Origin of the sequence: Kibdelosporangium persicum (assembly GCF_013280595.1) — a bacterium.
Classification (GTDB): Bacteria; Actinomycetota; Actinomycetes; order Mycobacteriales; family Pseudonocardiaceae; genus Kibdelosporangium; species Kibdelosporangium persicum.
Map to the genome: position 1 here is coordinate 1 of NZ_JAAATY010000007.1, position 115,343 is coordinate 115,343.

At 68.3% G+C, this 115,343-nt stretch carries 100 protein-coding genes (1 of these 100 running past the window's edge); 42 read left to right on the forward strand and 58 right to left on the reverse strand.

What is annotated here, in order from left to right; genetic code table 11:
• The 11 genes from GC106_RS14535 to GC106_RS14585 form a co-directional block, all read right to left on the reverse strand.
• On the reverse strand, positions 1–498 hold a 498-nt coding region (locus tag GC106_RS14535; RefSeq protein WP_173129894.1), incomplete at its 3' end, for a DUF222 domain-containing protein.
• Between the two features lie 854 nt (positions 499–1,352).
• On the reverse strand, positions 1,353–2,891 hold the full coding sequence (locus tag GC106_RS14540) for an alkaline phosphatase D family protein (protein ID WP_173129897.1): 1,539 nt from the start codon (positions 2,889–2,891) through the stop codon (positions 1,353–1,355).
• Between the two features lie 12 nt (positions 2,892–2,903).
• On the reverse strand, positions 2,904–3,545 hold the full coding sequence (locus GC106_RS14545) for a hypothetical protein (RefSeq protein WP_246365730.1): 642 nt from the start codon (positions 3,543–3,545) through the stop codon (positions 2,904–2,906).
• Positions 3,546–3,645: 100 nt separating this feature from the next.
• Entirely contained in the window at positions 3,646–9,903 is a 6,258-nt protein-coding gene (locus GC106_RS14550; RefSeq protein ID WP_173129900.1) for a DNRLRE domain-containing protein, read from the reverse strand.
• Between the two features lie 78 nt (positions 9,904–9,981).
• The gene (locus GC106_RS14555) at positions 9,982–12,753 is read right to left on the reverse strand and encodes an AfsR/SARP family transcriptional regulator (RefSeq protein ID WP_173129903.1); all 2,772 of its coding nucleotides are present in this window, start codon (positions 12,751–12,753) and stop codon (positions 9,982–9,984) included.
• A gap of 183 nt (positions 12,754–12,936) precedes the next feature.
• The gene (locus GC106_RS14560) at positions 12,937–14,139 is read right to left on the reverse strand and encodes a WD40/YVTN/BNR-like repeat-containing protein (RefSeq protein WP_173129906.1); all 1,203 of its coding nucleotides are present in this window, start codon (positions 14,137–14,139) and stop codon (positions 12,937–12,939) included.
• A complete protein-coding gene (locus GC106_RS14565) occupies positions 14,132–14,632 on the reverse strand; it encodes a SigE family RNA polymerase sigma factor (RefSeq protein WP_173129909.1) in 501 nt (166 codons plus the stop codon). The genes GC106_RS14560 and GC106_RS14565 overlap by 8 nt, the downstream gene beginning before the upstream one ends.
• 60 nt (positions 14,633–14,692) lie before the next feature.
• Positions 14,693–15,256 (reverse strand): TetR/AcrR family transcriptional regulator, encoded by a 564-nt coding sequence (locus GC106_RS14570; RefSeq protein WP_173129912.1) that lies wholly within the window; start codon positions 15,254–15,256, stop codon positions 14,693–14,695.
• Positions 15,253–17,163 (reverse strand): YhgE/Pip domain-containing protein, encoded by a 1,911-nt coding sequence (locus tag GC106_RS14575; protein ID WP_173129915.1) that lies wholly within the window; start codon positions 17,161–17,163, stop codon positions 15,253–15,255. Before GC106_RS14575 ends, GC106_RS14570 begins: the two co-directional genes overlap by 4 nt.
• Positions 17,160–17,765: an ATP-binding cassette domain-containing protein gene (locus GC106_RS14580; protein ID WP_173129919.1), complete on the reverse strand. Its 606-nt coding sequence runs from the start codon at positions 17,763–17,765 to the stop codon at positions 17,160–17,162. The genes GC106_RS14575 and GC106_RS14580 overlap by 4 nt, the downstream gene beginning before the upstream one ends.
• 105 nt (positions 17,766–17,870) lie before the next feature.
• The gene (locus GC106_RS14585; protein WP_173129921.1) at positions 17,871–18,491 is read right to left on the reverse strand and encodes a TetR/AcrR family transcriptional regulator; all 621 of its coding nucleotides are present in this window, start codon (positions 18,489–18,491) and stop codon (positions 17,871–17,873) included.
• Positions 18,492–18,571: 80 nt separating this feature from the next.
• Between GC106_RS14585 and GC106_RS14590 the strand changes: the two genes are divergently transcribed.
• Together GC106_RS14590 and GC106_RS14595 are read left to right on the forward strand one after the other, a co-directional pair.
• Complete coding sequence (locus GC106_RS14590; protein WP_173129924.1) at positions 18,572–18,862, forward strand: hypothetical protein; 291 nt, start codon at positions 18,572–18,574, stop codon at positions 18,860–18,862.
• Between the two features lie 65 nt (positions 18,863–18,927).
• Complete coding sequence (locus GC106_RS14595; protein ID WP_173129927.1) at positions 18,928–19,386, forward strand: GNAT family N-acetyltransferase; 459 nt, start codon at positions 18,928–18,930, stop codon at positions 19,384–19,386.
• Here the strand turns inward: GC106_RS14595 and GC106_RS14600 are convergent.
• Positions 19,383–20,435 carry a helix-turn-helix domain-containing protein gene (locus GC106_RS14600; protein WP_217280533.1) on the reverse strand — a complete coding sequence of 351 codons (1,053 nt, stop codon included), beginning with the start codon at positions 20,433–20,435 and terminating at the stop codon, positions 19,383–19,385. The genes GC106_RS14595 and GC106_RS14600 overlap by 4 nt on opposite strands.
• Between GC106_RS14600 and GC106_RS14605 the strand changes: the two genes are divergently transcribed.
• A complete protein-coding gene (locus GC106_RS14605) occupies positions 20,434–21,387 on the forward strand; it encodes an alpha/beta hydrolase (protein WP_173129930.1) in 954 nt (317 codons plus the stop codon). The genes GC106_RS14600 and GC106_RS14605 overlap by 2 nt on opposite strands.
• Positions 21,388–21,394: 7 nt before the next feature.
• On the opposite strand, the gene GC106_RS14610 is transcribed toward GC106_RS14605, so the two are convergent.
• Both GC106_RS14610 and GC106_RS14615 read right to left on the reverse strand, forming a co-directional pair.
• Positions 21,395–22,309, reverse strand: a complete 915-nt coding sequence (locus GC106_RS14610; protein ID WP_312872652.1) for a GNAT family N-acetyltransferase — start codon at positions 22,307–22,309, stop codon at positions 21,395–21,397.
• The gene (locus GC106_RS14615; protein ID WP_173129933.1) at positions 22,306–23,148 is read right to left on the reverse strand and encodes a class I SAM-dependent methyltransferase; all 843 of its coding nucleotides are present in this window, start codon (positions 23,146–23,148) and stop codon (positions 22,306–22,308) included. Before GC106_RS14615 ends, GC106_RS14610 begins: the two co-directional genes overlap by 4 nt.
• A 238-nt stretch (positions 23,149–23,386) precedes the next feature.
• Between GC106_RS14615 and rpsA the strand changes: the two genes are divergently transcribed.
• Both rpsA and GC106_RS14625 read left to right on the forward strand, forming a co-directional pair.
• Positions 23,387–24,880 carry a 30S ribosomal protein S1 gene (gene rpsA / locus GC106_RS14620; RefSeq protein WP_173129935.1) on the forward strand — a complete coding sequence of 498 codons (1,494 nt, stop codon included), beginning with the start codon at positions 23,387–23,389 and terminating at the stop codon, positions 24,878–24,880.
• Positions 24,881–25,177: 297 nt separating this feature from the next.
• Entirely contained in the window at positions 25,178–25,792 is a 615-nt protein-coding gene (locus GC106_RS14625; protein WP_173129937.1) for a hypothetical protein, read from the forward strand.
• Here GC106_RS14625 and GC106_RS14630 read toward each other — a convergent pair.
• Entirely contained in the window at positions 25,779–27,464 is a 1,686-nt protein-coding gene (locus tag GC106_RS14630; RefSeq protein ID WP_173129939.1) for a sensor histidine kinase, read from the reverse strand. The genes GC106_RS14625 and GC106_RS14630 overlap by 14 nt on opposite strands.
• Positions 27,465–27,552: 88 nt before the next feature.
• Between GC106_RS14630 and coaE the strand changes: the two genes are divergently transcribed.
• Positions 27,553–28,719: a dephospho-CoA kinase gene (gene coaE / locus GC106_RS14635; protein WP_173129941.1), complete on the forward strand. Its 1,167-nt coding sequence runs from the start codon at positions 27,553–27,555 to the stop codon at positions 28,717–28,719.
• Between the two features lie 45 nt (positions 28,720–28,764).
• Here the strand turns inward: coaE and GC106_RS14640 are convergent, their stop codons facing one another.
• From GC106_RS14640 to GC106_RS14665, 6 genes are all read right to left on the reverse strand, one after another.
• Positions 28,765–30,201 carry a glycoside hydrolase family 3 protein gene (locus tag GC106_RS14640; RefSeq protein ID WP_173129943.1) on the reverse strand — a complete coding sequence of 479 codons (1,437 nt, stop codon included), beginning with the start codon at positions 30,199–30,201 and terminating at the stop codon, positions 28,765–28,767.
• 4 nt (positions 30,202–30,205) lie between these two features.
• On the reverse strand, positions 30,206–31,036 hold the full coding sequence (locus GC106_RS14645) for a carbohydrate ABC transporter permease (RefSeq protein ID WP_173129944.1): 831 nt from the start codon (positions 31,034–31,036) through the stop codon (positions 30,206–30,208).
• On the reverse strand, positions 31,033–32,022 hold the full coding sequence (locus tag GC106_RS14650; protein ID WP_173129946.1) for a carbohydrate ABC transporter permease: 990 nt from the start codon (positions 32,020–32,022) through the stop codon (positions 31,033–31,035). The genes GC106_RS14645 and GC106_RS14650 overlap by 4 nt, the downstream gene beginning before the upstream one ends.
• Positions 32,019–33,323: a sugar ABC transporter substrate-binding protein gene (locus GC106_RS14655; protein ID WP_173129949.1), complete on the reverse strand. Its 1,305-nt coding sequence runs from the start codon at positions 33,321–33,323 to the stop codon at positions 32,019–32,021. The genes GC106_RS14650 and GC106_RS14655 overlap by 4 nt, the downstream gene beginning before the upstream one ends.
• A gap of 239 nt (positions 33,324–33,562) precedes the next feature.
• The gene (locus tag GC106_RS14660; RefSeq protein WP_173129952.1) at positions 33,563–34,081 is read right to left on the reverse strand and encodes a ribonuclease FAU-1 family protein; all 519 of its coding nucleotides are present in this window, start codon (positions 34,079–34,081) and stop codon (positions 33,563–33,565) included.
• Between the two features lie 195 nt (positions 34,082–34,276).
• Positions 34,277–34,879, reverse strand: a complete 603-nt coding sequence (locus GC106_RS14665; RefSeq protein WP_312872653.1) for a ribonuclease FAU-1 family protein — start codon at positions 34,877–34,879, stop codon at positions 34,277–34,279.
• A gap of 116 nt (positions 34,880–34,995) precedes the next feature.
• Between GC106_RS14665 and GC106_RS14670 the strand changes: the two genes are divergently transcribed.
• Entirely contained in the window at positions 34,996–35,985 is a 990-nt protein-coding gene (locus tag GC106_RS14670; protein WP_173129955.1) for a DUF5685 family protein, read from the forward strand.
• Here GC106_RS14670 and GC106_RS14675 read toward each other — a convergent pair.
• Positions 35,982–36,539 (reverse strand): hypothetical protein, encoded by a 558-nt coding sequence (locus GC106_RS14675; RefSeq protein ID WP_312872654.1) that lies wholly within the window; start codon positions 36,537–36,539, stop codon positions 35,982–35,984. The two genes, GC106_RS14670 and GC106_RS14675, sit on opposite strands and share 4 nt — an antisense overlap.
• A gap of 78 nt (positions 36,540–36,617) precedes the next feature.
• Between GC106_RS14675 and uvrB the strand changes: the two genes are divergently transcribed.
• Entirely contained in the window at positions 36,618–38,792 is a 2,175-nt protein-coding gene (uvrB, locus tag GC106_RS14680) for an excinuclease ABC subunit UvrB (RefSeq protein WP_173129958.1), read from the forward strand.
• 11 nt (positions 38,793–38,803) lie between these two features.
• Here uvrB and GC106_RS14685 read toward each other — a convergent pair whose 3' ends face one another.
• Positions 38,804–39,142, reverse strand: a complete 339-nt coding sequence (locus tag GC106_RS14685; RefSeq protein WP_173129961.1) for an MmcQ/YjbR family DNA-binding protein — start codon at positions 39,140–39,142, stop codon at positions 38,804–38,806.
• Between the two features lie 54 nt (positions 39,143–39,196).
• Positions 39,197–40,642 carry an argininosuccinate synthase gene (argG, locus tag GC106_RS14690; protein ID WP_173129964.1) on the reverse strand — a complete coding sequence of 482 codons (1,446 nt, stop codon included), beginning with the start codon at positions 40,640–40,642 and terminating at the stop codon, positions 39,197–39,199.
• Positions 40,643–40,716: 74 nt separating this feature from the next.
• On the opposite strand from argG, the gene GC106_RS14695 reads away from it, so the two are divergent.
• Positions 40,717–41,181 (forward strand): NUDIX hydrolase, encoded by a 465-nt coding sequence (locus GC106_RS14695; RefSeq protein WP_173129967.1) that lies wholly within the window; start codon positions 40,717–40,719, stop codon positions 41,179–41,181.
• A gap of 15 nt (positions 41,182–41,196) precedes the next feature.
• Here the strand turns inward: GC106_RS14695 and GC106_RS14700 are convergent, their stop codons facing one another.
• Together GC106_RS14700 and GC106_RS14705 are read right to left on the reverse strand one after the other, a co-directional pair.
• Positions 41,197–41,688, reverse strand: coding sequence for a hypothetical protein (locus tag GC106_RS14700; RefSeq protein ID WP_173129970.1), 492 nt, complete (start codon positions 41,686–41,688; stop codon positions 41,197–41,199).
• 26 nt (positions 41,689–41,714) lie between these two features.
• A complete protein-coding gene (locus tag GC106_RS14705; RefSeq protein WP_246365731.1) occupies positions 41,715–42,470 on the reverse strand; it encodes an SDR family oxidoreductase in 756 nt (251 codons plus the stop codon).
• 65 nt (positions 42,471–42,535) lie between these two features.
• Here GC106_RS14705 and GC106_RS14710 point away from each other — a divergent pair, with 65 nt between their 5' ends.
• The gene (locus GC106_RS14710; RefSeq protein ID WP_173129977.1) at positions 42,536–43,378 is read left to right on the forward strand and encodes a sigma-70 family RNA polymerase sigma factor; all 843 of its coding nucleotides are present in this window, start codon (positions 42,536–42,538) and stop codon (positions 43,376–43,378) included.
• An 84-nt stretch (positions 43,379–43,462) separates the two neighbouring features.
• Positions 43,463–46,030: an NPCBM/NEW2 domain-containing protein gene (locus GC106_RS14715; protein ID WP_173129980.1), complete on the forward strand. Its 2,568-nt coding sequence runs from the start codon at positions 43,463–43,465 to the stop codon at positions 46,028–46,030.
• A gap of 32 nt (positions 46,031–46,062) precedes the next feature.
• Here GC106_RS14715 and GC106_RS14720 read toward each other — a convergent pair whose 3' ends face one another.
• From GC106_RS14720 to GC106_RS14750, 7 genes are all read right to left on the reverse strand, one after another.
• Complete coding sequence (locus tag GC106_RS14720) at positions 46,063–47,433, reverse strand: AMP-binding protein (RefSeq protein ID WP_173129983.1); 1,371 nt, start codon at positions 47,431–47,433, stop codon at positions 46,063–46,065.
• 2 nt (positions 47,434–47,435) lie between these two features.
• Positions 47,436–47,975, reverse strand: coding sequence for a hypothetical protein (locus tag GC106_RS14725; protein ID WP_173129986.1), 540 nt, complete (start codon positions 47,973–47,975; stop codon positions 47,436–47,438).
• Positions 47,972–49,651, reverse strand: a complete 1,680-nt coding sequence (locus tag GC106_RS14730; protein WP_173129989.1) for a VWA domain-containing protein — start codon at positions 49,649–49,651, stop codon at positions 47,972–47,974. Before GC106_RS14730 ends, GC106_RS14725 begins: the two co-directional genes overlap by 4 nt.
• Positions 49,648–50,565, reverse strand: a complete 918-nt coding sequence (locus GC106_RS14735; RefSeq protein ID WP_173129991.1) for a hypothetical protein — start codon at positions 50,563–50,565, stop codon at positions 49,648–49,650. Before GC106_RS14735 ends, GC106_RS14730 begins: the two co-directional genes overlap by 4 nt.
• A gap of 145 nt (positions 50,566–50,710) precedes the next feature.
• Positions 50,711–52,279, reverse strand: coding sequence for a MoxR family ATPase (locus GC106_RS14740; protein ID WP_217280535.1), 1,569 nt, complete (start codon positions 52,277–52,279; stop codon positions 50,711–50,713).
• A gap of 22 nt (positions 52,280–52,301) precedes the next feature.
• Positions 52,302–53,228, reverse strand: coding sequence for an ABC transporter permease (locus GC106_RS14745; protein ID WP_173129995.1), 927 nt, complete (start codon positions 53,226–53,228; stop codon positions 52,302–52,304).
• A gap of 73 nt (positions 53,229–53,301) precedes the next feature.
• Positions 53,302–56,136 carry an alpha/beta fold hydrolase gene (locus GC106_RS14750; protein ID WP_173129996.1) on the reverse strand — a complete coding sequence of 945 codons (2,835 nt, stop codon included), beginning with the start codon at positions 56,134–56,136 and terminating at the stop codon, positions 53,302–53,304.
• Between the two features lie 322 nt (positions 56,137–56,458).
• Between GC106_RS14750 and GC106_RS14755 the strand changes: the two genes are divergently transcribed.
• Together GC106_RS14755 and GC106_RS14760 are read left to right on the forward strand one after the other, a co-directional pair.
• Positions 56,459–57,469 carry a TerC family protein gene (locus GC106_RS14755; protein ID WP_173129998.1) on the forward strand — a complete coding sequence of 337 codons (1,011 nt, stop codon included), beginning with the start codon at positions 56,459–56,461 and terminating at the stop codon, positions 57,467–57,469.
• 54 nt (positions 57,470–57,523) lie between these two features.
• Positions 57,524–59,416 (forward strand): S9 family peptidase, encoded by a 1,893-nt coding sequence (locus GC106_RS14760; RefSeq protein WP_173130000.1) that lies wholly within the window; start codon positions 57,524–57,526, stop codon positions 59,414–59,416.
• 6 nt (positions 59,417–59,422) lie between these two features.
• Here GC106_RS14760 and GC106_RS14765 read toward each other — a convergent pair whose 3' ends face one another.
• The gene (locus GC106_RS14765; RefSeq protein ID WP_173130002.1) at positions 59,423–60,079 is read right to left on the reverse strand and encodes an RES family NAD+ phosphorylase; all 657 of its coding nucleotides are present in this window, start codon (positions 60,077–60,079) and stop codon (positions 59,423–59,425) included.
• Between the two features lie 48 nt (positions 60,080–60,127).
• The gene (locus tag GC106_RS14770) at positions 60,128–60,712 is read right to left on the reverse strand and encodes a DNA-binding protein (protein ID WP_173130005.1); all 585 of its coding nucleotides are present in this window, start codon (positions 60,710–60,712) and stop codon (positions 60,128–60,130) included.
• 147 nt (positions 60,713–60,859) lie between these two features.
• Between GC106_RS14770 and GC106_RS14775 the strand changes: the two genes are divergently transcribed.
• From GC106_RS14775 to GC106_RS14795, 5 genes are all read left to right on the forward strand, one after another.
• Positions 60,860–61,438 (forward strand): ASCH domain-containing protein, encoded by a 579-nt coding sequence (locus GC106_RS14775; protein WP_173130008.1) that lies wholly within the window; start codon positions 60,860–60,862, stop codon positions 61,436–61,438.
• 69 nt (positions 61,439–61,507) lie between these two features.
• Positions 61,508–63,049 (forward strand): sugar ABC transporter ATP-binding protein, encoded by a 1,542-nt coding sequence (locus GC106_RS14780; protein ID WP_246365732.1) that lies wholly within the window; start codon positions 61,508–61,510, stop codon positions 63,047–63,049.
• Between the two features lie 44 nt (positions 63,050–63,093).
• The gene (locus GC106_RS14785) at positions 63,094–64,053 is read left to right on the forward strand and encodes an ABC transporter permease (protein WP_173130627.1); all 960 of its coding nucleotides are present in this window, start codon (positions 63,094–63,096) and stop codon (positions 64,051–64,053) included.
• Positions 64,054–64,068: 15 nt separating this feature from the next.
• Positions 64,069–65,052 carry a substrate-binding domain-containing protein gene (locus tag GC106_RS14790; RefSeq protein ID WP_173130010.1) on the forward strand — a complete coding sequence of 328 codons (984 nt, stop codon included), beginning with the start codon at positions 64,069–64,071 and terminating at the stop codon, positions 65,050–65,052.
• A gap of 92 nt (positions 65,053–65,144) precedes the next feature.
• A complete protein-coding gene (locus GC106_RS14795) occupies positions 65,145–67,622 on the forward strand; it encodes a glycoside hydrolase family 172 protein (protein WP_173130013.1) in 2,478 nt (825 codons plus the stop codon).
• 44 nt (positions 67,623–67,666) lie between these two features.
• Here GC106_RS14795 and GC106_RS14800 read toward each other — a convergent pair whose 3' ends face one another.
• A complete protein-coding gene (locus GC106_RS14800; protein ID WP_173130630.1) occupies positions 67,667–68,656 on the reverse strand; it encodes a LacI family DNA-binding transcriptional regulator in 990 nt (329 codons plus the stop codon).
• A 146-nt stretch (positions 68,657–68,802) separates the two neighbouring features.
• Between GC106_RS14800 and GC106_RS14805 the strand changes: the two genes are divergently transcribed.
• From GC106_RS14805 to GC106_RS14820, 5 genes are all read left to right on the forward strand, one after another.
• On the forward strand, positions 68,803–70,215 hold the full coding sequence (locus GC106_RS14805; protein WP_173130015.1) for an L-fucose/L-arabinose isomerase family protein: 1,413 nt from the start codon (positions 68,803–68,805) through the stop codon (positions 70,213–70,215).
• Positions 70,216–70,219: 4 nt separating this feature from the next.
• Complete coding sequence (locus GC106_RS14810) at positions 70,220–71,683, forward strand: FGGY-family carbohydrate kinase (RefSeq protein WP_173130017.1); 1,464 nt, start codon at positions 70,220–70,222, stop codon at positions 71,681–71,683.
• A 279-nt stretch (positions 71,684–71,962) separates the two neighbouring features.
• Positions 71,963–74,014 carry a beta-propeller domain-containing protein gene (locus tag GC106_RS14815; RefSeq protein WP_173130018.1) on the forward strand — a complete coding sequence of 684 codons (2,052 nt, stop codon included), beginning with the start codon at positions 71,963–71,965 and terminating at the stop codon, positions 74,012–74,014.
• Between the two features lie 175 nt (positions 74,015–74,189).
• Entirely contained in the window at positions 74,190–74,321 is a 132-nt protein-coding gene (locus tag GC106_RS48785) for a hypothetical protein (RefSeq protein ID WP_281368491.1), read from the forward strand.
• Positions 74,322–74,355: 34 nt separating this feature from the next.
• On the forward strand, positions 74,356–75,825 hold the full coding sequence (locus tag GC106_RS14820) for an MFS transporter (protein WP_173130020.1): 1,470 nt from the start codon (positions 74,356–74,358) through the stop codon (positions 75,823–75,825).
• Between the two features lie 70 nt (positions 75,826–75,895).
• Here GC106_RS14820 and GC106_RS14825 read toward each other — a convergent pair whose 3' ends face one another.
• Positions 75,896–76,087 carry a hypothetical protein gene (locus GC106_RS14825; RefSeq protein WP_173130022.1) on the reverse strand — a complete coding sequence of 64 codons (192 nt, stop codon included), beginning with the start codon at positions 76,085–76,087 and terminating at the stop codon, positions 75,896–75,898.
• 105 nt (positions 76,088–76,192) lie between these two features.
• Between GC106_RS14825 and GC106_RS14830 the strand changes: the two genes are divergently transcribed.
• Positions 76,193–76,486 carry a hypothetical protein gene (locus GC106_RS14830; RefSeq protein ID WP_173130024.1) on the forward strand — a complete coding sequence of 98 codons (294 nt, stop codon included), beginning with the start codon at positions 76,193–76,195 and terminating at the stop codon, positions 76,484–76,486.
• Here the strand turns inward: GC106_RS14830 and GC106_RS14835 are convergent.
• Positions 76,462–77,667, reverse strand: coding sequence for an MFS transporter (locus GC106_RS14835; protein ID WP_312872655.1), 1,206 nt, complete (start codon positions 77,665–77,667; stop codon positions 76,462–76,464). The genes GC106_RS14830 and GC106_RS14835 overlap by 25 nt on opposite strands.
• Positions 77,668–77,848: 181 nt before the next feature.
• Between GC106_RS14835 and GC106_RS14840 the strand changes: the two genes are divergently transcribed.
• Complete coding sequence (locus tag GC106_RS14840; RefSeq protein ID WP_173130030.1) at positions 77,849–78,064, forward strand: hypothetical protein; 216 nt, start codon at positions 77,849–77,851, stop codon at positions 78,062–78,064.
• A gap of 1 nt (position 78,065) precedes the next feature.
• On the opposite strand, the gene GC106_RS14845 is transcribed toward GC106_RS14840, so the two are convergent.
• The 5 genes from GC106_RS14845 to GC106_RS14865 form a co-directional block, all read right to left on the reverse strand.
• Positions 78,066–78,512: a hypothetical protein gene (locus tag GC106_RS14845; protein WP_173130033.1), complete on the reverse strand. Its 447-nt coding sequence runs from the start codon at positions 78,510–78,512 to the stop codon at positions 78,066–78,068.
• A gap of 5 nt (positions 78,513–78,517) precedes the next feature.
• Positions 78,518–81,940, reverse strand: a complete 3,423-nt coding sequence (locus GC106_RS14850; RefSeq protein ID WP_173130038.1) for a hypothetical protein — start codon at positions 81,938–81,940, stop codon at positions 78,518–78,520.
• Between the two features lie 119 nt (positions 81,941–82,059).
• The gene (locus tag GC106_RS14855; protein WP_173130041.1) at positions 82,060–82,827 is read right to left on the reverse strand and encodes an alpha/beta fold hydrolase; all 768 of its coding nucleotides are present in this window, start codon (positions 82,825–82,827) and stop codon (positions 82,060–82,062) included.
• A gap of 34 nt (positions 82,828–82,861) precedes the next feature.
• The gene (locus tag GC106_RS14860; RefSeq protein ID WP_173130044.1) at positions 82,862–83,785 is read right to left on the reverse strand and encodes an RNA polymerase subunit sigma-70; all 924 of its coding nucleotides are present in this window, start codon (positions 83,783–83,785) and stop codon (positions 82,862–82,864) included.
• Entirely contained in the window at positions 83,782–84,357 is a 576-nt protein-coding gene (locus tag GC106_RS14865) for a TetR/AcrR family transcriptional regulator (protein WP_173130047.1), read from the reverse strand. Before GC106_RS14865 ends, GC106_RS14860 begins: the two co-directional genes overlap by 4 nt.
• 62 nt (positions 84,358–84,419) lie before the next feature.
• Between GC106_RS14865 and GC106_RS14870 the strand changes: the two genes are divergently transcribed.
• The 3 genes from GC106_RS14870 to GC106_RS14880 all read left to right on the forward strand — a co-directional run bounded on the left by GC106_RS14870 (position 84,420) and on the right by GC106_RS14880 (position 87,961).
• On the forward strand, positions 84,420–85,265 hold the full coding sequence (locus GC106_RS14870) for an SCO6745 family protein (protein ID WP_312872656.1): 846 nt from the start codon (positions 84,420–84,422) through the stop codon (positions 85,263–85,265).
• A gap of 9 nt (positions 85,266–85,274) precedes the next feature.
• On the forward strand, positions 85,275–85,619 hold the full coding sequence (locus GC106_RS14875) for a VOC family protein (protein WP_173130050.1): 345 nt from the start codon (positions 85,275–85,277) through the stop codon (positions 85,617–85,619).
• A 134-nt stretch (positions 85,620–85,753) separates the two neighbouring features.
• Positions 85,754–87,961, forward strand: a complete 2,208-nt coding sequence (locus GC106_RS14880) for a terpene synthase family protein (protein ID WP_173130052.1) — start codon at positions 85,754–85,756, stop codon at positions 87,959–87,961.
• Here GC106_RS14880 and GC106_RS14885 read toward each other — a convergent pair.
• From GC106_RS14885 to GC106_RS14900, 4 genes are all read right to left on the reverse strand, one after another.
• A complete protein-coding gene (locus GC106_RS14885) occupies positions 87,950–88,324 on the reverse strand; it encodes a VOC family protein (protein WP_173130055.1) in 375 nt (124 codons plus the stop codon). The two genes, GC106_RS14880 and GC106_RS14885, sit on opposite strands and share 12 nt — an antisense overlap.
• Before the next feature lie 68 nt (positions 88,325–88,392).
• Entirely contained in the window at positions 88,393–88,710 is a 318-nt protein-coding gene (locus GC106_RS14890) for a hypothetical protein (protein WP_173130057.1), read from the reverse strand.
• Positions 88,711–88,781: 71 nt separating this feature from the next.
• A complete protein-coding gene (gene rnhA / locus GC106_RS14895; RefSeq protein WP_173130059.1) occupies positions 88,782–89,240 on the reverse strand; it encodes a ribonuclease HI in 459 nt (152 codons plus the stop codon).
• 23 nt (positions 89,241–89,263) lie between these two features.
• Positions 89,264–90,892 carry a sulfatase-like hydrolase/transferase gene (locus GC106_RS14900; RefSeq protein ID WP_173130062.1) on the reverse strand — a complete coding sequence of 543 codons (1,629 nt, stop codon included), beginning with the start codon at positions 90,890–90,892 and terminating at the stop codon, positions 89,264–89,266.
• A gap of 191 nt (positions 90,893–91,083) precedes the next feature.
• Here GC106_RS14900 and GC106_RS14905 point away from each other — a divergent pair, with 191 nt between their 5' ends.
• Positions 91,084–92,061 (forward strand): MsnO8 family LLM class oxidoreductase, encoded by a 978-nt coding sequence (locus GC106_RS14905; protein WP_173130065.1) that lies wholly within the window; start codon positions 91,084–91,086, stop codon positions 92,059–92,061.
• Here the strand turns inward: GC106_RS14905 and GC106_RS14910 are convergent.
• A complete protein-coding gene (locus GC106_RS14910) occupies positions 92,000–92,941 on the reverse strand; it encodes a sigma-70 family RNA polymerase sigma factor (protein WP_173130068.1) in 942 nt (313 codons plus the stop codon). The two genes, GC106_RS14905 and GC106_RS14910, sit on opposite strands and share 62 nt — an antisense overlap.
• A 38-nt stretch (positions 92,942–92,979) precedes the next feature.
• Between GC106_RS14910 and GC106_RS14915 the strand changes: the two genes are divergently transcribed.
• A complete protein-coding gene (locus tag GC106_RS14915) occupies positions 92,980–93,546 on the forward strand; it encodes a DinB family protein (RefSeq protein ID WP_173130071.1) in 567 nt (188 codons plus the stop codon).
• Positions 93,547–93,666: 120 nt separating this feature from the next.
• A complete protein-coding gene (locus GC106_RS14920; RefSeq protein ID WP_312872657.1) occupies positions 93,667–94,467 on the forward strand; it encodes an isocitrate lyase/PEP mutase family protein in 801 nt (266 codons plus the stop codon).
• A 13-nt stretch (positions 94,468–94,480) separates the two neighbouring features.
• Here the strand turns inward: GC106_RS14920 and GC106_RS14925 are convergent, their stop codons facing one another.
• Positions 94,481–95,302: an SAM-dependent methyltransferase gene (locus tag GC106_RS14925; RefSeq protein WP_173130077.1), complete on the reverse strand. Its 822-nt coding sequence runs from the start codon at positions 95,300–95,302 to the stop codon at positions 94,481–94,483.
• 248 nt (positions 95,303–95,550) lie between these two features.
• On the opposite strand from GC106_RS14925, the gene GC106_RS14930 reads away from it, so the two are divergent.
• Positions 95,551–96,750: a hypothetical protein gene (locus GC106_RS14930; RefSeq protein WP_173130079.1), complete on the forward strand. Its 1,200-nt coding sequence runs from the start codon at positions 95,551–95,553 to the stop codon at positions 96,748–96,750.
• Between the two features lie 54 nt (positions 96,751–96,804).
• Positions 96,805–97,227 (forward strand): GNAT family N-acetyltransferase, encoded by a 423-nt coding sequence (locus tag GC106_RS14935; RefSeq protein ID WP_173130083.1) that lies wholly within the window; start codon positions 96,805–96,807, stop codon positions 97,225–97,227.
• A 47-nt stretch (positions 97,228–97,274) separates the two neighbouring features.
• Here GC106_RS14935 and GC106_RS14940 read toward each other — a convergent pair whose 3' ends face one another.
• The gene (locus tag GC106_RS14940) at positions 97,275–97,478 is read right to left on the reverse strand and encodes a cold-shock protein (RefSeq protein WP_173130086.1); all 204 of its coding nucleotides are present in this window, start codon (positions 97,476–97,478) and stop codon (positions 97,275–97,277) included.
• Positions 97,479–97,734: 256 nt separating this feature from the next.
• On the opposite strand from GC106_RS14940, the gene GC106_RS14945 reads away from it, so the two are divergent.
• The 6 genes from GC106_RS14945 to GC106_RS14970 all read left to right on the forward strand — a co-directional run bounded on the left by GC106_RS14945 (position 97,735) and on the right by GC106_RS14970 (position 102,076).
• Complete coding sequence (locus GC106_RS14945) at positions 97,735–97,908, forward strand: hypothetical protein (RefSeq protein WP_173130089.1); 174 nt, start codon at positions 97,735–97,737, stop codon at positions 97,906–97,908.
• Positions 97,909–97,955: 47 nt separating this feature from the next.
• Complete coding sequence (locus GC106_RS14950; RefSeq protein ID WP_173130092.1) at positions 97,956–98,612, forward strand: Uma2 family endonuclease; 657 nt, start codon at positions 97,956–97,958, stop codon at positions 98,610–98,612.
• A 429-nt stretch (positions 98,613–99,041) separates the two neighbouring features.
• Positions 99,042–99,788, forward strand: a complete 747-nt coding sequence (locus tag GC106_RS14955; protein WP_173130095.1) for an ABC transporter ATP-binding protein — start codon at positions 99,042–99,044, stop codon at positions 99,786–99,788.
• On the forward strand, positions 99,785–100,777 hold the full coding sequence (locus GC106_RS14960) for an ABC-2 membrane transporter-related protein (protein WP_173130098.1): 993 nt from the start codon (positions 99,785–99,787) through the stop codon (positions 100,775–100,777). The genes GC106_RS14955 and GC106_RS14960 overlap by 4 nt, the downstream gene beginning before the upstream one ends.
• Before the next feature lie 46 nt (positions 100,778–100,823).
• The gene (locus GC106_RS14965) at positions 100,824–101,222 is read left to right on the forward strand and encodes a GntR family transcriptional regulator (protein WP_312872679.1); all 399 of its coding nucleotides are present in this window, start codon (positions 100,824–100,826) and stop codon (positions 101,220–101,222) included.
• Positions 101,219–102,076, forward strand: coding sequence for an ATP-binding cassette domain-containing protein (locus GC106_RS14970; RefSeq protein ID WP_173130103.1), 858 nt, complete (start codon positions 101,219–101,221; stop codon positions 102,074–102,076). The genes GC106_RS14965 and GC106_RS14970 overlap by 4 nt, the downstream gene beginning before the upstream one ends.
• A gap of 142 nt (positions 102,077–102,218) precedes the next feature.
• On the opposite strand, the gene GC106_RS14975 is transcribed toward GC106_RS14970, so the two are convergent.
• The 5 genes from GC106_RS14975 to GC106_RS14995 all read right to left on the reverse strand — a co-directional run bounded on the left by GC106_RS14975 (position 102,219) and on the right by GC106_RS14995 (position 106,086).
• Positions 102,219–102,671 (reverse strand): type II toxin-antitoxin system VapC family toxin, encoded by a 453-nt coding sequence (locus GC106_RS14975; protein ID WP_246365733.1) that lies wholly within the window; start codon positions 102,669–102,671, stop codon positions 102,219–102,221.
• A 16-nt stretch (positions 102,672–102,687) separates the two neighbouring features.
• The gene (locus tag GC106_RS14980; RefSeq protein WP_033390708.1) at positions 102,688–102,957 is read right to left on the reverse strand and encodes a type II toxin-antitoxin system Phd/YefM family antitoxin; all 270 of its coding nucleotides are present in this window, start codon (positions 102,955–102,957) and stop codon (positions 102,688–102,690) included.
• A gap of 73 nt (positions 102,958–103,030) precedes the next feature.
• A complete protein-coding gene (locus GC106_RS14985; protein WP_173130109.1) occupies positions 103,031–103,960 on the reverse strand; it encodes an HIRAN domain-containing protein in 930 nt (309 codons plus the stop codon).
• A gap of 65 nt (positions 103,961–104,025) precedes the next feature.
• Positions 104,026–104,181, reverse strand: coding sequence for a hypothetical protein (locus GC106_RS14990; RefSeq protein WP_173130112.1), 156 nt, complete (start codon positions 104,179–104,181; stop codon positions 104,026–104,028).
• Positions 104,182–104,211: 30 nt separating this feature from the next.
• Positions 104,212–106,086 carry a 2OG-Fe(II) oxygenase gene (locus GC106_RS14995; protein ID WP_217280537.1) on the reverse strand — a complete coding sequence of 625 codons (1,875 nt, stop codon included), beginning with the start codon at positions 106,084–106,086 and terminating at the stop codon, positions 104,212–104,214.
• A 598-nt stretch (positions 106,087–106,684) separates the two neighbouring features.
• Here GC106_RS14995 and GC106_RS15000 point away from each other — a divergent pair.
• Positions 106,685–110,767 (forward strand): NACHT and WD repeat domain-containing protein, encoded by a 4,083-nt coding sequence (locus tag GC106_RS15000; RefSeq protein ID WP_173130115.1) that lies wholly within the window; start codon positions 106,685–106,687, stop codon positions 110,765–110,767.
• Positions 110,768–111,281: 514 nt separating this feature from the next.
• Here the strand turns inward: GC106_RS15000 and GC106_RS15005 are convergent.
• Entirely contained in the window at positions 111,282–111,818 is a 537-nt protein-coding gene (locus GC106_RS15005) for a PadR family transcriptional regulator (protein WP_173130118.1), read from the reverse strand.
• Positions 111,819–111,935: 117 nt separating this feature from the next.
• Here GC106_RS15005 and GC106_RS15010 point away from each other — a divergent pair, with 117 nt between their 5' ends.
• Both GC106_RS15010 and GC106_RS47730 read left to right on the forward strand, forming a co-directional pair.
• Complete coding sequence (locus GC106_RS15010) at positions 111,936–113,222, forward strand: serine hydrolase domain-containing protein (protein WP_173130121.1); 1,287 nt, start codon at positions 111,936–111,938, stop codon at positions 113,220–113,222.
• 488 nt (positions 113,223–113,710) lie between these two features.
• Complete coding sequence (locus GC106_RS47730; protein WP_312872658.1) at positions 113,711–114,226, forward strand: hypothetical protein; 516 nt, start codon at positions 113,711–113,713, stop codon at positions 114,224–114,226.
• Positions 114,227–114,491: 265 nt separating this feature from the next.
• On the opposite strand, the gene GC106_RS15020 is transcribed toward GC106_RS47730, so the two are convergent.
• Positions 114,492–115,046 (reverse strand): PIN domain-containing protein, encoded by a 555-nt coding sequence (locus tag GC106_RS15020; protein ID WP_173130126.1) that lies wholly within the window; start codon positions 115,044–115,046, stop codon positions 114,492–114,494.
• A gap of 8 nt (positions 115,047–115,054) precedes the next feature.
• Positions 115,055–115,343: the 3' portion of a helix-turn-helix domain-containing protein gene (locus GC106_RS49305; protein ID WP_217280538.1), read on the reverse strand. The gene runs 176 nt beyond the window's last position; 289 of the gene's 465 nt are visible here — the last part of the coding sequence; its start codon lies off the right edge, out of view — the gene reads right to left on this strand; its stop codon occupies positions 115,055–115,057.

Genomic DNA, 115,343 nt, shown 5'->3' on the forward strand with positions numbered 1-115,343 from the left:
GCCATCCGGGTCGATGACATCACGCACCCACCGCTCCCCATACCGGGCCAAAGCATTCGGGTCGTCCTCGGCAGCACGCTCGACCATCAACTCTTCAGCCAGAGCAACCTTTTCGGGCTCCACATGGTCGAGGCTGCCCACAAACTTCCGGATGACCTCCACCTGTCCAACGCTGATCTCACCGGCAGCCAACTTCGCCGCCGTCAACGGAAGGGAGGCCTCGATCACCGCGCCGGTCGGAGTCTTCACGTCATGCAGGGCTGTGGCTTGGGCGATGCGCTGGTTGGCTTCGCTGCGTGAGATGTTCTGGGTGTGGACGAGTAGCGCGGCGGTGTTGCTGTAGCCCAACTCGTACGCGGTTCCCCGGCCATCCACTTCGGACAGGATCGCGAAGTACTCGGCATAGTCGCGGAGTATCCGCCTGTGTACGGCGGTGAGCCGCGTGACCAGCTCGCGGTTGCCGAGCTGCCAGAGTGAAGTGGAAGCGATCTGCCCCATACGTCCAGAATACGCCGGTAAAACATGAAAGTCTTCGAACATCAGTACGATCACACGATAGGGGGACAAAGACCCGAGTTTCCTTGACAGAACCGCAAAAGCGGCGGTGATCCGCCCACGAAACCCAGCCCCAAGCGAAAGCTAAACGGATCACCGCCGTCCCACAAGCGCGACAGCGCAAGGAAACCCTTCGTGCTCCCTTCCTCCCGTCTGGCCTGGGCGAAGCCCAACCATGGGGGTCAAGGGGTCGGCCCACGCGAAAAACCAGGCTGGAAGCCAAACCGATCCCCTTGACGCCCATGGTTGCCTCAGGCAGGCCGGACGGGAGGAAGGGAGTGCGGCCCCCTCTCCTCTTGGTGGCCTGCCCGTCCGGCGAGGACACGTCTTGAAACGCAACCAAAATCTCAAGGTGCGGCAAAGGTCAACACGCCGTGCTGGAAAGGTGGACACGCCGTGCTGGAAAGGTCAACACGCCGTGCTGGAAGGTGAGACACGGTGTGCCGGAAAGGTCAACACGGCGTGCTGGAAAGGTGGACACGCCGTGCTGGAAAGGTCAACACGCCGTGCTGGAAGGTGAGACACGGTGTGCCGGAAAGGTCAACACGGTGTGCTGGAAAGGCGGACACGGCGTGCTGGAAGGTGAGACACGGTGTGCTGGAAGGTGAGTCACGGTGTGCTGGAAAGGCGGACACGGCGTGCTGGAAAGGCGGACACGGCGTGCTGGAAAGGCGGACACGGTGTGCTGGAAAGGCGGACACGGTGTGCTGGAAAGGCGGACACGGCGTGCTGGAAAGGCGGACACGGCGTGTCGGGAAGGTCAACACGCCGTGCCGGGAAGGTGGACACGGCGGAGGTTACAAGCGTTGCAGCCCGCGTCGTCCTGCCTGGATGGCGAAGCTGACGTCAGTCGACAGGGTCACCTTTGCCGGGTCGCGCTCCAGGGCGTTCGACACCACAACAAAGTCAGCCCGGGTCTGTTGCTGGGTGGCCGTCACCCGGACGTACCCGCGCTGGTTCTTGTTGTACTTCACGTGCGGGTTGCGCGAGAACCACGTGGCGTCAGGTGGCCCGCCGGTCCCCGGGTTGCTGGTGATCGAGGTCGTCACCAGCTCTGAGCCGACAATGGGGTCGCTGTGGTCGAAGTAGTCCTGGCGCAGGTCGGCGGCCCAGTGCCGGTGCACGTCGCCGGTCAGCACAACAGGATTGGGCACGCCACGGTCGACCCAGCCCTTGGTGATGCGCTTGCGTGATCCCTCGTACCCGTTCCACGAGTCCGGCGACTCGCAGGTCGAAGCCGAGCCGTCCGCGTCGCGCTGGGCGAAGAACACCTGCTGTCCCAGGAAGTCCCATGTGGACGGATGGGTCTCGAAGGACTTCAGCAGCCACTGTTCCTGCGCGGTTCCGGTGATCGTGCGCGCCGGGTCCTTCATCACCGAGCAGTTGTTGTCCGTCGCCTGCACACTGCGGTACTGGCGTGTGTCGAGCATGTGGAACCGGGCGAGGTTGCCCCACACGAACTGGCGGTACAACTGGATCGTCGAGCCCGAGGGCTTCGCCGTGGACCTGATCGGCATGTGCTCGTAGAAAGCCTGGAACGCCAACGCCTTCCGGGACGCCGAGGCGGGCGAACCGCTGGAGTTCCAGTTGTTCACGACCTCGTGGTCGTCAAAAGCCACCAGCCAGGGCGCGACGGCGTGTGCTGCCTGGAGGTCCGCGTCAGTCTTGTGCTGGCCGTGGCGTGCCCGGTAGATCGCCAAGGTTGTCGTTTCGGCGGGGACGGCCAGGCCACGCACGCGCTCGGCCGCCGGGCGGCCGGAAGGCTTCTCGTAGATGTAGTCGCCGAGGAACAGCACCAGGTCCGGGCGGTCGGCCGCCATTCCCCGGTACGCGTGGTACCAGCCTTCTTCCCAGTGCTGGCACGAGCCGAACGTGAACTTCAGCTGCGAGACCGCAGCGCCCGGAGCCGGGGCCGTCAGTGTCCGGCCCACCGGCGAGATGTGCCCGCCTGCCTTGAACCGGTAGAAGTACTCCCGGCCCGGTTCCAATCCCACCGGCTCGACGTGCACGCTGTGCGCCTGAGCCCTTGTCGTGGCGACGGTTCCGCGTTGCGCCACCGAGGCGAATGCCGAGTCGGTTGCGATCTCCCATTCCACGTCGTAGGTCGCGTCCGGCATTCCGCCGAACCCGTCCGGGTTCAGCGGCGCCGGGGCCAGCCTCGTCCACAGCACCACGCTGTCGGGTAACGGGTCCCCGGACGCCACACCCAACTGGAACGGGTCCCTGATCGGCGGTGCGGCCGCCGTGGTCCTCGCCGAAGCCCAGGACGGCAGGGCCGCCGTCGAGGCCACCGCCGCTCCGCCGAGCAAGACCAGCCGCCGGTTCAGTTCAGCCATCGATCTCCCCCTCTATGCGACGTAGTCGGTAATGCCGTTGCTGCACGCTTCCAGCACCGGGGTCGTCGAGTAGTCCGCGACGCAGACCTTGTAGTAGACCCAGCCGCCGGAGGGGACGCCGGTCGCCCTGTCAGTAGACGTCCCATTGCCGTTGGAGTTCCAGGCGTAGAGCGGTCCGACGCCGCCTTTCAGCCAGTACGCCACCACGGCCGACTTGCCGTCGGCGTTGCGGTCGTAGACCAGGAAGTGCCCGTCGGTCGAACGGAACAGCGCTTCACCTGCGCATACTCCGGTCGAGCACTCCGCGCTGCCGGTGCCGACCCCGCAGTCCGGTGCCACCTGGCCCGCGGGCGTGGTCTTCACGTACGCGTGCGAGATGTACCCGCCGAGCGCGGGCACGTAGTCCCACAACGTGGTCGTGCCGAGCGGGCCGGTCACCGAGATCCCCTGGGTCTGGCAGTCGATGGTGACCGTCCGGCCGTTCGCCACGCTGCCGACGATGGTGGAACTGGTGGTGGGGGCGCGCCGGACATTCAACGGATCGCCCGCGGTCTGCACGGTTCCGGTCGCCGCGAACGCGGGCAGCGCACCGGCCAGAAGCATCCCGGTCACCGTGACGAACACGGCGAGCAGTCGTCTCGGGAAACGTTTCATGCCCGGCAGCTTCCGCAACCGGCATACAGAACCCGTACAAAAAACCGGGGGCAGGACGTCGGCCGTCCTGCCCCCGGGTCATCCGGTCATCCGGACACCGTCACCTTTTCTTCTTCTTGCGGTTCTTCAACCACTTCGACAGCTTGCCGAGGCCCTTCTTGCCGATCTTGAGCCAGGCGTAGCTGCCGCCCGCGATCCCGCCCCACCAGGGCCAGTTCTTCTCGCAGTTGCGGTACCGCTTGACCGCGCAGTAGGCCGAGTTGGCCAGGAACCCGGCCGCGACACCCTTTCCGGTGTACCCGACCAGCCAGCCGAGGCCCTTCTTGACCTTGGCCTTGCCCTTGCGCGCCTTCGTCTTGTACTTCTTTTTCTTCTGCTTGTACTTGGACTTCTTGAGGTTGACCTTCTTCGGCTTCTTGGTCTTGCCTTTCTTCTTGAACAGGTTCTTGCCGGCGTTCCAGCCCTTCTTGCAGAACTTCTTGCACGCGAAGATGCCCGCGCGGACCGCGATCGAGATCCACTGGCCGTCCAGGTCGACCTTGTTGACCGGGTCGGCCGCGGAGTACTCGTAGGCGTTCGCGCTGCCGCCGTACACCGGGTCGACCGACAGGAACCGTCCGGTGACGGGGTTGTACAGCCGCACACCCATCAGCACCGAGCCGGTCACGGTCTCGGCCGACCGTTGCTTCCCGCCCAGCCAGCCGTACCGCTGCGAGGTCAGGCCGACCCGGGTGTTGCCGTACTCGTCACTGTCCACAACAGACGGAGCCTGGGTCGGGTCCAGCGGCACCGTCAGGTTCACGTCCCCGTGCAGGTTGGTGAACCGCAGCTCGACCTCACCGGCGGCGGCGGTCGTCGCGGCCAGGTCGCCACCCAGCGAGGAGACGTTGCGGGAGACCACGCCGGTGGCGGTGTCCTCCACGATCCACCTCGGGCTGTCGGCGTCGTCGTCGTAGTGGTTGAGCTTCGACGACGTCTTCAGCCACGTGCCGTCTTCCTGCTTCTCCTCGACCGTCCACGACCGGAAACGGTGTTCCGCGTCGAGCGTCCACGTCTGCTGGTGCGTCTGCGTGGTCTGCGAACGCACCAGGTCGTTGACGTAGTAGCTGGACGTCGTTCCGTTGGGCTGCGCCGTCGTACGCCCGAAGGCGTCGTAGACGTAACCCGGGTCGACGATCCGGTCACCGGAGTCGTAGGCGTGGGTCACCGTGTCGCCACCGGTCGTCGGGCAGGCCGTGCCCGGCTGGCCGGAGGCCGTCCGCAGCGACGAGCGGTTGCTGCGCTTGTCGAAGCCGTACGAGCGCTTCGTGCACACGCCCGCGTAGCTGTCCTCGACGTCCACCAGCCTGCCTGCCTTGTCGTAGGCGAACTTCTGGCTGGAGAACTGGCCCGGCACACCGCTGTGCTTGAGCCACTGGCCGTGGATCGACTCGACCACACCGTCGGACAGCACGATCTGCCCGTCGGAGTTGCGCGTGTAGGTCCGCGAGATCGGCGAACCCGTCGGGTCCTCCTGCTGGCGCATGGTGTAGCCGCCAGGCAGGCCTTCCTCGTAGACCGAGCCGTCCGCGTCGTACTTGGCCGTGAACGTGCCCGCCACCGAGTCGGTCATCGACGTCGGCAGGCCACGCGGTTCCTGGGCGTGGTCGTAGGTGAACGTGGTGGTGGACGGGACCGAGTCGCTGACCTTCACCGGCCGGTCGAGCCGGTCGTACTCGGTACGCGTGACACCGCCGTCAGCGTCCGTGTAGGACACCTGACGACCCAGTTTGTCCAGCTGCTCGGTGATCGTGCCGCCGGTCGACGAGGTCGTCCGGACCGCTTCGCCGGTCGCCGGGTCGTACTCGGTGGTCTGCACCGGCACGGCCGCGCCGACACCGCCGGTGACAGTCTCGGTAATCTCCCGCAGCGCGGTGTCGAAGCCGAACGTGGTGACCATCGAGACGCCGTTGGCGCTTTCGGTGACCTTGGCCGGTTCACCTTCCCGGTTGTACTCGGTCGTGGTGGTGATCTGCTGCGCCGGGTTCGAGCCGCCGCCGGTGATCGCGCCACCCGGGCTGGTCATGCAGATCAGGTCCGCCCACTCCGGCCGGCCCGCGCACGTGCCGGTACCGGTCGCCGACCAGTAGGTGGTCACCAGCGTGCCCGCGTCCGCGCCGTTCGACTGCGGCAGCAAGGTCTTCACTGCCCGGCCCTGCGCGTCGTACTCGGTCGTCTTGGTGATCGCCAGGCCGTCCGGGTCCTCGATCGACTTGATCGCCAGGCCCTTGGTCCAGTCGTGCACCGTGTCGGTGACCCGCGCGTCGGCGAGCAGATCCGGGTAGCCCCGCGGCTGCGCTCCTTCGATCTTGCGCGTGATCTGGTCGGTCACCACGGCGGTGCCGTTGGTGGGCCGTCCCTTGTCGTACTCGTGCGTGACCTTCGGCCGTGCCGGGACCGTCGCGCCTGCCGCCAGCACGGTCGTGCCGTTGTGCACCAAGGCGTTCTCCAGCTGCACGATCCGCAGCGGACCGAGCGACTGGACCTCCCGTCCCCGGTTCACACTGTCGAAAGTGGACCGCGTGGACAGCAGTTCGGCCCGCTCCTGCGTGGTCAGCGAGGCGATGCCGAGCCGCGTCAGCTCGTCGCGCTCGGCCTGGGTACGGCCGAGGGCGAGGGAACGGTTGGCCGCGGACAACTCCCTGACCGTGTTGCCGAACTGGTCGTACTCGGCGACACCGATGTTGCGTGCCTCGTCGGCCTCGTTCACCAGCTGCCCGGAGGCGTTCAGGTAGTGGACCACGGCGCGGCCGTAGCTGTTCGCCGTGAGCTGCCCACCGTTGTTGGCCGACGGAACCGCGTCCGGCGGGAAGATCGCCGTCGCGTCAGTCGGGACGTCGATCTGGCCCCACGCGGCCACATCGGATGGTCCCATCTGGTGCGGTGCCCTGGTTCCGGTCAGCGGCACGTCGTAGACGACGGACGTCGTCGCCGTGCCCTCGACCTGGTCGAGCGTGCCCTGCTTGAGGGTCGGCCGGGTCACGCGCAGCAGCATGCCGTCGCCGCCGACGACACCACCCGCGTTGCCGTAGACGAAAGTCCAGGGCAGCTCACCGGGTTCGGTGAGGGTGGCGACGCGGCCCGCGGCGTCATACGTGTACGCGGTCTTCAACGCCGGGCTGATCCGCGGGTCCCAGACCTCCCGCAGCCGGCCCTGGGCGTCGTAGGCGTACTTCGCGATCGTGGACGCCGTCGCGGCGGACGCACCCGGGTCGGTGGCCCACAGCTTGATCTCGGCGACCTGGTCCTTGAAGTTGCCCAGTGCCGTGGCCGTCGCCGTCGTGCTGGTGGCGTAGACCATCTCCAGCACCCGGCAGCCCTTGGTGGACGGCGTGGTCTGGCACGTGGCCAACGCGACCGCCGGTGTCGGCGCGATCAGCCGCCACGGCCGGGCCAGCTTCTTGCCGTCCACGGTGACCGTCTGCGACACGACCTGGGTGGTCGAGTTCGCGATGTTCTGCTCGGCGGTGCTGGTCACCTGCCACGTGGTCGCGGCGGGGTCCACCTTGGCCAGTGTGATGAGGTTGCCGTCGGTGTCCTTGAGCGTGAACGAACCGGTCAGCGCACCGGTCAGGGTCAGGCTCTCGGCACCGGGTTCCGGTGCCCAGCTGCCGTCGGCCCGCACGGTGAAGTGAATCGAGTCGCCGTCCTCGGAGACCAGGTCCACCGACGTGTTCGACGTCTTACGCAGGTGTGTGAACTCCGTGTCGACCGCCTCGGCGACCGTGCCGGAGACCCACTCCTTGCCGAAGATCGGCGCCTGGCCCTCCTGGCTGGCACCCGCCGTCGGCCGCCGTGACCCCGCGCTGCGCGTCGCCGCCAGGTCGAACGCCGAAGCGTCCTCGTCGGACAGCGTGAACTCGCCGGTGATCAGGTTGACCGTACCGGGACCGACCTCTTCGCTCTCCGCGGCCTCGGCGTTGCGGTCGACCACGATGTCCGCCGCGCCCGTCGTGGCCGTGGCCGAGCCGGGGCCGGTGAACTCCGCGCGGACCTGGACGTTGCCGTCCGGGTTGATCGTGTCGGTGACGTTCCACGCCAGGGCGTTGGTCCTGCCGCCGGTCAGCGGCGCGGGCCAGGCCGCGAGCGGCTGGCCGTCGGCGACCACGTTGGCGGGCGGAACCGGGGCCCACGGGTCGGTTTCCGACCGCCGCCACGAGAACGTGACCTTGTCGAACTTGCCGCCGTCGGTCTCCGCGGCCAGCGGCACGCGGCGGGCCGTGCGTTCACCGTCGGTCGGGGCCTTCACCGCACCGGGACCGACGTGGAACTGGTAGCTGATCGCCTCGGACCTGTTGTCCGCCTTGTCGACCGTGCGGACCTGCAGCACGTTCGTGCCGTTCTGGTCCGGCGTGATCGGCAGGCCGAACGGGCTGGCGGTGGTGCCGATCTGCACCTTCGTCCAGGTGCCGTTGTTCAGGCTCCACTCCAGCCAGTGCTGGTCGTCGCCGCCCGCGGGGGTGACGGTGAAGACGCCGGTCTCGCCCGCGCCCTTGACCCACTGGCCGGTCGGGTAGTCCGTGGACGTGATGCTCTTGGGAGCACCGGGGTTGACGACGTCCACATCGAACTCGAACCACGGCGACCACGCCGGGTTGCCGTTGTCGCCGTCACTGGTGGCGCGGAACTTGTACGCCCTGCCGTGCTGCAGGTTTCCGGCCGGGACGATCGCCGACACCCGGGTGCCGGACGGCGCGTCCGGGACTCGCATCTCCGTCACGAGCAGTTCGGTGAGCGGGTCGAAGACCTGGAACAGCGCCTGGACCTTGTCGCCGACCGCGTCGCCCGCCTGGTAGGACAAGGTGGGCGTCAGCGAGCTGACCACACCGCGTCCGTTGTAGACGAATCCGGGCGGGGACGCGCCCAGGCCGTCGCCGGGCTGCGGGGCGGAGTCGTACGTGACCGAGATGAACGGCACGTTGGTCGCGGCGTTGCCGGAGTTCATCCGCTTCCACGTGTAGCTGTCGTCCTCGTTGGCGGCCTTCAGGCCCATGCCCGCGGTCGAGAGCCGCTGGTCCGCCCACGACTTCACCAGGTTGGTGACGTCCGCGGTGATCCAGCCGTCGGCGCAGCCGGAGCCGTACCCCTTGGTCTCGGTCGAGGTCGCGGCGGGCGCGCTGCCCGTCCGCGTGGGCTCGGCACCCCACCGGGTCGCGGTGGTGGCCAGGCCGGCCGGCCACACCTCCCAGGTCCGGGCCTGGCAGGACCACGAGTGGAAGGCGAACAGGTTCAGCTTGGCGGCCGACACCTGCTTGCCCGCGATGGCCGCGGTGTTCCAGTTGATGTACGACCGTGCCCGCTGGTTGGACCCGTTGTTGCCCAGCTTGAGCTCGGTCGAGGAGGACTGGTCGGTGCTGTAGCCCTGCTGCACGAACGTGTCGAAGGCGCCGTAGATGGCGGCGGTGGCCGGGTCGACCGTGACCGGGTACCTGGTCGCCGGGTCGGCCAGGAACTTCGCGTCCGGCGTGAGGATGAGCTGGTCGTCCTTGATGGTCATGCCCACGGGAGCGCGCCGGGTGTGCTCGCCGCTGGCAGGGTCCACAGTGGAGTCCCACATCACCGGCGCGGGCATGGTGGCCAGCTGCTCACCGGTCTTGCTGTCGACGAACGCCGCGCTGCCGTCCGGCAGCTGGGTCAGCTTGGCACCGGCCAGCTGCAACGGCAGCGTGTAGGTCGGTGCTTCGGCCGGCTTGGCGTGCAGCTCGATGTACTGTTCGAAACCCGTCCGGGTGGTCTCGATGATCAGGTCGGCGCCGGGGAGCACGCCGGGGTACGTCGCCCTGGAACCGGCCAGCTTCGGCTCGGGCAGCGCGCCCTTCCACTGCACCGCCATCCGCTTGTCGGCGGTGCCGAGCACGGCCAGATCGGTGGTCTGGTCGCCGCCACGGGCCTGCGGGCTCGCACCGGCCAGCTTCAGGCCGGACGGATGGGCCCTCGGGGTGACCGCGCCGTCCGCCTGCTTGACCAGACTCAGGTCGATGTCGATCCAGGTGTCCTTGTGGCGGTAGCGAATCGGGCCCGCGTGCGTGTCGGTGGTCAGCTTGCCGTCCGGATTCGCCCATGTGGTGGACGTTTCCGTGCGGGCGGCCAGTGCCTCGACCCTGGTGCCGGTCAGTCGTGCGGCCACGATCGCCGACGGGACGTCGGCGGCCTGGCCGGGGCCGAGCTTCGGATCAGCGGGCGCCGCAACGGCTTCGTCCGGCAGCGACACACTCGCCGCCTCGAACACCAGTGCCGCGGCGACCGCGGCGGCCAGCCCGCGTAACAGGCCGGTTCTCCGTTGGATCCTGATCAGGGTAGGCGGTCTTTGTCTCCGCATTCATCCCTCCGTGTCCCGGTGGTTGCCCCCGGCCGGTCACGGTACGAACGAAGCGCACAAAGGAAGTCAAAAAGGACGCTAGCCGGTGACCTTCTCCAGCGTCGCGCCACGACGGCGGCGCAGGACGTTCAACGTCCACTCGGCTTTTTCCTCGCCACTGCGGTCCTTCAGCCGCCGGAACGCGGCCAGTGCCTGGCGCACCTCGACTTCCGCCCGGCCGAACTCGCCCGCCGTGGTGTGCAGGTCGCCCAGCCAGTGCAACGCGTACGCCGAACAGTGATCGTCGCCGAGACTGCGGAGGATGTCCAGCGCCTTTTCCAGGTGGCGCACGGCCTTCTTGGTCTGCCCGGCGCCCGCGTGCAGCCTGCCGAGCTCGCTGAGCACCCGGCCCTCACGGTGCCGGTCACCCGCCTCACCCGCCAGGCACAGCGCACGTTCCAGCCAGTTGACCGCCTCGGTGCGGTTGCCGATCGCCAGCTGTGCCTTGCCGATCGCTTGCCGCGCATAGGCTTCGGCGTGGACGTCACCCTGGTCGACGAAGATGTGCAGTCCTTTGTGGAAGTACGGCAGCGCGGCCAGCGGACGGCCGCGGAAGTAGCGGGCCGCGCCGACTCCGCAGCTGGCGAACGCCTCGCCCAGTGGGTGTCCCGCCTCGATGAACAACGCACGCGCCTGAGCGAACGTCGACTCGGCCGAGTCGTAGCAGTCGCGGTACAGATGCACCTGAGCCAGTCCGCGCAACAGCACGGCCTGGCTCAACTTGTCCTTCGCCGACGGCAACGCCACCTCGTGCACCCGTTGCCAGGAATCGAAATGGCCGCGGTGGTCGAAGTACGCGACCAGCGTCGTGGCCAGCGTGCAGGCCAGGTCGTCCAGTCCTTCCGCCGCCGCGAGCTCGACCACCGAGATCAGTGTCTCGTGCTCGGCGTCCAGCCACCGCAACGGCGCCCGTTCGACAGCGTCCACAATGGACTGGTCGACCGGGTGGCGCGGCGAGTCGTTCGGCAGTGCGCGGAAGATGCTCACCGGCAGCCGGGCCACGGCCTTCTCGACCAGCCCGAGCCAGCCGGAGACCGCCCGGCGCAACGGTTCGCGGACGTCCGTGTCGACGGCACCCCGCGCATAGCACCTGATCAGGTCGTGCATCAGGTAACGCGGCTGGTCGATCACGTCCATGCCGGCCATTTCCAGCATGTTCGCGTCGAGCAGCACGTCGACCAGATCGGTGCTGTCCGGCCGGTCGAGCAACGCGCCCGCCACCCATTCCGGGATGGTGCTCGGGCCCAGCCTGCCCAGCAGCCGGAACGCCTCCGCCGCGTCCGGCGGCAACTGCCGGTAACTGAGGTCGATGCTCGCCCGGACCGCGAGTTCGCCCGCTTTCAGCTCACTCAGCCGCTGGGTCTCGTCGGCCAGCCGTCGTTCCAGGACGGTCAACGTCCAGCCGCGGCGGCCCGCGATCCGCGCGCCCGCGATGCGAATCGCCAACGGCAGATAGCCGCACGAGCGCAGGATCGCCTCCGCCGACTCGGGTTCCCGGTTCACCCGGTCCAGCCCGGCGATCTTGCCGAGCAGTTCGCCCGCCTCGCCGGCGGGCAGCACGTCGAGCTCGATCTGGTGCGTGGCGGGCAGTTCCGCCATCCGCTGACGGCTGGTCACCAGCACACACCAGTTGCTCGCCGGCAGCAGACCCTGGACCTGAGCGGCGTTGGCGGCGTCGTCGAACAGCACCAGCATCCGCGTTTCCGACGCCAGGGACCGGTACAGCGCCGCCCGGTCGTGCACGCTGTCCGGCACCGCAGCGCCGGTCACACCGAGCGAACGCAGCAGGCTGCCAAGGACTTCCTTGCCGGTGCGCGGCCTGCTCGTGGTCCCGGCGAGATCCACGTACAACTGGCCGTCCGGGAACGCGTCCTTCACCAGATGCGCCACGTGCACGGCGAAAGCGGTCTTGCCGACGCCCGGTGATCCCACGATCGTGGCGACCGCGGCGGCCTGCGACGCGGTCGCGACCATCGACCGCAGCGCCGCGATGTGCTTGCCGCGTCCGGTGAAGTCCGGGACATCCTGCGGCAGCTGCCGCGGCACCGCGCGCACGATTGCAGGTTCCTGCTGTGGCGCTTCGCCTTTCAGGATCGCCTCATGTACCTTGCGCAGCTCCGGGCCCGGCTCCACCCCCAGTTCGGTGACCAGGCGCTTGCGGATCTCGGCGTACGTGCGCAGCGCCTCGGCCTGCTGGCCGCTGCCGTTCAGCGCCAGCAGCAGTTGCTGCCAGCCGGATTCCCGGAAGGGGTGCTCGGCCAGAAACGGCCGCAGTCCGGCGATCGCGTCCTGGTACCGGCCTTCGGCCACGCGCAGGCCGAGCAGCTCCTCGGTGGCCATCACCCTGGCCTCGGCCAACGCCGCCAGCCGGTCGCCCCACGCGTGCACGCCGGGCAGGTCGGCCAGCGGTTCCCCGTGCCACAGCGCCAAAGCGCTTTCCAGCTGTTGCGCGGCTTCCGCCAGCGCACCGGCCGCCCGGTACTGGCGGGCGGCGGCGACGTGCCCGGTGAACTCGGTCAGATCCAGCTCACCAGGGCCGATCGCGATCGAGTAGCCGATCCGGTCGGTCCGCATCCGGGCGCTGATCTGCGGCGAACTCGCGCGCAGCGAACTGACGTACGTGCGCAGATTCGCCGCGACCGACCGTGGTCTTCGGTTCGGCCACAACGCGTCCGTCAGCATGTCGTACGTGACGGTCTGGTTGGCGTTGAGCAGCAGCGTCGCCAACAGCACCCGCGGTTTCGTACCGCCGAGTTCCGCGTCACCGGCCCGCAGTGGACCGAGTACCCGGAACATGAACCCCGTTGTCACATGGACCCCCAGCCCAACGAACTGGCGATCAGTGTCATGCGGGGTCAAGGGCGCGCACAAGACCCGGGTTCCGGCGATTCCTAAGAGAACGTAAAGTTTGTGACTGTTCCCACTAAACCCGGGACACCCCCCGGCCCGCTGGACGCCACCCGGCTGGGGGGTAGCCGTGGCGCCCAGCGGGGTCTAGGGGAAGGGCACCTTGTGCGACCACCACTGGATGCCGTCGTACGACGTGAGGTACTCGCCCGTGGACGCGCTGTCCGACCGGGACGCCAGGTAACCGCTTCTGATCAGGCGCACCTCGGCGGCGTTCGGGTTCTGTTCGGCGGTGAAGGTCCTGCCGCCGTCGGCACTGGTCCAGACCCCGTCGGTGCGGTGCGGGTACTGCGAGACGCGCAGTTTGCCGTCGACGCCCGCCACCGGCACGCCCGAGATGCTGGTGGGCTGCTTGCCCTCCGCCGCCTGCCAGGTCTGCTGCCACGTGACTCCGCCGTCGGTGCTGCGGAAGATCGCGAGCAGGTCGGCCGGAGTGTCGACAGGAGCGGACAGCGTGGCGTACACGGCCGTGGGTGAGGCGACGACCGAGATCGCCAGGGGAGTGTCGCCGGCCGGACGGGTGGCCGGCGACAAGGCGCTGACCTGCCAGGCTTCGCCCGCGTTCGAGCGGGCCACGACCGGTTCACGAGTGGTCCGGTCCAGCCCGGCGACCCACCACTTCCCGTTCGCGTCGGGATACGGCTGGCACGACGTCACTTCGATCGGCGGCTGTTCCGCCAGCCTGGCGCTGAACCCGTTGCGGTTGACCAGCACGGTCACGACCCCGTCGCGGCACTCCAGGACAGACGGGGACGGGGTGGTCGCGTACGGCGCGCCGGAGGGCCTGATCGGGACTTCCTGCCAGCTGCGGGCGCCGTCGCTGGAGAAGAACCGCTTCACGACGCCGCCCGGCCGGTGATCGTCGATCACGACCGTGGTCGAGCCCAGCGCCACCAACCGGTCCGGCTGACCGCTGTAACCGGTCTCCATCGGCGGTGTGCTGCGCTTGTCCCACGTCATCGCGTCGCCCGTGGCCATCACCCATGCGTCGCAGATCGGCCTGTGCTCGCACGAACCACCCAGTGCGTAGCCGTTCGTCTGATCGTAGAAATCCATCGCCACAACGAAGTTCTGGTCCGACGGGCTCGCCGGTGTCACTGTGTCCCGTTGCACCCCCAGTCGAAGCAGCGGGACAGCAGCGACAACCAGGACGACCGCGGCGGCGCTGACGAACTGGAGGCGCCGGCGGCTGGTGCGCCGGCGCGCACGCGTGATGACCTTGTCCACCGGTGGTTGCTCGACAGCGTTTTGCAGCTTGTTGCGAAGCCCGTTGAAATCGAGATCAGGCATTCTCCACCTCCCGGTGTGCGCCCAGCGACGTGGCCAACGCCGCCCGAGCCCGGGCGAGCCGGGACTTCACCGTGCCCACCGGGATCGCCAGTGCCGCGGCCACCTCGTCGACCGGCATGTCGGCCAGGTAGTGCAACACGACAACCGCCCTGTGCTCGTAGGACAACTTCTTGATCGCGGCGTGCAGTTCCAGGTGTTCACCGGTCCAGTCCTCCGGTGACTCCACCGGCTGCGGTGGTGTCTCGCGGCGCAACAGCCGGTCGAGCGTGTTGCGCCGACGCCAGCGCCGTCGCGCCAGGTTGATGGCCACCGTGTACAACCACGCCTCCGGGTTGTCGGTGGTCCGTACCCGGCGGCGCCGGCTGTAGGCGATCGCGAAGGCCTCCTGGGCGAGCTCCTCCGCTTCGCCGATGTCTCCGACCAGGCCGTACGTCCCCACGACGATGCGTCGATAAGACGCCTCGTACAGTTCGGCGAACCACTGGTCGGACAATCCGCCCCCTTCCTCCACCAGAACATGAGGCGTGACGCGGCCGGCGGGTTCCGACTTCTTTCAGAGATTCTGGCGCAACCCGCGGACCAGCGGCATCACCGAATCACGGACCTCGGCGCGGGTCCGCTGCTTCTGGAACACCTGCCAGTCGAGCGCGACCACGAGCAGCGTGCCGAACAGCGCCGACGCCGCCGTGCCGGTCTGCACACCCGACGGCAGCCTGCCGTCGTCCGCCAGGCGCTGCATGTGTTCCTTGATGATGGAGACGATGTCGTCACGCAGGAGCGTCAACGTGTCGTGCCACTGGCCCGGTGTCCGCCACAGCTCGCTGACGAGCAACTGCGCGAACGCCGGGTAGTCGCCGAAGTACGACAGCGCCGCGTCGACCAGGTCCTCGACCTCGTCGGCCTTGCGCAACCGGTCGGCCAGCAGATCGACGCCGTAGCGCAGCAACGCGTCGATCAGGCCGTCCTTGCTGCCGAAGTTGTAGTAGACGGTGCCCTTGGCGACACCGGCCTCGGCCGCGATGTCGTCGACGGTCAGGCCGACCATTCCCTTGGTGCCGGCCAGCCGTAGCGTCGCGTCGAACAGCTTCTGTTTCGTGGCTTGGGTTCGAGGGCTCACAACACCAGCTCCGGCTTGAGCCGCGACGGCGTCCAGACGCGCCGGCGCCGAGCGGCCAGTGTGGACACGAGCAGCGCACCGGCGAGGTAGGCGACGAGCACGAGGACGTCCTCACCGACGCTGACCATTGAGCCACCGTAGAGCAGGTGCCTCATCCCGTCGACCACGTACCCCATCGGCAGCACGGAATGCAACGGGTACAACACATCCGGCAACGTCTGCCACGGGAAGGTGCCGCCCGAGCTGATCAGCTGGAGGATCAGCAGCACCAGGCCGAGGAACTTGCCGACCGCGCCGAAGAACGCGTTGAGCGCGTGCAGGATCGCGGTGAACGACAGCGACGCCAACGCCAGCAGGCCGAACGCGGCGAGCGGGCGGTGCGCGTCGATCCCGACGAGCGTCGTGACCACCGTGAACAGCAGGACCACCTGGGCCAGGCCGAGACCCGCCGCGGGCAGCCAGCCGCCGAGCGCCACCCGCCACGCGGGCTGACCGGCCGCGACGGCCCGGCTGGACAACGGTTTGATCAGCAGGAACAGCACGAACGCGCCGATCCACGTGGCCAGGCCGAAGAAGAACGGCGCGAGCCCGGCACCGTAGCTGCCCGCCTTCACGTCACCGACGGTGTTGATCGACACCGGGTTGCCGATGGTGTGCGCGGTCGCGTTCCGGGTCGGGTCGTCCGGGTGCGGGATCTGCCCGAGCCCTTGGTTCAGGCCGTCCCTGAGCTTGGTCGATCCGTCGGCGATCTGCTTCGTGCCGTCGGCGAGCTTGGCCGTGCCGTCGACCGCGGTCTTCTCCCCGCCGGCCAGCTCGGCCGCGCCGGCGTTCAGCTTGGTGCCCCCGGCGGCTGCTTCGCTGATGCCGTCGGCCAAAGCGGGGGCCTGGGCGGCCAGTTGCGCGGCGCCGTCGGACACGTGCTTCGCGCCCGCGGCGAGCTTGGTCAGCTGGGTCGCGGCGGTCTGCACCTTGGTGTTGGCGTCGTCGATCGGTTGGCGCGTCTGGCTCAACGCGGTCGTCACGCGCTGTATCTGGTCCTCGGTGAAGCCAGCCGCCCGCAGTTTCGCCGCGATGTCCCCGTTGAGCTGGTCCAGACCGCCGACGAGTTGTGTGGACACGTCCGCGATGTGCTGGCCCTGCGCCGCCACCTGGGCGTTGCCCGCGGCTACCTGCGCGGCGCCGTCGGCGAGCTTGCGCGCGTTGGCCGGAAGGTCCTTTGTCTTGTCGTGCAACGTGTTCAGGCCGCCGCTGAGCTGCTTGAGCCCGGTGGAGAGCTGGGCGGCGCCGTCGGCGAGCTTGCGCTGGCCCGCGTCGAGCCGCGCGGCACCGTCCCGCGCCTGCACGGTCGCGTCGGCCAGCTGGCCGGCGCCGTTCGCGGCCTCCTGGGTCCTGGTGAAGATCGTGCCGAAGCCGATCAGGAACCTGTCAGCGGCGGTCTGGCCGACCTCGGAGGTGATCGACTGGCGCACCTCGCTCGCCACCTTGTCGGCGATCGTGCCGACCAGATAGTTGTTGGCGTCGTTGGTGGTGACCGTGATCAGGCCCTGCCGTGGCTGGAACGCGCCGCTGGAGTCCAGTGCCGCGGTGAAGTCCTTCGGGATGGTCATCGAGAACGAGTACGTGCCGTCCCGTACGCCGGTGTCCGCGTCCTGAGCGTCGACCCGATGCCAGTGGAACGCACCGGATTCCTGGAGTTGGTCGGCGACTTTGCCGCCGTAGTCGCCTTCGTCCTGCATCACCAGCGCGGCCGGGATGTGGTCGAGCCTGCCGTACGGGTCATGGTTGGCGAACAGGTACAGCGAGCCGTACAGCAGCGGTACGAGGACGAGCGCGAGCACGGCCAGCCTCGGCAGCCTGCCCGCGGTGATACGGCGGAGTTCGTTGCCCGCCAAGCGAAGGGCGCTCATTCTGGTGCTCCGATCAAGACGGCCTCGGCGTTCAGCGCCTGGACCGAGGCGGGTGCGCACAGCACCACGACCGCGAGGCCCCGTCCGGCTTGTTCCACGGCCTCGGGCCACCAGGTCCGGGGATCGCTGACGTGCCGGTCCGGCTGGTCGATCAGCAGGGCCCGAACGCCCGGCTTCGCGCTCGCGGCCTCGATCAGCAGCCGCGTGCGAACCTGTGCCGGGATGGTGTCGACCCGGTCGGCCACGTACTGCCCGGCGTCCTGCGCGCGCAGCCATTCCCTGACCGCCTTGCGGTTCGCGGGCCGGCCCGCGTTCATCAGCTCTTCGGCGATCGCGTCACCGAGTTTCAGGCCGCCCTCCGGCTCGTTGACGCCCGGCGCGTCGACCAGCACGACGTGTTCGCGCAGCGTCGCGGCATCCGGTGTGACCGTGCCCTGCGACAGGCGCATCCGTCCGGCCAGCACGAGGGCGAGGGTGGTGTGACCGGCGCCGGGCTCGCCCGTGACGAGCGTGACTTCGCCTTCCCGGACGCTCAACGAGGTCGGCCGCAGCAACGGCCCGTGGGGGCCGTCCACCCCGGCTCGCTCGGCTTCGATCCGCACCGCTCGCCCTCCATTTGAACTGACTGGTCAGTTCAAATACTGCTCCGCGCGTGATCGCCTCGCAAGCCGGGACGCTGTGACGGTGACCGCTGTGATGCCGACCGCTCAGCCGCGGTACAGGGTGGACCAGATGACGTCGGTCAGCACTTCGGCGACCTTCTCGTGCCCGCTCGCGTCGGCGGGCCTGAGCATCTGGTGGCCGACCCGTTCGATCATCCAGATGATCACGGCGGCGGTCTCCTTCGGCGCGACCGGGCGCATCACCCCGGCGGCCTGGCCGAGTTCGATCGCCTCCCGGGTCGCGGTGATCAGCCGCTGCATGAGACCACGCAGTTCCTGGGCGACCGTGGTGTCGAAGTCGGCCGCCTGGGAGACCATCGTGAACGCGGCGCCGTGCTCCCGGTACACGCCGATGATCGCGTCGACCGCCGCCCGGAGCTGGTCCCGGTCGGCTCGGTCGGCTGAGGTCAACCAGCCCCGCGACACGTCCTCCAGTTCGGCGACGACCGTCTTGACCATCCGCCGGGCCAGGTCGCCCTTGTCCTCGAAGTGCACGTAGAAGGTCGACCGGGAGATGCCCGCGGCGCCCGCCAGCCGCTCGACGCTCAGTTCGCCGAAGTTCTCACCGTCCCTGATCAGCTGCTCGGCCGCGGTGAGCATGCGCCGCTCCATCGCCTCGCGGCGCTCTTTGCGGGTGGATCGGCTCGGGTGGATCACGGGCGGCATAGTCGCATCCTACAAACCGGACACACTGTCCGGACACTCTGTCTTGACACCATGTCCAGGTTGGGGTGAAGCTGGTCGGCATGAACTTCGTGTGGAAAGCGCTGCTGTACCCGGCGGTGATCGCCAGGCTCACGACGATGGCGGGAGTGGCCGCCGCGCAGCGGATGGAGGACGGCGACCCGGTGCTGCTGCTGACGATGTTCCCCGGCGAGCTGGCGGCGAGACTGGACGCGATCGGCGGTGTCGCGGGCCTCGCGCTCGCCGTGACCGGCAAGGACTTCGGCGACAAGGTCCTCGGCGCGGGGCTCGGCACCGCGCTGCTCGTGCTGCTGGCGGACAGGAAGCTCGAGGAGCGCAGGCGCTTCGGCTGACGACTTCGCGCGGGTCTGGTTGTGGCCCAGGACAAACGTGTTGACGCGCCTGTGACGATCCAGTCATGCAGATCGTCGCGACGCCTGTGCCTGAGGCGATGCCGCTGGTGCGGGAGTACTACTTCGACATCGTCGGCAGGTACCATGGCAGGCAGATGACCGCCGGGGAAATCGACCAGGTGCTGCTCGACGAACCCAGCGACGACCTGCTCATGCTCGTGGCCCGCTCGGCCGACGACAAGCCGCTCGGCTGCCTGGGCCTCCGCTTCGCGGTTCCGCCCTACGCCGAGGTCAAGCGGGTCTACGTGGTACCGGCGGCCCGTGGCCAAGGCGTTGCCCAGGCATTGCTGGCCGAGGCGGAGAAGGTCGCCCGGCAGCACTCCGCGGTCACCATGCGCCTCGACGTGCGCTCAGACCTTGTCGAGGCGCGGGCGCTGTACGCCAAGTGCGGCTATGTCGAGGTGGAACCGTTCAACGATGACGCCTACGTAGGCCACTGGATGGCCAAGGACCTGAGGCCCTAGTTGTCGCGTAACCGGCGGAGGACCAGGGCGAGGTTGAGCCGGAACCGGCCGTCCGGGGTGTCCAGCGGGAAGCCGAGCGCGGTCTCGGCCTGGGCGATGCGGGCCGGGATCGTGCTGTGATGGCGGTGGACCGCGGCCGCGGCCTGACGGATCGAGTTGGTGCGGCACAAGGCCGTCAGCACTTCGACCAGTTGCGGGTCCAGGCTGTCCAAGGCGATCACGTCGGGCAGTGCGGCGATCTCCTCGCGGGGAAGGGAAGCGAGCGCGATCCGGCCGCCCAGGCGGTCCGCGTGCACCACTGGTTCGTCGGGTGCGGCGAAGCGCAGCGCGGTCCGGGCCTCGGCCCACGCCCGCGGTGCCTCGATCGCCGGAACCTTGGCGCTGACGCCGGTTTCGCCTTCCTGCGCCGGGATCTCACCCGGCGCGAGCACCGCGTGCAGCGGGCCGAGGGCGGCGGACAGGCCGGTCGGCCTGCCCTTCACGGCCAGTACGCGTAACGGCGTCGTGGGCCTGAGTTCAAGCAGGTGCAGCGCGCGGGACCGCTCGGCCTCGCCCGCGCTGCCGGACAGGGCGAGCTCGACCAACGCCGGATCACCCAAGGAAGGCAACGGGACCCGGCTCAGCTCCAGCGACAGCGCGACCGCGATGGAGAACCGCTCCAGCACCATTTCGTCCAGCGGCAACGGTTTGCCGTCCCGTGCCATCCACACGACAGTGCCGTCGTCCAGGTCACGCCGGACCGCGTGCGCCGGCACCGCGCCGCCGACCCGCAGGCCGCGCGCGGGGGAGGACACGCCCATCGCGCACTCGGCCAGCTCGCTCGCCTTGCGCGCGAGCACGTCCAGGCCGGTGCGGGTGGCGATCAGCCGGTCGAAGAAGCCGATCACGCGCACCGCGTTCTCGGCGTCGGCGTCCAGCGCCGACAACCGCAGCAGCAGGCCCTCCACCCCGGCGACACTACGCCACCGCCACGTGTCGGGGCAGGGTCGCCGAATTGCCGCCAGGTGGCTGGTGCGCAGGCCCGTGCCGATGTCCGAACCTGGGATCATGAGCTACGCCATCGATCCCGAGCTGCTTCCCTGGCTCGACATGCTCCCCACGTTCGAACTCAAGGACTACGACGACCTGGTGGCCGGACGCGCACAGGTGGCCGAGGCGCGTGCGCGGATGCCGGTGTACGAGCCCGCCCGGCCGCTGGACATCCGGGACGAACTCATCCCCGGCCCGGAAGGCGCGCCCGACGTGCGGGTCCGGATCTACACGCCCGCCGGGCTGACCGGCCCGGTACCCGGACTGGTGTACATCCACGGTGGCGGGTTCGTCGTCGGCGACATCGACATGACCGACAACACGGCGAAGATCTACGCCGACAAGGTGGGGATCGTCGTGGTGTCGGTCGACTACCGGCTGGCGCCCGAGACGCCCTTCCCCGGGCCGGTCGAGGACTGCTATGCCGCGCTTGTGTGGACCGCCAACAAGGCCAGCGAGCTGGGCATCGACCCGGCGCGGATCGGCGTGGCGGGGGAGAGCGCCGGTGGCGGCCTGACCGCGGGCACCGTGCTGCTCGCCCGTGACCGGGGCGGTCCCGCGGTCAGCTTCCAGTACCTGGGCATTCCCGAGCTGGACGACCGGCTGGAGACCGAGTCCATGCGGACGTATGTCGACACCCCGCTGTGGAACTACCCGAAGGCCGTGTTCAGCTGGGATTCGTACCTGGGTGAGGGCAAGCGGGGCGGCGCGGACGTCTCCCCGTACGCCGCGCCCCTGCGGGCGACGGACCTCTCCGGGCTACCGCCGACTGTGGTCACCGTGATGCAGTTCGACCCGTTGCGGGACGAGGGAATGGAGTACGCGCGGCGGCTCTTGCACGCCGGTGTGCCGACCGACCTGCGTGGGTACGCGGGCACCTTCCACGGATCCAGCACGATCGCCGAAGCCGCCGTGAGCAAGCGGATGGCCGTTGACGCGCTGGAGGACCTGCGCCGCGGCCTGCGGGTCTGAGCTTGGGTCAGCGCAACGCCGAGGCCGGCCGGACCTCCCAGATAGTCCACAGTGGACGGTAGCCCTGCCGTGCCCAGAACACCGTCGACAACGGGTTCGGCGGGTTGAAGTACAGGAACGTGCCGACCGCGCCGGCCGCGGCCAGTTCGCGGTGCACCACCGCGGCCAGCTCGCGGCCGACGCCCGCGCCGCGGAACGACGGCGCCACCGAGAAACTGTTGATGTAGCCCCACAGGCCGTGCCGGACCCGGGTCTCGCTCCACGACCCCTCGGCCGACTCGTTCAGCCAGCACTCCGCCATGGCGACCGCGATCCCGTCGCGCTCGCCGATCCAGATCGGGTCGCCCTGGGCGAGGTGCCGCGCGAGCGCCGCCCGTTTCACCTGCTCCGCGCCGGGGCGCAGGACCGTGCCGCCGACCATCGCCGAGTACTCCAGCTCGGCGAGCGCCAGCGGCAGGAGCGTGTCCAGGTCCCTGGTGCTCGCGCGACGCACCTCCAGCGGGCCGGGCGACGACCGGACCGGCGCGCCGGTCCGGATGGCCAGCGTCGACAGCGGCACCATGCCGTGGTCGAGGAACGCCCGCGCCGCGCCGATGTCCCGGCTCGGCCAGGTGACCAGGCAGGACGAGTCCGGGCCCGGTGTCCGCCGGGTCATCACCGTGCGCCACTGGGTGAGCAGTTCGGTCATCCCGTGCTCGCCGAGCATCGGGTGTAACTCCCACACCTCGAGGGCGGACCAGAGGGTCGGCATCGCGTCCGGCGTCAGGCGGGTCCGGACCAGCACCCCGGCGACGCGCGTGCCGTCGAACAAGGCCGCGGTGACCACGTCGCCCTCCGGCGGGCGGACCGCCGCGGGCAACATCGGGTCGAGCCGGGTGAACCACGCGCTCTGCGTGCCGGCCAGCCCGTCCGTGAACCTCACGTGGCCCTCCGGCAGCAGAAGATGGCGGTGCCCGGGAACAGCTCGCCGCGCAGCGGGCTCCACTGGCCCCACTCCCGGGTCTGCTCCTCCGGCCACTCCGGTTCGATCAGGTCCTCGATCACGAAACCAGATCCGGTCAGCGCCCGCACGTAGTCGCCGAGCGTGCGGTGGTGCTCCACGTACGTCGGGCGGCCCTCGCCGTCCACCTCGACATAGGGGGAACGGTCGAAGTACGAGTTGATCACCGTCAGCCCGGCAGGTCCCGGATCGTCCGGGAAGATCCACCTGATCGGGTGAGTCACCGCGAACACCCAGCGGCCCTGCGGCCGCAGCACCCTGGCGACCTCCCGGAAGACCGGCCGCACGTCGGCGACGAACGGCACCGCGCCGAACGCCGAGCACGCGATGTCGAAGCTCGCGCCGGCGAACGGCAGCCGTTCGGCGTTCGCCCTGATCAACAACGGAGTGATCCCGGTCACATCGTTGGCGCGCTTCGCGTGCCGCAGCATCCCGGCCGACAGGTCGAGCGCGGCCACCCGGGCGCCCTGGCCGGTCAGCCAGCGGGCGCACGGCGCGGAGCCGCAGCCGATCTCCACGACGTCCCTGCCCGCGACGTCGCCGAGCAGCTGGACGTCGCGTTCCCGCAGGCCCTCGGGGCACCAGAGGAAATCCGCGGCGCCGAGGAAGTCGCCGTGCTCGGCGATGTAGTCGTCCGCGTCCGCGTCCCACCACGCGATGTTGGCCGCCACGGACTCGCCGGGACTGACGTTCCGGCGGGCCGGGCCGACGGTCCCGAGAGTAGTTTGGGCGCCGGTGTACCGGGTGTCAGTGCTGTCCACGCCTGCTCCTTACGGGCATCCGGTTTGCCCCGCGATCGCGCGGGCGCGTACGATACCGCCCGCGCGGTGAATTTCGCGCTGCCTGCGGTTCAGGTGAGGAATCTGGGAATCGGGTTGCGCGTATCGGTGTTGAACCCTGTGCATGTTGACACAAGGCGCGGGGCGCTCGTCATCACACCGTGCGCCAGAACTCAAGACAACCCAACTACTCCCAATCCGTACCGGAGCAACCCACCTAATGTCCACCGACACCACCATTGTCCCGGCTTCCAACGCGCCCAAGCAGCAGGTCGCTATCAACGACGTCGGGACGGCGGAGGACTTCCTCGCCGCGATCGACGCGACGATCAAGTACTTCAACGACGGCGATATCGTCGAAGGCGTCATCGTCAAGGTCGATCGTGACGAGGTTCTTCTCGACATCGGCTACAAGACCGAGGGTGTCATCCCCTCGCGTGAGCTCTCGATCAAGCACGACGTCGACCCCAACGAGGTCGTCAAGGTCGGCGACGAGGTCGAGGCGCTTGTTCTCCAGAAGGAGGACAAGGAAGGTCGCCTGATCCTGTCCAAGAAGCGCGCCCAGTACGAGCGGGCGTGGGGCACGATCGAGGGTCTCAAGGAGGCCGACGAGCCGGTGCGCGGCACCGTCATCGAGGTGGTCAAGGGTGGTCTGATCCTGGACATCGGGCTGCGGGGCTTCCTGCCTGCCTCCCTCGTCGAGATGCGCCGCGTCCGTGACCTGCAGCCGTACGTCGGCCGCGAGCTCGAGGCCAAGATCATCGAGCTGGACAAGAACCGCAACAACGTGGTCCTGTCCCGCCGTGCCTGGCTGGAGCAGACCCAGTCCGAGGTCCGCAGCGAGTTCCTCAACCAGCTGCAGAAGGGCCAGGTCCGCAAGGGCGTCGTGTCCTCGATCGTCAACTTCGGTGCGTTCGTGGACCTCGGCGGCGTCGACGGCCTGGTGCACGTCTCGGAGCTGTCCTGGAAGCACATCGACCACCCGTCCGAGGTCGTCGAGGTCGGCCAGGAGGTCACGGTCGAGGTCCTGGACGTCGACATGGACCGCGAGCGCGTGTCCCTGTCGCTGAAGGCGACCCAGGAAGACCCGTGGCGCCAGTTCGCCCGCACCCACGCGATCGGCCAGATCGTGCCGGGCAAGGTCACCAAGCTCGTTCCGTTCGGCGCGTTCGTCCGCGTGGACGAGGGCATCGAGGGCCTGGTGCACATCTCCGAGCTGGCCGAGCGCCACGTGGAGATCCCGGAGCAGGTCGTGCAGGTCGGCAACGACGTGATGGTCAAGGTCATCGACATCGACCTGGAGCGCCGTCGCATCTCGCTGTCGCTCAAGCAGGCGAACGAGGGCTTCACGCCGGACTCGGAGTTCGACCCGACGCAGTACGGCATGGCCGCCGAGTACGACGCCGAGGGCAACTACATCTACCCCGAGGGCTTCGACCCGGCCACCGAGGAGTGGCAGGAGGGCTTCGACAAGCAGCGTGAGGAGTGGGAGCGCCAGTACGCCGAGGCGCACGCCCGCTACGAGCAGCACATGTCGCAGATCCGCAAGGCCGCCGAGGCCGACGCCGCCGCCGCTGCCGGCGAGGGCGCCGAGGCCGCGGGCGACCAGAGCTACTCCTCCGCCGGGTCCGAGACCCAGGCCAAGAGTGGTGGCACGCTGGCCAGCGACGAGCAGCTCGCCGCGCTGCGCGAGAAGCTGTCCGGCGGCGTCTGATCCCTGATCAGGCTCGCTAGCCAGTACGCAACGAGGCCCCCGCACCGGAACCGGTGCGGGGGCCTCGCGCTGTCGCGGGCCGAGGCCGACCGAGCGAGGGCCGGGCACCCGCCGGGGCCGCGTCCACCCGCGCGACCCGCGAAGTTTTCCCCGCAACCATCCGGACGCGGATGATCAAGAAACCGCTGATCAGGCTGCTCAACGGCTAAACCCGTGCGTAACTCGCGTTGTTCGTTCGTTACTTTTTCGGGGATTGCTGTCCCCTTCACCTGACTGGGGGACTACGGTCTACACCTTGTGAGTGCTAAGGCATGGACACGCAGCGCGTCCGCCGTGGCGCTGATCGCCGCTTTGGCGGGCTGCGCGACCGAGAAACGCACACCCCTCGTAGTCCCCATCCCGACTTTCACCCCGTCGTCGAGCCCCGTCACGTCCGCGCCCGCGCGGATCGTCGGCGTCCTGCCGACAGGGTGCGATGCGATCGCCTCGGTGGACGAGATCAGCGACATGGTCGGCAAACCGATGCCGGGACAGGCGAAGCTGGTGAACGGCTCCGCCGACGCGAGCATCGGCCGCACCGCCCGGATGGACTGCTACTACGGCTTGGGCACCAGCGAGCAGGTCGACGACGCGCCCGTGCACGTCGGGCTGGCGAGCTACGGCGACGCCAAGGCGGCGAGCACGCGGGTCGAGAAGACCGTCGCCGACGAGAAGGGGGCGGGCGCCAAGGCCAGCGACGTCACCGTCGGTGCCGACAAGGGCACGCTGCTGGTCGGCAGGAAGCTCGCCACGCTGGTCGCCACCTACCAGGCCACGACGGTCGTCGTGATCGCCTCCCTGGACGTCGTCCCGGCCAGCCAGGCTCCGACCGTCCTGGCCAAGATCGCGGACCGCGCGCTCAGCCCGCGCTGACCCGTAACGTCATCCGCACCGTCGTCGGCCCGCCAACCGGGCTGGACACGGTCATCGCGCCGTCGAAGGCGCTCAGCCGTCGCGCGACGCCACGAAGACCCGTGCCGCGCGACATGTCGGCGCCACCGCGTCCGTCATCCCACACGGTCAGCTCAAGCGTGTCCGCACCCAGGCAGACGTCCACCCGGGCCGCGTCGGCGTCGGCGTGCCTCGTGACGTTGGACAGCACCTCGCTGATCGCGAAGTACGCGGCCGACTCCACCGGCGGGTCGAGCTTGCGGGACAGATCCACGTGCACCTTGACGGGTAACGGCGTGTCCAGCGCCAGCGCCCGGACCGCGTCGCCGAGGCCGCGGTCGGCGAGCACCGGCGGGTGGATTCCCCGGACCAGGTCACGCAGTTCGGCCAGCGCCTTGGCGGAGTTGTCCCGGACCTTGGCCAGCAGTTGCCTCGCCTTCGCCGGGTCGTGGTCGATCAGCCGCTCCAGCGCGCCCAGGCCGAGCCCCATGGCCACGAGCCGGGCCTGGGCTCCGTCGTGCAGGTCGCGTTCGATCCGGCGCAGTTCGGCTTCGGCCGCGTCGGTCGCCTCGGCCCGGGTGTGGGTCAGTTCCCGCACCCGCTGCACCAGGGCCTCTTCCTGGCTCGGCGCGAGCATCAGCCGCACCCACAGGCCGTTCAGCCGCGCCAACGGCGGCGAGAGCCAGAGGCCGGCCACGACCATCGCCAGGCCCACCGGGATGGCCAGCGCGTCGGAGCCGGCGAACTGGCCGTACCACCCGGCGGCCCAGTCCGGCTCGTCCGGCCCCGTGAACCAGCGCCACGTCTGCGGCAGTGCCAGGCCCCAGCCGCCGTACACCACCAGCTCCATGGGCACCGCGGTGATGAGCAAACCGACGAACGGGTCGAGGGCGAAGAACAGCCGGTCCCGCTTGGTGGTGCGGTTGGCGTACGGCTTCGCCACCGGCACCCCGGACCAGTCGCCGGCCAGCTTCCGGCGCTGGTTCGCCACCCGCCACGCCCGGGGTGCCACCAGCGCGACCAAGCTGAGCAGGGACAGGGCGGCGAGCGCCGAGCAGCGTCCCCAGATCGGAAACCACGTGCTGGGCCGGCTGCGGAACCCGCGCCGGGCCGGCCCGAGCAGGGCCCGGCTGCCTGTGGTGTGCAGGCGCAGCAGCACAGGCGCGCTGAGGAAGCCGAGCGCGATCAGCGGCACGCCCCACGGCATGGTGAGCGTCCCGTAGACGATCAGTGCGGCGGGCGTGAGGGCCAGGACGTTGCCGAGGGTCGCGTTGAGCAGCAGCCAGCCGATGTCGCGCCATGTCGCGCGATCGTCGAGCATCCAGTCGATCCTGGCGTAGAGCATGGGCATCCGCGGCGTCTTGTACAGCTGGCCTTCGCTCACGTAGAAGCCCTCGACGTCCGGCAGGGGCGGTGCGGGCGGCGGGGCGTACGGCTGCGCGATGCGCACCCTGTCCCACCTCGCGGCCAGGGTCCGCCGGACGCCGGTCACCTTGCGGGCCTGGCCGACCGCCCACGGCACGAGGATGATCAAGCCGAACGAACTGGTGAGGATCAGGACGGCCGCGTGCGCCATCAGGGCGACCAGGCCGAGCACCGACAGCCCGGCCAGGACCAGTCCCCGGAAAGGCGCGATGGCGATCTCCCGCAGCACGTCATCAGTCTGCCCGTGGCGTCCGGCACGCGGCATTGCCCGCAGGCCCAGTGCACGGGTGGGGCTAGGCCTACCTACGATCAAGCTCATGCTGCGAGTGGGGCTCACCGGCGGGATCGGATCGGGCAAGTCGACGGTGGCCGGGCGACTGGCCGAACACGGCGCGGTGCTGATCGACGCCGACCGGCTGGCCCGTGCGGTCGTCGAACCGGGCACGCCGGGCCTCGCGGCCGTGGTGGACGCCTTCGGCCCGGAGATCCTCGCGCCGGACGGCTCGTTGGACCGCCCGAAGCTGGCCGCGGTCGTGTTCACCTCCGCGGAACAGCGTGAACGGCTGAACGGAATCGTGCATCCGTTGGTGGGCGGCCGAACCGCCGAGATGCTCGCGAACGCGGCCGACGACGCCGTGGTGATCCACGACGTGCCGCTGCTGGTCGAGAAGAACTACGCGCCGATGTACAACCTCGTGGTCGTCGTGCACGCGGACGTCGAGGAGCGCGTCCGCCGGCTGGTGGAGACCCGTGGCATGCCCGAGGCCGACGCCCGCGCGCGGATCGCCGCTCAGGCGACGGAGGAGCAACGCCGCGCGGTCGCCGACGTCTGGCTGGACAACTCCGGTACGCCCGACCAGGTCCTCGCCCAGGCCGACGCGTTGTGGGCCGACCGCCTCGTGCCGTTCGAGGCGAACGTCCGTCTGCGCCGCTGGGACAAGTACGGCAACGCCCGGTTGTACGACTACAACCCGGAATGGCCGTTGCAGGCGGCCCGGCTGGCGGCCCGGATCAAGCTGGTGACCGGCGGTCTGCGTGTCGACCACATCGGGTCGACGTCAGTGCCCGGCCTGCCCGCCAAGGACATCATCGACCTGCAGGTGACAGTGTCCTCTTTGGAGCAGGCGGACTCGTTCGCCGAGCCGTTGACCGAAGCGGGATTCCCGGTACGGCCGGAGAACACCGGCGACCGCGGCGAGGAGACCAAGCGGTACCACAACTCCGCGGACCCCGGCAGGCTGGCGAACATCCACCTGCGGGTGGCGGGAACCCAGGACTGGCGGCACGCTCTGCTGTTCCGCGACTGGCTGCGTGCCTCCCCGGAGGAACGCGCGAACTACCTCGAACTCAAGCGCGGGATCGCGACGCGCTTCGCGTCCGGCGAGAACCTGGGCGAAGCGGCGACCGCGAAGGACGCGTGGTTCGACGAAGCCCTGCCCCGCGCGGAGTCCTGGGCCAGCAAAACCGCCTGGTCACCCTCGTGAGTGTTTATCAGGGTTAGAACACGGCCAAACACTCACGAGGGGGTTTCAGGTGGTCAGGCGTTCGGCTGCGGCGATCATGCTCACCTTCGAGCCGCTGAAGGTGTCGATCCGTGGCCGGGAACCGGGATCGGCACCGGGCACGCCGGTCTCCACGTGGATGAAGTCCAGGTCGCCCAACGACTCCAGCAGTTCACGGACGTGCCCGTGCCGGTAGGCCTCCCTGGTCACGATCACGACCTGGTCGAACTCCTTCGCCGCGGCCAGGATCTCGTCGCGGCCGGCGTTGCGCAGCGACTTGCTGCCCGGCACCTTCTCGACGAGGTACTGCCCGACGCCCCACGGCATCGGGCCCGCGGCGATGGTCGGGGCCGACTCGACGTCGACCACCAGCGCCGGGCCGGTCAGCCGGACGTCGCCCTGGACCCGGATCGCCTGCCGGGCCGCACGCAGTCCCAGCGAGAGGTCCACCGGCCTGACCGGAGTGGGGACGGGTGGCGTCCGCAGTTCCGAAGCCCGCCGGGCGGCCTCGGCCAGCCGCTCCTCCGGCAGCGCGCCCGACCTGACCGCCTCGGCCACCGCGGCCGTGATGGCGTCCACAAGGGACTCTTCGAAGGCCTGGCCGCCGATGCACAACGCGTCCGCACCGGCGATCAACGCGCCGACGGACGCGGCCGGGATGCCCGCGTTGTTGCCGAAGCTGCCGACCACGCCGGCCATGTCCAGCGCGTCGGTGACGATCGCGCCGGTGAAGCCCAGCTCGCCACGCAGGATGTCCACCAGCGCCCTGGAGTTCAGGGTCGCGGGCCGCTCACCCCACGGCGGGACGACCAGGTGGCCGGACATGATCGCGCGGGTGCCCGCCTTGATCGCCGCGGCGAACGGCACCAGCTCGATGGCCCGCAGCTCCTCCTCGGTCCGGGACAGCACCGGAAGACTCTTGTGCGAGTCCTCGCCCGCCGCGCCGTGCCCCGGGAAGTGCTTGACGCACGTGGCCACACCGAACTTCTGCATCCCGGTCACATAGGCCGCCACGTGTTCGGCGGCCTCGGTGGGCGACGAGCCGAAGGCACGCACACCGATGATCGGGTCCTCCGCCGCGAGCGTCAGATCCGCGCACGGCGCCAGGTTCAGCGTGAGCCCGCACGCGGCGAGCCGTTCGCCCAGCGCGGCCGCGACGGCGGTGGTCAGCGACGGGTCCCCGGCCGCGCCCAGCGCGAGCGGGCCGGGAACGAAGGAGCCCGTGTTGACGTCGAGCCGGGTGACGTCACCGCCTTCCTCGTCGATCCCGATGATCACGTCCTCGCGTTCCGACCGCAGCTGGGTGGTCAGCTCGAGGACCTGCGCGTCGTCGACGACGTTGCGGCCGAACAACACCACACCACCGAGTCCCTCGCCGATCCTGCGGCGTACCCAGTCGGGTGCGGACGTACCGCCGAACGCCGGCAGCAGAACGGATTCGGCGAGCTTCTCCAGTGTGGACATACAGTTATCCCTTCACCGCACCCGCGGTCAGTCCGGACACCAGCTTGCGTTGCACGATCAGGAAGAAGATCAGCGCGGGCACCGCGTAGATCACCGACGCGGCCATGATGCCGCCCCAGTCCACCGCGAACGCGGTGCGGAACGTCGCCAGCCACACCGGGATGGTCTGCATGTCCTGGTCGCGCATGAGCACCAGTGCGAAGAGGAACTCGTTCCACGCGGTGATGAAGCTGAACACCGACGTGGCCACCAGGGCCGGTCCCAGCAACGGCAACGTGACCCGGCGGAACGCCCCCCACCGGCCGCAGCCGTCGATCATCGCGGCTTCCTCGAGCTCGATCGGGATGCCGTTGACGAAGCCGTACAGCATCCAGCACGTGAACGGCAGCGTCAGCGCCATGTACACCAACAGCAGCGACGGCAACTGGTTGAGCAGCCCCGCGTCGCGCATCAGCAGGTACAGCGGGATCAGCAGCGCCTCGATCGGCGCCAGCTGCGCGACCAGCACCAGGAACAGGAAACCCTTGCGGCCGCGGAACTTCATCCGGGCCAACGGCACCGCGGCCAGCACACCGGCGATCAACGCGGTGACCACCGCGCCGAGTGTGACGATCAGGCTGTTGGTCAGGAAGGTGGTGAACCCGGGCTTGCTCAGCGCGGACGTGAAGTTCTCGAAGGTGATCGACAGCGGGATCAGGTCGTAGCGCGGCGAAAGCACCTCACCGGGCGTCTTGAACGCCGTGGTGATCAGCCAGTACGTCGGGAATCCGAACAGGATGGCCCCGACGACCCCGACCGTGTTGAGCGCGATCCGTTGGGGCAGAGACTTCCTCACTTCAGCTCCACCTCCTTGGAACGCAGCAGCAGCTGGATGTACCGGGCCAGCAGGATGACCAGGACGAGCAGCATGATCATGGCGATCGCCCCGGCGGTGCCGAAGTGGCTGCCCGCGATGCCCTTGAGGTACATGTAGACCGGCAGCGTGGTGCTCTCGCCGTCCGGACCGCCCTGGCGGACCGCCCAGACCTGGGTGAAGACCCGGAAGTCCCAGATCACCGACAGGAACGTGACGATCGTCAGGATCGGCTGGATGGCGGGCCAGCTGACCGCGCGGAACGTCTGGAACGGCCCGGCGCCGTCGATGCCCGCCGCCTCGTACTGCTCACGCGGCACGCCGATCAGCCCGGCGTACAGGCTGAACGCCACGAACGGCACGGCCTGCCAGGTGATCAGCAGCCCGATCACGGTCAGCGTGCTGGGGCCGTCGCCGAACCACGAGTGGCCGATGAAGCCCTCGAAACCCAGCAGGTCCAGCGTCTTGTTCAGGATGCCGTACTGCTGGTCGAAGATCCACTGGAAGATCGTGGTCGTCGCGACGGCGGGCGTCGCCCACGCCACCACCAGCGCGACCTGCAGCAGCATCCGGACGATCGGGTTGAGCTGCTTCATCAGCAGCGCCACACCCAACGCGATCAGCAGCGTCGCCGCCACGACCGCGGCCATGAAGACCAGTGTCCGCACGGTGATCTGCCAGAACTCCGGGTCGCCGAGCACCTCGGTGTAGTTGTCGATGCCGACCCAGACCAGCTGGCCGGTGACCAGTTCCCGCAGGTCCAGCTGGCGGAAGCTGATCAGCACGAGCTGGAACGTCGGCCAGATCAGCAGCGCGCCGATCGCGATGACGCCCGGCGCCAGCAACAGGTAGGGCAGCACGGCGTCGCTGAAGCCCTTGCGGCGCCGTGCCCGCGGGGTTGGGACACGCGGCGATGCCGGCGGGGTGGTTCCCGCCGGCATCGCCGCCACGTCCTTCGTCGACGTCATGAACCCGCGAGCAGCTTGTCCAACGCCGCGTTGGCGTCGGTGGTCGCCTGGTCAAGGGACTTCGCGCCGGTGATGTACGCGGTCATCATGTCCTTCAGCGGGTTCTGGCCCGCCTCGACCTCGCCCCACTTCGGGCTGGACGGCACCGCGCGGCCGTTCTGCGCGGCCTTGGCCATCACGCTGGCGAACGGGTCCGAGCTCAGCGCGCTGATGTCGGTCGACGTACCGGGCACGAAGCCGCCCTTGGCGATCTCGGTCTGGTACTTCTGCGTCGAGAACATCTTCAGGTACGCCTTGGCGGCGGCGGTGTTCTTGCTGTTGACCGGGATGGCCAGGTTCGAGCCGCCGAGGAACACCGGGGCGCTCTTGCCCGCGGTCTTGCCGGGGATGGCGAAGGCGCCGGTCTTGTCCTTGATCGTCGGGTCGGTCTTGGCCGCGGTGGCCACCTCGTTCGGGGTGCCGATGAACATCGCGACCTTGCCGCCGCCGTAGATGCCGGCCTGCTGCGGGTTGGACTCGTCGTTGTCCTTCGGCGCCTTGGTGCCGGAGGCGTCCACCAGCTTCTTGTAGAACTCCAGGCCCGCCTTGGCCTCGGGGCTGTTCAGCGTGGCCTTGAAGTTCCTGCCCTCGGCCTTGGCGATGTCGCCGCCCTCGTCGAAGATGAACGACAGCAACGCGTACCAGTTCTGGCCGGGCACGTACATCGCCTGGAAGTCGGGGTCGCTGCCGAACTTCGCCTTCAGCTTGTCGATCGCGGCGAGCAGTTCGTCGCGCGTGGCCGGCGGGGTGGTGATGCCTGCCTGCTCGAACATGTCCTTGCGGTAGAGCACCTCACGGTTGGCGGCGTAGAACGGCATGCCGTAGACCTTGCCGTCGAACGTCGCGGAGTCCTTGAGGCCCTTGAGCCACTGCGAGCCGTTCATGTCGTTGACCGAGTCGGTCAGGTCAGCCAGCACACCCTGCGCGGCGAACTGCGGCGTCTGGGTGTTGCCGAGTTCGATCACGTCCGGCGGCGTCTGCGAGGCCAGCGCGGTGGTCAGCTTCTGCTGGATACCGTTCCACTGCTGGATCTCGTACTTGATCTTGACGCCGGGATTGGCGTCCTGGAACTCCTTGTGCAGGGCGCTGGTCAGGGTGTCCGGTGCGGAACCTGTCATCAGCCAGACTGTCAGCTCACCGCTGAGCTGCTGTGGCGTGTTCGCGTTGTTCGGGGCTTCGCCCGACCCCCCGGAGCCTGCGCAGCCCGCTGTCGCGAGGGAGATGGCGACAACTCCAGCCGCCAGCTTCATCCAGCGCTTCACTCGTGCCGTCCTTTCGAGCCCGGCCACCCCGGGCGCACAAATGGTGTAGACCAATGCAGAGCAGCGTGGTCCGGACCACACAAACTGTCAAGCCGGTTGCCAAGAAGTTGTAAAAGAACAGGCAGCACGCCGTGACCTCGCCGGTTCGGTGCGTAATCGGCCCTAGACGTGCCGAACCCCCTGCCAGAAACTGACCACTCGCAGGGGGTTCGTGGTGAGAATTGTCTGCCCGGCACCGGCTAGTACGGCGGCCAGACCTCGAAAACGTGCTGACCGGTCAGCCAGGCGCTCAGGTCGTGCCGGTAGTAGCTCAACTCCTCAAGCGTCCTGTGCACGGTCCGCAGCGCCAGATCGGCGTCACCGCTGCGCAGGATCCGTCCGGCCACGGCGGCGGCGAACTCCTCCGAACGCACGATCCGTGCGGCCCCGCCAGGCGCTGACGACAGCCCGAGCAGGAGATCCGTGGTGCGCCACGAAGTGCCCTCACGGACGATCCGGGCCGCAGTGAGCACGCTCGGGCCGGTGCGCGCGTGGCGCGAGCGGGGACGTTGGTGGGTCAGCCGGAGATTGCTCGCCGGCAGCAGCCACGTCACCTCGGAGTCGGCGAAGGGATCTTCCGGCGTGGGGCACTCCACGCGAAGGCCCCACCGTTCCTCCTGGCACGTCCGGAGGCGCCGGGTCGTGCCGGACGAGTACCTGCGAACCGCGGAAACTGTGTCGATGATGTCGACCAGCTGCGGGGTGATGGCCGTTCCCACGCGGCCGAAGAGTAGTCGGAACGGCGCGGTGCGTGATCAACTGGTTTTCATTCGTTACATCACGGCTTGCGGTCGGCCGGATATCGATCTGTGAGCGGTCGACGATTACCCTGAACGGCGGTTCCCCTTCGTGAGTGTTTATGCGTGTTCTAACCCTGATAAACACTCACGAGGGGTGGCCTGGGCTGGCTGGGGTCACGGTTTGCCCAGGTCCTGCCAGGTCAGGTCGATGCCGAGGGAACGAAGCCAGGCGCACGTGTCGTAGCCGTGGCGGGTGATCCCGTCGACGGTCCGGTACGTCCGCTCCAGTGCCCGCTGAGCGGTCCGGGCGTCGATCAGCCGGGCGTCGAGGGCCGCGAGCAGCTCGTCGGTGTCGACGACTTCGAGGCGCTTGCCGGTGTAGACGTGGATGTCCAGGTAGAGGTCGACCATTCGCCAGACCGGGCCCGGCGCGTCGGTGTGCGCGCCGAAGTCCGGGTCCACCTCGACGAGGTCGATGTAGATGTCCTCGCGCTCCGGTGCGCCGGGGTGGGAGTGCCAGTCCGTGATCCGCAGGCCGAGTTCCGGCAACAGCCACGACTGGATGTACGCGAGCCGCCGGTGGCCGTCCACCTTGCGCGCCATGAACAGGCCCGAATCAGTCAGCCGGTATTCGTCCACGGTGCGCCGGAAGCCTTTGGGATCGATGTTCTCCATGGCTTTGACGTCGAACAGCTCCACCTTCGGCGGGTGGACGTGGGGCGTGACGTCGGGGCTGATCCTCGGGCGGGCGACAGGCAGGGCGTAGTCGGAGCTCACCAGGTCATGGTGCCCACGGCGGACGATCGCTGCACCCTCCGCGGAGGGGGGATTGTGCGTCCGATCGGGTGATAACGGGCTACGATGCCGATCTTCCGCACTGGGGGAGGGCGTTCATGTTCGGCATCATCCGGCCTTGTCGTCACCGGCTGTCCGCGCGCCTGCACGAGTCGTGGCTCGCCCACCTCTGCGGGCTCTGCCTGGCACTGCGTGACGACCATGGTCAACTGGCCAGAACGGTCACCAACTACGACGGCTTGGTGATCTCGGCGCTGGTCGAGGCGCAGTCGGCGGGCGAGGCACGGCGGACCGCCGGACCGTGCCCGCTGCGCGCGATGCGGTCCGCTTCCGTCGCGCAAGGCGACGGGGCGAGGCTGGCCGCTTCGGTCTCGTTGGTGCTGGCCTCGGCGAAAATGACCGACCACGTCGCCGACGGCGATGGGGTGGCCGGACGTCCCGGCATGTCCGTCGTGGCGCGGAAAGTCGCCGCCCGATGGGCTTCGCAGGGTGCGTCCTCCGGTTCAGCGGTCGGTTTCGACACCGATGTGCTGACCGACGCTGTCTCGAGGCAGTCGGCCGTCGAGACGACAGCGGGTCATCTGCTGGACGCGACCGAGCCGACGGAGTCCGCGGCTGCCGCAGCCTTCGCGCACACGGCCGTGGTGAGCGGCCGGCCCGCGAACGCGGCGCCGCTGTCGGAGGTCGGGCGCTTGTTCGGGCGGATCGCCCACACCGTCGACGCCGTGGAGGATCTCGCGGCGGACGAGGCCGCTGGGGCGTGGAACCCGTTGACCGCCACCGGCACTTCCGTTGCTGAGGCACGTGAGCACTGTGAGGAGGCCTTGCTCGGGATGCGGCTGGCGCTCGACGAGGTGGACTTCGTCGATGATGGGCTTGTCCGGGTTCTTCTGGTCGACGAGGTGGACCGCGCCGTCCATCGGGCGTTCGCGCACAGGGGGAAGCGGCCCCGCGGCAAGAAGGAAAAGAAGAAGGACGTGGACAAGTGGTCCGCGTCGCACGGCGAGGACATCGGGTGGGGGTCGGCCGACGCCAGGGCGGGCCGGGGCTGTTGCGCGCACTGTGACTGCTGCGACTGCTCCTGCTAGCAGTAGCCGAGCGGTTCCAAGAACGGCTTGACCCATACGTCGAATCGAGCGCCGTACTCGCGCTGTGCCGCCGTGACGACAGCGGCTGGGTCCGTGGTCGGCTCCAGGCCGAATCGCGTGCGAACCCAGTCGACGAAGGCTTCGTGACCGCCGCTGGGTTCGTGGTCGCCGTATGCCTCGTACGACACCTCGTCGTGGCCGATCAGGGGATCCACATCGCAGGTGAGCAACCGGAACAACTCGGGCAGATCCCGCGCGACGACGTGCTCGCCGCCCTCGTCCCCCAGGGCGATGATGGGCAGCGCGGCCAGGTCGTCGCGGTCGTCGACGCGCCAGAGCGCGTAGTTCGAGCCGGAACCGTTGGCCATGGCGAAGATGATCAACCGGCTCAGGAACTCCGGGTCGGTGAGGCCGAGCGCCTCGAACGACATCCGGTCGCCGTACTCCACCAGTTCGAAGCCACGGGACAGGAAGTGGCTGCCGGTCCGCTCCTGCAGCGCGGCCAGCTCGTTGAGCTCAGGGACGGGGCTGTACACGGCGAGCCATCGTCCCACCTGTCACACCAGTCGCACGTGTCGGCCCCGGCCTGCGCCGATGCGGAATTGTCGGTGGGTGGTCGTACAGTCTTTCGCGTGGCATTCGCGACCGAACACCCAGTGATCGCCCACTCCGATTTCCGGCCGGTGGGTGACATCCCGCGCAAGGCCGGCCGCCGCTTCGAGGTGGTCAGCGACTACCAGCCTGCCGGTGACCAGCCCGCGGCCATCGAGGAGCTGGAACGCAGGCTCAAGGCGGGCGAGAAGGACGTGGTGCTGCTCGGTGCGACCGGTACGGGCAAGTCGGCCACAACCGCATGGCTGATCGAGCGGCTCCAGCGGCCGACCCTGGTGCTGGCGCCGAACAAGACCCTGGCCGCCCAGCTGGCCAACGAGCTGCGTGAGTTCTTCCCGCACAACGCCGTCGAGTACTTCGTCAGCTACTACGACTACTACCAGCCCGAGGCGTACATCCCGCAGACGGACACGTACATCGAGAAGGACTCGTCGATCAACGACGACGTCGAGCGGCTGCGGCACTCGGCGACCTCGAACCTGCTGTCGCGGCGGGACGTGGTCGTGGTCGCCTCCGTGTCCTGCATCTACGGCCTGGGCACGCCGCAGTCGTACCTCGACCGGTCGATCGAGGTCCGCGTCGGGCAGGAGCTCGAGCGCGAGACGCTGCTGCGCGCGCTCGTCGATGTCCAGTACACGCGCAACGACCTGGCGTTCGCGCGCGGCACGTTCCGGGTCCGCGGCGACACCATCGAGATCATCCCGGCCTACGAGGAACTGGCCGTGCGGATCGAGATGTTCGGCGACGAGATCGACAAGCTGTACTACCTGCACCCGCTCACCGGCGACATCGTCCGCGAGGTCGACGACCTGCGGATCTTCCCGGCCACGCACTACGTCGCCGGCCCGGAGCGGATGGAGAAGGCCATCGCCGGGATCGAGAAGGAGCTGGAGGAACGGCTGGCCGAGTTCGAACGGCAGGGCAAGCTGCTGGAAGCGCAGCGGCTGCGGATGCGCACCACGTACGACATCGAGATGATGCGCCAGGTCGGGTTCTGCTCGGGCATCGAGAACTACTCGCGGCACATCGACGGCCGGGAGCCCGGGTCGGCGCCCGCGACGCTGATCGACTACTTCCCCGAGGACTTCCTGCTCGTCATCGACGAGTCACACGGAACGGTCCCGCAGGTCGGCGGCATGTACGAGGGCGACGCGTCCCGTAAGCGCAACCTGGTCGAACACGGCTTCCGGCTGCCCAGCGCGCTGGACAACCGGCCGCTGACCTGGGAGGAGTTCCAGGACCGGATCGGCCAGACGGTGTACCTGTCGGCGACGCCGGGGCCGTACGAGATGGGGCAGACCGGCGGCGAGTTCGTCGAGCAGGTGATCCGCCCGACGGGCCTGGTCGACCCCGAGGTGATCATCAAGCCGACCAAGGGCCAGATCGACGACCTGGTCGGCGAGATCCGCGACCGCGCGGAGAAGGACGAGCGTGTCCTGGTCACCACGTTGACCAAGAAGATGGCCGAGGACCTGACGGACTACCTGCTGGAGCTCGGCATCCGGGTGCGCTACCTGCACTCCGAAGTGGACACTCTGCGCCGGGTGGAGCTGTTGCGGCAGCTGCGAACCGGTGAGTACGACGTGCTGGTCGGCATCAACCTGCTGCGGGAGGGCCTGGACCTGCCCGAGGTCTCGCTGGTGGCCATTCTGGACGCCGACAAGGAAGGCTTCCTGCGGTCGGGAACGAGCCTGATCCAGACCATCGGCCGGGCGGCTCGTAACGTCTCCGGCCAGGTCCACATGTACGCGGACAAGGTGACCGCCGCGATGCAGCACGCGATCGACGAGACGAACCGCCGTCGCGCCAAGCAGATCGCGTACAACAAGGAACGCGGCATCGACCCGCAGCCCCTGCGCAAGAAGATCGCCGACATCCTCGACCGGGTCTACCAGGAAGCCGACGACAACGAAGTGGCCGTCGGCGGCTCGGGCCGCAACGCCTCCCGCGGCAAGAAGCCCACGGGTGAGAAGGGCGTTCCCGCGACCGGCGGCAAGAGCGCCGGCGTGGTCCGTCCGGATCGCGACATCAGCAAGATGCCGCGGGCCGAGCTGGCCGACCTGGTGGCACAGCTGACCGACCAGATGATGAACGCGGCCCGCGAGCTGCAGTTCGAGCTGGCGGCGAGGCTGCGCGACGAGATCCACGACCTGAAGAAGGAGCTCCGGGGAATGGACGCAGCGGGCATCAAGTAACCGGAGCGAAGTCAGCGCTGGACGGTGTCGGACACCTTCTTGGGCACGCACATGCGCCACGCGTCGATGACGAGTTCGCGCATTTCCGGCTCGTCGAGCGCGGACAAGTGCACCTGGACCCAGTTGAACCGCTCGTCCGACTTCGACGGCGGGAAGAACTTCGCCGGCCCGGACGCGATCAGCGCGTCCCGTTCCTCCTTGGGATACGCGAATCCCATGGAGGTCTCGTCACGGGACAGCGCGACGTACACGATCTGCCCGACGCGGAACTTGACGCGGTCGCGCACGACTGCCTCGTACGACCGAGGCAACGACAGCGCGACCGCGCGAATCTGCTCAACGGTGACCATTCCGGCAAGCTACCCAACGGGTCCGGCACTCGTCGGGTAGCCGCGGGTCACAGGTCAGTCGTTGCCTTCCTCCAGTGCCGCGTGGTCCAGCAGCTCCGCCTCCTCGGCCGGGACCTCGCCGCGGGAGGCGATCGCCTCGGCGCCGCCCTCGGGCATCTCGCCGATCAGCTCCGTCTGCGGGGAGGTGGCGATCAGCATCGTGTGCTGGCTGCCGACCATGCCCAGGCCCGCGTACTGCTCCAGCCGGGCGCGGGAGTCGGCGATGTCGAGGTTGCGCATGGTCAGCTGGCCGATCCGGTCGACCGGGCCGAAGGCCGCGTCTTCCGTGCGTTCCATCGACAGCTTGTCCGGGTGGTAGCTGAAGGACGGCCCGGACGTGTCCAGAATGGTGTAGTCCTCGCCGCGCCGCAGCCGCAACGTCACCTCGCCGGTCACGGCCATTCCGACCCAGCGCTGCAGGGCCTCGCGCACCATCAGCGCCTGCGGGTCCAGCCAGCGGCCCTCGTACATCAGACGGCCGAGCCTGCGGCCTTCGTTGTGGTACGTGGCGAGCGTGTCCTCGTTGTGGATCGCGTTGACCAGGCGCTCGTAGGCGGCGTGCAGCAACGCCATGCCCGGTGCCTCGTAGATGCCGCGGCTCTTGGCCTCGATGATCCGGTTCTCGATCTGGTCGGACATGCCCAGGCCGTGCCTGCCGCCGATCGCGTTGGCCTCCAGCACCAGGTCGACCGGGGTGGCGAACTCCTTGCCGTTGATCGACACCGGCCTGCCCTGCTCGAAGCCGATGGTCACGTCCTCGGCCGCGATCTCGACCTCGGGGTCCCAGAACCGCACGCCCATGATCGGCTCGACGATCTCGATTCCGGTGTCCAGGTGTTCGAGCGACTTGGCCTCGTGTGTCGCGCCCCAGATGTTCGCGTCGGTGGAGTACGCCTTCTCGGTGCTGTCCCGGTAGGGCAGGTCACGGGCGAGCAGCCACTCGGACATCTCCTTGCGGCCGCCGAGCTCGGTGACGAAGTCCGCGTCCAGCCACGGCTTGTAGATCCGCAGGGACGGGTTGGCCAGCAGGCCGTACCGGTAGAACCGCTCGATGTCGTTGCCCTTGAAGGTCGAGCCGTCACCCCAGATCTGCACGTCGTCCTCGAGCATCGCGCGCACCAGCAGGGTGCCGGTGACCGCGCGGCCCAGCGGCGTGGTGTTGAAGTACGTGCGGCCGCCGGTGCGGATGTGGAACGCGCCGCACGCCAGCGCCGCGAGCCCCTCCTCGACCAGCTGGGCCCGGCAGTCGACCAGCCGGGAGATCTCCGCGCCGTAGGACTTCGCACGGCCGGGCACCGATTCGATGTCGAGCTCGTCGTACTGGCCGATGTCGGCGGTGTAGGTGCAGGGCACCGCACCCTTTTCGCGCATCCACGCGACAGCTACCGACGTGTCGAGGCCACCGGAGAAGGCGATCCCGACACGTTCACCGACAGGCAGAGAAGTGAGCACCTTGGACACAAGCACAATTATGCATACCGATGTATGGTCATGCAAAAGCGGGTTCGGGTGACCTGCGCTACTACCGTGACCGCATGACCGGCAACCCAGCCCGGAGGGCGGCCAAGGGCGTGATCCGTGACCAAGCGGGCAACACACTGCTCGGCTTCCGTCCCGCCGCGCCTGAGGTCACGGCGTCACTGGTCGTCGTCAGCCACGGCGAAGCCGTGCTGATGATGTTCGACAGCTGGCGCAAGCACTGGGAACTGCCCGGTGGCGGTCTCGATCCCGGCGAGACCGCCCACGAGGCCGCCGTGCGGGAGCTGCGTGAGGAAACCGGCATCGACGTGGCCGAGCTCGAGTTCGTCACGATGGCGGAGTTCGACCTCGTCGACCCGGAACGCCACGAGTTCCTCGCGATCTACCGGACACGGCTCGACACCGAACCGCGGCTGGTGGTCAACGAGGAGGCACTCGCCTTCCGCTGGTGGACGCCCTCGGAGCCGGTCGGCCAAGACATGAGCCCGATCGACGCGTACATCGCCCGGCACGTGCGATGACACGAGCCGGGAACCTCACGGCCGGTCCCCGGCACGCCGGACGACGTTCATCTCCTGCCGGCAGCGCCACACCTGGCCGTCCGACGAGATGACGTTGCGCCAGTGGAACGACTCCGCGGTGATCGACGAGAAGATCCACCGCACGAGACGCCCGTCGGCCTGCTGGCCGGACAGCACGATCTCCGCGCCTTCCTGCCGGGCGACGAACTGCTGCACGTACCCGGACGCCGGTCCGATCCACGTCGAGCGCCACGCGGAGATCCGGGGGTCGTAGAACCGCACTGTCATCCCGTACTCACGGCCGGGCACGATCCACACGTCCTGGATCGCCCGGCCCTGCAACGCCCAGCCGAAGTGCCATTCGCCGGTCATGGTCCGGGTCGTGCCGTCCTCGAAATGGTCGGTGACCTCGACGTCCCACGAGCCGGCGAACTGGCCGAACAGCATCAGCTCCGCCGCGTGCTCCGGATGCGGCCCCTCGGCCGCCACGATCTCCGCGATGTTCATGGCCCGAATCCTGCGGACCGCGGCGGTCAGTGTCTTGAAGATCCTTGCACCCGCTCGGCGAGGAAGTCCTCCCAGGTGCGAGTGCCCCTGGGGCCGTCGAGCGTCAGGTTGTCCCCGGCCCGGTAGGCCTTGCCCGCCTTGCCGGGAATCCTGACCGGCAGCTTCGGCCGGCGCTTCCCCGCTGCCCCGAGGTAGCCGGTGATCAGCTCGCGCATCTCGTACTCGCGGGGACCGGCGAGTTCCGGCACGAGTCCCGCGGGCTGCCCGAGCGTCAGTTCGACGAGACGGGCGGCGACATCTCGGGCGTCCACGGGCTGCAGGCGCATGCCGGGCGCGGGGACGACCGGCAGTTTGGCCATGGCGGTGACCATCTTGAGCACGAGGTCGTGGAACTGGGCGGCGCGCAGGATCGTCCACGGCACACCCGAGTCCCTGATCGCCTGCTCGGCGTCCAGTTGCGACCGCAGCCACGCCAGCGGTACCCGGTCCGCGCCGATCACCGAGATGAACACGACGTGCTGGACGTCCTTGGCCGCCGCCATGAGGTTGCGGGTCGCGATGTCGTCACCCTTGGTGCTGCCCGCGAGGTGCAGGATCGTCGACACCCCGTCCAGCGCTTCGGTGATGCCGGTTCCGGCAAGCAGGTCACCGGTCACGTACTCGACGCCGTCCTGGGCAGGCTGGGCGTTGCGGCTGAGAATCCGCACCTTCTGGCCCGCTTCGAGCAACAGCGGGGTGACGTGCCGTCCCAGGGTGCCGGTGCCGCCGGTGAGCAGGATCATCGTTACTCCTCGTTCGATCTGTGCGTTCATAGGGGTGACCCGCGGCGAGAAGGGAATGTGACAGCGTGGACGCCGGACTTTTCGAGCAGCACCGATCACGGCTGCGTGCGGTGGCCTACCGGATGCTGGGTTCGGCGGCCGAGGCCGAGGACGCGGTGCAGGACGCCTGGTTGCGCGCGGACCGCGCCGACACCAGCGACGTGGCGAACCTCGGCGCCTGGTTGACCACGGTCGTCGCCCGGGTGTGCCTGAACATGCTGCGATCACGGGAGCAACGCCGTGAGGATTCGTTCGACATCGAGGTGGTCGCGCAGGAGACGCCTGAACAAGAGGCGGAGCTCGCCGACTCGGTGGGGCTTGCGATGCTCGTCGTGCTGGACAGGCTGACGCCCGCCGAACGGCTCGCGTTCGTGCTGCACGACATGTTCGCCGTGCCGTTCGACGACATCGCGCCCATGATCGAGAAGTCCACGGCGGCGACCCGCCAGCTCGCCAGCCGGGCCCGCCGCCGGGTGCGGGGTGCGGAACACAAGCCTGACCTCGTCAGGCAACGCGAGGTGGCCGAGGCGTATCTGGCGGCCACCCGCGGCGGGGATTTCGAAGCCCTGGTCACGTTGCTCGACCCGGACGTGGTGCTCCGGGCGGACGCGGCGGCCCTGCCGATGGGCAGGCCGGTCGTGATCAGCGGGGCGAGCCCGGTGGCCAGGAGCGCGATGGCGTCCGCGGGCCGGGCGATGGTCACCGAGGTGGCGCTGGTGAACGGCTCCGCCGGGCTGGTGATGGCGGTGGGCGGCAGGCTCGCCGTGGCGCTCGTGTTCACGTTCGCCGGCGGCCTGATCACCGAGATCGACGTGATCGGCGACCGCGACCGGCTGGCCGGCCTGGACATCGCGGTGGCGGGCGTTTAATACGTAAAACCTGTCCTGTTGTCAGGGTTGTCCCGGTTGTCGTGGTGCGGTTGGCTCGCGGGAAAGGACGACAACGGAGTTGCGATGCGGAAAACCCTTGCGCTCGTCGGAGTGCTGACTCTGCTGCCCCTGCCGGCCCAGGCTGAGACCCCGGCCCAGGCCCTGACCGCGAATGTCGTGCACGATCCCGCGAAGGGCACGTTCTCGCTGTCCGTTCAGCGGGACGGCCGGACAGTGGTGTTGCCGAGCCCGCTCGGGATCAGGACCGCGACGGCGGATCTGACCAGTGGACTGAGACAAGTCGCCCGCTCGACCAGGACGGTCTCGGAAAAGTACCGGATGACCACGGGAAAACGCCTCGACCGAACCGTCCGGCACACCGAGACGCGGTATTCCCTTTCCGGCGCTGGAAACGCGCGCTTCGACCTGGTGGTGCGCGTTGCGGAGGACGGCGTGGCGTACCGGTACGAACTGCCGGAGCCGACGGACGTGCTCAGCGAAGCGTCGGCGTTCGCGATTCCCGCGGAGGCGAATGCCTGGCTGATGCCGTACAACCCGCAGCACGAGAACCGCAGGTTCCGGACGACCGCCGGTGCCGCGGCGGTGGGGGAATACGGCAACCCGTCGCTCTTCCAGGTGGGCGAGGACTTCGTCCTGCTCACCGAGTCCAATGTGGATGGCCGGTATGCCGGCAGCTCGCTGCGGCACACCGGCGGCGGGACTTACCAGGTCCAGCTGAAGGACCAGCGGGTGACCGGGGCGCGGATCGGCCCGTGGCGCACGGTGATCGTCGGCGACCTGGCGGGCGTGACCGAGTCGACGCTGGTGGACGATCTCGCCGAGCCGTCCCGGATCGCGGACACCTCGTGGATCAGGCCGGGCAAGGTCGCGTGGTCCTGGCTGTCGGAGCACAGCAGCCCGCGTGACTTCGAGCGGCAGAAGGTCTATGTGGACTTCGCCGCCCGCAACGGCTGGCCCTACGTGCTGGTCGACGAGGGCTGGAGCGACAAGTGGGTGCCCGAGCTGACCCGGTACGCCCGGGCCAAGGGCGTGGACATCCTGCTGTGGTTCCACTGGAACCAGCTGGACACCGCCGCCGAACGGCAGACCATGTTGCCTCTGCTGCAACGGTGGGGCGTCAAGGGCGTCAAGGTGGACTTCATGGAGTCCGACAGCCAGTCGCGCTACCAGTTCTACGACGCGATCCTGGCCGACACCGCGCAGCGCAAGCTGATGATCAACTTCCACGGCTCGACCATCCCGCACGGCCTGGCCAGGACGTGGCCGCACCTGCTGACCATGGAGGCGGTGCACGGCGCCGAGCAGTTGCCGCTGCCGGACGGCAACCCGATCCAGCCGTTCACGCGCAACGTGGTCGGGTCGATGGACTTCACGCCGGTCTCGCTGGAAGTCGGCCCGAAGGTCACGTCGATCGGTCACGAGATCGCGCTGCCCGTGGTCTTCGAGTCGGGCTGGACCCACTTCGCCGACAAACCCGAGGCGTACGACCGTTATCCGGAAGCGCTGAGGTTCCTCAACCAGGTGCCGACCGTCTGGCACCAGACTGAAGTGGCCGGCGGATATCCGGGGGAGACGGCGGTTTTCGCCAGGCGCAACGGCGATCGGTGGTTCGTCGGCGGAATCGCGGTCGGTGACGCGCGGACGTTGACCGCACCGCTGAGCTTCCTCGGTGCGGGACCTTGGCTCGTGGAGACGATCCGCGACAACGGCGGCCGCGATGACGTGGTCCGGTCGACGGCCCGGATGTCCTCCTCCGACACGCTTTCCGTGCGGGTACCGGCCAACGGCGGCTTCACCGCCGTCATCTGCCCGGCGACACAGGGCACAACCACGTGCTACAAGCCGATTCCGCAGGTGCCGCAGACGTCCCTCACCGTCACGCCGACCACATCGGTGACCGCGGAGCCCGGGTCGAGCTTCGAGGTGACCGGGTCGTTCACGGTCAGCTCGACCCGTCCGGTGATGGACGTTGAGCTCAAGCCGTCGGTGCCGGACGGCTGGACCGTGACCGGCAACCCGGTGACCACAAGGGTTCTGCGGCAGGGTGAAGTCCTCAGTGGCCGGTGGACCGTTCACGTGCCCGCCGGCGCGCGGCCGGGTGGCTTCGAGGTGCCGGTCGCCGCGGAGTACCTGGTGCCCGACTTCCCGCGGGTGCACGTCGCCAAGGCAGTCCGCGGCCTGGTTCCCCTGACCGGCCAGGCGTACGTCAGCGACCTGTCGTTCGACAGCGCCACCAACGGCTGGGGACCGGTCGAGCGGGACATGTCCAACGGCGAATCGGGCGGAGGTGACGGGCGCCCGTTGAGCATCGCCGGAACCCAGTACACCAAGGGGCTCGGGGTGCACGCGGAGTCCGAAGTGGTGATCTCGCTCGGCGGCACGTGCCGGACGTTCACCGCCAAGGCAGGCATGGACGACGAGACGACGTCACCCGGTTCCTCGGCGTTCCAGGTCATCGGAGACGGCCGCGTGCTGCACCAGACCGGTGTCCTGCGAACCGGCGACGCGCCCGTGGCCCTGACCGTGGCCCTGACCGGAGTGCGGGTGCTCGCCCTGAAGGTGACCGACGGCGGCGACGGCAAGAACTTCGACCACGCCGACTGGGCCGAAGCCCACTTGACCTGCTCGTGAGTGTTTATCCGTGTTCTAACCCTGATAAACACTCACGAGAGGGCTGAGGTGTAGCGCTGGGGTTTGGTGTCCTGGGCGAGGTCGTCGAGGGTGATCCTGGCCGGGACGTCGCCCATCAGGGACGTCAGTGCACGAGCGATCACGTCCGGGTCAGGGGCGCCCGTCTCGTGCACTGACAACGTCAACGCACGGTCCTCGCCCTGGTGCAGTCGCCAGGCGACCAGGCCGAGCGGTGACAGCACGTGGGTGATCTCGATGGAGTTGACCCAGGAGCCGTCGGTCCGCTGGTACCGGACCGGTGCGCGGCCGTCCAGGCCGACCAGGACAGGGCCATGCCGCCACTCCAGCGCGGCATGGTCACCGGTTCGGTACCGCAGCAACGGAAGCAGCGGGTTCTCGCCGCAGGTCACGGTGATCTCGCCGGTCACGCCGGGCTCGCAGCGTCTGCCGTCCTCGTCGAGGATCTCCACGTAGAGCCTGCGCGGCAGGATTCGGTGCACGTCGTGGTCACGCCACGAGATCAGCCCGGCCTCGGTGATGCCGTACAGGTCGATCACCGGACACGCGAAGCGTTCCTCCAGGTGCCGTCCCACGGTGTCGCTGAGCGACATCGCGCCGCTGATCACCGCCTTCGGCTTGTGCGTGAGCGGTAGTTCGGCCAGCGCGGCGAGCGAGATCGGGTTGCCGGTGTACACCTCCGGCCGGCAACTGTCCAGGAAGGACACACGGTCCGCCGGGTTCCGCCAGCCGGACGGGTCCATGTTGATCTTCACGATCCCGGCGCCGCCGAGATAACCGGAGACCGAGGCGAACTGGTACGCGACCGGCTGCGCGTAGACGTTCACCAGCGACACCCGCGACGACCCGCCGGCCATCGCGACGCCGTGCCTGGCCAGCACGTACTCGATCACCGGCAGGTCGAGGGCGGTGAACTCCGGGCTCATCGGCACGGTCGCGGCCGGTCCGCGCGAGCCGGACGTCTGGTACACGATCAGATCGTCGAGGTCCGCGTCGTCCGGAACGCACTCGAACGCCCGGGAAAGCAGGTCGAGCCGGTCGGTCACCGGAACGTCGGCCAGCTTGGCGGGCCGCGACTTCCCGCGGTAGCGCGGCACGGTCCGGTAGACCCGCGTGATCAGCTCGTCGACCCACGGCGGTTCCTCAGTAGACGTCCAGCCGTGGTATCCGTCCCGCAGAGTGTCCTGATAGGACTTGAGACGGTCCACCGACGCCTGTGTCAACCGGTCGCCGCACGCGTGGTTGTACAACGGAGCCGCCGGGTGTTCACGCAGCCGCGTGAGCATGGCCCGACCGCCTTCGGTCAGCAACGGCCAGCGTTCCGCGTCGGTCAACGCGGTCGCGGCCATCGGCACGTAGTCCGGGACGGGATAGTCGTCACGCATGGTCACACCTGGCTGTACCGGGCGGCCGCCTCGCGGGCCCGTTCCGCTTCCATCGCCTTGCGCACCGCCGCGGCCCGCTGCTCGGCGGCCTTGGTCGCCTCAAGCACCTCGTACCGGCGCACACTGTCTACTGTAGCCAAACGGTCCGCTGCCTGTTTGGCCGTTTCCCCTTCCGGCATCACCTCGAGCGCCAGCATGGCCAGCCGGGCGAGCTCCTCCCGGCGGTCCGGATCGGTGACGAACCGCCGTGGCTCGACCAGACCGGCCAACGGCGGCAGCGTTCCGGTCATGAATTCCAGCACCCGGGCGCGATCCATCACCTCGCGGAACGGTTCGTCCGCCAGCAGCCAGCAACTGATCAGCACAAGCTGACGCCACCGGGCATCCATGCTGTGGAACCGCTCGGCACTCTGGGCGTTGAGACCCGGACGGCCCGCGGCGGTCAGCACGTCCGAAAGCACCGCGGCAACGGACGCGTGCTCGCTGAAGAAGTCGTTCGGCGTCTCGCTCAGGCGCCGGGTCAGCCGGGACAGGGCGATCACGCGGTGCTCCGTTCGTACTGCTTGCGGCTGAAGGCGGCGGCGAAGTCGACCAGATCCTGCCACTGTGTCACCCGGTGCACGTCCCAGCCCGGGGTGATCGCGCGGATCTTCTCCTCCCAGTCATTCCACAGGTTGAGCACGAGCGTGCCGCCCGCGCCGGCGTTTGCCAGCGACCGTGCCGCGATCTCACTGCCCGGCCTGCCGAACTCGTCGGTCATCCTGACCATCGTGTCCACCCCGTCGTCGGAGATCACCACGATATGCGTCGGTTCGGCGCGCTCCTGCTCGATGTACGTCTTGCGCAGCATGTGGATCGGAAACGCCGTGCCACCACCGAAGTAGCCGGTCAGGACGTGCATGATGGCGTTCTCGTCGCGGACGAATCCGTCCGTGGTGAGAAACTGCTTGGCGCCTGCCCAGAGCGTCGCCTGGACCCGCGCGCCGGCCCGCAGTGCCGACAGGGCCAGGATCGCCCCCGCCAGCGTCAGGTAGGAGACGTTGCGCCGCGGATCCGGCATGGAGCCCGACGAGTCCACGTACAGGTCGAGGTCGACCGGCCGCTTGGCCGTGTCCGCACCCTCGGTCCGGCCGGTGATCGGTTGCACGGTGGTGATGCCCGGGATCACCACCGGTGACCGGGTCGCGGTGGCGATCCAGTCCACCGCTTCGAGCGGCTCGCCGATGTCCCAGGCGGTGTGCCCTTCCGGCAACGGCTCGGTGGACAAGGGCTTGGTTCGGACCGGGAACCGCACCAGATGCGGCGCGGCACGTTCGCGGTAGTACCGGGCTGCCGCGGTCTCGTCGGAGATGTTCACGCCGAGTTGCCGAAGGATCTGGCCGTACTCGAACGGTTCCCGGAACTGGCCCTCGCCCGGCGGGTGTGGTTCGTCGGCGGGCGCTTCCCGCGGCGCGAACTCGTTCACGTGCGGATCGAGCGCCGGATGCACGATCACATCGTCGTCCGCGATCGTCAGTCCGGGGATGTGCGTGTCCTCGCCGACGATTCCCACGCAGACGCGTTTGCGGGTAGTGGCAAGCGCTTCTTCAGCGGATTGGCTCAGGTAACGGAAACACAGGGCGGCGAAGCCGCCCGCGCCTCGCAGCCAGTCGGTCGCGTAGACACGCACGAGCCGGGCGCACAGTTGTGCGTCGCCCTCGATGTCCTCGGTGATGGCGGCTCGGGTGAGCGTGCCGGATTCCAGTGACCAGAGGATCTCGAACGTCCGCATGTAGAACGTCCACAGTGGAGTCGGGTCCGGTGTGGCGATCCGCTCGTAGACGACCGACATCCGCAAACCACGGCTGCGCTGTAACCGGTCGTTGATCAGCATGTCCGCGTACAGGTTGGCGACGAGCGGTGCGAACGTCTCGAAGCCGGGGATGCCGCGGCGGACTCTGGCCAGCAGCCTGGCGTTGTCGGCCAGGTCGGCCGGGCACAGCACGTGATGGCCGATCTCGTGCGCCATCACCTCGACCGGCATGTCGTGCAGGCCGAGTTCGGCGACCGCCTGCATGTCCAGCACGACAGTCCGGTCGTCCAGCCGGAACATGGCGAAGCTGTCGGTCAGCCCGGCGGTCCTGGCGTCCGATGTGGACTCGCAGTACAGCGGGTCGTGCACCTTGGTGAACCGGCCCCACGCCGTGAGAGCCGCCGGCCAGTGCTCGTGCCAGTTCACGAGTGCGCCACGAAGATGATCGAGTGGGTGAGCGTGGTCGTCACGGCCAGCGTGTTGCCCCACGACACCCAGCTGGACGCCCCGGCCAGCTCCGGGTGCTTCAGGGTGATCCCGTTCGAGTGCACGACTCCGCTCTCGGACAGCGTGAGTGTGGGTGCCTGCTGTTCTGGCACGGCTTCGGTTCTGCGGAGCGATCCGCCGAAGCGGTCCGCGTGGACCCGCCAGGTGTGCTCGCCGTCGGTGGCGTGCAGGCGGCCGTGGGCGAGGAACACCGTCGGTGGCCTGATGAACGTGCCACCGAGGCCGCGGAACTTGCCGAGCCGCCGGACGATCCGCAGACCGGTGTTGTTCTTGGCCCACCAGGGGTCGGCCCGCAGCAGGGCCACGTCGGTCGTGCCGGTGAGCATCCGCAGCGTGCCGGGATGCAGGCGTGGTGCGGTGTCCAGTGCCGCGTCGCGCAGTGCGGCGAGGCCGAACACCCAGGCCGCGACGGCACCCAGGTCCAGCAACGCGTCCACGGTGTCGATGTCCTTGCCCCATCGGCGCATCGTGGAAAGCCACCGGAAGGGCGCGGTGCCCGGTTCGGATTCCAGGTGGTGTAAGGCGTTCGCCAGCGCCACCGGGACCCGGCGCGGCTCGATCGCGACGAATCTGGCCTGGTCGAGCAGAAGCTGGTGCAGGTGCCGCGGCAGGCGGCCGTGACTGGCGAACGACAGGTCGATCAACGCGTCGGTGACCTCGGCCGGATTCCCGCCTGCCGCGTTGACGATCGGGCCGACGAAGTCGTTGAGGTGCTTGAGGAAAGCGTTTGCGTCCAGGTTCCTCGACCGGTGCCTGGCCAGCCGGAACTTGGCGTTGTAGCGCTCCCGGTTCGCCTTCAACGCCTGATGGAACGGCTTGGGCGCGCTGGTCATTTACGCCTCGCAACGCGCCCGACCTCGCCCCGGCCCTGCACCCGGCCATCCCCGAGCGAAGAGGTCGGTTGCGTGGGGCGAGGTGGAAATGACCGGCTCTGGCGCCCAAGCCCGCCGAGCGAAGCGAGGCAATCCAACACCGCACTCAGTTCTTCCACCGCAGCCATGCCCGGTAGTTCACGTACCGCTGGTGCAGGTACTTCAACGCCAGCGCGTCGTCGTAGACGTGCCCGTACAGCTTGCGGTCCCGGCCCCACTCGGCCAGCAGCGACTCGATCCGGCCGAGTCGGCGCTCCACTTCGGACTCGCCAACGTCGTCAAGGCCGAGCTCGAACTCGTCGAGCAACTCGCCGACCGGGTCGTGCACGTCCAGGTCCAGTCGGTCGTACTCGGCGCAGGACCGTTCGAACAACGACCGGATCCAGCTGACCCGGTCTGTCCGATAAGGACGCTGGTTCGGTTCGTCGAAGGCGGGCGACTGGTCGTTGGGCGCCAGCTTGTCGTGCAGGACGAACGGAAGCACCGACGCCAGGTCGTCCAGGCCGACCTCGGCACGGCCCCGGAAGTACGCCAGCGCTTTGGCGTAGGTGAGGACGCTCTGCAACGAACGCACCGACAAACCCGTGAGCGTTTGCGCGCCCAGGTCGGCCAGGCGGTCGCGGCCGGTCTCGCCGGCGGACAGCAGGTGCACGTCGACGCCCGCGAGTTTCGCGGTGTCCTTGGTCCGGTACTCGAACTGCTCGCCCGCGGGTTCGAGCAGTTCGAACTGGGCGGAGAAGAACTCCAGCCTGCGGCGCACCTCGCGGGGGAGCGGCACCCGGAGGATCTCGGTGTGCATCCGGTCGTGCTCGGCCTCGGTGAACACGATCTCCGGCGGCACGACCTCCTCGGGCCGGAGCCGTTGCTCGACGCGTTCCTGCAGCTCACCGAGGAACCGCGAGTTGAACGCCAGCGCGTGGACCACGACGTCGATGCGGTCCTTGAGCGCCTCGATCACCTGGTACGTGCCGCCTCCGCCGTCGTCGTTGGCCGTCAGGTACCAGGCGGAGTCGGCGGACTCGTAGATCTGGTCGAACACTTCGGCGTACCCGTCGGACATCAGGGTCAGCAGGGCCGACTGGGTCCGGGTGGGGATGCGGTTGTACTCGTCGACGATCTTGACGCGCATGCCCAGCCAGGTCCGCCACGCGACGTCGATATCCGCCAGCCGCTCGGCCTTGATGAGATCCCCGGGCAGGGGAGTGCCCAGCATGTCGGAAATCGTCAGCTGTGGATGCCCGTGCTGCATCGCCCTGCGCACTTCCCGCAGCGGATATCCGGCGAGGACGCCCATCAGGATCGCGCTCGCCGTCTTGCCCCGCCCCGGCCCGCCGACGAGCAGGCACCTTCTGCGTGTCGCGAAGGTGAGCAGCGGGATGAGCACGAAGCTGGAGTAGCTCTGCCCGCTGGGCAGCCGCAGCCGGGCCTTGGAGTCGCCGAGCTGGAAGGCGGCGCTGGGGCCGTCCTCGAACTCCAGGTCGTAGTGCGGGCTGATGATCGCGTGGTTGACGATCCAGAAGTAGGCCTTGCGCAGTTTCTCGTCGAGAGAGACGTCCGCCGCGCCGCCGAGGCTCAGTGGGCCCTCGTACAGCGCGGCGACGTCGAACTCGTCGTGCGGTGGTGCGGAACCCGGCAGTGTCGGCGAGGCCGACACGTGCCGGTAGGTCTGGTTCACCCGCACATAATGCCTGGTGAACTCAGCTGGTGATGTCCTTTCGGGTGAACTTGCGGATCGCCAGGAAACCGAAGAACGCCGCGAAGCACAGGGCCGAGAACGCGCCCCGGGTCATCTCCGACCAGTCGATGTCGGTGGAGATCAGGTCCGACCAGGCGAACGCGTAGTGCGTCGGCAGGTAGTTGCGCAGATCCTCCAACGCGGTGATCTGGTCGAGGATCTGCGAGACGATCGCGACCAGCACCGTGCCGCCGACCGCGCCGAGGGGCGCGTCGGTCGAGACCGACAGGAACAGCGCGAGCGCCGCCACCCACAGCAGGTTGATCGCGATGTAGATCGTCGCCGCGTAGATCGCCATCACGCCGTCGCCGAACGGCACCGCGTCGCCCGTCGGGCTCACGGCCTCTCCGGCGCCGTACCAGACCACGCCGATCAGCAGCGAAACCGTCGGCAACAGCAGCAACGCGAACAGCGAGAGGATGCCGGACGAGATCGCCTTCTGCCTGATCAGCCGGTGCCGGGGGATCGGCATCGCCAGCAGGTACTTCAGGCTCGACCAGGACGCCTCACTGGCGATCGTGTCGCCGAAGAAGATCGCCACGATCATCGGCAGCAGGAACGTGCCCGACACGAACAGCGCGAACACCACGAAGTTCGGCGCGCTGGCCGTGGCCAGGTCGACGAACCCGCCCTGCCTGCGGTTCGGGTTGGCCTCGCCGATCTCGAACGAGACCACCAGCACGATCGGCAGCAGCACGAGCAGGCCCAGCATCAGCTGGGTCCTGCGCCTGCGCAACTGCCTCGCCAGCTCGACCCGCAGCCGCAGCGTCCGGCTCGCCTTGTAACCGACGACCGAGCCGTCCGGCTGCACCTTCAGGTGCTCGTGCGACGCGGCTTCCTCCATCGCCCCAATGGCGGTGGGGTCGGTGTGAACATTGTTGGTACTCATGCGTACTTCCCGTCGTGCGTACGTCCGTCGCATGAGTACGGCCCTGTGTTGAATGATTCGCTCGCAAGCTCGCTCATGCCTTGTTCTCCCCGACCAGTTCCAGGAACGCGTCCTCCAGGCGCCTGCGTGGGCCTGCCTGTTCGACCGCCACGCCCGCCGCGACCAGGGCCCCGAGGGCCTTCGACCGCGGTGTGCCGTCGAGGTTGGCGTGCACCTGCTTGCCGTCGATCTCGATATCGGTGACGCCCGAGAGCTCACCCAGCACCGACGCCGCCTGGTCGGGCTCGTCGACGCGGAACGTCGCCTCGCCGCCGACCGCCGCGATGTCCGCGACCTCGCCCGCGGCGACCAGCTTGCCGCGGTGCATCACGACCACGTGCGTGCAGGCCTGCTCCACCTCGGCGAGCAGGTGGCTGGAGACCAGCACCGTCCGCCCGGTGGCCGCGTAGCGCTTGAGCACCTCACGCATCTGGTGGATCTGGGGCGGGTCGAGCCCGTTGGTCGGTTCGTCCAGCACGAGCATGTCCGGCAGGCCCAGCATGGCCTGGGCGATCGCGAGCCGCTGCCGCATGCCCTGGCTGTACGTCCGCACCTTGCGGCGTACGGCGTGGCCGAGGCCGGCGATCTCGATCGCCTCCTCGAAGTGCGCGTGCTCGGCCGGGCGACCGGTGGCCGCCCAGTACAGCCGCAGGTTCGCCTCGCCGGACAGGTGCGGCAGGAAGCCGGACCCCTCCACGAAGGAACCGATCCGGGACAGCACCGGCGCGCCCGAGTAGATCTTGTGCCCGAACACCCGGATCGAGCCCTCGGTCGGCTGGATCAGGCCCATCAGCATCCGCAGCGACGTCGTCTTGCCCGCGCCGTTGGGCCCGAGCAGGCCGAGCACCTGGCCCTTCTCCACCCGGAACGACAGGCCGTCGACCGCCTTGAGACCGCCCGGGTACTCCTTGGCCAGGTTCTCGATCACCAGCGGGACGTCGACAAGGGACTCGTCGACGTCGTCAGCCCGGCGACGGCGGATCGCCGCGATCACGGCGGCCACGATCGCCAGCCCGATCACCGCGAAGATGCCGATCAGAGCGAACATCGGCGGCGTCTGGGCCGACCGCGTACCCGGCACGACAGGCACCTGCACCGCGTTGTCCGCCAAGGAGACCGTGAACGCCGCGGGCTGCGAAGGAACCGCGTACGCCTGGTCCGTCGTGGTGACGGCGACCTCGATCCGGTGCTCCGCCTCGATCGGGCGCACGATGCCCGGCAACGTGACCGTCACCTCGGCGGGCAACTGCGTGATCCGCAACGGCGACACGGCCGAGGCGGGCAGCGTCCGGGAACCGTCGCCGGAGACGTCGTAGAGCTTGGCGAACAGCACCACACCGTCCTCGGGCACGGGCTGGCCGGGGATCGGCTCGACGCGCAGGCGGATCGTGGACGCGCCGCTGATCAGCAGCTGGCTGGTCAACGGCTCGCTGCGCCACCGCGCCACCTGGCCGGGCATGTCCACCGCGAGCCTGCTGGCCAGCCGGGACGATCCGGCGACCACCGAGCCGAGGCCCGGCATGCTCGTGATGGAGCCGGGATTGCCGCCTGGCGGGTTCACGACCGTCTGCTGTGGACCGGCCAGAGTGACCGGCCGGCGCTCGGTCGCTGTGCCGTTCAGGCCGGGGTACGACGGCGCGGTGATGGTCCGGACGTTCGGCGCGCCCTGCGCACGCAGGGCGCCCTGCACGGCGTACTCGAAGCTCGTGCCCGGGTCGCTGCCCCGGCCACGCAGGTGGAAGTCGAACCAGTCGGCGATCTGCGAGCGCAGGCTCGCCCCCGGCCGTCCGCCGTCGTGGCCGCCGGAGTACCAGACCACCTTGACCTTGCCGCCCGCCGCGGCGATCTGCCGTGCGGTGGCGTCGGACTGGTCGAGGCCGAACAAGGTGTCCTGCTCGCCCTGCACGATCATCGTCGGCTGGGTGATCCGGCCGGTCACCGACACCGGCGAGACCGAGCGCAGCAGGTCCACAGTGGACTGGCTGGCCCTGCCGGTGGTGGCGAGCTCGGTGTAGGCGGCGCAGATCTGCTCGGTGAACCGGCCACACGGACCCATGCCCTGGTCGCCGCCTGGGGAACGGCCCGGCGGCAAGCCACCTTGCGGGGCGCCGCCGCCGTCCCCCGCGGCCGCGGCGGCCGGGTCCTGGGAGTCCAGCTGGTCGTCGTTGTCACTGCCGGGCTCGGCGGCTTCCGCGCTCGGATTGGCGAAGCCCGCGCCACCCATCCCCGCGGCGAAGAAAACGCCCGCCCACGAGCGTTTGAACACGCCCTGCGCGGCGAAAGCGTTCGCGGAAGGGCTGCCGGGCAGCGGCTCGGTGGTCGCCGAGTTCGGGATCAGCGCCTGGCCGAGGTCGTTGTACGTGATCACCGGCGCGAGCGCGTCGATGCGCTTGTCGTACCCGGCGGCCAGCAACGAGATCGCGCCGCCGTAGGAGCCGCCGGTGATGCCCACCTTGGGGTCGTCACCGTCCTTCTGCACCTCGGGGCGCTTGGCCAGTTCGTCGATCAGCCTGCTGACGTCGGCGACTTCGGCGTCCGGCGCGTTCAGCGCGATCCGGCCGGTGCTGCGGCCGAAGCCGCGGGCCGACCACGTCAGCGCCACGAAGCCCCGCTGAGCCAGTTCACGGGCGTCGCCGTCGACGCTCTCCTTGCTGCCGCCGAACCCGTGCGCGACCAGCACGGCCGGCGCGGGGGTCTGTTCGGGCAGGTAAAGCGTGGTGTCGAGCTGGGCGCCACCGGTCGCGACCACGCGATCCTCGGTGACGACTCTGGGTCCGTCGGACCCGCTGTTGACCCAGAGCAGAGCGCCTGCCGCGACGATCACGGCGGCCAGCGTGAGCGCCAGCCAGCGCAGCTGGGTTTTGGACATTCGGGGCACCTGCGCACGGTATTGGACTGTTGCTGAGAACTTGCTGTGGGTGACCAGTCGGGTGTTCCCCTGCGGCCGTTCGGGCGGTGTGACCAAGAACAACAACCGGATGGGGGGCTCCGTCTGGCTTTCCGGGGGGCCGATGGGGACAATAAGGGCTGCAGTGGAGGGGAGTATTCCTTCGCGGCGGTGTCGTCAACACGGATCTCGACCGCTGGGAGCAGTGGTAATGAGCCCGGCGCCGTCGGTCCGTGCGGTGAGACGCACTGGCGGAAGAGACCTCCGGTTTGGACGGCTATGCCCGCCTATCCGGAGGTGATCAATGAGTGTGCCCATGTGGTTGTGGATCGCGACCGTCGCAGGACTTCTCATCCTGTTGGCGGTCGACCTCGTCATTGTGGATCGCAAGCCGCATGAGGTGACCATTGGTGAAGCCGCCAGGTGGGTGACGTTCTACGTCGCCTGCGCCGTCGTTTTCGGACTCGGCCTCTGGTACTTCGCCGGTGGGCAGCCCGCGGGAGAGTTCTTCGCCGGCTACATCACCGAGTACTCGTTGTCGGTCGACAACCTCTTCGTCTTCCTGGTCATCATGGGCGCGTTCAAGGTGCCCGCGATCCACCAGCACAGGGTCCTGCTGATCGGTATCCTGCTGGCGCTGGCCATGCGCAGCGTCTTCATCCTGCTCGGAGCCGCGGTCATCGCGGAGTTCAGCTGGGTGTTCTACCTGTTCGGCGCGTTCCTCATCTACACCGCGTACACGTTCATCAAGTCGAACCACGCCGACGACGAGGAGGAGTACAAGGAGAACGGCGCCACGAAGCTGGCCCGCAAGTTCCTTCCCGTCACGGACAGCTACCACGGCTCCAAGTCGTTCGTGAAGGTCGCCGGCAAGCGCATGGTCACGCCGATGTTCATCGTGATGATCGCGATCGGCACGGCCGACCTGCTGTTCGCGGTCGACTCGATCCCGGCCATCTTCGGCCTGACCAAGGAGCCGTTCCTGGTCTTCGCGGCGAACGCCTTCGCGCTGATGGGTCTGCGGCAGCTGTACTTCCTGCTGGGCGGTCTGCTCAACAAGCTGGTGTACCTGCAGATCGGTCTCGCCGCCATCCTCGCGTTCATCGGTGTGAAGCTCGTGCTCGAGGCGCTGCACACCAACGAGCTGCCGTTCATCAACGGCGGCGAGCACCTGGACGTCTGGGTGCCGAACATCGCGGTGTCGCTCAGCGTCATCATCGGCGTGCTGACGATCACCACCGTGGCGAGCCTGCTCAAGACCCGGCGGGACAAGGCCAAGGAGGCAGACGGCACGTCGGTTACGACGTCCAGCTGACTTCTCCCTCCGGAAGGTCGTAAGCCTCGCTAAGTATCGGGTAGCGTCGGTCGGGTGCGCCCAGATGACATCGAGCTGCTCACGGCCACCGACTCGATCAGCCTTCGGGGTGAGTTGCTGCTGGTAGCAGCGGCTCACCCCGATTTGGCGAGCAACACCTACCGCGGTGGTCTGCACCGCGTGGCCCTCGACGGGACCGGCACCAGGCCGTGGACGCACGGTTTCCACGACTTCGACCCCGCCATCTCGCCGGACGGCCGCTGGGTCGCGTTCCTGCGCCGGACGTCGGCCGACGACCTCCCGCAACTGCACGTCCAGCCGGTCGACGGCGGCGACTCGCGGGCGTTGACCGATTTCCCGCTCGGCGTGCGCTGCCCGGTGTGGTCCCCGGACTCGACCAGGATCGCCTTCCTCGCCCGGGTGCCGGACGAAGGCCGGTACGCGCCGGGCGGCAAACCGGCCGACGAGACGTACCGGCGGATCACCAGGCTGGACTACCGGTGGGACGACATCGGGTTCGTCCTCGACCGCCGCCCGCGGCTGTTCGTCACCGACCTGGCCGGCGAGTTGACCGAGCTGACCGACGGTGCCTGCGACGTGGGCACGCCGTCGTGGACGCCGGACAGCGAACACCTCGTCTTCCCCGCATCGGCGCACTGGGGCGCCAAGGAATCGCAGCGCGAGCACCTGTACGCCGTTCCCGCGTCGGGCGGAACGCCCGTCGTCGCGGTCGAAGTGCCCGGCGACGCACATTCCGTGACCGTGGGCGACGGTGTCGTGGTGTACCTGGGACGTCAGTTCACGGGTGACTTCGCCGTGGCCGTCAACACCAGCGTCTGGGCGGCGCCGTTGAACCTGGCCGAGCCGCAGCGGCCCCGCCGGCTCACCGACCAGGAGACGGTCTGCGCCGAGGAGGGCTTCGTCCCGCGGCTGCTCGGGGCGTCGGTTGTCTTCGTCGCGCTCAACCGGGGCGCCACCGAACTGCGGCAGGTGCCGTTGTCCGCCTCGGAGGTGACCTTCGCCGAGACCACGCTGCTCAGCCCCACCCACAGCAAGATCAAGGCGTTCGCGGTGGACGGGTCCCGGGTCGTCTCGGCGATCTCCACGCCCGACAGCGCCGGACGCGTGGTGTTCGAGGGCCGGACGCTGGCTGACTTCTCCGGGCCGTTGCGCGCCAGCGGTCTGTGCGAGGTCCGCGAGCTCACCGCGCAGTCACCGGACGGGTACGAGTCACACGGCTGGGTCGTGCTGCCGGAGGGACCTGGCCCGCATCCGGTGCTGCTGGCGGTGCACGGCGGGCCGTTCGCCTATCACGGCTGGGGATTCTTCGACGAAGCCCAGGTCTACGCGTCGGCCGGCTACCTCGTCGTGCTGCCCAACCCGCGGGGATCGGCGGGCTACGGCCAGTCGCACGGCCAAGCCATCGTGCACGGCTTCGGGACCGTCGACGTCGATGACATCCTGTCGCTTGTGGACGCCGCACTCGAACTGCCGGAGGCGGACGCGTCCCGGGTCGGCGTGATGGGCGGTTCCTACGGCGGGTTCATGACCAGCTGGCTGGCCGCGCACCACGGTCAGCGGTTCCGCGCGGCGTGGAGCGAACGTGCCGTCAACGCCTGGGATTCGTTCACCGGCAGCTCCGACATCGGCTACGCGTTCACCGAGCTGTACGTCGGCGCGAACCGGGAAACGCAGGTCAAGACCAGTCCGTTGACGTACGCGGACCAGATCAGGATCCCGTTCGCGGTGGTGCACTCCGAGCAGGACTGGCGGTGCCCGGTCGAGCAGGCACAGCGGATGTTCGTGGCACTGCGCAAACAGGGCACGGACGTCGAGTTCCTGCTCTTCCCCGGCGAAGGACACGAACTGACCAGGTCAGGACGGCCGCGGCACCGCAAGGAGCGGTTCGAGGCCGTGCTCGGCTGGTGGGCCCGGCACCTGGGCTGAGCACGGTCAGCTCAGCAGGGTGTAGTTCAGCTCCTCGCAGATCCGGCCGAGCGGCAGGTCGAGGCCGGGGTGGTCGAGCGGCAGCAGCATGTCCGGCGCGGGCGGGATCGCGGTACCGGCGGGCGGGTCGAACAGGCAGATCGCCGGTTCGCCACCGTCCATTGAGGACCGGTACCAGACGCCGTCCAGTTCGGGGTGTGCCGCGCGGATCGCCCTGGCCCACGCCTGGGTCAGGGTCTTCGAGCCGCTGGAGAGCTCCTGGGAGGCACCCGCGCGGGTCGGCCACAGGCCGGACAGGTCCAGCAGGCGCAGGGTGCGTTGCGGCCGGAACACCACGAGGTGCGGCCGGCGCGTCGACCTGTCCACAATGGACGTCGACTGGAAGACCTCGGCGAGGCTGGTGCGCACCGACAGGCCGAAGTACAGCACGCCGTTGCCGGGGCTGTCGGCGGGACGGCCCTCGGGGCCGAGCGGGTGCGGGTCGAACCGGCCGTGCGGGAGCGGGCCGGTGTACCGGAAGGAGTTCCACCGCTGACGGTGCGCGCCGCCCGCTGCGAAGATCCGGACAAGGCGCGTGCCGTTGTGCACGGCCACGATGTCCTCGTCCACTCGCAGCAGCGACCTGAGCGCAGCCGGAGTCGGTGGCTGGGGGAGCCGAGCCATACGTTTGGAGTCGTCAGCCTGTCTTGGTCGGTTACGTCTTCGTCACCGTCACGCGGGGGTTCCGAGGACGGCCGCTAGCGCCGCAACCCTATCTGGATCTCCGCCCGCGAGCAGCCACTGCCGGGGTGTACCGAGTTCTCCGCCGATGACCAGGTCTTCCTGGGGTGTGGTCATGAACGCCGCGACCACCAGCGGTGGCTGGTCGATCGGCAGCGCCGCCAGCACGGTCTCCAGGCCGGGCAGCACGCCGGAGCCGGTGAACTGCCAGGCGGGCAGCCGCCATCCGCCCCGGTCCTTCCAGCCGACCAGCCGGCCGGCGGCGAGCCTGTGCCGGATGCGGCTCGTGTCTACGCCGATGGTGGTGGCCGCGTCGGACACCGTCAGGGCGGAATCGCGCAGCACGGCCTGCGCGGCGACGGCACGCGCGCGCGAGTCGACCTCGTCGGGGCGCCGTGGCCGCAGGTCGAGTCCTACCTCGGTGAGCGTTTCGCGCTGGTCCGCCGAGAAGTACTCGGCGGGATGGGGATTCGGTGGCGACAGCCGCCTTGCGGCGTCCTCGACAAGACCGAGGAACTCGCCGGGGGTGACGCGTAGCCCTGCTTTGGCCAAAACCGTCTCCAGCGCCATGCTCATGCGCATAGACTAGCGCGGATGTGCGGGTTCGTGCGCCTTTGTGAAGGAATTCACGAAGAAAGAATACAAATCGCACATACTTCAACACTGTGCGTGCACCTCATCCACTATGCCGCGCGGCTCGCCTGATGTCGAGAGGGTGGAGCCATGCTGATCAGGGCCGATGTCCTTGAGCGGATTCGCGCGGGTGAGGTCACGCTGGCGTTCCGGCGCTGGCGCAGGCCCACCGTCAGGCCCGGCGGCACGTTGCGCACCGCGATCGGCGTGCTCGCGATCGACTCCGTCGAGCCGATCCCGCTACGGAGGATCACCGCGAAGGACGCCCGGTTGGCGGGATACAAGACCCTCGCCGAACTGACATCGTCTCTCACGGGCCGTGACGGCGATGTGTACAAAGTGTCGTTGCGGTTCGCCGGTGACGACCCGCGGGTGTCGTTGCGCGAGTCGCTGCCGTCGCCGGAGGAGATCGCGCTGATCCGGGCGAAGCTGCGCCGGATGGACGAACGGAGCAACCACGGGCCGTGGACGTTCACCGTGCTCGCGTTGATCGCGGAGAGACCGGGTGTGCGGGCGCCCGACCTCGCCGCGTCCCTGGGCAGGGACACGCTCCGGTTCAAAGCGGACGTTCGCAGGCTCAAGGAACTCGGTCTCACCGAAAGCCTGGAAGTGGGCTACCGGCTGTCGCCGCGCGGGCGCGCGGTGGTGGAGGAGCAACCTACTTCTTGATCGGCCAGTGGACGCTTGACACGTCCGAGAGGCCGCCCTAGCGTCTCGGGTAATCGTTTTCTCAGCCTCATGGCGGTGTGGATGGACAACGGTGTCGCATCACTGGTGGGGCTGGTCCGGATCAGCAAGTCCTACGGCGGGGTCAGGGCTTGCCGCGAGGTGGATCTCACCGTCCGGGCCGGCGAAGTGCACGCGCTGCTCGGTGAGAACGGCGCGGGCAAGTCGACGCTGATGCGCGTGCTGTCCGGCGACCTGACCGACTACACGGGCACGATCACCGTGGGGGACAGGCCCGTTCGCTTCCACGGCCCCGCCGACGCGCAGCGCGCCGGGATCGCCATGATCCACCAGGAACTCGATCTGGTACCGGGGCTTTCGGTCGCCGAGAACATCTTCCTGGGCAGGGAACCACGCACCCGGCTGCGCACCCTCGACCGGCGCGCGATGCTGCGTGAGACCCGGACTCTGTTGCGCCGCACCGGAATCGACCTCGACCCGCGCCGTCAGGTCGGCGAGCTGCGGACCGGCGAGCAGCAACTGGTCAGCATCGCGAAGGCGCTGTCGCTCGACGCCAAGGTGTTGATCATGGACGAGCCGACGTCCGCGCTGTCGTCGGCCGAAGTGGACCGGATGTTCACGGTGATCGCCGAGCTGCGCCGGGCGGGCGCGGGCATCGTCTACATCTCCCACCGGATGGACGAGATCGGCCGGATCGCCGACCGGGCCACGGTGCTGCGCAACGGTTGCGTCGTCGCCGAGTTCGACGCGCGGGACATGACCGCCGACCAGGCCGCTGAGGCGATGATCGGACGTCCGGTGCGGGCCATGTTCACCACCCATGAGACAGCCGACACCGGCGAGCAGCTCCTCGAAGTCCGCGATCTTGTCGTGCCGCGGTCGCGGCCCGGCCGCCGGGACCCCGCCGGGATCAGCCTCACGGTCCGGCGCGGGGAGATCGTCGGACTGGCCGGACTGCTGGGTTCCGGGCGGACCGAACTACTGGAGACCCTGTTCGGCGCGGGCGGGCGCCGGCGCGGATCGGTGATCTTCAAAGGCCGCCCGGTGCGGCCGCGCGGCCCGCGGTCCGCCATCCGGCTGGGCATGGTGTACATGCCCGAGGACCGCCGGATATCCGGGCTCGCACTGGACCATTCGGTGCTCGCCAACACGGTTCTGTCTGTCGTGGACCGGATCGCGCGGCTCGGTGTGGTGTCGCGGCGCCGTGAGGCCGGTGCGGCCACTCGGATCGTGCGTGACCTGAGCGTGAAACTCGCCTCGGTGCGGGACCCGGTTTCCGCGTTGTCGGGCGGCAACCAGCAGAAGGTCGTGCTCGGGCGGATGCTGTTGACCGAACCGGACCTGCTGCTGCTCGACGAGCCGACCCGCGGCGTCGACGTCGGCGCGAAGGCCGAGATCTACCACCTGCTGGGGCAGGCCGCTCAGCGCGGGATGGGCGTCCTGCTCGCGTCTTCCGAGCTGGCCGAACTGGTGGGCGTGTGCGATCGCGTGATCGTGCTGCGCGGCGGCCGGGATGTCGCCGAACTGCGGACCGAGCAGGCCGGTGAGGCGGATCTGCTCGCGGCGTCGATGGGGGAGGTTGTGCCGTTGTGACCACTGACTTCGTGGCGGAGACGCGCCGGGCGAGCGTGCGCTCGATGGTGTTCCGCTTCCAAAGCCTGTTCGGGCTGGTCGCGGTGTTCGTCGCGGCGATCGTGTTCTCGCCCAGCCGCGACGGCGAACTGCTGTTCCTCACCAGCGACAACCTGTTCAACGTGGTGCGCGCGGTGTCGGAGATCGGGATCATCGCGGTCGGCATGACGTTCGTGATCCTGATCGGCGGGATCGACCTGTCGGTCGGCGCGATGCTCGGCCTCGCCGCCGTCGGCTCGGCGGTCCTGTTGGTGGAGAACGACTTCGGGCTCGTGCCCGCGGTGCTGGTGGTGCTGGCCGTCGGGCTGGGTTTCGGGTTGCTGCAAGGCGTCGCTTCGGCCGTGTTCGGCATCCAGGCGTTCATCGTCACGCTGGCGGGCCTGCAGATCGCCCGTGGCCTGGCGCGGATCTGGTCGGGCGGGCAGGGCGTCGCGATCGCGTACGGCGAAGGTCCTGGCGAGGCGCCGATCGCGTTCTCGTTGCTGGGCGAACGGACCTTCAACGGGCTGGTGCCGATCCCGGCGTTGATCTTCGTCGTGGTCGCCGTGCTGGCGGTCCTCTTCCTGCGTGGCACGGCGTTCTCCCGGCACGTGTACGCGATCGGCGGCAACGAGAAGGCCGCCCGGCTGTCCGGTGTGCCGGTCACCCGGGTCAAGATCGTCGTGTTCGGCATCTGCGGGCTGCTCGCCGCGCTGGCCGGGATCATCCACGCGGGCCAGCTCAACCAGGGCAGTCCCAACGACGGCCTCGGCTACGAACTCGACGCGATCGCCGCCGTGGTCGTCGGCGGCACAAGCCTCGCCGGTGGCCGGGGTTCGGTCGTCGGGACCGTGGCGGGCGCGCTGCTTCTCGGCGTGCTCAACAACATCCTGGCGCTCAACAGCGTCGACACGAATGTCCAGCTCCTGATCAAGGGGCTCGTGATCGTGGTGGCGGCCGGCCTGCAACGGCTCCGGCCGTCCTGACCGAAAGGACGAGACATGCGTTTTCTCGTGGCGGTCCTCGTGCTGGGCTCCGTTGTCGCATGCGGTACGACCAGCGAGAACCGTTCCGCTGGGCCCGCGACCGGCGCCGCGTGCAAGGGCGCGGGCGGCAAGTACGTCATCGGCATGAGCCAGGCCAACGTGGCGGAGCCGTACCGGCAACGGATGGACGACGACATCCGGGCGGCGGCGAAGGCCGTGCCGCAGTTCGAAGTCCGCTTCACCGACGCGCAGCAGGACAACTCCCGTCAGGTGGCCGACGTGGAGAACTTCCTGACCCAGCAGGTCGACCTGCTGATCATCAGCCCGAACGAGGCGAAGCCGCTGACCGGGGTGGTGAAGAAGGCGTTCGACAAAGGCGTCCCGGTGATCGTGCTGGACCGAAAGGTCGAAGGGGACGCGTACACGACCTGGATCGGTGCGGACAACGTCGAGATCGGGCGGCAGGCGGGCAAGTACGTGGCCGAGCAGTTGCTGCCCAACGGCGGCAAGGTCGCCGAGATCCGTGGCCTCGCCGGTTCGACCCCGGCCAGGGAACGCGGCGACGGGTTCCGTGAGTCGATCCGCGGCCGCCGGATCGAGATCGTGGTCAGCCAGGACGGCGACTGGCTGCGGGAGAAGGGCCAGGAGAAGGCGGACGCGATCCTCAAGTCCACTCCGGACATCCAGGTGATCTACGCGCACAACGACCCGATGGCCGAAGGCGCCTACCTCGCCGCCAGGGCGGCGGGCAGGCAGGACGCGCTGAAGTTCATCGGCATCGACGGCCTGCCGATCCCCTCCGGCGGCCTGAAAGCCGTGGAGGCCGGGCGGCTCTCGGCGACGCTGATCTACCCGACCGCGGGCCGGGAGGCGATCGAGTCGGCACGCCGGATCCTCCTCGACTGCCAGCAGGTGCCCAAGACCCAGACGCTGCAGACCCAGCTGATCACCAAGGACAACGCCGCCCAGGTCTACGCGAAGGAGAACCCCGGCGGCTGAACACCTCGTCCGGACCCCGCTGGCCCCCCGCTTTCGTCGTGAGTGGTTATCGGGGTTCTAACGCCGATAACCACTCACGAGGAGGAGGCGGGATGCGCTTCGGGTCCCTGCTCGCATCCACTCTCATTTCCGCCCTGGTCCTCAGCACCGTCACCGGCGTCGCGCACGCGGCGCCGCAGGTGGCGAGTGCGACGGACAAGGGCCCGATCGGCTGGCAGGTCTACCGGCAGCTGGACCAGCTGGCCACGATGAGACCTGGCGCGGTGTCGCGTCAGTTCTCCAGTTTCGACCGTACGGGCGGCAACGACGACGGGTTCGTGGGCACGTACTCGTGCCTGCGCACGACAGGCACCGGCGGCTGCGTGCTGGCCGAGCGGACCGGTCCGGGGCAGATCGATTCGCTGTGGTTCACCCGTGACTTCGGGTCGATGACCAACAACGGCCGGATCAAGATCGAGCTCGACGGCCAGGTCGTACTGGATCACCTGCTGGAGGAGGTCGTCGACGGCAAACTGGGCGCGCCGTGGGTCTGGCCGCTGGTGGGCAACGGCGAGGACACCTCGGGCGCCGGGGTGATCAGGGTGCCGATGCCGTACCGCGAGTCGATGCGGGTGACCATGCAGGTGAACCCGCTCTTCTACCACGTGGGCTACCGGGACTTCGCGGACGCGGACGGCGTGCGGACGTTCGACCCGGCCGACCAGGCGCTGGACGTGATCGCGAAGCTGCGGGCGTACGGCATCCGTGACCCCAAGGGCGGTTCCGCGGCCAAGGCACCCGTGTCCTCCGGCGCGCTCGCGGCGGGCCAGTCGAAGAACGTGGCGACACTGGCCGGATCCGGCTGGGTGAGCCAGCTCAGGGTGAAGATCCCGCAGGTCGTGGCCAGTCCTCGGGTCGGCGACGACGGCCGGGCGTTCTCCGTCGGCGGGTCGTCGACGTTCAAGGTCGCGATCGACCCGGCCAACTCCGGAGTCCGGATCACCCGGCGGTACGACCCGCAGGTGGGCAACCAACGGGCACGGGTGCTGGTCGACGGAACCCAGGTGGGGTTCTGGGAAAGCGGTCCGCACATCCCGCCGGGCGAGTGGCGCGACCAGACGATCACGATCCCGTCCGCCCTGACAGCGGGCAAGTCCGCCCTGACGGTGGTGAACGAGTACGTAGCGTCCGATTTGGACGTCAACGAGTTCCGTTACAGCGTGCACAGCAACGTGTCCGGCGACTGGCGCCGGACCGACGTGATGGATGTCGGCCCGAACCACCCGGGTGACGAGCAGGCGCACGGCTACACGGTCCGGGGCCTGAACTGGCAGGGCTACCGGGTGTTCCGCTACCCGGTTCCCGCCGCCGAGGTCACGCGTTCGGACGCGGTGCTCAGTGGCGTGCGGCTGGTGATCTCCTTTGACGGCAAGCCGGGGGTGGACGCCCCGCTCGGCGAGTTCTTCGGCTCAGGCCTGGGCGAGTACGACACGCTGACGCTGATGTCGTCCATCGACACCGCACCGGACGGCTGGTACACCTCCTGGTGGCCGATGCCGTACGCGCGCAACGCGACCGTGACGCTGGTCAACGAAAGCGGGGTCGCTCTGAGCGATGTGACCGTCGAAACCGACCACGTGCCCGATCCCGCTGTGGCATCGGCGTTGCAGTCGGGCAGGATCGGCTACTTCCGTGCCACGAGATCGGCCGGGAACACGGTGCCAGGCCAGGACTTCACGTTCCTGCAGACGACCGGCCGCGGCGTGTACTACGGGGTGACGCATTCGATGCGCGGCGCCATCCCGAACGGCAACATGCGCCTGTACCTGGAAGGCGACGAGCGCGTCTACGTGGACGGCGCAGCGACTCCGACCATCTACGGCACAGGCACAGAGGACTTCTACGAGTCCGGCTGGTATTTCCGTGACGGCATCACGTACACCATGCCGCTCGCGGGGAATCCGGCCTGGGAGCTGAACGGTGACGGCTGCACGCACGACTGCACGGGCGCGTACCGGCTGATGATCGGCGAGGCCGTGTCCTTCTCGGCCAACCTCCGCTTCGACATCCAGCACGGCCCAGTCAACGACGCACCAGCCAACTACAGCTCAACCTCCTACTGGTACGGACAGTCCCAGCCCGCGCTTGTCGAGAGCGATGTGCTGGACGTCGCCGACGACGCCAGCCGTGCGGCCCATGGTTACCAGTCCACGGGCGAAACCCGCCGGACCTTGCAGTCGACCTTCGAAGGCAAGGACGACAAGGTGACCGTGTCCGACGGCGTCGCCTCGGCGACCGGTGCCGTGGAATTCACCATGAAGATGGCCCCAGGCTCGGCAGGCGCCCGGATTCTGCGGATGAACGACCAGAACGAACCTTTCCAGCAAGCAAGCGTTTCCGTCGACGGCGCCCCGGCGGGCACGTGGTTCCAGCCTTTGAAGAACACGTCGTCACGGTGGCTGGAGGACTCGTTCGAACTGCCGGAAAGCCTGGTGGCGGGCAAGAGTTCGGTGACCGTCCGGATCGTCCCGCAGACCGGCTCCCCGGCGTGGTCGGCCGCTCGCTATCGGATGCTCACCAAGACAGGGTGATCACCGGGTCGGCTCTTGCCGGTCGGTGTCCCGGCAAGAGCCGATCACCGGGTCGAACTCCCGCGCGTGATCAACGTGGCGTTCAGCGTCGTCGTCGTGTAGGGCAAGGAGCTGTCCGCGATCCGGGCCATCAGCAGCTGGGCCGCGACCTTGCCGATGTCGTAGGCGGGTTGCGAGACCACCGAGAGAGGAGGATCGACCAAAGACGCCCAGGGAGCGTCGTCGAAGGCGACCACCCCGACGTCCGCGCCGAGCCGCAGGTCCAGTTTGGAAAGCGCTTCGAGCACGCCGACAGCCATGGCGCTGTTGGCGACAAGCAGCGCGTCCGGCCGGTCCGGCTGGCTCAGCAGGTCGATCGCGGCCTCGAACGCGCCGTCCGCCCGGAACTCGGCGCGACGGGCGAATCTGGCCGAAGTTCGCCGCTTGGATGCGCGGAGCGCATCCTTGTAGCCCGCCAGCCGGTCATCCGCCGTCTGGATGCCCGCCGGGCCGGTGATGCAGCCGATCCGGTCGTAGCCCTGGCTGATCAGGTGGGTGGTCGCCTGTTTCGCCGCACTCCGGGTGTCCACAAGGACCATGTCGGCCGCCGCGGGCAGTGGCCGGTCGACCGCGACCAGTGGTGTCCGGCGCGCGGTCAGCAGGTCCACATTGGGCGCTGTGCCGGTGGGGGAGAGCACGACTCCGGCCACCCGTTCCTGGATCGCGACGTCGATGTACCGGCGTTCCTTCTCCGGATTCTCATCGGAGTTGCACAACACCACGGAGTAACCGACGGCCTGGGCGACGTCCTCCACGCCGCGCGCGATCGAGGTGAAGAACGGGTTCTCGACGTCCGAGATGATCAGCGCGAGCACCGCCGTCTCCTGGCGGCGCAGGTTGCGGGCCGGTCCGTTGGGCTGGTACCCCAGCTCCGCCGCTGCCGAGAGCACCCGCGCGGCCAGCGCCGGGTCTACTGTGGACTTGCCGTTCAGCGCCCTCGACGCTGTCGCGGTGGACACACCCGCCTTGGCCGCCACGTCGTTGATGGTCGCCACACCCACTGGCCTCACTCTGCGGAACTGGTTGCAGTGCACCTCACGCACTGCGGCAATGTTGACACTACTCGGCCCGGCGAATAGCGTCACGAGTAATCGATTACTCGACTCAAGGGCAGTCTCACTGCGAACGCGTTGGAGGACTCGTGGCCCGGATCGGTGTGATCAGTGTTTCCGACGGCCGAGACTACGTTCACGGCGGTATCGCCGGCTTCATCCGCCGGACGGAGGACAAACTCGCCGCCCGGCTGAGCGAGGCGGGCCACGAGGTGGTCCGCGGTTCGAGCCCGGTCAGCTCCAACACGCTGGCGACCTCGGTCGCCCGTGAGATCGCCGCGGCGGACGTCAACCTGACCGTGCTGCACTACGCGGTCTGGGCTTTCCCGCACTTCACGATGCTCGCCGCCGGTGCGCTCGACGGCCCGTTGTTGTTGCTGTCCAACATCGATCCGGTGCAGCCCGGCATGGTCGGCATGCTCGCCGCGGGCGGTGCGCTGGACCAGATTGGACGCGAGCACACCCGGTTGTGGGGAGATCCCGACTCGCCCGGACTGATCGCGTCGATCGGTGCGCACGCTTCGGCCGCGGCGGCGGTCGCACGCCTGCGCGGCGCCACCTTCGGCCGGATCGGCGGACGGCCGATGGGGATGAACACCGCGGTGGCCAACACCGACCAATGGCAGCGCCTGTTCGGCATCGACGTCGAGGAGATCGACCAGTGGGAGATCGTCCGGCGGGCCGAACTGGCCGACGCCGGGGAGAAGGTCAAGGCGCGGGAGTGGCTGGAACGGCACGCGAACGTGCACTACGACGGCAAGAAGCTGACGCCCGCGTTGCTTGAGCGGCAGATCGGTTCATACCTGGCGATGCGTGAACTGATCGACGAGTGGCACCTCGACTTCACCGGTATCAAGGGCCAGCCCGAGCTGACCCAGTACTTCGCGACGATGGACATCGCCGAGGCGTTCCTGAACGACCCCTACGACTGGAACGGCCCCAAGGAACCGCACGTCTGCGCGACGGAAGCGGACATGGACGGCGCGTTGACCATGCAGCTGTTCAAGCACATCGCCAACACGCCGGTGCTGTTCGCGGACGTCCGGCACTACCACGGCGACCGTGACATCTGGGACCTGTGCAACTCCGGGCAGCACGCGACCTGGTACGCCGCGCGTAGTGCCGATCCGGCCGAGAACCTGGCGCGGGTGCACCTCTACCCCGAGGTGTTCTTCTTCCCGGCCGGTGGCGCGTCCGTGCACCACCTGGCGGCGCCGGGCGAGATGACGTTGGGGCGCCTGACACGCAAGAACGGCGCGTACCGGATGCAGCTGATGCTCGGCAGCTTCGAGACGTACGACGAGGAGACCAACCAGGCGTTGATGAACCAGTCGACGCCGGAATGGCCGCACGCCTTCGCGCGCCTGGACGCGCCGGCGGAGGTGTTCCTGTCCCGGTTCGGTGCCAATCACATCCACGCCGTCCCGGGCGATCACCGGGCCACCGTCCGCGCGGCGTGCTCGCTGCTCGGCGTGACGCTCGACGAGTTCACGCGAGGCTGACGCCGTGCTGATCGGGATCGACATCGGGACATCGAGCTCGAAGGGCGTGCTGGTCAGTCCGGAAGGGACGATCGTCGCCCGGGTCAGCAGACCGCACACGGTGTCGGCCCCGCGGCCGGGATGGGTCGAGCACGACGCGGAAGCCGTGTGGTGGGCGGACTTCCTGGCGCTGGCACGGGAACTGGCCGAGGCGTCACCGTCGCCGATCACCGGTCTCGGTGTCAGCGGTATCGGCCCGTGCCTGCTGCCCGCGTCCGCTGACGGTACTCCGCTGCGGCCCGCGATTCTGTACGGTGTGGACACTCGGGCCACGGCCGAGATCGAGGAACTGACGTCGGCGTTCGGTGCTGACGCGATCCTCGAACGCGGCGGGACGCCGTTGTCCAGTCAGGCCGTCGGGCCCAAGGTGTTGTGGCTGGCGCACAACGAACCGGCGGTGTACGAGCAGACGTCGCTCATGCTGATGGCGAGTTCCTACCTGGTACTCCGGCTGACCGGCCGGTACGTGCTCGATCACCACTCCGCGAGCCAGTGCGACCCGATGTACGACATGCGGGAGGCTGACTGGGCACGCGACTGGTGCGCCCGGATCGCGCCGGACCTGAGGCTGCCGGAACTGTTCTGGCCCAACGAGATCGTGGGAACGGTCACGCGGAAGGCGGCCGAGGAGACCGGCCTGCCGGCCGGGGTGCCGGTGATCGCGGGGACGATCGACGCGTGGGCCGAGGCCACGAGCGTCGGCGTGACCTCGCCGGGTGACGTGATGGTCATGTACGGCACCACGATGTTCGTGATCCAGGTCGTGGACGCGCCTCGGCCGCACCCCGCGCTGTGGACCACCCAGGGTGCCTTCCCCGGAACGTATTCGCTGGCCGCGGGGATGGCGACCTCGGGCGCGATCACCGACTGGCTGCGGCAGTTGTTCACCGGGTCGTTCGGCGACTTGGTCTCGCAGGCGGCGACGGTGCCCCCGGGCAGCCGCGGGCTGCTGACGCTGCCGTACTTCGCCGGTGAACGGACGCCGATCTTCGACCCGGACGCCCGCGGGATCATCGCTGGCCTGACGCTGAGCCATGGGCAGCCGGAGGTCTACCGCGCCGCGCTGGAAGGCACGGCGTACGGCCTGCGGCACAACCTTGAGGTGATGGGTGGGTCTCAGCAACGGGTCGTCGCAGTGGGCGGTGGCACTCAGGGCGACTTGTGGACGCAGATCGTGTCGGACGTGACCGGTGTGCCGCAGCAGCTGCCCACCGAGACAGTGGGTGCGTCGTTCGGCTCGGCGATGCTCGCGGCCACCGCACTGGGACATTCCGTGGACCACTGGAATCCGCTGGCGCGGACGGTCACGCCGAACCCCGAGCACACCGCGACGTACGGCAGGTTCTACGAGCACTATCGGTCCTTGTATCCGGCGACCAAGGACTTGGCGCACTTCCTGGCTGCCGAACAGCGGCTCGCAAGCCGCTAGCTGATCGTGCCAGGCGCTTGCGGAAAGCGCCCGCGAAGCCGGGAAGGCGGGCTCCCTCGGTCGTCACCCATTGCCGGGCGATGGCTTGTGCTTGGTCGACTCGCATGACCTCAGTGTGTGGTGCCGTGGAGGTACTGCCAGACGGGGGTGTGGATCGTCGGTCGCGGACGGTGGACTGGGGATGACAGGCTGTTGTCGGCTGCCGCCGATCATCGCCGCGATCCAACCGTTATCAATATTCCCGGCAACGCATTCCGGCGGTGTCACCGTCTTGTGGGTATGGCAGGGAAAGCAGGACTACCGGGAGTTCGCAGGTCCAGGGTCGTCGCCGGGGGTGCGATCGCGGTCGTCATCGGTGGTGTCGTCGCCGCGGCCTCGGTGATTCCCTCGTCAGGACTCGCCGGGCCGTCGCCGGACAGGGCCACGGTCACGGACCTCCCTTCAGGCGCGGTCTCCCTGGTCGCGTTCGACTCCTGCGAAGCGGCGTTGTCGGGCTTCCGGCGGGCCGCGTTGCCGCACATCGGCCCGTACGGCTTCGCCAACGGCTACGCGCTCGCCACCCGTGGCGGTGGCGCCATCCCGGACGCGGTACCCGCGATGCCGGGAGCGGCGGCCGCACCTCCGCAGCAACAGAAACGTGAACAGGCGCAGGACAGCGCCGGTGCGGGCAGTCAGGCTCCTGGACATTCCGCCACCAACAACCACGAGGCGAACGTGGACGAGCCGGACGTCGTCAAGACGGACGGCAAACGGATCGTGTCGGTCGTCGACGGCAGGCTGAAAGTGATCGACGTGGCCTCCCGCAAGATCACCGGGACGCTGGACGTGCCGGACGTGTTCGTCTCCCAGATGCTCATCTCCGGTGACCGTGCGCTGCTCGTGGCAAACCAGGACCACGTCGTGTACGACGTGCCGACGCCACGCGGCAAGCCCGCACCACCGATCTACCCCGGCGGGGCCATGGGGTCGAAGCTCGTGCTCGTGGACCTCGCCGGCACACCCAAGGTGCTGGGCACGTTGGAAGTAAGCGGTCTGTACGTCGACGCGCGTCAGGTGGGCACCGTGGCCCGAGTCGTCGTGCGTTCGCAGCCGAAGTTGAAGTTCTCCTATCCGGACGGGACACAGTCACCCACCACCGCTCAGCAGAAGAACCGGGACGTGGCCCTGGAGTCGTCGATCGACGACTGGCTGCCCGGCTACCGGCTCGACAGCGGCGGGACGAAAACGGAAGGCAGGTTGGTCGACTGCGCCAAGGTCAGCCACCCCGCCGACTACTCGGGCACGGCGATGCTGACCGTGCTCACCATCGACTTGACCAAGGCGCTGGAGAAAGGCGACCCGGTCACGGTGGCCGCGGACGGCGACACGGTGTACGGCACCGACAAGAGCCTGTATGTGGCCGACGACCATTTCAGCCGGATGGTGCCGATGCAGGCCCCACCGGCGACGACGGTGCCCGACCGCACTGCCCTCGGCAGGACGCAGATCCACCGGTTCGACATCGCCGGCAGCGCGCCGCCGAAGTACGCGGGCTCCGGTGAAGTCGAAGGCACATTGCTCAACCAGTACTCGTTGTCCGAGCATGACGGACATCTGCGGGTCGCCACGACCACGTGGCCTGCTGACGCTGTCCCGCAAGGAAGTCAGCCTCAGTCGCACAGCATCGTGACGGTGCTGGCGCGCGGGGACAAAGGCCTGACGCAGGTCGGCCGGGTCGACGGCCTGGGTAAGGGCGAACGGATCTACGCCGTACGGTTCTTCGGAACGGTGGGCTACGTGGTCACCTTCCGGCAGGTCGATCCCTTGTACACGCTCGACTTGTCCCAGCCGGCCAGGCCGCGCGTGGCCGGCGAGCTCAAGATCACCGGATACTCCGCCTACCTGCACCCGGTGGGACCCGGCAAGGTGCTCGGGGTCGGTCAGGAAGCCACGGAGCAAGGACGGCGGCTCGGCGCCCAGGTGTCGTTGTTCGACGTCGGCAACCCCGCCACGCCGAATCGTCTTGCGCAGCAGCGACTTGAGGGCGGATCGTCCGAAGTGGAATATGACCCGCACGCCTTCCTTCACTGGCCCGCGCGCAACCTGGTCGTGGTGCCGGTGACGGGCAAGGGCGCGGGTGTCCGTGCGGGCGAGTGGCAGCAGTCGAACCACGCCTTGGTGCTGAGGATCGACGGCGACGCACTGGTCGAGGTCGGGCGGGTGGCCCACCCCACCGGGATGATCCGGCGGTCGATGGTGATCGGCGACGAGTTGTGGACGGTGTCGGAAAGCGGCCTGATGGCCAGTGATCTGGACCGGCTGGGGCAGCGGGGCTGGGTTCCGCTTCGCTGAGTTCGATCGCATGACACCACGTTACTCGAACACGTGTTCGATCGACATCACTCGATCGGGGCCGATGCTCAAGGAGTGGTCGAGAGCGTCTCCACCGTCGACACCGGCGCGAAACCCCACGAAGACACCTTCTACCTGGCCAAACGCCAGATCGGCCGACCGGTCCGGGAAACGTTTGCTGGACTTCGCGGCCGGTGAGGAGGTGTACTCGGACCGCGGTACGGCGGTCTGGGGGTTCGCCGTACCGCGCCGTCTCGCGACCCGCCACGGCGACCGGCCGGTGTTCGCGTGCGAAGCCGTGGCCTGATGCGGATCTCCACCCCAAGGTCGAGGATGGTGGGGTGGCCAGCAGCAGCGAAGAACCGGATCCCCGGCGGTGGCGTGCGCTCTCGGTGACGCTCGGCGTCGGGTTCATGACCTTGCTCGACATCAGCATCGTGAACGTCGCCCTGCCGTCCATGCAGGCGGGGCTGCACGCCGGCGCCGGAGCGGTGCAATGGGTCGTGTCCGGCTACGCGCTGACGTTCGGCCTGACGCTGGTCTCCGGCGGCCGGCTGGGTGACGCGCTCGGCCGCAGGCGCATCTTCATGCTCGCGCTGATCGGGTTCGTGCTCACCAGCGCACTGGCCGGTGCGGCGCCGACGATCGAGCTGCTGGTCGTCGCGAGGCTGCTGCAAGGCGCGTCGGCGGGGATGCTGACCCCGCAGAGCTCCGGGATCATCCAGAACATGTTCCACCGCGCGGAACGCGGCAGGGCCTTCGGGTTCATGGGCGCGACGATCGGCATCTCCACCGCGGTCGGCCCGGTGCTGGGCGGGCTGATCATCGCCGCGTTCGGCGCGGAATCCGGGTGGCGCTGGGTGTTCTACGTCAACGTGCCGATCGGCGTCGCCGCCCTGATCGTCGCCGCGCGCGTCCTGCCCGGAGAGGAGCGCCGGCGGGTGCGAATCCGCCGGGAGATCGACTTCGTGGGTGCCGCACTGCTCGGCCTCGCCGTGGTCGGTCTGCTGTTTCCGGTGGTACAGGTGGAAAGCGGGAACCTGGGCCAGTGGTGGTGGCTGCTGCCGATCGCCGTGGTGTTGGCCTTTTTGTTCGTGTGGTGGGAGAAACGGGCCGCGGGCACCGGCCGTGCGCCGCTGCTCGATCTGCGGTTGTTCACCGAGACAAAGGGTTACGCGTCCGGGGTGGCGATCGGCGCGGTCTACTTCGCCGGGTTCGCCGGTATCTTCGTGGTGCTGGCGATGTTCTTCCAGACCGGACTGCGTTACACCGCACTGCAGTCCGGCTTGGTCGTCACGGCGTTCGCGCTCGGCTCCTCGGTTTCCTCCGCGATCGCCGGTCGTCTCGTGGCCGGGTGGGGCCGCCGGATCACGGTGGCCGCCTTGAGTGTGGTGGCCGTGGGTCTTGTGGCGAGCGCGGTGGTCGCCGTGGTCGCGCCGCCCGATGAAGTCGGTGGGTGGATGGCGATTCCGTTGCTGCTGGCCGGGCTTGGTGGTGGCGCGGTGATCTCGCCGAACGTGACGATGACGCTGGAGAACGTGCCGACGCGGATGGCCGGTGCCGCGGGCGGTGCGCTGCAGACCGGGCAGCGGATCGGTACGGCCGTCGGCACGGCGGTGATGGTGGCCATGTACCACGCCGGAACCAACGCGTCGGACGGACGTGTGGAGGTCGGCGCGGCCGTCGCTCTCGGTACCGCGGTCCTGACCACGGTTATCGCGCTCATCCTGGCGTCGCGTGAACAACGGACCCGCAAAACCTGCGATGTGGACGAGAATTTGTCCCAGCGGTCGGTGGCATCCGGTCAGTGACCAAACGTACGACACCCCTCGTGCGTGGTCGACTTACGCACGAAGGGTGTACGGATACAGTGTTTTTGCTTCACCTGCGGCTACGCAGGCTCCACCCGCCGCCGGTACGGGCCCTCGTTCCGATACCGGCCAGATGAAGGGCGACGCAGAGCAGGCCCGCGGTCACGATCGTTCCCGCTGAGATCGTGTCGCCGATACTCGCGTCCGCGAGATCGAGGATCAGGGCGAGTGCGAACAGAACCGCACCGATCACGGCTAACATGGCGCCTCCAACATCGTCGGGCCATTGGAATACCCGCTGCGAACCGGTTCCATTCACGCAACTGGCCGTCAGCGGAACCACGACCGGTACGGAATGATTGATTCAGTGGGCACCTTGCTGATCTGTTATTCGGTGTCCCGCGTGGGGGTGAACGCTCCCGGCGCGGGGCTGGCCCGGATGATCTCCTCGTTGGGGCGGTGGTGGCACCCGGCGTCGAACGTCTGGCTCGTGTCCACCGGCTATCACCTCGACGAGGTCCGCGACATCCTCGCGTCCCAGCTCGATCCGGGCGACCAGTTGCTGGTGCTGGACGTCACCGGCAGGCCGTGGGCGTGTTCCGGGGTGTACCCGGAGGCCGAGGCGTGGATGCTCGATCACGTCAGAGGACCGGCCGTGTGAACGTGCCGGGCCCACGCGGCGGTCAACGGAATGGCGGCCGCGACGCCCATGGCGCCGGAGATGGCGACCGCGAGTGACGCTCCGGACAGGTCCGCCAGCACACCGGCGAGCAACGCGCCGATGCCTTGTGCGGTAAGGGCTGCCGTCGCGAGCAGGCCGATACCTTGGGCACGTCCGCTGTCCGGCAGCAATCGTGTTGCCGTCGCGGCACATTGCAGTGTGTACGCCGTGCTGAACGCGCCGGTCAGTCCGAAAAGGATCATGGAGGTGGCCAGGGCCGGCCGGAAAGCACAGAACACCAAGGGAATCCCGGCAGCGATGCCCATCAGCCCGAGCGACCGCAGCCGGTTGCTCTCGCTGACGTAGCGCGTGTAGACGTACGCGCCCACAATGCTGCCGACCGGATGGCTCGCCATGATCAGGCCGACCGCGAGCGCACCGAGTCCCAGTTCGGCGGCGTACGGCGCGGCCAGACTCTCCGGGGCGATGTAGAACAACGACAGCCACGAGACCAAAGCGATCAGGCGCAGCCGTGGATCTCGCCAGACCAGCCCGAACGCCGTCAGCCGGACCGGTTCCTTCCCGGACATCGCCGCTGCCCGCCAACGCACGCCGAGCCGGATGATCAATGCCGACAGGACGAAGGTCGCCGCGTCCAACGCCAACGCCACGTGCGGGTTGAGCAGGCTGACCAGCAGCCCGCCGCCGGCGAACCCGGCGACCTGCGACGACTGCACGGTCACGTTCCGGACCGCCAGCCCCACGACGTAACGCTGCTCGTCGAGCACGTCCGGCAGCAGCGCCAGTTGTGCCGCCTTGAACGGGCCGTTGGCCATGACCACGACCGTCAGCAGGACGCACAGCAGCCACAGTGGAACGCCGGGAATCGCCATCGCGGCGACGAGGACCGCGCGGACAAGGTCCGAGACGACCAGGACGGTCCGGCGCGGGAACCGGTCACCGAGGCCGGACAGCAGCAGTCCGCCGAGCATCGTCGGCAGGTACGTCAGCGCGAACGTCAATCCGGTCAGCGCGGCGGAATTGGTCCGTTGGTAGACCAGAACGGACAGTGCGACGCGGGCCAGTTGGTCCCCCGCCTGGGACAGCAGCTCCGCGAGCCAGATGGCCCGGAACTCGCCCACCGCCAGGACCGACCGGAACGTCGCCGCCCGCACCGCCACCGACCGAGCGTATGCGATCGTGCACGAAGTGTGAACCGTGTATCCGAGGGAAACTTTCCGCCCTCTTTTCCGTCGAAGGGATGTCGATCCGGCAGGGGCCTCTTCGACGAATAGGTAACCGAGAGGGACCACCACGAAGGTGGAACAAGGGACGACCTCTCCGCGGACAAGGGAGTCAGAGATGATCACCACGATCAGCAACCGGGACCGGGCCGTGCTGCGCGCCGTCGCGGCGGGCCGGTGTGAGATCTCCGGCCAGTGCCTGCGCATCGACGGCCTGACCTGCTGCGACCAGTTCGCCGCGATGCGGCTGACCCAGGCGGGCCTGATCACCGGGTCGGAACGGGAACCAGCGAGACTGACACCGACCGGACAAGCCCTGTTGGCGGCGGCGTGACCTAGCGCTGCAGAGCGGCCAGCAGGCGCTCGCGGAAGTCGGCCCGGATGTCACCACCCGGGAACAACTCCTCACCGGTGAGCTGCTGGTACGACTGGCTCACGTCCTCGCTGATGGCGTGCGCGGTGCTGACCGTGAGCACGTCCAGCGGCACTGCGGCGATGGCGGTGATCTCGGTGTCCTCGAAGGTGATCCGGGCCCAGTTCGCCGACCCGCACGACGGGCACACCCACGTTTCCAGCAGCTGGATCGGCTCGCCCTCGGCGGGCTCGTGCAGCACCGGGTAGTGCACGCGGACATTGCGCCACGTGAAGTCCGGGTCGCGCTCGCCGACGGACCAGAACCCGCCGTCCACGAGCGGGGTGACCAGCTCGATGGACTCGTCGGCGGGGGATCGGGTCCCGCACGCGGGGCACTCGAGTTCGGCGACGAAGTACGCAGAGGGCATGTCTGTCACAGTCCTACCGGGATGACGAGCAGCGTGCGGCCGTTCAGCATTATCTCGAAGCCGTTCGGGTTCGCCCTGGCGAGCCTGGTCGCGACGCTGCTCTTGCCCGCCGCGGGCGGGTTGACCGACACGGCCCACCCGGCGAGCCGTTCGAACACCGCGCCGTCCGCGGTCATGAACCGGGGCACGCCACCGCCTTCCATCCGCGCGAACAACGCGTCGGCCACGACTGTGCGGTCGCGGATGCCTTCCGTCTTGCCCACCGCGGTCGGGGTCGTCGTGCTCGACGGGGTCCACGGCCGGTTCGGCGGACGCTCCAGGTCGGCCAGCACCTGCCGGTAGGCGGTGCTGTTGCGGTCGATGTCGACGGCCAGACCGGCCGGACGTTCGGCCACGCCGAGGTCGGTCGCCGCTCCGCCCAGCGGCTTGTGCACCGCGTTGACGCCGGTCTCACCCATCACCGTGGCCGGGGCACGGAGCCGCCCCATGATGCCCTCGATCGCGGCCTGGTTCGGCGGGACGAGCGTGCCGGTCGCGTCGAGCGGCTGGCGGAGCTGGGCGAACAGCTGCTGGATCATGCGTTGCTCGATCGGTTGCAGCGCGCTGTAGTCCACACCCGCCAGCATCGCGCGCACGGTGGACAGTGTCTGGTTGTCCACGATGATGTCGTCGGCGCCCGCCGCCGCGTAGCCTTCGGTCTCGGCTGCCTGGGCCGTGCCGCGCAGGAACCGGCGCAGCCGGTCCCAGCTTCCGGCGTCGGCGTACTGGGTCAGGATTCGCCGCGCCGCCCCGGTTTCCTGCTGGTCGAGGAACGGCACCAGCTCCCGGAGGTCGATCTCGGCGACGACTCTGGCCAGCAGGCTGTTGTCGAACGCGTCGAGCAGGCGGGTGGCCGTGCGTGGCGTGACGTTCCGTATGGCGGCGAGAACGTCGGGCGTCATCCGGGCCAGCAGGGCCTGTGCTTCCAGGCCGGACATCTCCGTCGCGGCCCACCGGACCGCGTCCGCGCCGTGCGTCGTGATGAGCGCGGCGAGGTCGGTGGCGGGCAGGTCGTCGGTCAGGCGCAGCAACGCGTCCGGTCCGCCGACCTCGCCGAGCATCCTGACCAGGTCGTCCGGGTCGGCGACCCGGTCGAGCAGCCTGGTGAGCTGCTGGACGTCACCGGCCTGGTCGAGCAGCTCGGGCAGGCGGGCGATCCTGTTCGCGTCCGAGACCCGGTCCAGCAACAAGATCAGCTCGTCGACGTCGCGCACGCGGCCGAGCAGGGCGATCGCCACGTCCGCGTCGGCGACCTTGTCCAGCACCCGCAGCACGTTCGCGGCTTCGGCCAGGTCGAGCAGCCTGGCGATCTTCGCCAGGTCCGGCACCTTGTTGACCAGCCTGATCGCCAGCCCCAGGTCGCCGACCCTGGCCACCAGCGCGCGGAACCGGGAGACCTGCGCGAACACCTTCAGCCTGGCCAGGATGCCGGTGCCGGCCAACGCCATGCCGGCTTCGAAGATCGCGCGGCCGACCAGCTCACCGCGCTGCCGCCAGGTCAGGTCCGGCCGGCTGATCGCCAGGTAGAGGTAGTAGATCGCGGCCAGCGCGCCGGCGATCACACCGATGACCAGCAGCACCTTCCCGGCGAACGCCAGCACGGCGGCGATCGCGGCCAGCACCGCGGCGCCCTTGATCACCAGCACGATCACCGCGATCGCGAGCACGACGACGATGACCGCGACCGCGATCCAGAACAGCGGTGTCCTGATCGCGTCCCAGATCCCCTTCAGCAGGCCGACCAGGCCGTTCCAGATGCCCTCGACCAGACCGGCGCAGAAGTTCCACAGCGAGTCGAAGAAGCCGCTCTCCTCGACGATCCGGTCGACGCTGACGTCGATCTCCCGGGAGAACCGGTCCACCGCCCGGTCCTCGTCCGCCAGTGCGGTGTCGACCTCCTCGCGGAGCTGCCCGGTGTGCTCGCGCAGCCGCTCGTCCCAGCGGGAGTCCAGGTCACGGATGACGCGGTCCAGTTCACGGCCGACCTCGTCGGTGACCACGCCCATGCTCCGCGCGCCTTCGTCGGTCGCGTCGTGCATCTCCTGGGCAGTGGTGTCCATGATCTGGTTGATCGGGCCGCCGAAGTCGTTGCCCGCCTGCTGTGCCGTGGCGATCAACGACTGGGCGTGGTCGTTGAGCGCGGTCTCCGCGTCGCTCGTGGTCTGGTCCATGCTGCCGAGGAATCGCGTGGCCAGGTCGTCGATCTGCGTTTCGCGTTCGGTGGCGGCGGTCAGCAGTTCGGCACGGGCCTCTTCGACGAACGGCGGGTAGCACGCGGCGTCCTGGTTCTGCTCGGCGAAACCGCCCAGGTCGTCGGCCAGTGCCTCGGCCGGCTGGGCGAGCTGGGTGATCGTGCTCGCGACGGACTCGTCGAGGGACGCGTCGAACACCGCCGCCTGGGCCCGGATCTCCGCGCCGCGCCGGGCGGACTCCTCCTGGAGCGAAGTACCGAGCTGGCCGGCCTCCGAGGTGATCCGGGCGGTCGCGTTCGCCGCGATCTCGCGCAGGGTGTCCTTGGTCCGGTCGCGGTTCTCCAGGATCTGGGCCCGTGCGTCGGCACGTGGCTGGTCGAAGTCCCGAGCGGTCTGGGCGGCCTCCTCGCGGAAGTGCCCGCCGAGCTCGGTGGACTTGGTGCGGACGCTGTTCGCCACGGCCGTACCCGTGCGGTTGAGCTCGGCGACCACGTCCCGGCGCGCGGACTCCACGGTGTCGCGGATGTCGTCGGCCTGGTCGTGCGTGCGGTACCGCTCGATCTTGGCGTTGGCGATCTCCTCGGCGCGACGGCTGCGTTCGGCCGTCCCGTCGGTGGCCCGTTGGGCCTGCTCGGTGCCCGTTCGTTCGGCCACGCCGGCCTTGTCCTCGGCGTGCTGGGCGACTGCGCCGCGCTTTTCCTCGATCACGCGGTCCAGGCGCTGGAGCTCGGCCTCCGCCGCCGCGTCCACCCGGGCGAGCTCGGCTTCGAGGTTGCCCTGGATGGTCGCTTGGGCGGTGGACGCGTGTTGCTGGACGACTCCGAGCGCGGCCGCGTGCGCCTGTTCGACCGCCAGCGCCTTGGCGTCGGCCGTCGCACGGTGACGCTGCTTCACCGAGTCCGCGGCGGCCCGGATCTGCTCCGCCTGAGCCGTGCTGTGGGCGACGATCGCGGCCCGGCGGGCCTCGATGTCCGCCACCAGGCTCAGGAACTCCGGCGAACTCGGCGGCGCGATCGAGACCGGCGCCGGACCGGACATCATCCGCGCCACCGCCGCGTTGCCCGCCATCCCTTGCAACGCCAGCAAAGCGTCGGCCGGTGATGAGGGCACCATCGGCACGGCCTGCCGCACGGGAGCGGCAGCGGACTGTGCCGATGGCGCCGCTTGCGCGGTCGGTACCGAGGGTTCAGGCGGCACGACGCCAAACTATGGCGTTCCGGCCGGGATCACCTGCCCGAACGGGCATCAGTTCGGACAGGACACCGTTAGATCAAATGGCGCCCAGCGCTCGCCGGAAGGCGGCTTCGCGCGGGCGGTTACCGCTGTGGCTGGGCGAGAAACCCACCCGGACGTCGAACCGGCATGATCGGCGCGGGCTCGGTGGTGAGGAAGTCCTCGACCAGCCGGGTGACCAGTTCCGGCTTCTCCCAGAACAACAGGTGCGAGGTCGCGGGCACGATTCCCAGCTGCGCCTGGGGGATCGCCTCGTACATGTCGACGATGTGCCGCAGGTGGATCATGTCGTCGTCGGCGAGCAGGATCAACGTCGGGCTGGCGACGCCGGCGGGATCAAGCGTCTCCCCGGCCTCCATTTCCGCGAATTTCCGTACCACCACAGGCATGTGGTCACGGCCGTCCGGCGAGACCTCGGCGTACCGGTCGACCAGTTCGGGCGGGAGCTGGGCATCCGGTTGCGGCAGGAACATCCAGCCGTCCTTGTCGTACGCGGTACTGACCAGCACCAGCTTGCGCACCAGTTCCGGGCGGCGCAACGCGAGCGCCAGCGCGACGTAACCGCCGGTGCTGTAGCCCGCCACGTGCGCGGGCCCGCCGACGACCTCTTCGAGGAACGCGGCCACGTCGTCGACCAGCATGTCGATGCTGACCGGGCCCTCGACGTCCGGTGTGCGCCCGTGGCCACGCCGGTCCAGCAGGTGGATCCTGAACCCGCCCGCCAGGTTCAGCAGGTTGCCGTCGAAGTCCCGGGAGTCGGAGAAGCCGCCGTGCAGCAGCACGAGTGGTTCACCGTCGCCGCGCACGTCGTACCACGAGCGGACGCCGTTGACTGTCACATAGTCGGACACGAGTGTCCCTTCCGAGGAGGCTGTGTTTCACCACCTAGGACGGGCCTGTGCCGGGAAACTCATCGCTCGCCAGCCCGAAAGCCGGAAAAAGGTGTCCTGCTTGCAAATACGTGGTGGTGTGGGTGACCAGTCCACCGGAGACCTCGTAGACCTGGAGCGCGAACGGCTCGCCCTTGAGGTACTGGCCGTAGACCGGCGCGCCGTTGGCGAAACCGGCGGGCACGAACGTGGAGATCTGGCAGACCGCCTCGGACCCCGCGCCGCGCAGGGCCGCCATGAGCTCGTCGCGGCCCCGCATCCACCAGGTGAACGGCGGCATGGACGACGTGGCGTCCTCGTGCAGCAACGTCACCAGCGTGTCGAGGTCGTAACTGGTGAAGGCCTTCATGTAGCGCTCGACGAGCCCTTGCTGGTCCTCGTCGAGCGGCTTCGCGGTGGGACGGGTCGCGAGCGTCACCCGGGCCCGTTGCAGCGCGCTGTTCACCGACGCGACGCTGGTGCCGAGCAGCCCGGCGACCTCGTCGGCCTTCCACGCCAACACTTCCCGCAGGATCAGCACCGCGCGTTGCTTGGGCGGCAGGTACTGCAGCGCCGCGACGAACGCCAGCCGGATCGTCTCCCGCTCCGCCACCACGTTCGCCGGATCGAGCACGCGTTCGTCCGGAACGGGTTGCAGCCAGGCGTTGTCCGGCAGGACGGCACCGAACTCGGTGCCCGCGGGGGAGGGGCCGGTGACGTCCATCGCGATGACCCGGCGTGGCGCGCCGCGCAGCATGTCGAGGCAGACGTTGGTGGCGATGGCGTACAACCAGGACTTCAGCTGCCCGTGGCGCTGGTCCTGCCTGCGCCACGCGCGCAGGAACGTCTCCTGCACCGCGTCTTCGGCTTCGGCCAGGGCACCGAGCATCCGGTAGCAGTAGCCGGTCAGCCCGACGCGGTACTCCTCGAGCTCGGTCATGGGCCGATGGTGCCACGGCCGACGAACATCACGTCGGCGAGCGTGCGGAACAGCTCCGCCGGGTCCTGGTCGCCGATGGCCCGGTCCAGGTTGCCCGCCAGTGCCAGCGTGGCGAAGCCGTGCGCGGTGGACCACGCGGCGAGCTGGGCCAGCGGGGCACTGTGATCTCCGGCCAGCGCCTTGACGGTTCCACGCAGCATCCTGCCCGTTCGCTCGCGCGCGGCGACGAGTTCGGGCGCGTCACGGTGGTAGAGGTCCGGGCGGTACATGACCGCGAAGTGCCCGGGGTGCTCCAGCGCGAACCGCACGTACCGCACGCCGAGGTCGATCAGCTTCGTCCGGTCCTCGGCGATCGCCTCGGCCAGCGACCCGGCGAGCAGTTCGTTACCCTCCACCGCGATCGCCGTCAGCAGGCCGGCCTTGTCCTTGAAGTGATGGGCGGGCGCGGCGTGCGAGACACCCGCGCGGCGCGCGAGGCCGCGCAGCGAGATCGCGCTGGGACCGTCCGCCGCGATCACGTCGAGCGCGGCGTCGAGCACGGCCCGGCGCAGGTCGCCGTGGTGATAAGCCATGCCAGCACGATACCGGCAATCTTGTCATTGACAAGATGTAGTCCGGGCTCGTAATCTAGTCGGTGACTAGATTGCGGAGGTTCTCCATGCGGCACATGTGGCACCTGCTCGAACCGATCCACGCGCTCGTCTACTACGCACCCGAGGTCTCCGCCGAACTCGCGAAGCTCGGTTACGACGTGGATACCCGCTGGCCGACCTATTTCCCCCTCAGAGCCGCGCCTTTCGGGCCCGCGAGCCCGCAGCTGGTGACCGCGACGTTCTACAGCTTCGCGCCCGGGATGGTCGCCAGGTACATCCCCGCGGCCTGGGACGTCGCGTCCCCGGCGGCGGTGATCGAGGCGCGCACCCGGGGCATGGACCAGGTCCTGCGCCGGCTGGCCGGGGACGTCGACCTGACCGAGGCGGCGGAGCTGGTCAAGAAGGTCGCGCTGGCGGCCGACATCGCCGGCCGGCCGCTGGCCGCGGCGAACGCGTCGCTGCCCTGGCCGGAGGAACCGCACCTGGTGCTGTGGCACGCCGCGACGATCCTGCGGGAACACCGCGGTGACGGGCACATCACGGCTTTGCTGACCGCCGGGCTCGATCCGTGCGAGTCCCTGGTCTCGTTCGCCGCGATCGGCGCCGCGCCGGTCGAGGTGTTCGCCAGCCGGGGCTGGTCGCCGGAGCAGTGGGCGGCCGCGCAGAGCAGATTGTTCGTGCGCGGCTGGCTGGACGCCGAAGGGCTCGCCACGCCGGAGGGCGACGAAGGCCGGGAGGCCGTCGAGCAGCTCACCGACGAACTCGCCGAAGCGCCCTGGTCGGTCATCGACCACGGCAGGCTCGCCGAACTGGTGCTGCCCGTGACGATGGCCGCGGTGGGGTCCGGCCTCCTTCCTTCCAAGACCACGCTGGGAATCCGCCGTTAGCGTCGCGGCATGACGATCCGCAGAGTGGTGCCGGCTGTCCCGTGCGCCGACATCCCGGCCAGTACGACGTTCTACGGCCTGCTGGGCTTCGAAGAGGTGATGAACCACGGCTGGGTGGCCGGGCTGGCGTCACCCAGCACCCCGGCCGCGCAGGTCCTGCTGGTCGGGGACGATCCTTCGGGCGTCCGCCCGGACCTGTCGATCGAGGTGGACGATGTGGACACCGCGCACGCCGACATGGTCCGGCACGGCGCCGACATCGTGTACGGGATCAGCGACGAGCCGTGGGGCGTCCGCCGGTTCTTCGTCCGTGATCCCAACGGCAGGATCGTCAACGTGCTCACGCATCAGTGAGGGCACGCGCCTTCCTCGGTGATTCAGCCATTCGTGTGCCCGAATCCGCCCAGCTGGGCGTACCCCCGTACGGCCGTTTGGTGCCAGGGTCGTCCGTGGGGCTGGCTGGTTCGAGACAGGAGTGGGCGCGTTCGATGCAGGCATTCACCTTGCCCGATTTCTACATGCCTTATCCGGCCAGGTTGAACCCACATCTGGAGAGCACCAGAGCACACAGCATGGCTTGGGCGCGCGAGACGGGGATGCTCGACGCGCCCAAGCCCGGCGGCGGTGTGGTGTGGGACGAGCACGCGCTCGCCAAGATGGACTACGCGCTGATGTGCGCGTACACCCACCCGGACTGTGACGGGCCCACACTCGATCTGGTCACCGACTGGTACGTCTGGGTGTTCTTCTTCGACGACCACTTCCTGGAGCACTTCAAGTACTCGCGCGACCTCGCCGGGGCACGCGAGTACCTCGAGCGGCTCGGCCGGTTCATGACCAGGGAAGGCGAGACGCCGCCGGAGCCGTCGAACCCGGCCGAGGCCGGGCTGGCCGACCTGTGGGCGCGGACCGTGCCCGCGATGTCCGCGAACTGGCGGGAACGGTTCATCACCAGCACCCACAACCTGATGGTCGAGTCGATGTGGGAGCTCGACAACATCAACCGCGGCCGGATCGCCAACCCGATCGAGTACATCCAGATGCGCCGCCGGGTCGGTGGCGCGCCGTGGTCGGCCAACCTGGTGGAGTACGCCGCCGCGGCCGAGATCCCCGGCCGGTTCGCCCGCTCCCGGCAGATCGAGGTGCTGACCGACACGTTCGCGGACGCCGTGCACCTGCGCAACGACTTGTTCTCCTACCAACGGGAAGTGCGGGAGGAAGGCGAGAACTCCAACGCGGTGCTGGTGTTCGAGAAGTTCTTCGACATCGGCACGCAGGACGCCGCCGAGCTGGTCAACGACCTGCTGACCTCCCGCGTGCAGCAGTTCGAGAACACCGCGTCGATCGAGATGCCCGCGCTTCTGCTGGCGTCCCAGGCACTTGTCGACGAGCAGACGCGGATCGCCGGGTACGTCAAGGGCCTGCAGGACTGGCAGGCGGGCGGGCACGAGTGGCACGCCCGGTCCAGCCGGTACATGAACGAAGGCGCCGTCACCGGGACGCCCACTGTCCTGGGTGGACCGAACGGGCTGGGCACGGCCGGGATCACCCCGGGCCGGCTCGGGCTCGAGGTCCGGGCGCGGCAGCATTCGTTCACGCCGTTCCGGCCGGTCGGGCACCTGCCGTTGCCCGAGTTCGCCATGCCGTACCCGATCAGGACCAGCCCGCACCTGCCGGCTGCGCGGGAGTATCTGGTCGGCTGGGGCCGTGACATGGGTTTCTACGATTCGGTTCCCGGCGTCGAGACGGGCGGTGTGTGGGACGAGCACCGGTTGCGGATCAACGACCTGGCGCACTGCGCGGCCATGATCCACGCCGACTCCGACCTGGAGCAGCTGAAGGTCTCGTCGGCGTGGCTGGCATGGGGCACGTACGCCGACGACTACTACCCCGTGGTCTACGGCGCGTCGCGCAATCTGGCCGGCGCCAAGGCTTCCTTGGACCGGCTGCGGTTGTTCATGCCGCTGGACACCGGTTCCGTTCCGGAACCGGGGAACCCCGTCGAGCGAGGGCTGGCGGACCTGTGGCAGCGCAGTACCACGGCTTTGCCGATGCCCGCTCGCCGTCAGTTCCGCCACGGACTGGAGTCCATGTTCGACAGTTGGTTGTGGGAACTGGTCAACCAGGCGGAGAACCGGGTGCCGGACCCGGTGGACTACGTGGAGATGCGGCGCCGGACGTTCGGCTCGGACCTGACGATCGCGCTGGCGCGGATTCCGCACGGGGACGTGATCCCGGACGAGATCTACCGGACCCGCGTGGTGCGCGAGCTGGAGACCGCCGCGATGGACTACGCGTGTTTCACCAACGACCTGTTCTCGTACCAGAAGGAGATCGAGTTCGAGGGCGAACTGCACAACATCGTCCTGGTGATCGAGCAGTTCCTCGGCGTGGACCGCTGGCAGGCCCGTGACATCACGGCCGCGCTGATGACCGCGCGGCGGGAACAGTTCGACCACGTCCTGGCCAACGACCTGCCGGCGCTGTTCGACGAGTTCGAAATGGCCGGGGAGACCCGTCAGGTTCTGCTCAGGTACGCCGGCGGGCTCAAGGACTGGATGTCGGGAATCCTGGAATGGCACCGGAAGTGCGCCCGGTACACCGAGGCCGAGTTGCGGCGCGGCCGCAACCCGTCGGCTCTGCTGCCGACGGGCCTGGGCACGTCCGCGGCATGGCGGCCGGTGCTACGCGTTTGAGCGCGGCTGGATCTGCTGGACCGCCCAGCTGTTGCCGTCGGGGTCGCTGAAGAACACGAACGATCCCCATGGCATGTCCGCGATCTCGCTGACCTCGATGCCGCGCTCGGTCAGGTACCGGTGCGCGGCCTCGATGTCGGACACCACGACCTGCAGGCCCTTCACCGAACCGGGTTCGGCGTCGGTCACGCCCTTGCCGATCGCGATCGAGCACGCCGAACCCGGCGGCGTGAGCTGCACGAACCGGATGTCCTCGCTGACCGTGTGGTCGTGGTCGGCGGTGAAGCCGGCCTGCTCGTAGAACGCCTTGGCGCGGTCCACATCGGACACGGGGACGGCGACGAGTTCGAGCTTGAAGTCCATCGGGCCACTTCCTTCGTTCGGGGTGTGGCACCAGCCTATGACCCATTGCGGCCACTTCCTGGCCGCAATCAGGGTCGGATCGCGGCCTCGATCGTCGTCGCGGCGAAGGCACGGGCCTGTTTCGCGGGACCGTCCAGGCCAAGCGCTTGCGCGGACGCGTTGGCGCCCTCCCAGATCAGGACCAGCCGGTCGGCCAGCGCCTCCGGGGCCCGCACGCCGTCGAGCTGGGCGGTCAGCTCGCCCAGGCGTGCGCGGACCCAGGTCTTGGACGCGACGGCGCCCTGGTGCGCGGGCAGGTCGGGATCGGGGAACTCGGCGAGCGTCATCATGCAGGCGCATCCGCGGAACTCGTCCGGGGTCATCTGCTCGACCAGTGAGTCGAACATGGCCAGCAGCTGGTCTCACCGGCGAGGTGATCGAGGTCAACGGCGGGTTGTACCTCGGTCCGCGAGCGGCGCTACACCACTGATTTCTTCGACTCTGCACACCCACGCACGGCCAGCCGGTCAGCACGCTCGTTGTCCGGATGGCCGGCGTGGCCCTTCACCCAGTGCCACTCGACCTGGTGCGGCTCGGCTGCGGCAGCCAGCCGTTGCCAGAGATCCGCGTTCTTCACCGGCTGTTTGGCCGACGTCTGCCACCCGTTGGCCTTCCAGCGCGGCAACCACTGCGTGATGCCGTTGCGCACGTACGAGCTGTCGGTGTACAGGTGCACGACCGACGGCCGGGTCAACGTCTCCAAAGCCTTGATCGGCGCCATGAGCTCCATACGGTTGTTCGTCGTGGGCGTCGGCTCCCCGCCGTACAGCTCCCTCTCGTGCTGCCCGTAGCGCAGCAGGGCACCCCACCCGCCTGGCCCTGGATTCCCACTGCACGCGCCGTCGGTGTAGATCTCCACAACCCGCTGTTCACCCACGCAAGCACCGTACCGGCACTGGCTCACCGTGCCAGTGGGTGCGGCCCGAAGGCGATCAGGAACCGGTCGCGGAACGCCTGCATCGGCCACACCGGCGCCTCCTGGCCCGGGTTGAGGCCGTCGTGCCAGCCCCAGCTCGCGGTCCGTTCGAGCACGGCGGGGTCCTTCGCCACGATCGTCACCGGGACGTTCCGGGTCGCGCCGTCACCCGTGACCACAGGCGCGGGCTGGTGGTCACCCAGGAAGACGAGCACCAGGTTCTTGTCGCCGTAGGTCTCCACGTAGGAGATCAGGGTGTTCAGCGAGTACTGGATCGACTTGCCGTACGCGTCCCTGGTCCTGCCCGCGTCGTTCCACACCGCCTCGGGCTTGGTGCCGTTCTCCACCTGCGGGATGAAGATCGATCCGTCGCCCACGGCGTTCCAGTCGATCATCTGCGGCAGCGGCACGAACGGCGTGTGGCTGGACACCAGGTCGATCTCGGCCATCACCGGTTTGCGGTCGGTCCTGGCGCGCTCGTTGCGCTGGAACGCCGACAACGTGTACTGGTCCGGCATCCGGGCGTAGAAGAAGTTCTTGCCCTTGTAGCCGGAGGTGTGGGCGTCGTAGTACTGGTCGTAGCCGTAGATTTCGCCTTCCGGCCACGGCTTCATGTTCTGCGGCACGACACCGACGGTCTTCCAGCCCGCGCGCTTGAAGGCCTGGCTGAGCGTGAACCGGTCGCCGGTGACGAACGTGTCGTAGCGCTTCTGGTTGTTGATCAACACGCCGGACTGCAGCGTGGAGTGCGCCAGCCAGCTGCCGCCGCCCGAGGTCGACGAGGTGATGAAGGCGCTCTTGGCCTCGAACCCGGCCGCCCGCAGCTTGCTCGTGCCCGCGTCGAGCACGGCGTCGACGCCCGGGGAGATCACCGGGTCCTGGATGGCGACCTGGCCGTAGCTCTCGACGAACGCGATGACCACGTCCTTGCCGTGCAGCCCGGTCAGCAACTCGTTGCCCGGCGTGTCGCGGAACGCGTCGACCGACGCCTCCTCGTCGTACGCCTTCGCGTCCTGCAGGCTCGTGCCGATCTGACGGGCGTGGTCATACGCCAACGCCACCGCACTCCGGCTGGCGAGTGGCTGACCGAACGCCGCCGCCCCGATCCACACGACGCCCAGCACGGCGAGCGCGCGCGTCGCCGCCGTCCGCCGTCCCACGACGACCCGCGACAGCCGCATCACAGCGAGCGCCATCAGGACAACCACGGCGACAGCGAGCACCGCGGCCCCGATCGCGGCGGCGACCGCCCCGCCCTGGCCGATCGCGCCGGCGAGGAACTCGAAACCCGGGCCGAGGAAGCTCCAGTCGAACACGGGGTCGAACGGCCGGGCCAGCGTCGTGTGGAAGCCCATGTCGAAGAACTTCCAGATCAGCAGGACACCCAGCAGCGCGCCGGCGACCGCCGCGGTGATCCGCCTGGCCTTCGGCGGCAGCACGAGCATGAGCGCGACCCCGGCCAGACCTTCCAACGGAATCCGCAGCACCGCCCACGGCGTGAGCCGGCTCAGCTCGTTCGGCACGACCAGCGCGACCAGGACCAGCACGAACGCCAGCGCCGTGATCACCTTGGCGGTGATCCGCCGCCACTTCGGCACGCTGTCCGTGGTCATGTACCGCCTCCGCCTTTCCGTCTGCCGCCGGACAATTGTCGAAGGCAGCCGCCACTAGATGTACGGACGCTGCCAGGGGGAGGTTCACCGTCCCGCCAAGTTAGCGGCCGTGCCGCCCAGGCATCGACTCGCCCCGGCGTGGTCTGCGCAACGTCGGGGAATCCTCGCCGGCTCAGGGCGTTGACCTTGGTGTGACACCGACCAAGCTGTCCATTCTGGACCGCTCGAGCACCCGGGTGGGCAAGAGCGACGCGCAGGCGCTGCGGGACACGGTGCGCTTCGCCCAGCAGGCCGAAGCGCTGGGCTACCACCGGTTCTGGGTGTCGGAGCACCACAGCGTCCCGGGCGTGGCGGGATCGGCGCCGACCGTGCTGGCGGCCGCGATCGCGGCGGCGACGTCGGCGATCCGCGTGGGCACGGGCGGCGTGATGTTGCCCAACCACCAGCCGTTGGTGGTCGCCGAGCAGTTCGGCGTGCTGGAGTCGCTGTATCCCGGGCGGATCGACATGGGTTTGGGGCGTTCTGTCGGGTTCACCGACGGCGTCCGGCGTGCGCTGGGGCGTGACAGGGACGCCGGGCGGGATTTCGGAGCCCAGGTGAAGGAGCTGCTGGCGTATTTCGACAGCGGCCGTGACGGCGTGCACGCGCTGCCCGCGGAAGGCCTCCGGGTTCCCGCGTTCATCCTGGCGACGGGCGAAGGCGCGGACATCGCGGCTGATCTGGGCCTGCCGGTGGTGGTCGGCGGCCCGAAGCTGGCGCAGGCGGCCGCGCGGTACCGCGAACGGTCCGCGAACCCGTACGTGATCCTGGCGGTGAATGTCGCCGTCGCGGACACCACCGAGCAGGCACGGCGTTTGCTGCTGCCCGAGGCCTGGTCGATGGTGTACTCGCGCTCACACGGCGTTTTCCCGCCGCTGCGGCCGGTCGACGACCTCGACCTGACGCCGCGGGAGCGTGACCGCCTCGAACGGAGCCTGCAAGGCCAGATCTACGGCACCGAGGACGAAGTCGTCGCCGCGTTGAACCAGCTGCCGCCGGCCGACGAACTGCTGATCACGCTCAGCACGTTCGACCGTGACGAGATGCTCGACTCCTACAGCCGCCTGATCACGGCAGTGACGCGGGCAGGTCGAACCGCTGGAAGTGCTCTGGCCCGAGGAACGACGTGATCGCCGCGATCCGGCCGTCACGCAGGGTCAGCACGTTGATCGACCAGGCGCGGCCGTCCAGGTAGGCGGCGACGGCAGGTTCGTCGTTCGCGCTGGTCGGCAGGTGCTTCCACGAGCCGCAGGTGAACGGCACCTTGACGGCGTGGTCCATGACCGCGTCGACACCGCTGTACCAGGCCGCGAGTGGCGGCATGGACCAGGTGACGTCCTCGGTCAGCAGCGCGACGAGGGCGTCGGCGTCACCACGTTCCAGCGCGCCCGAGTAGGCGGCGACGATCTCCTTGACGCGGGTGTCGTCGGTGGCCCGCAGCTCGGTCCTGGACGGCACCTTCTCCGCGATGACCTTGCGGGCCCGTGCCAGCGCCGAGTTCACCGACGTCGTCGACGTGTCCATGATCTCGGCGATCTCGGCCGCCGAGTACCCGAGCACCTCGAAGAGAAGGAGGGCCGCGCGCTGGTTGCCCGGCAGGTGCTGCAGCGCCGCCACGAACGCCAGTTCAATGCCCTCGCGCTGCTCGTAACGCTGGTCCGGATACGGCTCCAGCCACGCGACGTCCAGAGCGTTCTGATTGAGCACCGCGTGTTCGCTGGCCGGGCCGAGGTCCATCGGCATGGCGCGTCTGCCCCGCGTCTCGGCGATGTCCAGGCACGCGCGCGTGGCCACCGTGTACAGCCACGTGCGGAGTGAACTGCGGCCTTCGAACGAGCCGAGCTTGCGCCACGCCTTGATGAGCGTGTCCTGCAGTGCGTCGTCCGCGTCGTGCGTGGAGCCGAGGACCCGGTAGCAGTGCGCGTGCAGCTCCCGGCGCAACGGCTCGACCAGGCGCGCGAACGCCTCCGCGTCACCCTCCTGGGCCTGCTGCAGAAAAACTTCGCTCATGGCCGACGATTCTGCCGCAGGGCGGCCGTCTCACCGGCATGAAGAACGAACTGCACACGTACCTGCGTGACATCCGCAAGGTCATGGTCTGGAAACTCGACGGGCTGTCCGAGTACGACATCCGCAGGCCACTGACCCCGACCGGCACCAACCTGCTGGGCCTGGTGAAGCACCTCGTCACGGTGGAACTGCTCTACTTCGGCCACGTGTTCGGCCGGCCGGTTCAGGAAGTGGTGCCCTGGCTGCGCAAGGACGCCGAGCCCAACATCGACATGTGGGCGACGGCCGACGAGTCCCGTTCGGACATCGTCGGCCTCTACCAGCGCGCCTGGGCCCACGCGGACAGGACGATCGACGAGCTCACTTTGGACAGTGTCGGCTATGTGGAATGGTGGCCCGACAGCGAACCGACGCTGCACCGCGTCCTCGTCCACGTGATCGCGGAGGCCCATCGGCATGCCGGGCACGCCGACATCGTCCGCGAACTCGTCGACGGGTCCGTGGGACTGCGTGAAGACAACGACCTCATGCCGCCGGGCGACGAGGAGTGGTGGGCCGGCTACCGCACCAAGGTGATCACGGCGTCGGAAGGTTTCACCTCGTAGGAACGCGGTGTGGTGGCGGATGGCCGGTGAGGCGTTCGACGACGGATCTCCGGTCACCGCCACGATCCGGGCGGAACTATGCGTTTGAATGATCGCCGGTCGCCCGGCACAGTGAGGACCGTGACTGACAAAGCCGCGCGGTTCCGCGCCCTGCACGAGCGTCCAGAGCCTCTCCTGCTGCCGAATCCGTGGGACGCCGGGACGGCCCGGCTGCTGGCGGGTCTCGGCTTCGAGGCCCTGGCCAGCACGAGTCTCGGCGTGGCCAACACGGTCGGCCGCACCCACGTGACCCGGCAGGAAGTGCTGGACAACGTCCGGGCGATCGACGACGCCACACCGTTGCCGGTGAACGCCGACCTGGAGAACGGTTTCGCCGACGACCCCGCCGGCGTGGCGAAGACCATCGAACTGGCCGCGCGATCCGGCGCGGCCGGAGCGTCCATTGAGGACTACACGGGTGATCCGCGGCGGCCGATCTACGACTTCGAGCTGTCAGTCGACCGGGTCCGGGCGGCGGTGGAGGCGGTGCGCTCCCTGCCGGTTCCGCTGGTCTTCACCGCGCGAGCCGAGAACCTGCTGCACGGCGTCAACGACCTTGACGACACGATCCGACGGCTTCAGGCGTTCGAGGAAGCGGGTGCCGACGTGCTGTACGCGCCGGGACTTCGCACGCTGGAGGAAATGCGTGCGGTGGTCTCGTCGGTGGGCAAGCCCGTCAACGTCGTGATGGGGTTCGCGGACCCGTCGATCACGCTGGAACAGTTGGGCGAGATCGGCGTACGGCGGGTCAGCATCGGCGGTGCGCTCTCCAGGCTCGCCCTCAAAGCCTTCATGGACGGCGCCACCCAGATGCGTGCGGGCCGCTTCGGGTTCGTCGCCGACCTGCCGCCGCTGTCCGAACTGCACCGGTCGTTCGGCTGAGGGACCGACGCGCTCACGGTCTGTGAGCGACGACCAGAACGGAGCCGAACTCCGGGATGTCGGCCATGTCGGCGTGGTCGAACTGCTCCACCAGTTCGGCTTCGGACTCGCTTTCGAGGCTTTGTCGCGTGCGGTCTATCTGTTGCGAGACACGACTGAAAGTCTGTCGCACGGTGTGCTCACTGATGTCGAGGATCTCGTCCAGCCGCAACCCGGCGCGGCGAAGCATCGGCGGGTAGTCGTCGACCTGCGCGAGGGTCATCATGAAATGCTCGACATAGCGGTCGACAATGGGCCGCTTGGCGGCCGGAATCGGCGCCCGCTCAACAAAATCGGTCAGGACCAGCCTGCCGCCGGGACGTAACGCCTGACGGATCTCGCCCAGCACCTGGGTACGGTCCGGCATGTGGAAAACCGACTCGACGGCAATGGCGGCGTCGAACGACTCGGGCGGGAACGGCAGGCGCATCGCGTCCGCGTGCCTGAATTCGGCAAGGTGTGTCAGCCCGGCGGAGGCCGCGAGCGCGTCGGCGCGGATGATCTGCTCCCGGCTGATGGAGATCCCGGTGACCTGGGCGCCGGTACGTCTGGCGATCCGCAGCGCGGGACCGCCGACCCCGCAGCCGACGTCGAGAACACGGCTGTTCCTCCCGATCCGGAGGCGGTCGGTCATCACATCGGTGAGCCGATCGGCCGCTTCGCTGAGCGGAATGTCGCTGTCCGGGTTGTCCCAGTAGCCGAAATGCATGTTCTCGCCCGACGTGTCGTCACGCAGCACGGTGAACTGGTCGTAGAACCGTCCGACTTCTTCGGGTACGGGAATGCGCTGCGACATCTGAGTCCTCCTGGCTCGGCAAGTGGCGCGCAGAATGATCGACCTGCGTTATCACCGTAGAGCACAATGTCCGGACCGACTTACTTCCTGGCGATTCCCTGACGAAGACCTGACGTTGTTATGAAACGTCATCACTCGTCCCAGGTTTGCCGGACAGAAATCGTCGGTGCCGGCGAAGCCGGCCCGGCCGGCGACCCTCAGCGAGGCGCTCCGTGGAACCTCGCCCGCTGTCCCATAGGCTGCCGCGTATGCATCTTCGTGTCGTCGGCCGTCCGCCCGACCTCTCGCCCGAGAAGCTGGCTCCGCAGGCGAGAGCGTGCCTGGCGCTGGCCGACGCGCGAACGCTGGCCGAGTGGGTCGGTGACGGCCGGGAGGTGACCACCCGCGGAGTGCTGAAGCCGGCTGCCGCGGTCGAGGCGTGTGACCTGCTCGGAATCGAGCCGCCGTCACGCAAACCGCGGAGCGCTCTGGACATCGACGCGCTGATGATGGTGTGGATGGCCGCGTGCGCCGCCGGGTTCATCGAGGTGTCCCGTAGCCGCGTGACCACAGGGCCGACCCTCCGGCTGTGGCAGGAGGGCACTCCGGACATCGTGCTCACCATCTGGAGCAAGTGTGTGCTGGAGTCCATCGGGCTGGCCGGCGAGACGAACGAGGACGGTCTCGAGTACCTGGCAGTGCTGGCCACCCTCGATGGTCACGGTGGTGTGGCTTCGCTCCGCGATCTGACCGCTGCCATCGCGCAGGTGAACGGCGGTGCTTCAGCCTGCGCGTGCCCGGAATGCGCATCGAGAGCCCCGGACGCCGACGAGTCGGACGCTCAGGACGTGGTGCTGGATCTGGGCGAATTCGGCATCGCCGTGCTGGCGGACGACGTCGTCGAACTGATGCCGCTCGGCCACTGGCTCACCGACTTCATGTTCCGCGAGAGCGCCCCGTCCGCGCAGGTCGATGCCGCGGGCCTGATCGACGAGCTGTCGCAGTTCCCCGAGATGGTCGCTGTGCTGATGGCCCGTCCGTGGCTGTCGGCCCGTACTCCGGCGGCGGCCGTCCGTGACCTGCTCGCCGTCGCGGAATCCCTGACCGGACGCGAACGCCTCATCGCCCTTACCGTGGCCCAGGAGGGTGGCCCGGAGGCAGCGCCCGCGTGGCGCGAGTGGGCGGCCAGGGACGGGTTCGGCGCCTACGCCCGGATTTGGCTCGCCAAGCAGGACGGCGCGGAGCCGGCCGCGGCGGATTCGGCGTGGACCGCCGCGGACGCGCTGGCCATGCTCGTGGACACCCTGCGCCGTGATGTCGCCCTGGAATTTGTCCCCGCGCTGCTCCAGGCGGAGGCCGGAACCGACTTGGCGCGGACCGTGGCGGAACTGCGAACCTGTGGCCATCCGTCCGCGCCCCGGCTGGTCAAGCTGTTGAGCGGCGCATCCGGAGGTGAAGTGGCCTTCTGAGACGTCACCGGGATGGCACTTCCGTGATGCCACTCGGCGCGGTGGAGTTGTCGGATGAACGTGAAGGAACTCGACGACTCGATGACCGGACAGGCCTTCCGGGTGATGCGGGAACTGCGGCCGCACCTCACCGGCTCAGCGGAGTTCGCGGAACGGATCCGTCGGCAGCGCGCGGAAGGCTATCGCCTGGTGGGGTCGTTCGACGCCTCCGGCGATGTCGTGTCCGTAGCGGGTTTCCGCACGGGGAACAACTTGGCGTGGGGGCACTTCCTGTACGTCGACGACCTGTGCACGCTGCCTGAGGCACGCGGGCACGGCCACGCGAGCGCGTTGTTGCAGTGGATCGACGAGGAAGCGCGGCGGCTGGGATGTCAGCAGGTGCACCTCGACTCCGGGACCCACCGGCACGACGCCCACCGGCGTTATCTCAGTTCCGGCTATGTCATCCAGGCGTTCCACTTCGGCAAACCGGCATGACAAAGCAGGCCCCGCCGGATGGCGGGGCCTGCTTCGGTGAGCCTTGCTCAGATCACGGTGACGCCGGTCGCCTGCGGGCCCTTCTGGCCCTGGCCGACGTCGAAGCGCACGCGCTGGTTCTCCTCGAGCGACTTGAAGCCGCCGCCCTGGATCTCCGAGTAGTGCACGAACACGTCGGCGCTACCGTCCTCGGGCGCGATGAACCCGAAGCCCTTTTCGGAGTTGAACCACTTCACGGTGCCTTCAGCCATGTTGTCTCCTTGAACAGCTGACGGAGTCGGCACGCCGCTGGTGCGGCGAACCGGGTCTGTCTGCGACGGAGGACCTTCTCCGGCGAAATCCCGGAGGAAAATACGCATACCCGCAAACGAAGGTTTCACGAGCGCGTACTGAACACGAACAAAAAACCTAAGACCGTCACCTACCTTAGCACGTTTCTGCGTGAACGCGTGACGAGGCCGGTGATGTAGGACACCATCGCCGCCGCCCCGGCCGCCCGGCTCCACCATGCGGATCTTCGGCGGCATCGAACCCGTCGAGCTGCGGGCGCGTGACGAGCTCCTCGCATCCCTGGACGCCGAACCCGACCCGGCCGGCTTGGCCGCCGCACTGGACAAGACCTACCGGCGCGACGGCGGCGCCCTGGAGTGGATCGAGGTGAACATGAGGCGTCGGAGGTAGAGTCGACGTGGTCCGGCCGTGTGCGTCACGTGGGAGGAGTGCTGCTCATGAGTGTCGCAGCAGTGGCGCATTTCGTGCTGCCAGACTCGCCCTACGCCATGTGGGTGCGTGATGAGCTGGCTGGCTACCTCCACCTACCGAAGGACGGTACGCGTGTTGAGGTCATCGGAGGAGAGATCGTCGTGTCACCTGGCCCCTCCGTCGATCACAACGGCATGGTCAGGGACATTGAACGCGGACTGTTCGCCGCCGAGTTGACTGATCCCGCTTTTGTCTGGCGTTCGGTCCAGACCACAGATCTCAATATGTTCGAGATAGGTGACGGCTACATTCCGGACTTGATCGTCATGGATGCGGAGGTTCTCGCTGAGGCGCGCGAGACGAAAGCCAAGCACCTGCTGCCCTACCAAGTAGATCTCGTCGTCGAGGTCAACTCGCGGTCGAACGCCGTAAGCGACCGGCGACCAGGCGAGAAGCGAAAAGTCGGCACCAAGTGGAGCGGGTACGCGCACGCGGGCATTCCGTATTACCTGCTTGTCGACCGCGACCCGAAGGTTTGCCGCACCACGTTGTACGCGAATCCGGACATGCGAGTCGGAACGTACGCCGAGCTCCAGACCTGGAGCTTCGGTGAAACGGTTCGCCTGCCGCATCCGTTCGGCTTCGAGATTTCGACCGATCACTGGGATCATTGGGACGACTAGGTACCCGACCGCGGTGGCCGGCACGACTTGGTGACGCCGCCTGGTTGTCAGGCTGCCTCAATGCGAAGTCGCCGCACGGCCCTCGGACCGGCGCCGCGCGCTGAGCTACAGGGGGCTCGGCTCACGACTTGCCGCTCTACACGCGCAACGCTGATGATTTCCAAGGCCTGCGGGACATGCTGACCGTCGTCGCCGTCTGAGTTAAGGCTTCGCACGCACCTGTCCGAATGACCGGGCTTGTTCCCCTTGGCCTTCTTTGTGTCGAGGTCGCGTTCCACAGTCGAGCCGGGGTCGTCGGCCTGAACTCGTGATGATCATGTACGCGCGTCGCCTTCAGGTTGCTCGCGCGAGGCACGGATCACCTAGTCCACTATTTAACTAGTGAAAGGTGTTACCTTGGCCGCAGCCGACGACGGAAAGAGGACGGCCGTGAACTCGCGAAGGCAGCCTGACCAGGCGCTCCCGGTCAGTGCTGAAGGTTTGGGCAAGAAGTACCGCAGGGGGTGGGCGCTGCGAGAGACGTCCCTGGTGATCCCGCGGAACCGGATCGTGGCCCTCGTCGGCCCGAACGGCGCGGGCAAGAGCACGCTGATGGGGCTCATCACCGGGCTGCTGCGCCCGACGACCGGTGAGATCACCGTCTTCGGTGACCGCCCGACCGGTAAAGGGCTGCACCCCGCGGTGTCCTATCTGGCCCAGCAGAAGCCGCTGTACCAGCAGTTCACCGTGACCGAGACGCTGATGTTCGGAGCGCGGACCAATCCGACCTGGGACCAGCGCTACGCCGAGTACCTGATCGAGCAGGCGGCGGTGCCGGTCGACGCACGGGTGGCCACCCTGTCCGGCGGGCAGCGCACCCGTGTCGCCCTGGCACTGGCACTGGGCAAGCGCCCGAACCTGCTGCTGCTCGACGAGCCGCTGGCCGATCTGGACCCGCTGGCCCGCGAGACCGTGCTGCGCGCGCTGATCACCGAGGCGAGAACTCAGGGCATCACCGTGGTGCTGTCCTCACACGTGCTGGCGGAGCTGGAAGGCGTGTGCGACCACCTGGTCCTGCTCCACAAAGGACGAGTCCTGCTGGCCGGCGACGTCGGCAGGCTCAGCGCCGACGGCACCCCGCTCGGCGAACTGGCCCTGAACCGCATGCGCCAAGCAGCACAGGAGGAAGCGGCATGATCTGGGCGTCCTGGCGGCGGCAACGCGCGCAACTGATCACGCTGCTCGGAATGGTGGTGATCGGCGCGGGCGTCATCACCCTGCTGCGGTCGAACATGATCGACGCCATCAACTCGTCGCAGCTCGCCCACTGCGTGACGCAGGCGATCGACGAGTGTTCGGCGCCGGCCGAGGTACAGAAAGCCTTCCGGACGGAGTGGGCGACCCCTTTCCAGACGGCGCAAATCCTGATCATCGGGCTGCCGGCCCTGATCGGCGTCTTCATCGGGGCTCCCCTCTTCGCCAGGGAACTGGAACAGGGCACGCACGTTCTGGCTTTCACCCAGTCGGTGAGCCGCACCCGGTGGATGGTCAGCAAGCTGGTCGTCGCGCTGGTGCCCGCGTTGATCGTGCTGATCGTGCTCCAGTACCTGGTCTGGTGGTGGCTGACCGCGGCCGGCGCGTTGGGGCCGCGCCTCAACGGTTCGTTCAACCCCGTGAACTTCGGCATCGATCACGTCTCGCCCGTGGGTTACGCGCTGTTCGCCTTCGCGCTGGGCACCTTCGTCGGCGTGGTGTCCCGTCGCACCCTGGTGGCGATGACCGTGGGGCTCGGCGCGTTCGTCGTCGTGCGTTTCGCCCTGTCCGGCCTGGTGAACGACTTGGTGCCGGCCCAGCGCCGGGAGGTCCCGGCCGGCTCGGACGTGGACCTGCGCCAGGGCGGCGGCCTGGAGCTCGAGTTTGGCTGGCTCAACGCCTCAGGACAACCGATACCGCACGACAAGGTCTCTGCCCTGATCCAGGCCTGCAAGTCGACGCCGAGTGGGACGCCGAACACGCAGGAGGGGTTCCTGGCGTGCTTGCCGCAGTCCGGTCTCGCCAAGAAGTACACGTCGTTCATCCCGGAGAGCCAGGCCTGGCAGGTGCACCTGGTCGACGCGGCGATCTTCGGCGGACTCGCCGTCCTGCTGCTGGTGGGTACCGCCTGGGCGCTGCGGCGGCAGAGCTGAGCATGGTGGAGGCCCCTGAGCTGCGGGAGCACCTATGCTGACCGATGTGATTGAGTTCCGGATCGACCGGCGCTCCGGGGTCTCCACCTACATGCAGATCGTCCAGCAGGTCAAACAAGCCATGCGACTGGGCCTGCTGCACCCCGGCGACCGGCTGCCGTCAGCGCGGGAGGTGGTGGAGGCGACCGCCGTCAACCCCAACACCGTGCTCAAGGCGTACCGCGAGCTGGAACGGGAAGGACTGGTGGAGGCCCGCCGCGGTCTGGGCACCTTCGTGACCAAGTCGCTGTCCTCCGAGGCCACTATCGGCGACGACGCGCCGCTCCGGCAGGAACTGACAGGCTGGATGGGCCGTGCCCAGCAAGGCGGCCTCCTCGTCGAGGACGTCGACGCCCTGTACTCCGCGGTCCGCGACGAGCACTACCCCGCCGAGGAACGAGCATGAACCCCTTGACCGCCACCGCCGTGGGCAAGCGATACCGCACCCGCTGGGCGGTCCGCGACTGCAGTTTCGCCATCCCCGAGGGCAAGGTCGTCGCCCTGGTCGGCCCGAACGGCGCGGGCAAGAGCACCCTGCTGCGCATGGCCGCGGGCCTCGTCCGCCCGACGACCGGTGAGCTGAGGACCTTCGACACTCCCGTCAACGGCCGCATCCACCCGGACGTCTCGTTCCTGGCACAGAACCGTTCGCTCTACCGCGACCTCACCGTGCGCGAACTGACCCGTGCAGTCGCGGCCATGAACGACCGCTGGTCCGCCGACCGGGTCCGCGAGGTACTCGGACTCCTGGCGGGCGTGGACTACGACGCGAAGGTCGGCACCCTGTCCGCGGGTGCGCTGACCCAGGTGGCCATCGCGATGGCGCTGGGACGGCTGCCCCGGCTGCTGCTCCTGGACGAACCACTGTCCGACCTGGACCCGTTGGCCCGCGACGAGACACTGCGGATCATCATGACCGAGGTCGCCGACCGCGGAACCACCGTGGTGATGTCCTCGCACCTGCTCAGCGACCTGCGCGAGGTCTGCGACCACATCCTGCTGATCGACGGGGGCCGGGTTCAGGTCGACGGCGACATCGAGGAAGTCCTCGCGCGGCACCGGATCCTGGTCGGCCCGGTCGCGGAGGAGTCCACTGTAGAGGGAACACTGGTCAGTGCGACCCGCACCGAACGCCAGGCCACCCTGCTGCTGCGGGAAGCCCGGCCGGCACCGGAAGGCTGGGCCGGCACCGAACCCGACCTGGAATCCCTGGTCATGGGATACCTGCGCGCGTCACGCGAACGGCGGTCGTCAGCCTGAGTTCCAGGCTGGTGCGGACGGCGCGCTCGGACAGGCAGGTGTAGCGTGTCAGCCTCTCGGTCGACGGGAAGCCGTTGCGGCCCGGGTGGAACCAGGTGTCGTCCGGCAGCACGTCGAACAACCCGCGACGAAGCGTCATCGATCAGCGAGGTGAAGTTCTCAGCGATTCGTGTGGCACTCGTGGGCGGGTGACCGGCACGGCGGTCAGCAGGTCGTGAAGCCCTTTGAAGTCTTCTGGGTTGGTGGTGAACAGGGGGAGGTCTTCGGCGATCGCGGTGGCGGCGATCATGAGGTCGGCCATCCTGCGTCGTGGTTTGCGTCCGCTGGCAATCACCGCTGCGGATACTCGTCCGTAGATCCGGGCTGCTTCGGCGTCGAAGGGGACGGGGTTGAACTCACTTTCGGCACGCTGCAGTACATCGAGCCTGCGGGCACGTTCTACGTGCTCGTCGTAGGCGTCTTGTTCGTCGTTGCGGCGTACCTCGTGCGGGCCCGCTGAGAGTTCCGCGAGGGTGATCGCGCTGATGGCCATCTCGTTGGGCAGTTCGGCAGGGTCTATCCACCGACGCAGGATCAGAATGTTGGTGTCGAGCATGCCTTGCTCGTGACCGTTACTGCTCATAAGGGTCTCGTGGCTCCTGATCGAGCGCGACTTCTTGGTCGGCTCGGAAGGCGTCGATGTCGACGTGCGCCGCGTTGCGGGACATGGCGACGAACTCGGCTCGTGAGACGAACCGTCGACGTCGGCGCAGCGGGATCAGTTCACCGATCTCATGGCCGTCGCGGGTGACGGTGAACGACCGTCCACTTTCGACAGCATCCATGATCTCTTTCGACCTGTTGCGGAGGTCTCGCTGGGTGATCTCGGGCTGCGCGGACATGGCTCCAGTCTAGCTGATGGTGGCACGCGGTGCTACACCGTGCTGCGGCTGACCGTTCATAGTCAAAAGATAGTCACCTTGTCATCCTGTGCCGCGGAACCCGATGAGGATCGGCTGGCATGAGCAACTCGACTTGTACGCCTTTTGGTGTGTTGACGGTAAAGGCCTCGCAGGTTACTTCCAGGCCTCGATCCATCAGGCCTCGCACGATTTCACCGTATCGTTTGGTCATGGCGTAGGTGAGTTGGCCGACTCGGTGACGGTCTATTTGAACCTCAATGGCATCTTCGCCCTGGTACTTGCCTTTTGCTATCTTGCAGAACGTCAGGTTCGCGATTACGCTGACGGTGTCTATGTTGCCTTTGGGTGCGTAGCGGCTCAAGATTTCCTGGTGGTCTTGTTCTCCCGTTACTGTGCACGAATAGTCGTTCTGGAGCAGGATCGTGCGATCGGTCTGACTGGCGATGACGGGGTCTTCCGTGCCGTTCGCGATACGTGTGTCTCGTGGGCTGGCCAGATGAAGGTAGACTCCGTAGTACTTGTCCCCGCCACCGGCGACTCGTGCCGGGCACATGCCGAGCTTGCCGTTTCGGTGCATCGTGAGCAGATCGGGCTGATACTCCTCCGCCAGTTCGCTTGGCAGGTATCCGACTTTGACCGTCTGCTGGCCCAGGAGGAGATCGATCCGTACGGCGTTCTCGTCCCATTCGTTGTCGGGTTCAGGGACGAGTACGGCGGTGACCGGTATGTGGCTGTGGAAGTCGTCGCCGGCGACCGCGCCTCGTACGGCGACCCTTAGGGCGTCCTGGTAATAAGACTCGCCAACGACACTGACTCGGCCGTCGTCGTACAGCTGGACCAATTGGTGAACGACCGGCGAAAACAACGGCGGGTCGTCGGCATCGTCGGCAGTGTTGCAGGCAGGTGGTGATGGCCATCGAGCGTCACTGACGACAGGAGCGGGGGTGATGGTGACTTTCTTTTTCCTGAACCAGGACCACATGACACCGACCTCCAGTCGACGGGCGCAAGTCTGTCGATTGAAGGTCGTTGTGACCTGGTCTCCTGTTACTCGGGGAGGTCTGGTGTTCGTTTTTCGTGATTCACCAGCCGCGGGAACGCCACGTCGATGTGTGGCTTCTGTTCGCCGAAGGGCGAGTCTTCGCCGTGGCCCGGGTCGAACCAGGTGTCGTCCGGCAGCACGTCGAACAGCCGAGAATCCACGGCGTTGACCAAAGACGTGAACGGACCCGATCAATTCCAAAGGCCGGTTTCGGCTGATGTGAGCCATGCTAGTTCGTTAACGGCCTTGTGCCGTGCCTTCCTGGCGCGCGTGAACAGCTCGTCGGTTTTCGTCAGTACCAACGTGTATGGCCGACCCTGCCGCCGGGTCTGGTGCCGCACCGGTAGCTCAGCCGAGTCGATATGGGTGTGTATGTGGCGGCGTCCGTCTGTCGCCAGTGGCCACTCGAAGGTCCGCCGTGACCGGGAGCCGAGAAACGTCCTGAACGTGTCACAGAGTCCGCACCCGCATCCGGTCCATTCGATCGACCAGTCGTCTTCGTCGCGAGGTGGTTCGGCGACGATCGCGTTGAGCCGCTGCACGCAGTCCCGTGCGATCGTGGCGAGGACCGCCGGCCGCCGTGTGTCCGCCAGGCGCAGCGCTGGCATCAGGCACTCCAGTACGTTGTTCCCATACTCGCTCAGGGCTCCGGTGATCTCGTCGCTTAGCGTGTCGTCGGCTGCTTCCAGTAGCCGCACCAGGGGCGAGCTGAGCATCTCCAGTTGTGGCTGCCGGACCTCGCTTCGCCCGGCGGTAGTCCACAGCCGCAGTTGGCCGCTCAACCATCGCCATACTCCGGCGGCCAGTGGTCGCGCTACCTCCGGTTTCCCGGTGGTACGCAGCGCCCCGCACAGCCCTGGCAAGCTCTCGACCCATTCGTACCAGTCGGTTCCGGCGTGGCGTCCCGGCCGGAACCATCCCTCGATGATGGTCTGCATCCATGCCTCGCCGTACCGCGCGGCGGCCGCTGCCAATCTGCCCGCGTGTTCTCGCGTGAGGGACTCCACCCGGAACGGTTGCAGCAGCATTGCGGCTGTCCTGGCGGTGCCCAGGCTTGCCGCCACATCCAGGGCCGCGCCGATCAGTCCCGCCTGTGCTTCGGTCTTCGTCCAGAACGGCGCGAGCGACTCCGCGGCGGCCCGTGCGCCCTCCAGGTCTCCGGCGTCGATGCGGTCGCGGAGCTCGCGGAGAGCCCAGGCCGGTGCGGCTTCGGCGCGCGCCGCGAACGCCTTGTTCTTCGGCCACACGACAACCGCTGCGCGCCGGTACCACCGATCCAGCGTGTTGCCGTAGTTGCCCATATAGCCCTCATACTCGGACTGATAGGGCTCCAGGGGCACGCTCGGAGTGGTGGCACACGCCTCGTAGTCGGGGACGTACAGCGAGATCGGCTCGCCGTCGGTGCCGTCCGGGTTGGTCCACCAGCCTAGGGTGATCTCGTCGTCGATCAGGTCATTGAGCTGAAGGTCGTCAGGGTCCTCGCTCGGGCTGTCCTCATGGTCGTAGTCGTCCCAAGGCGTGGCGTCCCAGATCTCTTTCACGTCGGCGAGTGCCAGCACCGTCTCGCATCCGGCCTGCTCTGCTGCGGCCCGCAGAAGCGCGGCCCGCTCCATGTCGGCACCTTTGAGGCGATGCCAGTTCAGGCTTCGCTGGGTGTACTCGTGGTCGAGCAGGTAGACAAGCCGGTTCGGCAGGCCGAGATCGCGGGTTGCGTATCGCGGGGTGACAGGTGTGGTGAAGTGCTCGGTCAGGCAATGCGCCAGTTCAGTGGCGGGACTGGCTTCCGGAGTCGGTGTTTCGGTGCTGGAGAGCAGGTTGAATGTGAGCGTCACCCGGTATCCGGACCTGACCGGCGTGACCTGGTGACGACAGTCGGCATAGAACGCGACGAAGGTCAGTTCTTCTTTCGACGCTCGGTAGGAGGTGCTCTTCCCGGCGTGGTCGATGACAAGTTCCCCTCCGGTGTGCGCCGAAGGCAGTGATACCACCAGCGTGCCCACCATCGCGTCGTCCTTTTCCGAATCCTGGTGAGGGAGAAAGAACTGCCCTTTGCCGTAGACCAGCATCGAGTGCAACTCGGCCGCAGGCGGGACGTCCGCGGGAGTCCAAGTTCGTCACGAAAATGGTCCAGCGCGCGGTTCATCAGCGCCGTCCAGCCCGGTCCGCCGAGCGTGATCTGATCCGGAGTGAGCTCCCACGTGTCGCGGACGTTGGGGTCGGTCAGCGTCTCCTCTCCTCGCCCGAACATCGCCGGCCGGGCCGCCGCGATCAGCTTCTTCGCCAGGGGTGCGCGGACCGGAAGGCTCACTGGCCCGACGCCCGACACGTTGAGCTGGAGCAAATGCGCCGGCGCCGGCAGTTGAGCGCTGACCGACCCGGTCGGCTCGGAGTCGCCGAGCAGGCGCGCCAGCCGTTCCCGTGCCGTCTTCGCCATGTGTCCTCGCTTGTGCTCGCCGTGCTTCTTCTGCGGCCAGACTGTAGTGGCGACGACAGACGCCCCCGGTAGATGTCCTGTGATCACCAGCTGCGGGAGCGCATTCGTCGATGTGAGGCTTCTGTTCGCCCACAGTCCACACGAACGAGCGAAAATCTGTCAGATCACCTGCGGATGCCGTAACTATGGCGAGCGTTTCTGGTTGAGTGACGTGACCCGGGGGAGGTTACATGTCGCCTGACGCGGTGCATCGCACAGTTCTGGTTGTGGACGTGGAGAAGTTCAGCGACCGGAAGAACGCCGAGCAGAGGAATGTGCGCAACGCCGTCTATGCGGCCTTGGCTCATGCTCTGGGATCCCACTGGAGCGCGTGCCATCGCGAAGACCGGGGTGACGGGGTCTTCATCCTGGCGCCGGCCGATGTTCCGAAGCAGCTGTTCGTCGAGCGGATGCCCGGTCGCCTGGTGGAAGCGTTGACCAGACACAACGAGGGACACGTGACCGGCGAGCAGATCCGGCTGAGGATGGCGGTGCACGCCGGGGAAGTTCTGCTCGACGCGCACGGTGCGACCGGCGTCGCGATCAACCACACATTCCGGTTGCTCGACGCATCGCCGTTGAAGGATGCCCTCGCCGGGTCCGTCGGTGTGCTTGCGGTGATCACCTCCGACTGGTTCTTCCGTGAAGTGGTCTGGCACAGCGCCGCTGACGAGACTCGTTATCGCCCCAAGCACATCAGGGTCAAGGAAACCGACGCCCTCGGATGGATCTGCCTGCCGGACGACCCCTACCCGCCCGACACAAGTCAGGCGGAGTGGCCGCGGGACGTCCGCCCGTATCCCGGCCTGCGTGCGTTCCAACCTGACCAAGCGCGTTGGTTCTTCGGCCGCGAGGCGACACTGTCGGTGTTGATGGACAAGATCGATCACCGCAGCGGGCTGGTCTTCGTCGTCGCCCCGTCCGGTGTCGGCAAGTCGTCACTGCTTCGGGCCGGTGTCATACCCGCGGTGGCCGACAGTGGCCGACAGTGGTTGTTGCTCACTCCGACCAAGGAGCCCTGCGAGGCGCTGGCACAGCAGATCGCGCACCTCATCGAGGGCAGTGTGAACGAGGTGCTCTCGGTAGTCAGAGCAGATCCCGCCCGGCTGGCCGACATGCTGCCTGCCGGGACGGTCATCGTGGTGGATCAGTTCGAAGAGGTGTTCACCCTGTGCACCGACGAGGCTGAGCGGCGGCGCTTCATCGCCGCACTGGTCGCGACGCGTGCGGTTCTCGGGGTGCGGGGCGACTTCTACAACTACTGCCTCGCTGACGATCAGCTCGGAACGTTCCTGCCAGTAAACCAGTTCAACCTCCAGGCGATGACTCCGGCCGGGTTGCGAGAAGCCATCGAGAGACCAGCGCGGCAGATCGGCGTTGACGTCGAGCCGGGTCTGGTCGAGGTCCTGCTGCACGAGATCGGGACGGATGCGGGACAGCTCCCGCTGCTGGCCCACGCGCTGGCTGTCACCTGGCAGCGGCGCACAGGCGAGACGCTGACCTTGGCGGACTATGACCGCACTGGGCGGATCAAGGGCGCGATCGTGGCCACCGCGGACGAGGCTTACGCTCGTTGTTCCACGGCGGAACAGCGCGTGGTCTTCCGGAACATCCTCATGCACCTGGTCGTGGTCAGGCACGATGCGCAGCCTGCCAGGCGGCGCGCGGATCCGGCCGACCTTGTCAGGGGTTTCGACGATCAACGGACCGCTGAGATGGTCCTCGGCTGGCTGATCGAGAAACGTCTGGTCACGCTGGACGACAACACCATCGAGCTGTCCCACGAAGTGTTGCTGCGGGAATGGCCGCGACTGGCCACCTGGATCGAGACAGGCCGCAACGACCAGGTCATCCGGCAGCAGTTGATCGAGGCGGCCGACCAGTGGGCAGGGGAGGGGAAACCAGCCGGATCGCTCTATCGCGGCAATCGGCTGACCACCGCCCGGGGGTGGCAGGCCAGGACCGAGCACGGCTCTGCCCTCACGCCGCTCGGGTCGGCGTTCCTCAGCGCGTCGATCCGGCACGAACGCCGCAGAACCAGAGTGCGTCGAGCTGCGGTCGCCATGCTGGCTGTTCTTGGCGTCGTTGCGTCCGTCACCGCTGTCTACGCCTTCCAGCAACGCGACATCGCCAAGGAACAACGTGACGCGGCGATCTTCAACAAGGTCACCGCTGAGGCGAACCGGACACGGACTGTCGACGCGTCGCTGGCGGCCCAGCTCGACGTCGTCGCCCACCGCATGCGCCCGTCCGATATGGACACTGCAACCCGCTTGATCGCCGACGCGAACGTCCCGTTGTCCACCACAATCACCGGCCACACCAAGGCCGTCGACGCGTTGGCGTTCAGTCCCGACGGGCGGACGCTGGCCGTCGGCAGCGATGGTCGCACCGTGCGGCTGTGGGATGTCGCCGCTCCGGTACACCCGGTGCTGCTGAGCGAAACCATCGGCCAAGCGATTCGAGCGTTGGCGTTCAGCCCGGACGGACGCACCCTCGCCACCGGCGGCGCCGACAACACGGTGCGGCTGTGGAACGTTGCCGATCCGGCCCACCCGGAGGTCCTCGGCCCGCCGATCACCGGGCACACCGACGCGATCCGGTCGGTGACGTTCAGTCCTGATGGGCGGACACTGGCCAGCGCGAGCAACGACCAGACCATCCGACTGTGGAATGTCACCGACCTCACTCGGCCCAAGGCACTCGGCCCACCACTGGCCCGGCACACGGCACCTGTCTACACAGTGGCGTTCAGTCCCGATGGGCGGACTCTGGCTACTGGTGGCGATGATCGGATGGTGTGGCTGTGGAACATCGCCGCGCCAGACCGCGCCATGCCCTTCGAGCCACCTTTGACCGAACACACCGGCACCGTGTATTCCGTGGCGTTCAGTCCCGATGGGCGGACACTGGCCACTGGGAGCAACGACCAGACCGTGCGGCTGTGGAACGTCGCCAACCCGGCCCGCCCGGCGGTCCTCGGGCGGCCGCTTACCGCACACACCAACACGATCCGGTCGCTGGCGTTCAGCCCTGACGGGCACACGCTGGCCACTGGCGGCGCTGATCAGACCGTGCGACTGTGGAACGCTGTGGATCCAGCCGATCCCGAGGCCCTCGGACCGCCCCTTACCGGACACAACAACATCGTCCTGTTCGTGGCGTTCAGTCCGGACGGGCGGACCCTGGCCACCGGCAGTGGCGACCGGACCGTCCGGCTGTGGACCATCCCCACGACCGTCCTGACCGGACACACGAAGCAGGTCTACGCCGTGGCCTTCAGTCCGGACGGGCGGATCCTGGCCACCAGTGGTGCCGACCGGACCGTCCGTCTCTGGCGGATGGCGGACCGCGTGCAGCTGGGGCAACCCCTTACCGGCCACCAGGACGACATCAACGCCGTGGCGTTCAGCCCGGACGGGCGGACCCTCGCCACCGGCAGCGACGACCACACCGTACGGCTGTGGAACGTCACCGATCCGGCCAGTCCGGCACTCCTCGGCCCGCCGATCACCGGACATGCCGACGGTATCTGGTCAATGGCGTTCAGTCCGGATGGCGCCATCCTGGCCACAGGCAGCAGCGAGAAGGTGGCGCGGTTGTGGAACGTCAGCGACCCGGCAAACCCGGCGCTGCTGGGCCAGGTCTCGACAGGACTGGACCACGACATCCGTGCCGTGGCGTTCAGCCCAGACGGAACCGTCCTGGCCACCAGCAGCGACTACGACGAGAGCGCAGTGCGATTGTGGAATGTCGCCGACCCGGCCAGGCCCACGCTATTGGCCGGTCCTCTCGCGGGGCACGAGGACGATGTCCACCGGGTCGCGTTCAGCCCGGACGGGCGGACGCTGGCCAGCGGCAGCCATGACCAGCAGGTGCGGATCTGGGACATCACCGATCCGGCTCGCCCCGGTTTCCACGGTGAATCACTTGTCGGCCACACCAACCCGGTCTTCTGGGTGGCGTTCAGCCCGGACGGGCACACGCTGGCCAGCGGCAGCGGCGACAACACGGTGCGGCTTTGGCGGTCAGCCGACCGGACGCGGTTGGGGCAGCCGCTCACCGGACACCAGGTCGACGTCAACACAGTGGCGTTCAGTCCGGACGGCGGCATCCTGGCCACCGGCAGCGACGACCACACCGTACGGCTGTGGGACATGAACGTGCCCAAAGCCATTCAAAGCATCTGCGCCATCACGGGGAACACACTCACTCGCGAGATGTGGGACAAGTTCGTGTCGCCTGAACTGCCGTACCGTCCGCCATGTTCGTGAGACTGGATCGACCTGCTCGCTCGTTGTCATCACCAGCGTGTACGGCCGGAACGTACGTCGAGCTTCGGGCCTGGGGCTTTGGTGAGTCGGCAGCGCGAATCCGGGAGCCCGTGCGTACGGTCGGCGGCTACCGCTGGCAGGCCGGAGGCCGATGCGAGCTCGCAGGCACGGGGCGGCGGCGATGCACGCCTGGAGTGGTTGGCAAAGGATCCCGCGGTCCAGTATTTCCGCAGCGCGTTCATGGGCATGGGAGTCCGACCCGTTGATCGCCACCGCGTTCGGGTTGGTGGACGGCCGACGTGACGTCGCGACCGTCATCAGTGCGGCGGCCGCTCAGCTCAACCGGCGGATAGGGTCGAACGCATCCGGTTGCTGGCGGCGATGCGGACAGCCCATGCCGAGGGCGCCATCACCGACTGACCACAGTGGCCGAACGAGATGTTCCCTCTGCTTTGAAGGCGATGCCCGGCTTCCCAGAGCCTGGGTGCGCGGAACCCGCGCGGGTGCACCTGGTTCATTCGCGGCCACTGCTCGAGAGTGCCGTGCGGATCTGGTCCAGCAGCTTCGCGTCGGCGGCCAGGTGGGCCTCGGTGTTGTCGAACACCGCCTGTGCGAGTGGTGACATGGCGGCCTTCGCTTGGCGGCCAAGCGCCGTCAAGCGGCGTTCCTTCTCGATAGCCTCGGCACAGCTGTCCAGCAGCCCGAGGATCTCCCGCCGGTCGAGCAGTTCCGCCCAGCGGAGCGCCAACGGGAAATCCGAGCGGACGGCGTGCGGCGGCACGGCGAGGGTGGACCGCACGAGGTCACGAAGGACCTCACGGCCGGCAGGCGTGATCGCGTAGAGATGCCGGACCCGGTCGCCGACGCGCTCCTCGGAGTGGGTCTCAATCAGCTCTTCGGCTTCGAGCTTGGTCAGCGCGTGGTACACCGACCCGGACTTGACGGCGGTCCACTGCTCCAGTGCGCCCGCCGAGATCATCTGGTTGATCTCGTAGCCGTGCCGCGGTTGCTCGTGCAGAAGACCGAGAACAAGCAGCCTGGTCGAGGACATCGACACCTCCAATAGCCAACGTTGACTATAGCCGAGCCGACCGGCAGGATAACCAAACTTGGTTAACCAAATTTGGCTATTGGAGGCGATGTGGGGTTCCCGACGACGAGATCCCGGATGGACAGGCTGGTGGCGGCGTACGCGGACAAGGGCCGGTTCAGTGGCTCCGTCCTGGTCGCGCGCGGAGCACGCGTGATGTTCCGCAAGGGCTATGGCATGGCCAACTACGAGCATCACGTGCCGAACACGGCCGGCGTGGCCTTCCGAATCGGGTCGCAAACCAAGGCGTTCACCGCGATCGCGATCTTGCAGCTGCAGGAACGCGGACTGCTGCGTGCCGGCGAACCCGTCGGCACGTACCTGGTCGGCTACCCCGACGGCGACCGGATCACCATCGAGCACTTGCTGATGAACACGTCGGGCATCCCGGACTACGTCACGACGGAGGAGTTCACGTCGATCATGGGTCTGCGGCGGTCTCCCGACGAGGTGGCTGACAGCTTCCGGCACCTCCCGCTCATGTTCGAACCAGGGGCGAGGATGAGTTACAGCAATTCAGGCTGGGTGCTCCTCGGTCTGGTGATCGAAAGGATCACCGGCATGGCGTACCGCGACTACGTCCGCGAGCAGATCCTCGTGCCGCTCGGCATGAGCAGCAGCGGCCTGGCCGACACCGGTGATGTGATCGACAGACACGCAGATGGCTACATGTCGTCCGAGAACGGTGTCAGCCGTACGCCGTACCTGGACAACTCCAACCAGTACGCCGCAGGCGGTTTGCACTCGACTGTCGAGGACCTGTATCGATGGCACCGCGGGCTCCACGGCGGAAAGCTCCTGTCTCCCACCTCGGTAGAGGAATTGCTCAAGCCTCGAGCCGGCTATGACGGGAGCACCTACGGCTATGGGTACACGTTCAACCGGATGTACGGACGGCCCCGGATCGAGGCCGCAGGCGGCACGATCGGCTTCGTCAGTACGACCGTGCACTATCCCGACGACGATCTCGTGGTGATCGTGCTGTCGAACTTCGAGAACGGTGCCTACAGCGACGTGGCCGACGGACTGGCCGCGATCGCCTTGGGGCAGCCCTACGAACTACCGGCTGACCGTGTGTTCGTCAACGTCGATCCGTCGGTGTTCGGCGCCTATCTCGGCCGCTACACAACCAGTTACGCGGGAAGGCCTGTCGCCATGGACGTAACCCGCGAGGGCGATCGGCTCATGGTCACCGTGGCTGGGCTGAAGAAGACGGAACTGCGGCCGCTGTCACCCACCAAGTACTTCGCCAGAATGAAGGGCGAGGTGGAACTGACCTTCGTCGTCGATGGCGACGCGCAGGCCCACGCTGTCGCGATGCGATGGGCCGGCGTCCCGCTGACAGCTCAGCGAGTCACGGCGTGAGCGAGACCGCCTGCCGCGGAGTGTCGTGTGGTTGCCGGTGTACATCCTGCAGAGCTGTGGACCGACTCCGACATCCTGATCCACCGACATTTGTGCGCGCGATCGGTGGTCATCTGGACGGCCGGTCTGTGGCCACTTGGCCGGACAAGCGGATGCGGCTCGGATGATCGCCAGGTGTCGGACGTGACCAATTCAGTCGCGTCGGGCCGGCAATGCCCGCAATGGAGTGACCGATTCGGCACGAATGCGGGCTGGGACTGCGCCGATTGAGCGGTCTTGTCCACGCTGACCGTTCTTCGGCTGCTTTCGCGGGTTAGAACTGGCTCATCGCCATCTAAGGGGAGGATATGAGCTGGCGGAGTCAACCACGCGATCCGAAGACCGGGCGATGGGTGACGAAAGGAGGAGGGGTTGTTGTCGCTGTATCGGTCGTCGGGGCGGTGTCGCTCGGCGGCGGGGCAGGGACCGGAGCAGGCGGAGCGGCCTCGGTGCAGGCCGCGACCGGCCAGGCCATCAGGGTGAATGTGAGCAGGGGCAAGGTCAACGCGAAGCAGGGCAAGCGGGACGACGCCTGGCGGGACATGGGGCTTCGGCGACTCAAACAGACGAGCAAGCAGGCTGTGAGCTGCGCGGTCAACTCCTACGGCGATGTGCGGGAGTTCTTCGTCCGAACGCCTTGCCGCTCGCTTGACCGGATGTTCTTCGTATTGGGCGACGGTGACAGGAATTCAGTTGTCGTAGCCGTTTCGTGGGTGCGCATGAGCACTTCCGAGAACGCTCGAAAGCTGCAAGAACTGGCCGACGTCTACGGCACAGGTAATGTGTCGCCGTTGGCAGGTGCCCTGGTGGAAGCCGCGCACGTCAAGTTCACCGGACGGTACTACGACTCACGACGATCTGGAGATCTGGTGGTGATCGCCGAAACCGAGCCACTCCGCGGAGATCCTCAGCCCGAGTTCCTTGACGGGCTCGCCGAAGTCGCAGCCGAACTCCCACGGCCGTGACGCGCTGGACACACGGGTGACGCCGACCATGGACCGCACTCGGCGGGACCGCCCGTACGTCAGGCGGCCCCGCTTGGTGCATTACCAGCCGCGGGATAGAACCACGTGGCGTCTGGAAGTACGTCGAACAACCGCGACGAAACGTCATCGACCAGCGAAGCGAAGTCCTCGGGCGAAGTGGTCTTGCCCACGCCGCCGGGGAACAGTGAGTCACGACAGCGGTGAACACGTCTAGGTGCTTGCGTGTGCCTGCCGGGAACTGCGGTCATAGCGCGATGCGCCGGACTTCCTCCGCGAACTCAGTTACATCGCAGCGTTCGAGTCGGGCGAGTAGCCCGCTGAGATCCATCGCCGGCTTGCGAAATCGCTGAGCCTGCCGGGCAAGGGCGTTGAGCACCCTGGCTGGTGCGAGGTCCAGTTGATCGAGCAGGAACGTGTCGGGGTGAACTGCATCGACGTGATGCGGTTCGAGTTGCTTTGCCGGGAAGTCGACCAAGTTGAATGTCACGACGGTCTGTGCGCCGCCGACGATCGCCGCGGCGAGGACATGCCGATCATCTGGATCTGGAAGATCCAGCCCGGCGGCAACGGGTTGCCAGTTGTCAACCATCGCGCCGTCGAACGATGCGTTCATCAGCGCCAAGGTTCGGTCGAACAGTGCGGGATCGACTTTCCGCTTGGCGATGACATTTCTGCGGACCTCTTCCAGGATCGCTTCCGACCACAGTGGTCGGAAGAGCTCTGCTTCGGCAAGGGTGAGCAGGGTGTCCCGAAGGATGTTGGGGAACAGGACGCACGCGTCCAGCACGACCGAGTACACGGTTGTCGTTACCTGGTCTCTGTGGCCTCGTCGTCGTAAAGTCCGAGCTCTTCGGTCTGACGGACCAATTCGTCGAGTGCTTCTCGTCGTTCTTGTCGCCGTTGGTCGCGGTATGCGAGAAGATCATCGAGACGGATGCGGCGGTGCCGGCCGGGCTTCTCGAAGGGTATCTTGCCGTCTTCCAGCAGCTTGATCAGAGTGGGGCGGCTGACGCCGAGCAGGTCGGCGGCCTCCTGTGTGGTCAGGCGCTGTGCCAGTGGCGCCACGGTGATCGCCCGTCCCGCGCGCATCGCGGTG

What these genes read in the sequence shown, in the direction of transcription:
- GC106_RS14795 (WP_173130013.1), top strand. Translation starts at nt 65,145, where the DNA reads ATGCGCTTCGGGTCCCTGCTCGCATCCACTCTCATTTCCGCCCTGGTC.
- GC106_RS14940 (WP_173130086.1), bottom strand. Translation starts at nt 97,478, where the DNA reads ATGGCTGAAGGCACCGTGAAGTGGTTCAACTCCGAAAAGGGCTTCGGG.
- GC106_RS14735 (WP_173129991.1), bottom strand. Translation starts at nt 50,565, where the DNA reads ATGACCAGCGCGCCCAAGCCGTTCCATCAGGCGTTGAAGGCGAACCGG.
- GC106_RS14980 (WP_033390708.1), bottom strand. Translation starts at nt 102,957, where the DNA reads ATGTCCGCGCAGCCCGAGATCACCCAGCGAGACCTCCGCAACAGGTCG.
- GC106_RS14925 (WP_173130077.1), bottom strand. Translation starts at nt 95,302, where the DNA reads ATGTCGCAGCGCATTCCCGTACCCGAAGAAGTCGGACGGTTCTACGAC.
- GC106_RS14975 (WP_246365733.1), bottom strand. Translation starts at nt 102,671, where the DNA reads ATGCTCGACACCAACATTCTGATCCTGCGTCGGTGGATAGACCCTGCC.
- GC106_RS14560 (WP_173129906.1), bottom strand. Translation starts at nt 14,139, where the DNA reads ATGCCTGATCTCGATTTCAACGGGCTTCGCAACAAGCTGCAAAACGCT.
- GC106_RS14950 (WP_173130092.1), top strand. Translation starts at nt 97,956, where the DNA reads ATGAGTGTCGCAGCAGTGGCGCATTTCGTGCTGCCAGACTCGCCCTAC.
- GC106_RS14540 (WP_173129897.1), bottom strand. Translation starts at nt 2,891, where the DNA reads ATGGCTGAACTGAACCGGCGGCTGGTCTTGCTCGGCGGAGCGGCGGTG.
- GC106_RS14575 (WP_173129915.1), bottom strand. Translation starts at nt 17,163, where the DNA reads ATGAGCGCCCTTCGCTTGGCGGGCAACGAACTCCGCCGTATCACCGCG.
- GC106_RS14595 (WP_173129927.1), top strand. Translation starts at nt 18,928, where the DNA reads ATGCAGATCGTCGCGACGCCTGTGCCTGAGGCGATGCCGCTGGTGCGG.
- GC106_RS14785 (WP_173130627.1), top strand. Translation starts at nt 63,094, where the DNA reads ATGGTGTTCCGCTTCCAAAGCCTGTTCGGGCTGGTCGCGGTGTTCGTC.
- GC106_RS14890 (WP_173130057.1), bottom strand. Translation starts at nt 88,710, where the DNA reads ATGTTCGACTCACTGGTCGAGCAGATGACCCCGGACGAGTTCCGCGGA.
- GC106_RS14825 (WP_173130022.1), bottom strand. Translation starts at nt 76,087, where the DNA reads ATGTTAGCCGTGATCGGTGCGGTTCTGTTCGCACTCGCCCTGATCCTC.
- GC106_RS15000 (WP_173130115.1), top strand. Translation starts at nt 106,685, where the DNA reads ATGTCGCCTGACGCGGTGCATCGCACAGTTCTGGTTGTGGACGTGGAG.
- GC106_RS14745 (WP_173129995.1), bottom strand. Translation starts at nt 53,228, where the DNA reads ATGAGTACCAACAATGTTCACACCGACCCCACCGCCATTGGGGCGATG.
- GC106_RS14815 (WP_173130018.1), top strand. Translation starts at nt 71,963, where the DNA reads ATGGCAGGGAAAGCAGGACTACCGGGAGTTCGCAGGTCCAGGGTCGTC.
- GC106_RS15005 (WP_173130118.1), bottom strand. Translation starts at nt 111,818, where the DNA reads ATGTCCTCGACCAGGCTGCTTGTTCTCGGTCTTCTGCACGAGCAACCG.
- GC106_RS14775 (WP_173130008.1), top strand. Translation starts at nt 60,860, where the DNA reads ATGCTGATCAGGGCCGATGTCCTTGAGCGGATTCGCGCGGGTGAGGTC.
- GC106_RS14885 (WP_173130055.1), bottom strand. Translation starts at nt 88,324, where the DNA reads ATGGACTTCAAGCTCGAACTCGTCGCCGTCCCCGTGTCCGATGTGGAC.
- GC106_RS14960 (WP_173130098.1), top strand. Translation starts at nt 99,785, where the DNA reads ATGATCTGGGCGTCCTGGCGGCGGCAACGCGCGCAACTGATCACGCTG.
- GC106_RS14720 (WP_173129983.1), bottom strand. Translation starts at nt 47,433, where the DNA reads ATGCGTGACGACTATCCCGTCCCGGACTACGTGCCGATGGCCGCGACC.
- GC106_RS14880 (WP_173130052.1), top strand. Translation starts at nt 85,754, where the DNA reads ATGCAGGCATTCACCTTGCCCGATTTCTACATGCCTTATCCGGCCAGG.
- GC106_RS14640 (WP_173129943.1), bottom strand. Translation starts at nt 30,201, where the DNA reads ATGTCCACACTGGAGAAGCTCGCCGAATCCGTTCTGCTGCCGGCGTTC.
- GC106_RS14750 (WP_173129996.1), bottom strand. Translation starts at nt 56,136, where the DNA reads ATGTCCAAAACCCAGCTGCGCTGGCTGGCGCTCACGCTGGCCGCCGTG.
- GC106_RS14685 (WP_173129961.1), bottom strand. Translation starts at nt 39,142, where the DNA reads ATGGTCACCGTTGAGCAGATTCGCGCGGTCGCGCTGTCGTTGCCTCGG.
- GC106_RS14780 (WP_246365732.1), top strand. Translation starts at nt 61,508, where the DNA reads ATGGCGGTGTGGATGGACAACGGTGTCGCATCACTGGTGGGGCTGGTC.
- GC106_RS14705 (WP_246365731.1), bottom strand. Translation starts at nt 42,470, where the DNA reads ATGATCCTGCTCACCGGCGGCACCGGCACCCTGGGACGGCACGTCACC.
- GC106_RS14995 (WP_217280537.1), bottom strand. Translation starts at nt 106,086, where the DNA reads ATGCTGGTCTACGGCAAAGGGCAGTTCTTTCTCCCTCACCAGGATTCG.
- GC106_RS14790 (WP_173130010.1), top strand. Translation starts at nt 64,069, where the DNA reads ATGCGTTTTCTCGTGGCGGTCCTCGTGCTGGGCTCCGTTGTCGCATGC.
- GC106_RS14605 (WP_173129930.1), top strand. Translation starts at nt 20,434, where the DNA reads ATGAGCTACGCCATCGATCCCGAGCTGCTTCCCTGGCTCGACATGCTC.
- GC106_RS14970 (WP_173130103.1), top strand. Translation starts at nt 101,219, where the DNA reads ATGAACCCCTTGACCGCCACCGCCGTGGGCAAGCGATACCGCACCCGC.
- GC106_RS14875 (WP_173130050.1), top strand. Translation starts at nt 85,275, where the DNA reads ATGACGATCCGCAGAGTGGTGCCGGCTGTCCCGTGCGCCGACATCCCG.
- GC106_RS14715 (WP_173129980.1), top strand. Translation starts at nt 43,463, where the DNA reads ATGCGGAAAACCCTTGCGCTCGTCGGAGTGCTGACTCTGCTGCCCCTG.
- GC106_RS14650 (WP_173129946.1), bottom strand. Translation starts at nt 32,022, where the DNA reads ATGACGTCGACGAAGGACGTGGCGGCGATGCCGGCGGGAACCACCCCG.
- GC106_RS14860 (WP_173130044.1), bottom strand. Translation starts at nt 83,785, where the DNA reads ATGACCGAGCTCGAGGAGTACCGCGTCGGGCTGACCGGCTACTGCTAC.
- GC106_RS14985 (WP_173130109.1), bottom strand. Translation starts at nt 103,960, where the DNA reads ATGTGGTCCTGGTTCAGGAAAAAGAAAGTCACCATCACCCCCGCTCCT.
- GC106_RS14865 (WP_173130047.1), bottom strand. Translation starts at nt 84,357, where the DNA reads ATGGCTTATCACCACGGCGACCTGCGCCGGGCCGTGCTCGACGCCGCG.
- coaE (WP_173129941.1), top strand. Translation starts at nt 27,553, where the DNA reads ATGCTGCGAGTGGGGCTCACCGGCGGGATCGGATCGGGCAAGTCGACG.
- GC106_RS14545 (WP_246365730.1), bottom strand. Translation starts at nt 3,545, where the DNA reads ATGAAACGTTTCCCGAGACGACTGCTCGCCGTGTTCGTCACGGTGACC.
- GC106_RS14845 (WP_173130033.1), bottom strand. Translation starts at nt 78,512, where the DNA reads ATGCCCTCTGCGTACTTCGTCGCCGAACTCGAGTGCCCCGCGTGCGGG.
- rpsA (WP_173129935.1), top strand. Translation starts at nt 23,387, where the DNA reads ATGTCCACCGACACCACCATTGTCCCGGCTTCCAACGCGCCCAAGCAG.
- GC106_RS14550 (WP_173129900.1), bottom strand. Translation starts at nt 9,903, where the DNA reads ATGCGGAGACAAAGACCGCCTACCCTGATCAGGATCCAACGGAGAACC.
- GC106_RS14770 (WP_173130005.1), bottom strand. Translation starts at nt 60,712, where the DNA reads ATGAGCATGGCGCTGGAGACGGTTTTGGCCAAAGCAGGGCTACGCGTC.
- GC106_RS14900 (WP_173130062.1), bottom strand. Translation starts at nt 90,892, where the DNA reads ATGACCACGGACAGCGTGCCGAAGTGGCGGCGGATCACCGCCAAGGTG.
- GC106_RS14755 (WP_173129998.1), top strand. Translation starts at nt 56,459, where the DNA reads ATGAGTGTGCCCATGTGGTTGTGGATCGCGACCGTCGCAGGACTTCTC.
- GC106_RS15010 (WP_173130121.1), top strand. Translation starts at nt 111,936, where the DNA reads ATGGACAGGCTGGTGGCGGCGTACGCGGACAAGGGCCGGTTCAGTGGC.
- GC106_RS14700 (WP_173129970.1), bottom strand. Translation starts at nt 41,688, where the DNA reads ATGAACATCGCGGAGATCGTGGCGGCCGAGGGGCCGCATCCGGAGCAC.
- GC106_RS14935 (WP_173130083.1), top strand. Translation starts at nt 96,805, where the DNA reads ATGAACGTGAAGGAACTCGACGACTCGATGACCGGACAGGCCTTCCGG.
- GC106_RS14765 (WP_173130002.1), bottom strand. Translation starts at nt 60,079, where the DNA reads ATGGCTCGGCTCCCCCAGCCACCGACTCCGGCTGCGCTCAGGTCGCTG.
- GC106_RS14915 (WP_173130071.1), top strand. Translation starts at nt 92,980, where the DNA reads ATGAAGAACGAACTGCACACGTACCTGCGTGACATCCGCAAGGTCATG.
- GC106_RS14840 (WP_173130030.1), top strand. Translation starts at nt 77,849, where the DNA reads ATGATCACCACGATCAGCAACCGGGACCGGGCCGTGCTGCGCGCCGTC.
- GC106_RS14600 (WP_217280533.1), bottom strand. Translation starts at nt 20,435, where the DNA reads ATGATCCCAGGTTCGGACATCGGCACGGGCCTGCGCACCAGCCACCTG.
- GC106_RS14945 (WP_173130089.1), top strand. Translation starts at nt 97,735, where the DNA reads ATGCGGATCTTCGGCGGCATCGAACCCGTCGAGCTGCGGGCGCGTGAC.
- GC106_RS14590 (WP_173129924.1), top strand. Translation starts at nt 18,572, where the DNA reads ATGAACTTCGTGTGGAAAGCGCTGCTGTACCCGGCGGTGATCGCCAGG.
- GC106_RS14930 (WP_173130079.1), top strand. Translation starts at nt 95,551, where the DNA reads ATGCATCTTCGTGTCGTCGGCCGTCCGCCCGACCTCTCGCCCGAGAAG.
- GC106_RS14695 (WP_173129967.1), top strand. Translation starts at nt 40,717, where the DNA reads ATGACCGGCAACCCAGCCCGGAGGGCGGCCAAGGGCGTGATCCGTGAC.
- GC106_RS14910 (WP_173130068.1), bottom strand. Translation starts at nt 92,941, where the DNA reads ATGAGCGAAGTTTTTCTGCAGCAGGCCCAGGAGGGTGACGCGGAGGCG.
- GC106_RS14585 (WP_173129921.1), bottom strand. Translation starts at nt 18,491, where the DNA reads ATGCCGCCCGTGATCCACCCGAGCCGATCCACCCGCAAAGAGCGCCGC.
- GC106_RS14670 (WP_173129955.1), top strand. Translation starts at nt 34,996, where the DNA reads ATGTTCGGCATCATCCGGCCTTGTCGTCACCGGCTGTCCGCGCGCCTG.